This window comes from Eikenella sp. NML120348, assembly GCF_001648435.1.
In the GTDB taxonomy this organism is placed as follows: domain Bacteria; phylum Pseudomonadota; class Gammaproteobacteria; order Burkholderiales; family Neisseriaceae; genus Eikenella; species Eikenella exigua.
In genome coordinates, this window is sequence record NZ_LXSP01000003.1 from 1 (window position 1) to 107877 (window position 107877).

At 53.8% G+C, this 107877-nt stretch carries 130 protein-coding genes, 2 tRNA genes and 3 pseudogenes (1 of these 135 only partly in view); 87 read left to right on the forward strand and 48 right to left on the reverse strand.

Going from position 1 to position 107877, the window contains the following annotated elements; translation table 11 throughout:
- Nucleotides 1-284: 284 nt before the first annotated feature.
- The 3 genes from A7P99_RS05055 (at nt 285) to A7P99_RS05065 (ending at nt 3772) form a co-directional block, all read left to right on the forward strand.
- Nucleotides 285-1511 (forward strand): paraquat-inducible protein A, encoded by a 1227-nt coding sequence (locus A7P99_RS05055; RefSeq protein WP_153705625.1) that lies wholly within the window; start codon nt 285-287, stop codon nt 1509-1511.
- Between the two features lie 90 nt (nt 1512-1601).
- Nucleotides 1602-3239, forward strand: a complete 1638-nt coding sequence (gene pqiB / locus A7P99_RS05060) for an intermembrane transport protein PqiB (RefSeq protein WP_067686719.1) — start codon at nt 1602-1604, stop codon at nt 3237-3239.
- Nucleotides 3239-3772, forward strand: coding sequence for a membrane integrity-associated transporter subunit PqiC (locus A7P99_RS05065; protein WP_067686722.1), 534 nt, complete (start codon nt 3239-3241; stop codon nt 3770-3772). The genes pqiB and A7P99_RS05065 overlap by 1 nt, the downstream gene beginning before the upstream one ends.
- An 84-nt stretch (nt 3773-3856) precedes the next feature.
- On the opposite strand, the pseudogene A7P99_RS05070 reads toward A7P99_RS05065, so the two are convergent.
- The 7 genes and pseudogenes from A7P99_RS05070 to A7P99_RS05110 all read right to left on the reverse strand — a co-directional run bounded on the left by A7P99_RS05070 (nt 3857) and on the right by A7P99_RS05110 (nt 14289).
- Nucleotides 3857-4429 (reverse strand): annotated as a pseudogene (locus A7P99_RS05070) (beta-class carbonic anhydrase).
- 265 nt (nt 4430-4694) lie between these two features.
- Nucleotides 4695-5102 carry a bacteriohemerythrin gene (locus A7P99_RS05075; RefSeq protein WP_067438342.1) on the reverse strand — a complete coding sequence of 136 codons (408 nt, stop codon included), beginning with the start codon at nt 5100-5102 and terminating at the stop codon, nt 4695-4697.
- Between the two features lie 253 nt (nt 5103-5355).
- A complete protein-coding gene (locus A7P99_RS05080) occupies nt 5356-6195 on the reverse strand; it encodes an OmpA family protein (RefSeq protein WP_067528458.1) in 840 nt (279 codons plus the stop codon).
- An 89-nt stretch (nt 6196-6284) separates the two neighbouring features.
- On the reverse strand, nt 6285-11612 hold the full coding sequence (locus A7P99_RS09660) for a YadA-like family protein (protein WP_231866518.1): 5328 nt from the start codon (nt 11610-11612) through the stop codon (nt 6285-6287).
- Between the two features lie 30 nt (nt 11613-11642).
- Nucleotides 11643-11759, reverse strand: a pseudogene (locus A7P99_RS10680) (ESPR domain-containing protein); the annotation flags it as partial.
- 890 nt (nt 11760-12649) lie between these two features.
- Entirely contained in the window at nt 12650-13042 is a 393-nt protein-coding gene (locus A7P99_RS05105) for a hypothetical protein (RefSeq protein WP_067449182.1), read from the reverse strand.
- Nucleotides 13043-13086: 44 nt separating this feature from the next.
- Nucleotides 13087-14289, reverse strand: coding sequence for a beta-ketoacyl-ACP synthase III (locus tag A7P99_RS05110; RefSeq protein ID WP_067687070.1), 1203 nt, complete (start codon nt 14287-14289; stop codon nt 13087-13089).
- Nucleotides 14290-15252: 963 nt separating this feature from the next.
- On the opposite strand from A7P99_RS05110, the gene A7P99_RS05115 reads away from it, so the two are divergent.
- From A7P99_RS05115 to A7P99_RS05125, 3 genes are all read left to right on the forward strand, one after another.
- On the forward strand, nt 15253-15942 hold the full coding sequence (locus tag A7P99_RS05115; protein ID WP_067449180.1) for a hypothetical protein: 690 nt from the start codon (nt 15253-15255) through the stop codon (nt 15940-15942).
- 527 nt (nt 15943-16469) lie between these two features.
- Nucleotides 16470-17312: a hypothetical protein gene (locus A7P99_RS05120; protein ID WP_153705574.1), complete on the forward strand. Its 843-nt coding sequence runs from the start codon at nt 16470-16472 to the stop codon at nt 17310-17312.
- Nucleotides 17313-17324: 12 nt separating this feature from the next.
- A complete protein-coding gene (locus A7P99_RS05125) occupies nt 17325-17609 on the forward strand; it encodes a hypothetical protein (RefSeq protein WP_067449176.1) in 285 nt (94 codons plus the stop codon).
- Between the two features lie 345 nt (nt 17610-17954).
- Here the strand turns inward: A7P99_RS05125 and A7P99_RS05135 are convergent.
- Nucleotides 17955-18039 (reverse strand) — tRNA-Leu (locus tag A7P99_RS05135).
- A gap of 373 nt (nt 18040-18412) precedes the next feature.
- Here A7P99_RS05135 and A7P99_RS10225 point away from each other — a divergent pair.
- The 5 genes and pseudogenes from A7P99_RS10225 to A7P99_RS05160 all read left to right on the forward strand — a co-directional run.
- Nucleotides 18413-18610, forward strand: coding sequence for a hypothetical protein (locus A7P99_RS10225; protein ID WP_067449172.1), 198 nt, complete (start codon nt 18413-18415; stop codon nt 18608-18610).
- A 64-nt stretch (nt 18611-18674) separates the two neighbouring features.
- The gene (locus A7P99_RS05145) at nt 18675-19694 is read left to right on the forward strand and encodes an NYN domain-containing protein (protein ID WP_369799381.1); all 1020 of its coding nucleotides are present in this window, start codon (nt 18675-18677) and stop codon (nt 19692-19694) included.
- A 382-nt stretch (nt 19695-20076) separates the two neighbouring features.
- On the forward strand, nt 20077-20424 hold the full coding sequence (locus tag A7P99_RS05150; protein ID WP_345840828.1) for a hypothetical protein: 348 nt from the start codon (nt 20077-20079) through the stop codon (nt 20422-20424).
- Nucleotides 20425-20545: 121 nt separating this feature from the next.
- Entirely contained in the window at nt 20546-20992 is a 447-nt protein-coding gene (locus tag A7P99_RS05155; protein WP_067449168.1) for a GatB/YqeY domain-containing protein, read from the forward strand.
- 100 nt (nt 20993-21092) lie between these two features.
- Nucleotides 21093-21416: pseudogene (locus A7P99_RS05160) on the forward strand (hypothetical protein); the annotation flags it as partial.
- Between the two features lie 129 nt (nt 21417-21545).
- Here the strand turns inward: A7P99_RS05160 and A7P99_RS05165 are convergent.
- The 5 genes from A7P99_RS05165 to A7P99_RS05185 all read right to left on the reverse strand — a co-directional run bounded on the left by A7P99_RS05165 (nt 21546) and on the right by A7P99_RS05185 (nt 25698).
- Complete coding sequence (locus tag A7P99_RS05165) at nt 21546-22175, reverse strand: DUF421 domain-containing protein (protein ID WP_067686728.1); 630 nt, start codon at nt 22173-22175, stop codon at nt 21546-21548.
- A 102-nt stretch (nt 22176-22277) separates the two neighbouring features.
- On the reverse strand, nt 22278-23120 hold the full coding sequence (locus A7P99_RS05170) for a mechanosensitive ion channel family protein (RefSeq protein WP_067449162.1): 843 nt from the start codon (nt 23118-23120) through the stop codon (nt 22278-22280).
- Nucleotides 23121-23272: 152 nt separating this feature from the next.
- The gene (locus tag A7P99_RS05175; RefSeq protein ID WP_067528455.1) at nt 23273-24277 is read right to left on the reverse strand and encodes a BtrH N-terminal domain-containing protein; all 1005 of its coding nucleotides are present in this window, start codon (nt 24275-24277) and stop codon (nt 23273-23275) included.
- A gap of 527 nt (nt 24278-24804) precedes the next feature.
- Nucleotides 24805-25353 (reverse strand): methylated-DNA--[protein]-cysteine S-methyltransferase, encoded by a 549-nt coding sequence (locus A7P99_RS05180; RefSeq protein WP_231863735.1) that lies wholly within the window; start codon nt 25351-25353, stop codon nt 24805-24807.
- A gap of 87 nt (nt 25354-25440) precedes the next feature.
- The gene (locus A7P99_RS05185) at nt 25441-25698 is read right to left on the reverse strand and encodes a SemiSWEET family transporter (RefSeq protein WP_064090438.1); all 258 of its coding nucleotides are present in this window, start codon (nt 25696-25698) and stop codon (nt 25441-25443) included.
- Nucleotides 25699-25960: 262 nt separating this feature from the next.
- On the opposite strand from A7P99_RS05185, the gene parC reads away from it, so the two are divergent.
- The 5 genes from parC (at nt 25961) to A7P99_RS05210 (ending at nt 32935) form a co-directional block, all read left to right on the forward strand.
- Nucleotides 25961-28273 carry a DNA topoisomerase IV subunit A gene (gene parC / locus A7P99_RS05190; RefSeq protein ID WP_067449157.1) on the forward strand — a complete coding sequence of 771 codons (2313 nt, stop codon included), beginning with the start codon at nt 25961-25963 and terminating at the stop codon, nt 28271-28273.
- A complete protein-coding gene (locus tag A7P99_RS05195) occupies nt 28270-29877 on the forward strand; it encodes a PAS domain-containing sensor histidine kinase (protein ID WP_067686731.1) in 1608 nt (535 codons plus the stop codon). Before parC ends, A7P99_RS05195 begins: the two co-directional genes overlap by 4 nt.
- Entirely contained in the window at nt 29870-31480 is a 1611-nt protein-coding gene (locus A7P99_RS05200; protein WP_067528452.1) for a sigma-54 dependent transcriptional regulator, read from the forward strand. Before A7P99_RS05195 ends, A7P99_RS05200 begins: the two co-directional genes overlap by 8 nt.
- Before the next feature lie 234 nt (nt 31481-31714).
- Complete coding sequence (locus A7P99_RS05205) at nt 31715-32131, forward strand: hypothetical protein (RefSeq protein ID WP_067686733.1); 417 nt, start codon at nt 31715-31717, stop codon at nt 32129-32131.
- Nucleotides 32132-32191: 60 nt separating this feature from the next.
- Entirely contained in the window at nt 32192-32935 is a 744-nt protein-coding gene (locus A7P99_RS05210) for a class I SAM-dependent methyltransferase (RefSeq protein ID WP_067449151.1), read from the forward strand.
- A gap of 250 nt (nt 32936-33185) precedes the next feature.
- Here A7P99_RS05210 and A7P99_RS05215 read toward each other — a convergent pair whose 3' ends face one another.
- On the reverse strand, nt 33186-33575 hold the full coding sequence (locus A7P99_RS05215; RefSeq protein WP_064083976.1) for a hypothetical protein: 390 nt from the start codon (nt 33573-33575) through the stop codon (nt 33186-33188).
- A 67-nt stretch (nt 33576-33642) separates the two neighbouring features.
- Entirely contained in the window at nt 33643-34095 is a 453-nt protein-coding gene (locus tag A7P99_RS05220; RefSeq protein WP_231863734.1) for a hypothetical protein, read from the reverse strand.
- A gap of 562 nt (nt 34096-34657) precedes the next feature.
- On the opposite strand from A7P99_RS05220, the gene A7P99_RS05225 reads away from it, so the two are divergent.
- The 5 genes from A7P99_RS05225 to A7P99_RS05245 all read left to right on the forward strand — a co-directional run bounded on the left by A7P99_RS05225 (nt 34658) and on the right by A7P99_RS05245 (nt 40572).
- On the forward strand, nt 34658-35104 hold the full coding sequence (locus tag A7P99_RS05225; RefSeq protein ID WP_231863733.1) for a hypothetical protein: 447 nt from the start codon (nt 34658-34660) through the stop codon (nt 35102-35104).
- 129 nt (nt 35105-35233) lie between these two features.
- Complete coding sequence (locus tag A7P99_RS05230) at nt 35234-37219, forward strand: DUF3488 and transglutaminase-like domain-containing protein (RefSeq protein WP_067528451.1); 1986 nt, start codon at nt 35234-35236, stop codon at nt 37217-37219.
- Nucleotides 37220-37469: 250 nt separating this feature from the next.
- Nucleotides 37470-37742 (forward strand): DUF333 domain-containing protein, encoded by a 273-nt coding sequence (locus A7P99_RS05235; protein WP_064088079.1) that lies wholly within the window; start codon nt 37470-37472, stop codon nt 37740-37742.
- A 170-nt stretch (nt 37743-37912) separates the two neighbouring features.
- Entirely contained in the window at nt 37913-40177 is a 2265-nt protein-coding gene (gene dnaX / locus A7P99_RS05240) for a DNA polymerase III subunit gamma/tau (protein ID WP_067449147.1), read from the forward strand.
- 53 nt (nt 40178-40230) lie between these two features.
- On the forward strand, nt 40231-40572 hold the full coding sequence (locus A7P99_RS05245) for a YbaB/EbfC family nucleoid-associated protein (protein ID WP_067449144.1): 342 nt from the start codon (nt 40231-40233) through the stop codon (nt 40570-40572).
- A 315-nt stretch (nt 40573-40887) separates the two neighbouring features.
- Here A7P99_RS05245 and aceF read toward each other — a convergent pair whose 3' ends face one another.
- Together aceF and A7P99_RS10435 are read right to left on the reverse strand one after the other, a co-directional pair.
- Entirely contained in the window at nt 40888-42513 is a 1626-nt protein-coding gene (aceF, locus tag A7P99_RS05250) for a dihydrolipoyllysine-residue acetyltransferase (protein ID WP_067528448.1), read from the reverse strand.
- Nucleotides 42514-42627: 114 nt separating this feature from the next.
- The gene (locus A7P99_RS10435; protein WP_231863732.1) at nt 42628-42834 is read right to left on the reverse strand and encodes a hypothetical protein; all 207 of its coding nucleotides are present in this window, start codon (nt 42832-42834) and stop codon (nt 42628-42630) included.
- Nucleotides 42835-42877: 43 nt separating this feature from the next.
- Between A7P99_RS10435 and A7P99_RS10440 the strand changes: the two genes are divergently transcribed.
- Entirely contained in the window at nt 42878-43180 is a 303-nt protein-coding gene (locus A7P99_RS10440) for a hypothetical protein (protein ID WP_231863731.1), read from the forward strand.
- An 80-nt stretch (nt 43181-43260) separates the two neighbouring features.
- Here the strand turns inward: A7P99_RS10440 and aceE are convergent, their stop codons facing one another.
- The 3 genes from aceE to A7P99_RS05265 all read right to left on the reverse strand — a co-directional run bounded on the left by aceE (nt 43261) and on the right by A7P99_RS05265 (nt 47408).
- Entirely contained in the window at nt 43261-45945 is a 2685-nt protein-coding gene (gene aceE / locus A7P99_RS05260) for a pyruvate dehydrogenase (acetyl-transferring), homodimeric type (RefSeq protein WP_067449140.1), read from the reverse strand.
- Nucleotides 45946-46024: 79 nt separating this feature from the next.
- The gene (locus A7P99_RS09665) at nt 46025-46498 is read right to left on the reverse strand and encodes an SH3 domain-containing protein (protein ID WP_153705577.1); all 474 of its coding nucleotides are present in this window, start codon (nt 46496-46498) and stop codon (nt 46025-46027) included.
- Between the two features lie 310 nt (nt 46499-46808).
- Nucleotides 46809-47408: a Smr/MutS family protein gene (locus tag A7P99_RS05265; protein WP_067528446.1), complete on the reverse strand. Its 600-nt coding sequence runs from the start codon at nt 47406-47408 to the stop codon at nt 46809-46811.
- Between the two features lie 111 nt (nt 47409-47519).
- On the opposite strand from A7P99_RS05265, the gene A7P99_RS05270 reads away from it, so the two are divergent.
- Nucleotides 47520-47768, forward strand: a complete 249-nt coding sequence (locus tag A7P99_RS05270) for a hypothetical protein (RefSeq protein ID WP_067438239.1) — start codon at nt 47520-47522, stop codon at nt 47766-47768.
- 591 nt (nt 47769-48359) lie between these two features.
- Nucleotides 48360-48435 (forward strand) — tRNA-Thr (locus A7P99_RS05275).
- Nucleotides 48436-48455: 20 nt separating this feature from the next.
- On the opposite strand, the gene A7P99_RS05280 is transcribed toward A7P99_RS05275, so the two are convergent.
- The 15 genes from A7P99_RS05280 to A7P99_RS05345 all read right to left on the reverse strand — a co-directional run bounded on the left by A7P99_RS05280 (nt 48456) and on the right by A7P99_RS05345 (nt 54936).
- Complete coding sequence (locus A7P99_RS05280) at nt 48456-49496, reverse strand: site-specific integrase (RefSeq protein ID WP_240746216.1); 1041 nt, start codon at nt 49494-49496, stop codon at nt 48456-48458.
- Nucleotides 49397-49726 carry a helix-turn-helix domain-containing protein gene (locus tag A7P99_RS10685; protein ID WP_082881537.1) on the reverse strand — a complete coding sequence of 110 codons (330 nt, stop codon included), beginning with the start codon at nt 49724-49726 and terminating at the stop codon, nt 49397-49399. Before A7P99_RS10685 ends, A7P99_RS05280 begins: the two co-directional genes overlap by 100 nt.
- Before the next feature lie 69 nt (nt 49727-49795).
- The gene (locus tag A7P99_RS05285; protein ID WP_067686734.1) at nt 49796-50167 is read right to left on the reverse strand and encodes a DUF551 domain-containing protein; all 372 of its coding nucleotides are present in this window, start codon (nt 50165-50167) and stop codon (nt 49796-49798) included.
- Nucleotides 50164-50472: a MazG-like family protein gene (locus A7P99_RS05290; RefSeq protein WP_067686735.1), complete on the reverse strand. Its 309-nt coding sequence runs from the start codon at nt 50470-50472 to the stop codon at nt 50164-50166. Before A7P99_RS05290 ends, A7P99_RS05285 begins: the two co-directional genes overlap by 4 nt.
- 2 nt (nt 50473-50474) lie before the next feature.
- A complete protein-coding gene (locus A7P99_RS05295) occupies nt 50475-50795 on the reverse strand; it encodes a hypothetical protein (protein ID WP_067686737.1) in 321 nt (106 codons plus the stop codon).
- A 9-nt stretch (nt 50796-50804) separates the two neighbouring features.
- Nucleotides 50805-51044 carry a flagellar protein required for flagellar formation gene (locus A7P99_RS05300; RefSeq protein ID WP_067686739.1) on the reverse strand — a complete coding sequence of 80 codons (240 nt, stop codon included), beginning with the start codon at nt 51042-51044 and terminating at the stop codon, nt 50805-50807.
- Nucleotides 51016-51732 (reverse strand): hypothetical protein, encoded by a 717-nt coding sequence (locus A7P99_RS05305; RefSeq protein WP_067686743.1) that lies wholly within the window; start codon nt 51730-51732, stop codon nt 51016-51018. Before A7P99_RS05305 ends, A7P99_RS05300 begins: the two co-directional genes overlap by 29 nt.
- A complete protein-coding gene (locus A7P99_RS05310) occupies nt 51696-52127 on the reverse strand; it encodes a hypothetical protein (protein ID WP_067686745.1) in 432 nt (143 codons plus the stop codon). The genes A7P99_RS05305 and A7P99_RS05310 overlap by 37 nt, the downstream gene beginning before the upstream one ends.
- An 8-nt stretch (nt 52128-52135) precedes the next feature.
- Nucleotides 52136-52582: a single-stranded DNA-binding protein gene (locus A7P99_RS05315; protein WP_067686747.1), complete on the reverse strand. Its 447-nt coding sequence runs from the start codon at nt 52580-52582 to the stop codon at nt 52136-52138.
- Nucleotides 52579-53205, reverse strand: coding sequence for a lambda exonuclease family protein (locus A7P99_RS05320; protein ID WP_067686750.1), 627 nt, complete (start codon nt 53203-53205; stop codon nt 52579-52581). The genes A7P99_RS05315 and A7P99_RS05320 overlap by 4 nt, the downstream gene beginning before the upstream one ends.
- Nucleotides 53202-53717: a hypothetical protein gene (locus A7P99_RS05325; RefSeq protein ID WP_067525218.1), complete on the reverse strand. Its 516-nt coding sequence runs from the start codon at nt 53715-53717 to the stop codon at nt 53202-53204. Before A7P99_RS05325 ends, A7P99_RS05320 begins: the two co-directional genes overlap by 4 nt.
- A gap of 195 nt (nt 53718-53912) precedes the next feature.
- On the reverse strand, nt 53913-54248 hold the full coding sequence (locus tag A7P99_RS05330; RefSeq protein WP_067686753.1) for a hypothetical protein: 336 nt from the start codon (nt 54246-54248) through the stop codon (nt 53913-53915).
- Nucleotides 54245-54502, reverse strand: a complete 258-nt coding sequence (locus A7P99_RS05335) for a hypothetical protein (RefSeq protein WP_067686756.1) — start codon at nt 54500-54502, stop codon at nt 54245-54247. Before A7P99_RS05335 ends, A7P99_RS05330 begins: the two co-directional genes overlap by 4 nt.
- Before the next feature lie 9 nt (nt 54503-54511).
- A complete protein-coding gene (locus tag A7P99_RS05340; RefSeq protein WP_067686758.1) occupies nt 54512-54745 on the reverse strand; it encodes a hypothetical protein in 234 nt (77 codons plus the stop codon).
- Nucleotides 54742-54936 carry a hypothetical protein gene (locus A7P99_RS05345; RefSeq protein ID WP_067686761.1) on the reverse strand — a complete coding sequence of 65 codons (195 nt, stop codon included), beginning with the start codon at nt 54934-54936 and terminating at the stop codon, nt 54742-54744. Before A7P99_RS05345 ends, A7P99_RS05340 begins: the two co-directional genes overlap by 4 nt.
- Nucleotides 54937-55123: 187 nt before the next feature.
- On the opposite strand from A7P99_RS05345, the gene A7P99_RS09680 reads away from it, so the two are divergent.
- Nucleotides 55124-55591, forward strand: a complete 468-nt coding sequence (locus tag A7P99_RS09680; RefSeq protein WP_197481758.1) for a DUF4145 domain-containing protein — start codon at nt 55124-55126, stop codon at nt 55589-55591.
- A 121-nt stretch (nt 55592-55712) separates the two neighbouring features.
- Here the strand turns inward: A7P99_RS09680 and A7P99_RS05355 are convergent, their stop codons facing one another.
- The 5 genes from A7P99_RS05355 to A7P99_RS05375 all read right to left on the reverse strand — a co-directional run bounded on the left by A7P99_RS05355 (nt 55713) and on the right by A7P99_RS05375 (nt 58955).
- Nucleotides 55713-55955 (reverse strand): hypothetical protein, encoded by a 243-nt coding sequence (locus tag A7P99_RS05355; protein WP_067686768.1) that lies wholly within the window; start codon nt 55953-55955, stop codon nt 55713-55715.
- Nucleotides 55956-55973: 18 nt separating this feature from the next.
- Nucleotides 55974-56264: a hypothetical protein gene (locus A7P99_RS05360; RefSeq protein WP_067686774.1), complete on the reverse strand. Its 291-nt coding sequence runs from the start codon at nt 56262-56264 to the stop codon at nt 55974-55976.
- Nucleotides 56265-56663: 399 nt separating this feature from the next.
- Nucleotides 56664-57194: a hypothetical protein gene (locus tag A7P99_RS05365; protein ID WP_067449118.1), complete on the reverse strand. Its 531-nt coding sequence runs from the start codon at nt 57192-57194 to the stop codon at nt 56664-56666.
- Nucleotides 57194-58147: a hypothetical protein gene (locus A7P99_RS05370; protein ID WP_156499699.1), complete on the reverse strand. Its 954-nt coding sequence runs from the start codon at nt 58145-58147 to the stop codon at nt 57194-57196. Before A7P99_RS05370 ends, A7P99_RS05365 begins: the two co-directional genes overlap by 1 nt.
- A 100-nt stretch (nt 58148-58247) precedes the next feature.
- Entirely contained in the window at nt 58248-58955 is a 708-nt protein-coding gene (locus A7P99_RS05375) for a helix-turn-helix transcriptional regulator (protein ID WP_067686783.1), read from the reverse strand.
- A 114-nt stretch (nt 58956-59069) separates the two neighbouring features.
- Here A7P99_RS05375 and A7P99_RS05380 point away from each other — a divergent pair, with 114 nt between their 5' ends.
- The 15 genes from A7P99_RS05380 (at nt 59070) to A7P99_RS05445 (ending at nt 65811) form a co-directional block, all read left to right on the forward strand.
- Entirely contained in the window at nt 59070-59291 is a 222-nt protein-coding gene (locus tag A7P99_RS05380; RefSeq protein WP_067686786.1) for a YdaS family helix-turn-helix protein, read from the forward strand.
- Between the two features lie 229 nt (nt 59292-59520).
- Nucleotides 59521-59817, forward strand: a complete 297-nt coding sequence (locus A7P99_RS05390; protein ID WP_067686790.1) for a hypothetical protein — start codon at nt 59521-59523, stop codon at nt 59815-59817.
- Nucleotides 59814-60137, forward strand: a complete 324-nt coding sequence (locus A7P99_RS10035; protein WP_156499701.1) for a hypothetical protein — start codon at nt 59814-59816, stop codon at nt 60135-60137. Before A7P99_RS05390 ends, A7P99_RS10035 begins: the two co-directional genes overlap by 4 nt.
- Before the next feature lie 149 nt (nt 60138-60286).
- Nucleotides 60287-60493, forward strand: a complete 207-nt coding sequence (locus tag A7P99_RS05400) for a hypothetical protein (protein WP_067686794.1) — start codon at nt 60287-60289, stop codon at nt 60491-60493.
- A gap of 63 nt (nt 60494-60556) precedes the next feature.
- Nucleotides 60557-61270 (forward strand): phage regulatory protein/antirepressor Ant, encoded by a 714-nt coding sequence (locus A7P99_RS05405; protein ID WP_067686796.1) that lies wholly within the window; start codon nt 60557-60559, stop codon nt 61268-61270.
- An 87-nt stretch (nt 61271-61357) separates the two neighbouring features.
- Nucleotides 61358-62257 carry a helix-turn-helix domain-containing protein gene (locus A7P99_RS05410; protein ID WP_082881539.1) on the forward strand — a complete coding sequence of 300 codons (900 nt, stop codon included), beginning with the start codon at nt 61358-61360 and terminating at the stop codon, nt 62255-62257.
- Nucleotides 62254-62919, forward strand: a complete 666-nt coding sequence (locus A7P99_RS05415; RefSeq protein WP_067686801.1) for a hypothetical protein — start codon at nt 62254-62256, stop codon at nt 62917-62919. Before A7P99_RS05410 ends, A7P99_RS05415 begins: the two co-directional genes overlap by 4 nt.
- Before the next feature lies 1 nt (nt 62920).
- Nucleotides 62921-63121, forward strand: coding sequence for a hypothetical protein (locus A7P99_RS10040; RefSeq protein ID WP_156499703.1), 201 nt, complete (start codon nt 62921-62923; stop codon nt 63119-63121).
- Entirely contained in the window at nt 63108-63341 is a 234-nt protein-coding gene (locus A7P99_RS05420; RefSeq protein ID WP_067686804.1) for a hypothetical protein, read from the forward strand. Before A7P99_RS10040 ends, A7P99_RS05420 begins: the two co-directional genes overlap by 14 nt.
- Nucleotides 63328-63882 carry a recombination protein NinG gene (locus A7P99_RS05425; RefSeq protein ID WP_067686807.1) on the forward strand — a complete coding sequence of 185 codons (555 nt, stop codon included), beginning with the start codon at nt 63328-63330 and terminating at the stop codon, nt 63880-63882. The genes A7P99_RS05420 and A7P99_RS05425 overlap by 14 nt, the downstream gene beginning before the upstream one ends.
- Nucleotides 63879-64301: a recombination protein NinB gene (locus A7P99_RS05430; RefSeq protein ID WP_067686810.1), complete on the forward strand. Its 423-nt coding sequence runs from the start codon at nt 63879-63881 to the stop codon at nt 64299-64301. Before A7P99_RS05425 ends, A7P99_RS05430 begins: the two co-directional genes overlap by 4 nt.
- Complete coding sequence (locus A7P99_RS10045; RefSeq protein ID WP_156496273.1) at nt 64302-64457, forward strand: hypothetical protein; 156 nt, start codon at nt 64302-64304, stop codon at nt 64455-64457.
- A 1-nt stretch (nt 64458) separates the two neighbouring features.
- Complete coding sequence (locus A7P99_RS05435; protein ID WP_067449088.1) at nt 64459-64956, forward strand: hypothetical protein; 498 nt, start codon at nt 64459-64461, stop codon at nt 64954-64956.
- An 88-nt stretch (nt 64957-65044) separates the two neighbouring features.
- Nucleotides 65045-65359: a DUF4282 domain-containing protein gene (locus tag A7P99_RS05440; RefSeq protein WP_197481759.1), complete on the forward strand. Its 315-nt coding sequence runs from the start codon at nt 65045-65047 to the stop codon at nt 65357-65359.
- Nucleotides 65359-65811 (forward strand): hypothetical protein, encoded by a 453-nt coding sequence (locus A7P99_RS05445; RefSeq protein WP_197481760.1) that lies wholly within the window; start codon nt 65359-65361, stop codon nt 65809-65811. The genes A7P99_RS05440 and A7P99_RS05445 overlap by 1 nt, the downstream gene beginning before the upstream one ends.
- A gap of 52 nt (nt 65812-65863) precedes the next feature.
- Here the strand turns inward: A7P99_RS05445 and A7P99_RS05450 are convergent, their stop codons facing one another.
- Nucleotides 65864-66850 carry a P63C domain-containing protein gene (locus A7P99_RS05450; RefSeq protein ID WP_067686818.1) on the reverse strand — a complete coding sequence of 329 codons (987 nt, stop codon included), beginning with the start codon at nt 66848-66850 and terminating at the stop codon, nt 65864-65866.
- Between the two features lie 330 nt (nt 66851-67180).
- On the opposite strand from A7P99_RS05450, the gene A7P99_RS05455 reads away from it, so the two are divergent.
- The 36 genes from A7P99_RS05455 (at nt 67181) to A7P99_RS05630 (ending at nt 94235) form a co-directional block, all read left to right on the forward strand.
- The gene (locus A7P99_RS05455; protein WP_067686821.1) at nt 67181-68032 is read left to right on the forward strand and encodes a KilA-N domain-containing protein; all 852 of its coding nucleotides are present in this window, start codon (nt 67181-67183) and stop codon (nt 68030-68032) included.
- Nucleotides 68033-68256: 224 nt separating this feature from the next.
- Nucleotides 68257-69198, forward strand: a complete 942-nt coding sequence (locus A7P99_RS05460) for a hypothetical protein (protein WP_156499704.1) — start codon at nt 68257-68259, stop codon at nt 69196-69198.
- A 147-nt stretch (nt 69199-69345) separates the two neighbouring features.
- Nucleotides 69346-69747 (forward strand): hypothetical protein, encoded by a 402-nt coding sequence (locus tag A7P99_RS05465; protein WP_067449078.1) that lies wholly within the window; start codon nt 69346-69348, stop codon nt 69745-69747.
- The gene (locus A7P99_RS05470) at nt 69744-70106 is read left to right on the forward strand and encodes an XRE family transcriptional regulator (protein ID WP_067686828.1); all 363 of its coding nucleotides are present in this window, start codon (nt 69744-69746) and stop codon (nt 70104-70106) included. Before A7P99_RS05465 ends, A7P99_RS05470 begins: the two co-directional genes overlap by 4 nt.
- Before the next feature lies 1 nt (nt 70107).
- Nucleotides 70108-70524: a hypothetical protein gene (locus tag A7P99_RS05475; protein WP_067449074.1), complete on the forward strand. Its 417-nt coding sequence runs from the start codon at nt 70108-70110 to the stop codon at nt 70522-70524.
- A 178-nt stretch (nt 70525-70702) separates the two neighbouring features.
- Nucleotides 70703-71113, forward strand: a complete 411-nt coding sequence (locus A7P99_RS05480) for a hypothetical protein (RefSeq protein ID WP_067449193.1) — start codon at nt 70703-70705, stop codon at nt 71111-71113.
- A gap of 4 nt (nt 71114-71117) precedes the next feature.
- Entirely contained in the window at nt 71118-72467 is a 1350-nt protein-coding gene (locus A7P99_RS05485; RefSeq protein WP_067686831.1) for a PBSX family phage terminase large subunit, read from the forward strand.
- Nucleotides 72464-74419, forward strand: a complete 1956-nt coding sequence (locus tag A7P99_RS05490; RefSeq protein WP_067686834.1) for an anti-CBASS protein Acb1 family protein — start codon at nt 72464-72466, stop codon at nt 74417-74419. The genes A7P99_RS05485 and A7P99_RS05490 overlap by 4 nt, the downstream gene beginning before the upstream one ends.
- Before the next feature lie 186 nt (nt 74420-74605).
- The gene (locus tag A7P99_RS05495; RefSeq protein WP_067528137.1) at nt 74606-75394 is read left to right on the forward strand and encodes a phage minor head protein; all 789 of its coding nucleotides are present in this window, start codon (nt 74606-74608) and stop codon (nt 75392-75394) included.
- The gene (locus A7P99_RS05500) at nt 75391-76566 is read left to right on the forward strand and encodes a DUF2213 domain-containing protein (protein ID WP_067528135.1); all 1176 of its coding nucleotides are present in this window, start codon (nt 75391-75393) and stop codon (nt 76564-76566) included. The genes A7P99_RS05495 and A7P99_RS05500 overlap by 4 nt, the downstream gene beginning before the upstream one ends.
- 3 nt (nt 76567-76569) lie before the next feature.
- Nucleotides 76570-77049: a hypothetical protein gene (locus tag A7P99_RS05505; protein WP_067686837.1), complete on the forward strand. Its 480-nt coding sequence runs from the start codon at nt 76570-76572 to the stop codon at nt 77047-77049.
- A 4-nt stretch (nt 77050-77053) separates the two neighbouring features.
- The gene (locus tag A7P99_RS05510) at nt 77054-78052 is read left to right on the forward strand and encodes a major capsid family protein (RefSeq protein WP_067449062.1); all 999 of its coding nucleotides are present in this window, start codon (nt 77054-77056) and stop codon (nt 78050-78052) included.
- Between the two features lie 63 nt (nt 78053-78115).
- Nucleotides 78116-78448 carry a hypothetical protein gene (locus A7P99_RS05515; RefSeq protein WP_067528131.1) on the forward strand — a complete coding sequence of 111 codons (333 nt, stop codon included), beginning with the start codon at nt 78116-78118 and terminating at the stop codon, nt 78446-78448.
- Between the two features lie 2 nt (nt 78449-78450).
- Entirely contained in the window at nt 78451-78849 is a 399-nt protein-coding gene (locus tag A7P99_RS05520) for a DUF4054 domain-containing protein (RefSeq protein WP_067528129.1), read from the forward strand.
- Nucleotides 78833-79360: a hypothetical protein gene (locus A7P99_RS05525; protein ID WP_067528128.1), complete on the forward strand. Its 528-nt coding sequence runs from the start codon at nt 78833-78835 to the stop codon at nt 79358-79360. The genes A7P99_RS05520 and A7P99_RS05525 overlap by 17 nt, the downstream gene beginning before the upstream one ends.
- Nucleotides 79357-79737: a hypothetical protein gene (locus A7P99_RS05530; RefSeq protein WP_067686840.1), complete on the forward strand. Its 381-nt coding sequence runs from the start codon at nt 79357-79359 to the stop codon at nt 79735-79737. Before A7P99_RS05525 ends, A7P99_RS05530 begins: the two co-directional genes overlap by 4 nt.
- Nucleotides 79722-80201, forward strand: coding sequence for a hypothetical protein (locus A7P99_RS05535; RefSeq protein WP_067686843.1), 480 nt, complete (start codon nt 79722-79724; stop codon nt 80199-80201). Before A7P99_RS05530 ends, A7P99_RS05535 begins: the two co-directional genes overlap by 16 nt.
- Before the next feature lie 11 nt (nt 80202-80212).
- A complete protein-coding gene (locus A7P99_RS05540) occupies nt 80213-81688 on the forward strand; it encodes a DUF3383 domain-containing protein (RefSeq protein WP_067686845.1) in 1476 nt (491 codons plus the stop codon).
- Between the two features lie 115 nt (nt 81689-81803).
- Complete coding sequence (locus tag A7P99_RS05545) at nt 81804-82166, forward strand: hypothetical protein (protein WP_067449049.1); 363 nt, start codon at nt 81804-81806, stop codon at nt 82164-82166.
- Nucleotides 82167-82185: 19 nt separating this feature from the next.
- On the forward strand, nt 82186-82494 hold the full coding sequence (locus A7P99_RS05550; RefSeq protein WP_067449047.1) for a hypothetical protein: 309 nt from the start codon (nt 82186-82188) through the stop codon (nt 82492-82494).
- Between the two features lie 56 nt (nt 82495-82550).
- Nucleotides 82551-82991 (forward strand): hypothetical protein, encoded by a 441-nt coding sequence (locus tag A7P99_RS05555; protein ID WP_064103116.1) that lies wholly within the window; start codon nt 82551-82553, stop codon nt 82989-82991.
- A gap of 1 nt (nt 82992) precedes the next feature.
- Nucleotides 82993-83439: a hypothetical protein gene (locus tag A7P99_RS05560; RefSeq protein ID WP_067528122.1), complete on the forward strand. Its 447-nt coding sequence runs from the start codon at nt 82993-82995 to the stop codon at nt 83437-83439.
- Nucleotides 83440-83612: 173 nt separating this feature from the next.
- Nucleotides 83613-86291 carry a hypothetical protein gene (locus A7P99_RS05565; protein ID WP_067686848.1) on the forward strand — a complete coding sequence of 893 codons (2679 nt, stop codon included), beginning with the start codon at nt 83613-83615 and terminating at the stop codon, nt 86289-86291.
- Nucleotides 86292-86303: 12 nt separating this feature from the next.
- Entirely contained in the window at nt 86304-86963 is a 660-nt protein-coding gene (locus A7P99_RS05570; RefSeq protein WP_067449041.1) for a phage baseplate protein, read from the forward strand.
- A 38-nt stretch (nt 86964-87001) separates the two neighbouring features.
- Nucleotides 87002-87256 (forward strand): hypothetical protein, encoded by a 255-nt coding sequence (locus A7P99_RS05575; RefSeq protein WP_231866520.1) that lies wholly within the window; start codon nt 87002-87004, stop codon nt 87254-87256.
- Nucleotides 87246-88130: a hypothetical protein gene (locus A7P99_RS05580; protein WP_067686851.1), complete on the forward strand. Its 885-nt coding sequence runs from the start codon at nt 87246-87248 to the stop codon at nt 88128-88130. The genes A7P99_RS05575 and A7P99_RS05580 overlap by 11 nt, the downstream gene beginning before the upstream one ends.
- Complete coding sequence (locus A7P99_RS05585) at nt 88111-88815, forward strand: Gp138 family membrane-puncturing spike protein (protein WP_067686854.1); 705 nt, start codon at nt 88111-88113, stop codon at nt 88813-88815. The genes A7P99_RS05580 and A7P99_RS05585 overlap by 20 nt, the downstream gene beginning before the upstream one ends.
- Complete coding sequence (locus tag A7P99_RS05590) at nt 88812-89162, forward strand: hypothetical protein (RefSeq protein WP_067686857.1); 351 nt, start codon at nt 88812-88814, stop codon at nt 89160-89162. The genes A7P99_RS05585 and A7P99_RS05590 overlap by 4 nt, the downstream gene beginning before the upstream one ends.
- Entirely contained in the window at nt 89159-90337 is a 1179-nt protein-coding gene (locus A7P99_RS05595; protein WP_067686860.1) for a baseplate J/gp47 family protein, read from the forward strand. The genes A7P99_RS05590 and A7P99_RS05595 overlap by 4 nt, the downstream gene beginning before the upstream one ends.
- Complete coding sequence (locus A7P99_RS05600; RefSeq protein ID WP_067686863.1) at nt 90334-90966, forward strand: DUF2612 domain-containing protein; 633 nt, start codon at nt 90334-90336, stop codon at nt 90964-90966. The genes A7P99_RS05595 and A7P99_RS05600 overlap by 4 nt, the downstream gene beginning before the upstream one ends.
- A 3-nt stretch (nt 90967-90969) precedes the next feature.
- Nucleotides 90970-92061: a phage tail protein gene (locus A7P99_RS10230; protein ID WP_082881541.1), complete on the forward strand. Its 1092-nt coding sequence runs from the start codon at nt 90970-90972 to the stop codon at nt 92059-92061.
- A gap of 49 nt (nt 92062-92110) precedes the next feature.
- On the forward strand, nt 92111-92815 hold the full coding sequence (locus A7P99_RS05610; protein ID WP_067449253.1) for a hypothetical protein: 705 nt from the start codon (nt 92111-92113) through the stop codon (nt 92813-92815).
- Complete coding sequence (locus A7P99_RS05615) at nt 92812-93054, forward strand: hypothetical protein (protein WP_067686866.1); 243 nt, start codon at nt 92812-92814, stop codon at nt 93052-93054. Before A7P99_RS05610 ends, A7P99_RS05615 begins: the two co-directional genes overlap by 4 nt.
- Nucleotides 93051-93440, forward strand: coding sequence for a hypothetical protein (locus A7P99_RS05620; protein WP_067445020.1), 390 nt, complete (start codon nt 93051-93053; stop codon nt 93438-93440). The genes A7P99_RS05615 and A7P99_RS05620 overlap by 4 nt, the downstream gene beginning before the upstream one ends.
- Nucleotides 93428-93706 (forward strand): hypothetical protein, encoded by a 279-nt coding sequence (locus tag A7P99_RS05625; RefSeq protein ID WP_067686869.1) that lies wholly within the window; start codon nt 93428-93430, stop codon nt 93704-93706. The genes A7P99_RS05620 and A7P99_RS05625 overlap by 13 nt, the downstream gene beginning before the upstream one ends.
- A 28-nt stretch (nt 93707-93734) precedes the next feature.
- Nucleotides 93735-94235: a TIGR02594 family protein gene (locus A7P99_RS05630; RefSeq protein ID WP_067686872.1), complete on the forward strand. Its 501-nt coding sequence runs from the start codon at nt 93735-93737 to the stop codon at nt 94233-94235.
- Nucleotides 94236-94482: 247 nt separating this feature from the next.
- Here the strand turns inward: A7P99_RS05630 and A7P99_RS10445 are convergent, their stop codons facing one another.
- On the reverse strand, nt 94483-95256 hold the full coding sequence (locus tag A7P99_RS10445) for a KilA-N domain-containing protein (protein ID WP_067686875.1): 774 nt from the start codon (nt 95254-95256) through the stop codon (nt 94483-94485).
- Between the two features lie 252 nt (nt 95257-95508).
- Here A7P99_RS10445 and A7P99_RS05640 point away from each other — a divergent pair, with 252 nt between their 5' ends.
- Both A7P99_RS05640 and A7P99_RS10065 read left to right on the forward strand, forming a co-directional pair.
- Nucleotides 95509-95850: a hypothetical protein gene (locus tag A7P99_RS05640; protein ID WP_067686878.1), complete on the forward strand. Its 342-nt coding sequence runs from the start codon at nt 95509-95511 to the stop codon at nt 95848-95850.
- A 535-nt stretch (nt 95851-96385) separates the two neighbouring features.
- Nucleotides 96386-96538, forward strand: a complete 153-nt coding sequence (locus A7P99_RS10065; RefSeq protein ID WP_153705623.1) for a hypothetical protein — start codon at nt 96386-96388, stop codon at nt 96536-96538.
- Between the two features lie 58 nt (nt 96539-96596).
- Here the strand turns inward: A7P99_RS10065 and A7P99_RS05645 are convergent, their stop codons facing one another.
- Both A7P99_RS05645 and A7P99_RS05650 read right to left on the reverse strand, forming a co-directional pair.
- Nucleotides 96597-97277, reverse strand: a complete 681-nt coding sequence (locus A7P99_RS05645) for a hypothetical protein (RefSeq protein ID WP_082880681.1) — start codon at nt 97275-97277, stop codon at nt 96597-96599.
- 267 nt (nt 97278-97544) lie between these two features.
- On the reverse strand, nt 97545-97889 hold the full coding sequence (locus A7P99_RS05650) for a cupin domain-containing protein (protein ID WP_067441515.1): 345 nt from the start codon (nt 97887-97889) through the stop codon (nt 97545-97547).
- A gap of 255 nt (nt 97890-98144) precedes the next feature.
- Here A7P99_RS05650 and A7P99_RS05655 point away from each other — a divergent pair, with 255 nt between their 5' ends.
- The 5 genes from A7P99_RS05655 to A7P99_RS05675 all read left to right on the forward strand — a co-directional run bounded on the left by A7P99_RS05655 (nt 98145) and on the right by A7P99_RS05675 (nt 102094).
- On the forward strand, nt 98145-98474 hold the full coding sequence (locus A7P99_RS05655; RefSeq protein WP_067447835.1) for a lipopolysaccharide assembly LapA domain-containing protein: 330 nt from the start codon (nt 98145-98147) through the stop codon (nt 98472-98474).
- A gap of 4 nt (nt 98475-98478) precedes the next feature.
- A complete protein-coding gene (gene lapB / locus A7P99_RS05660; protein WP_067447833.1) occupies nt 98479-99657 on the forward strand; it encodes a lipopolysaccharide assembly protein LapB in 1179 nt (392 codons plus the stop codon).
- Nucleotides 99658-99675: 18 nt separating this feature from the next.
- On the forward strand, nt 99676-100182 hold the full coding sequence (locus tag A7P99_RS05665) for a DUF4375 domain-containing protein (protein WP_082880680.1): 507 nt from the start codon (nt 99676-99678) through the stop codon (nt 100180-100182).
- A gap of 82 nt (nt 100183-100264) precedes the next feature.
- Nucleotides 100265-101002 (forward strand): orotidine-5'-phosphate decarboxylase, encoded by a 738-nt coding sequence (gene pyrF / locus A7P99_RS05670; RefSeq protein ID WP_067447831.1) that lies wholly within the window; start codon nt 100265-100267, stop codon nt 101000-101002.
- 312 nt (nt 101003-101314) lie between these two features.
- A complete protein-coding gene (locus A7P99_RS05675; RefSeq protein ID WP_067447829.1) occupies nt 101315-102094 on the forward strand; it encodes an amino acid ABC transporter permease in 780 nt (259 codons plus the stop codon).
- 54 nt (nt 102095-102148) lie between these two features.
- Here the strand turns inward: A7P99_RS05675 and A7P99_RS05680 are convergent, their stop codons facing one another.
- From A7P99_RS05680 to A7P99_RS05695, 4 genes are all read right to left on the reverse strand, one after another.
- Nucleotides 102149-103738 (reverse strand): glycosyltransferase, encoded by a 1590-nt coding sequence (locus tag A7P99_RS05680; RefSeq protein ID WP_067528444.1) that lies wholly within the window; start codon nt 103736-103738, stop codon nt 102149-102151.
- Nucleotides 103739-103904: 166 nt separating this feature from the next.
- On the reverse strand, nt 103905-104648 hold the full coding sequence (locus A7P99_RS05685; RefSeq protein ID WP_067447825.1) for an SAM-dependent methyltransferase: 744 nt from the start codon (nt 104646-104648) through the stop codon (nt 103905-103907).
- 152 nt (nt 104649-104800) lie between these two features.
- On the reverse strand, nt 104801-105094 hold the full coding sequence (locus A7P99_RS05690) for a YciI family protein (protein WP_067447823.1): 294 nt from the start codon (nt 105092-105094) through the stop codon (nt 104801-104803).
- A 66-nt stretch (nt 105095-105160) separates the two neighbouring features.
- The gene (locus A7P99_RS05695) at nt 105161-105751 is read right to left on the reverse strand and encodes a nucleoside triphosphate pyrophosphatase (RefSeq protein WP_067686881.1); all 591 of its coding nucleotides are present in this window, start codon (nt 105749-105751) and stop codon (nt 105161-105163) included.
- Between the two features lie 54 nt (nt 105752-105805).
- Here A7P99_RS05695 and A7P99_RS05700 point away from each other — a divergent pair, with 54 nt between their 5' ends.
- From A7P99_RS05700 to plsX, 4 genes are all read left to right on the forward strand, one after another.
- A complete protein-coding gene (locus A7P99_RS05700; protein WP_067447819.1) occupies nt 105806-106309 on the forward strand; it encodes a DUF177 domain-containing protein in 504 nt (167 codons plus the stop codon).
- Nucleotides 106310-106345: 36 nt separating this feature from the next.
- Nucleotides 106346-106525 (forward strand): 50S ribosomal protein L32, encoded by a 180-nt coding sequence (rpmF, locus tag A7P99_RS05705; protein ID WP_067441481.1) that lies wholly within the window; start codon nt 106346-106348, stop codon nt 106523-106525.
- Nucleotides 106526-106750: 225 nt separating this feature from the next.
- Complete coding sequence (locus A7P99_RS05710; protein ID WP_067525395.1) at nt 106751-107284, forward strand: phosphoribosyltransferase; 534 nt, start codon at nt 106751-106753, stop codon at nt 107282-107284.
- 95 nt (nt 107285-107379) lie between these two features.
- Nucleotides 107380-107877: the 5' portion of a phosphate acyltransferase PlsX gene (gene plsX, locus A7P99_RS05715; protein WP_067528443.1), read on the forward strand. 558 nt of this gene lie beyond the right edge of the window; 498 of the gene's 1056 nt are visible here — the first part of the coding sequence; the start codon lies at nt 107380-107382; its stop codon lies beyond the right edge, outside the window.

Genomic DNA, 107877 nt, shown 5'->3' on the forward strand with positions numbered 1-107877 from the left:
CCGCCACCACCAATGCCAGCTTGTTCCACCATTCCCATTCGCTCATTTTGAACCAAGCCATTTCGCTTTCTCCATTCGGTGTTCAGGCTACCTGAAAATATGCCTACCCGATTTTTCAGGCAGCCTTCTCCCCTGCCAAGGCTACCTGAAACCTGCTAAGCTATTGCTGCCAATCCGCTTTGGGCTATAATCACTATTTTTCATTATCTTCCGGTTTCCTTTTGAAATTCGCCACCCGCTTGCGCCGTGCGCGCCGCTACCGGCTATATCAGCCGAAGGCGGTAATGCCGGCACACTATATTTCCTGCCATTCCTGCGGGCTTGAGCTGCGCCTGCCGCCGCTCAAGCCGGGGAAAGCGGCGTTTTGCCCGCGCTGCGGCCATCCGCTGGCGCGTGTGGAAACCAACCCGTTTCTGCTGCCACTGGCGCTGGCTTTGGCTTCGCTGATTATGCTGGCGGTGGTGTTTTCCGGGCTGTATATACATGTTACGGTGTTGGGCCTAGAGGTGCCGCTCACTATGCCGGAAATGATGAAGGTGCTGATTTTGCAGAAATCCGGCTTTTTGGCCGAGGTGATGTTTGTGCTCACCTTCGGCGCGCCGTTTTTCTTCTGCCTGCTGTGTTTGTATGTGTATGGCGGGCTGCTGTGGGGCAAGCCGCCGCCTGGTGTGCTGCGGGCCACGCGCTGGCTGGTGCGGCTGCGCGGCTGGATGATGGTGGATGTGTTTTTTATTTCCACGCTGGTGGCCTACATCAAGCTAGGCAAAGTGGCGGAAGTGCATTTCGGGCCGGCGTTTTATTTGATGTTTGTGCTGTCCGTGCTGCTTATCCGCATTGCGCTTTCCGTGCCGGAGCATTGGGTGTATTACCAAATCCGGCGGCTGCGTGGGGATAAGGATTTGGTGCGACCAGAAGGCGGCTCGGTGTTTTGCGGCAAGTGTTTGTTTGAGCGGCCGGCACACGAAACCGAATGCGAAATTTGCGGCTCGGGGCTGCACAAACGGCGGCCAAACAGTCTGAGCTTGAGCTTGGCGCTGTTGATTACTTCTGTGATTTTGCTGCTGCCGGCCAATCTGATGACGATTATGGTGTCGTCCAACCCCACGGTTATCGAACGCAGCACGATTTTCAGCGGTATCCAGTTTATGTGGCGCGACGGCGACCACTACATCGCCATGATTATTTTCAGCGCGAGCATTATGGTGCCGTGGCTGAAGATTATCGCCATGGGCGTGCTGCTGTATGCGGCGAAGTTCGGCACCAAGATGGCGCCGCAGAAGCTTTCCAAGCTGTATTTGCTTACGGAGTCCATCGGGCGCTGGTCGATGATTGATATTTTCGTCATCATCATGCTGATGTCCACTTTCCGCACGCACATGGCGCGGGTAGTACCCGGACCGGCGGCGCTGTATTTCTGCTTGGTGGTGCTGCTCACTATGCTGTCGGCACATTTTTTCGACCCGCGCCTGATGTGGGACAAAGCTGCCCAGCGCAACACAAAGGCTACCTGAAACCGTTAGGGCTGCCCGAACCATTTTCAGGTAGCCCCAACGCAGCATAGGCTACCTGAAAACCTCTTCCATAAAACGCAAAATCACACAATGAATAAACATTCTTCCACACGCGAACCACAGGCAAAAATCCGCCGCAACCGCAGTTTTTCCTTTATGGTTTGGCTGATTCCGCTCATCGCCCTCTTCACCGGCGGCTGGCTGCTGTTCGACCACATCCGCAACACCGGCCCGGAAATCACGCTGTATATGAGCAATGCCGAGGGCATTGAAGTGAATAACACCGTGATTAAGGTGTTGGATGTAGACGTGGGCCGCGTTACTGCCATCCACCTGCGCCCCGGCCAAGAAGGCGTGGCACTCACCGCCCAGCTCACTGGCGAAGCAAAAGACATGATCCGCAAAGACAGCCAGTTTTGGATGGTGAAACCGCGCGTGGACCAAAGCGGCATCACCGGCTTGAGCACGCTCGTGTCCGGCTCGTATATTGCCCTAATGCCCGGGAAAAGCCCGGAAGAAGCACGCGAATTCACCGTGGCCGATGTGCCGCCCGTGTCTGCCTTCGCCCAAGGCGGCCTGCGGCTGCGCTTAAAAGGCGGCAGCGGCAAAATTCTTAGCAGCGGCAGCCCGGTGATGTACCGCGACATCGTGGTGGGCATCGTAGAGGGCGCGAAATTCGATCCCGTATCCAAAACCACCGACTACCAAATCTTCATCGGCAGCCCCAACGACAAACTCATCGGCAACAATGTGCGCTTCTGGCTGCAAAGCGGCCTCAAAATCGAGCTCGGCGGCAGCGGCCTCAAAGTGGATACCCCTTCCCTGCCCGCCCTGACTTCCGGCGCCATCGCCTTCGACGACCCGCCCGACGGCAACAAAGGCAGCCAGGTGGGCAACAACACTCTCTTCCCCCTCTATGACAGCCGTGCCGACGTGGACAACCAAGCCGACGCACGCTCGCTGTATTACGTGGTCTTCTTCAAACAAAGCGTACGCGGCCTGGCCGCCGGCGCGCCCGTGGAATACAAAGGCATCCCCATCGGCACGGTAACCGACGTGCCCTATTTCAGCCGCAACGACAGTCTCAACCTGTTCGACAACGGCTGGGTTCCCGTGCGCATCCGCATCGACCCCTCACGCCTCGAAATCAACGCCGACAGCCAAAGCAAAGAAGCCTGGGCCGACCAAATCAGCCGCGCCCTCAGCAAAGGCCTCAGCGCCACCCTGTCCAGCAACAACCTGCTCACCGGCTCCCTGTTTGTCGAGCTTTCCGAAGCCCCCGGCCAAAGTGTGCTCAAACCCGCCGCCAGCTATCAGGGCAACACCGTGATTGCCAGCCGCAACGGCGGCAGCCTGGGCGATTTGCAGCAGCAAGTATCCGCCCTGCTCGACAAATTCAACCGCCTGCCGCTGGATAAAACCGTGCGCGAACTCAACGGCAGCCTAACTGAGCTGAAAGGTACGCTCGCCCAAGCCAACCGCCTGCTCGGCCAGCCGCAAACCCAGCAGCTGCCCGGCGAGCTCAACCGCACCCTGGCCGAACTGCGCACCACCTTGCAGGGCGTATCCCCGCAATCGCCCGTGTATGGCGACGTGCAGAAAACCCTGCGCAGCATCGACCGCACCCTGCAGCAGGCCGCGCCCGTGCTCAACACCCTCAAAGAGCAGCCCAACGCCCTGATTTTCAACTCTTCCGCCACCGACCCCACCCCGAAAGGAAGCCGCTGATGTCCTTGTTTGCCAAACTGCCCGTTGCCGCCACAGCCCTGCTGCTGGCCGCCTGTGCCTCTACCCCAGCCCCCCAGTATTTCAGCCTGCCCGACAGCGCCTTTGTGCCGCCCGCCGGCCAAAGCAGCAGCCAAACCGCCGTGCAAATCATCCTGGCCGAGCCACTCGGCCAAGGCGGCCTCGTTTACCAAACCGACGCCCACCGCCTCAACTTCGCCCGCCACCACCTGTGGGCCGCTCCGCTGGATCAAAGCCTTGCCGCCGCCTTCAGCAACCGGCTCAACCGCCACGGCAGCGCCCGCTTCGTGCCTTACGGCCGCGGCAACGGCCTGCCCGTGCTCAAGATTTACATCGAGCAATTCCAAGGCAGCTTCCAAGGCCTCACCCTCGTAAGCGGCTATGCCCAATGGCCAAACGGCCGAACCACCCTGTTCAACATCCAAACCCCGCAGCAAGGCGACGGCTACCCCGCCATGGTGGAATCCCTGTCCCAAGGTCTAACCCGTGCTGCCGACACCGTAGGCGGCCACTAAATACCACGCCACAGACATCAGTAAAAAGCTACCTGAAAACTAAAGCAGCGGGCATGAAGCGCAGGTTATTGGCCAAAGCGGTGTTTACTCGGCGGCTTTTTTATTGCCTTCCATCACCACGGTGAGCTTGCCGGTAGCAGGGTGGATAGCCAAGCCGCATACGGCGATGCACTCAGACATCAGCAGGTGTTGTTTGATGGACTTCACGGTTGGCGTACGCTGTCGTCAGCATTATCGAAGCCGGTGAGTCAGACGTCTAAGTCAATACCAGTATGACGTAGGATGTTGGTGTTCGCCTCCGGAATGCTGGCGGCGCGGGCTTTATTAAACGGGCGATTGGGAGAAAAGCCGTACATGCTGCAGTCATGATGCACCACCACCATGATTTCTTCCACATCTAAATCAAACACAACCACCAAGAGTCTGCGTATTCCTGAACCCCACGGGTGCGGCACTACAGCGCCGGTATTACGGATAACTTTGCCATCGCCGTTTTTCAAGTTTAAGGCGGCATACAGCAGCTCGAAAAATACGTATATCCATGCAGGATAGGATGGCCAGTTTCTTTTCAGGGTATTTATTGCTGAAAAATTCTACGCATTCGCCGCTTTCAACGAAGTGTTTGTTGTGTTTTATAGTTTCATCAAGTAGGTTCATGAAAGCTCCCTTCATAGCTGGGATGGAGCTGCAAAGTAATACGGATAAGTAATGTTCAATATATACCAGAGGAGTAAATCATTTCTGCATTCTATTTAAATGTGCTCCTTAATATAGTCTTCCCAAGTAGGATGAAGACGCCGAACTACAGACAAAAAACAGTAGCAAGACAAGGCAACACCGTATCATTCCTATTCTGGATGGCCATACAAACAGGCTACCTGAAACGATTTTCAGGTAGCCTATGGAGCGAAATCTACTCAGATTAAGAGCGGATGCCGGATGCTTTCACGCTGTCAACGTAGCCATGGTCGTTAATACGGATGTGGCGGAACAACCAGCCTTCACATAAAGTAATTACTTCATCCAAGGCTTCAAGGTCGCCGTTGTGATAACGGGCTTGCAGGGTACTCATACGGTTTACGAAGTTTTGATGCACTTTTCTGTGCTGCTCTACCAGACGGTACTGTGCCTCCTCCAACATCATTTCTTCGTAGCTGAAGTGTTCTACGGTGTAGTCAATCAGGTGTTGGAGTTCCAGCTCGATAGCTTCTTTATCGTTAGCTTCTCTGGCATCATACAACTTATTAGTATAATCAACCAATTGGCGGTGTTGTGCATCGATATCGTCGAGTCCGGTGTCCAAATCGGAAGTCCAATATACGAAAGGCATGGTGTATCCCTCATCAAGTAAACAAAAAATTGATCGCCGCGGCACTTAAACTTCCTTGCCAAGCAGCAACTTTTACATAAAACCGAAAATCCGCCAGCAAAATCCTGACAGGTGAAACAGATATGTAAGAGCTATCTAATTTCAAGCAAGTCTTATGCCAGTTTCCTCCCCTGCAATAAATAAACCTTTCTGCCGAAACAGAAAGGTTTATTTATTGCCAACTGAGTACCAACAAAACTGCCTATAGGCAAGCTTAGCGGCTGCCGTAACCGTCTACTTGGATCTCCACACGACGATTGGGCTGCAGGCAGGTGATCAGCTGGTTGCGTCCTCCGTGGTTATCGCACTGCCTAACTGGCTGGGATTCGCCCATGCCAACTGCGCGGATTTTGTCAGCCGGCAAGCCTTGAGCTACCAAATAACGGCGCACAGTTTCGGCGCGATGCTGCGATAGATTTTGATTATAGGCATCTGAGCCGAGGTAATCGGTGTGGCCGATTACGGTGATGCTATTGAGCTGCTCGAAGTTTCTCAATTTAGCGGCCAATTCGCTCAGCTCTTCGCGTCCACGTGGTTGTAAATCATATTCGCCGCTACGGTCGAACGCAAATAATACATCTGCACTCAGCGTGTAGCGGTGCTGCTGTTGTGCAGGGGCTGCAGACTCTTGCGATAGTGGTGGGCAAGTGGCGTTTTCAGGATCAACAGCACGCCAGTAAGTTTCGTTGCTGAACATGTTTTTGTCGAACAACACTTTGAATTGGCAAGTAGTTACGCCATTGGTACCTTGGCCGGGAGTATGGAAGTGGAACAGGTAGTTCCATTCACGCGGACGCCACATTTCACCGTAGTGCGGACGGCCGATCAGGTAGTACAAATCGTCTTTGGTCAGGCCAGCTCTCACTTGGTTCAGGCTGCCCAAATCAGGGAAGGTGCCACGGGTTTTATTGAGGGTTACCCGATCCCACTTTGGCCATACCGGCTGGTCAGTAGTACCGCTTGAGCTTACTCTTGTTAGTGAGGAACAGGCAGACAATACTATGGCGATAGTGGCCACAGCTGCTGTGCAACGGGCTACTTTAGCAAATTTCATAATTTTTTCCTTTGGGTTGTTTATTTTGGAGAATCCAGTAGGGCTACCTGAAATTTCTATGCTTAGATTTTCAGGTAGCCTCTTTCAGCTTACCACTGATAGCCTGCACCGATAGAAGCACCGAAGTTACCACGTGAATTACCACTGCCGGTAGCTTTAATAATCCAGTTACCGCTATCAGAAATAGTGGAGAAGCCAACGGCATAACCGGTTTCGCCTTTGTAGTAGCCGCCACCCACAGCCACCATGTTTTTGCCCGGCAAGTAAGCCTGCGGCAGGCCTGCAGTGGCAATGGCTTGGGCCACACCAGCATTGGCAGTATTGGCTACATCGTTAACTTTGGCATCCAGAGCAATGATGTTAGCATTGTTGGTACCGCTCAAAGCACCCAGGGCCGCATTCAGCTGATTCACGTTAACTGCATCCGTGCCATCCGTACCTCTAGCAACATTGGTAATTTTGTTGCCGCCGTTGTTCAGACCACCGGTGGTAAGACTAACGGGGTTGCCGCCACCTGCTGCCGGAGTGATGGTTACGCCACTACCGTTGGTAACAGTTTTATTACCAGCTGCATCGGTGGTGGTTACGCTGGTTACGTTCAGGTTCGGGTTCAACGCCAACTGTGTGCCGCCAGCTATAGTGGTGCTGGTAATGTTACTGTCACCTTTCACGTTGATAGTGTCACCCAGCTTGTAGTTGTTGCTGCCAGTAGTACCGCCGAAGTTGATACCTTTAGCCACGTTTTGGTTGGTGGCATACAGCTGACCGCCGTTTACAGCTTCCTTGCTGCCTGCGGCAACAGTACCGTCCGCTACGTTACCTAAGGTAACCGGGTTGCCTGCGGTACCGCCTACTAAGTTCACCCTGTTAGTTGGCGTATTAGTGGGGTTGCCTGAAGCATCGGCATAGGTCATCGGGGTATCAACCTTAACGGTAGTTACGCCGTTGGTACTCGTTACTTTGGCTACAGTACCTTGGCCGTTGGCGAAGTTGACGGTGTCGCCGTGGGTGACGAAGTCCTTATTAACTCCGTTGCCTTGTACGGTGAAGCCAGCGTTCAATACGTCGTTTACGGTAGCGGCATTGTTGCCTTTGCCTGCAAAATCAGCGCGGCTGTTGTTGGCCGGGTTGTTTACAGCATTGGTTGTATCAGCCAGGTTGCTCTTCACATTGGCCAATGTGGTCGGCTCAGTGGTGGAGCCAGCGGCATTCTGCATGCTGGCAATTACATCGCCAGCTGCTACTTGAGTACCTGCGCCGTTAGGCTGGGTGTAGAACTTGCCATCGGTGTGTTTGTACACTTTGCTGCCGTCAGCTTTGGTGTACGCCACTGGGGTTTGGGCGCTCTGCACCACAGATTGGGCATTCAGGGCGTAGGTGTAGCTCTGATTGCCATTGCCGTCCACCTCCTGTTTCACAGTCAACCCGTTGCCCGCTTTCAGGGTCAGAGTACTGCCGGGTTTGGCGAGCGTAGCAGAATGATTACCCGCTACATTGCCGCCAGCATCGATGTTGAAGCCGCTGTTGTTGATGGCCTTGGCTATATCGCCGGCAGTAGCCAGTTTGTTAGCATCAGCGGGAGCCGGAGCAATCACTTTACCAGCCGGGTTGCCACCGGTGCCGTCGCCCACGTTCAACGCAGTGGTGTCGGCAGCCACTTTGTAGGTGGTACTGCCATCAGCATTTGGCGTACTGCTAACACTAATACCGTTGCCTGCTTCTATCTTGCTGGTGGCTGCTGCTTTAGCCGCATTCAGCTGATTCACGTTAACTGCATCCGTGCCATCCGTACCTCTAGCAACATTGGTAATTTTGTTGCCGCCGTTGTTCAGACCACCGGTGGTAAGACTAACGGGGTTGCCGCCACCTGCTGCCGGAGTGATGGTTACGCCACTACCGTTGGTAACAGTTTTATTACCAGCTGCATCGGTGGTGGTTACGCTGGTTACGTTCAGGTTCGGGTTCAACGCCAACTGTGTGCCGCCAGCTATAGTGGTGCTGGTAATGTTACTGTCACCTTTCACGTTGATAGTGTCACCCAGCTTGTAGTTGTTGCTGCCAGTAGTACCGCCGAAGTTGATACCTTTAGCCACGTTTTGGTTGGTGGCATACAGCTGACCGCCGTTTACAGCTTCCTTGCTGCCTGCGGCAACAGTACCGTCCGCTACGTTACCTAAGGTAACCGGGTTGCCTGCGGTACCGCCTACTAAGTTCACCCTGTTAGTTGGCGTATTAGTGGGGTTGCCTGAAGCATCGGCATAGGTCATCGGGGTATCAACCTTAACGGTAGTTACGCCGTTGGTACTCGTTACTTTGGCTACGGTACCTTGGCCGTTGGCGAAGTTGACGGTGTCGCCGTGGGTGACGAAGTCCTTATTAACTCCGTTGCCTTGTACGGTGAAGCCAGCGTTCAATACGTCGTTTACGGTAGCGGCATTGTTGCCTTTGCCTGCAAAATCAGCGCGGCTGTTGTTGGCCGGGTTGTTTACAGCATTGGTTGTATCAGCCAGGTTGCTCTTCACATTGGCCAATGTGGTCGGCTCAGTGGTGGAGCCAGCGGCATTCTGCATGCTGGCAATTACATCGCCAGCTGCTACTTGAGTACCTGCGCCGTTAGGCTGGGTGTAGAACTTGCCATCGGCGTGTTTGTACACTTTGCTGCCGTCAGCTTTGGTGTAGACCACCGGCAGCTGGGCAGACTCGGCCAAGCCTTGGGCGTTGACACTCAGATCGTAGTTATCTGCGCCAGTTGTTCCATTGGTCGTTTTGGTGACCGTAAGGCTGCCGTTGTTAGAAGACACCGTGGTTCTACTGGCTTGAATGGCTTCGTGAATGTTGCCCTTACCTGTGCCACCAATATTGTTCATGCTGAGTTTACCATCGGCACCTACGGCTGCATTACCACCCAAAATATTCTTCATGCTACCAGCCACATTGCCAATCACCGTTTGTGTGGCATACAGCTGGCTGCCATTGATGGCATCGGTGCTGGTGGCACTGATGCGGCCCGCGGCCACATTGGTAATTGTACGTTTTTCACTGCCATTACCAACACTTACTGTCGCAACAGGATTGGTTCCCGCAAAACCACCGTAAGTGATATTGCCTACCGTTGCAGTATTTGTACCTACCGCATTTTCAGTAGTCGAAGAACTACCCAATGCAACAGACTTAGAATGGGTTGCCGATGCGCCAGAACCGATGGCAGTACCATATTGTCCAGCACTTTCTACTTTTGCACCCGCACCGATAGCAACACCGCTGGCGGCTGCCACCTTAGCCTCAGTACCTATAGAGGTGGAGCTACCCTGAGAAGCAATAGCCTTAGAACCGATAGCTGTTGCGCTATCCGCTTTGGCTTCAGCACCTTGTCCTAATGCGGAGGAATCAATACCGTCAGCTTTCGCATTACTGCCGAATGCCGAACTGCGTAATTTTGTTGCTGTTGCCGCACTCCCGATTGTGGTCGCATCATCGGCAGTCGCAATTGCATTCGGGCCGACCACGACCGTCCTTTCGCCGGTAGCCGAGGACTTATAGCCAATAGCGATATTATTATTTTTAGTAACCTTGGCTTCACGACCCATTGCAATAGCTTGTGCAGCATTAGCAGCAGCCGATTCCCCGATAGAAATCGCAGCATCACCCCCTGCATTAGCCTCTCTACCAACTGCAACAGAACTTCGTCCTCCAGCCTTCGCATCATTAGCTAATGCTACTGCAGCATCTCCCATAGCTTTGGAACCGGTACCGACCGCGGTGGAATAACCGCCCGTAGCTTTTGCATGTGCGCCATTACCGATAGCAACCCCATGCTTGGTTGATTCAGCCGTATTACCGATTGCGGTTGCGCCCATTCCGTTTGCACGAGTTGTCGTACCAATACCCAGCGCATCTCGTCCTGTCGCTTGAGCATCATTACCAAACGCAACAGTTCCTTTATCCATTGCCTTGGCTGCAGAACCTACGGCTACTGAATGCTCTGCAGAAGCAGACGCATTTACGCCAGCGGCTAGTGCATGCGTACCTGTTGCGCCGTCGTTGTTGTAGTTTCCGTCGGTAGCACCACTGCCTTTTACACTATAGTAATGCGTTTTCGCAGCACCAATCTGGTTTTGCAATCCTTGCGTTACATAAAACAGCTGGCTGCCGTTGATGGCATCGGTGCTGGCAGCATTAATAGCGCCTGGAGCAACGTGTTTGATTTGGCGCTCGAAACCTGCCGTACCAATAGAAACCTGGTCACCGGCAGTCACGCTGCCGCTGCCAGCAAACGGATTAGCCGCGCTGCCATAAGTGATTGAACCCACGGTTGCCGTTTTTTCTGACGTAGCCGCTGCAGCCGTGGTGCTGCCCGCGCCCAATGCAACCGCATTTTCTTTCGATGCATTGGAGCCCACGCCCAGTGCCAATGACGCCACGCCCGAAGCAGCAGAACGCGTACCGAATGCAGTGGAAAGACTACCGCTCGCTTTGGCCTGCACGCCGACAGCTACAGCCGCCGTACCCGACTCAGTGGGAATGAACGGTGCAGCGGTATTCTGCACCAACTCATCGCCTGTCAGCGCCTTGTACTTCTTCGCCACGTCGGATTGATTGAAATTACCACCAGCATCCTTCGACACAGCATTCAAATCATCGCCGCCGATAGCTACGGAAGAATCGCCTCTGGAAATGCTGTTGTTACCGATTGCAGTAGACTGGGCACCAATCGCCTGAGTCGACGGCCCCAAAGCTACGGCCTGCCCACCGGATGCCTTGGCACGCACGCCATAGACCACGTCTTCGTTGCCAGTTGCCTCTGCCGCCCAGCCGATGGCTACCGTTCTGAGCCCAGTGGATTTGGTGTCTACACCGATAGCAATAGATGCCTCTTTGTTATTGGCCTCATTTAAAGTAATGCCAGTACCCATGCGAATGCTGTTCGATGAACGATACAGGTTACCATTGGTATCTTTATATTCGCCGTTCTGAGTGAAGTTGGGATCAACCCCGTTCGTGCCACGGTTACCGATGCCAATAATGCCGCTGTTGACATCCAATCGGCCGCCCAAGGTCAGGTTTTTGGCGCCATTATCGGTAGTATTAGCAGGAGCATTTACAGTGCCATAGAACAAAGTGCGGTTGGTCTGTGTATCACGGTTTTCCGCGCCAGTCCCATTGATCGGCTTACACGGGTTATATGTCGGCGTTATGCCAAAAAAAGTAGGATTCGGTACTTGCACAGTGCCTATACCCCGCAATGGCGTATGAATGTTTGTACCCATGATGGCATATTGAACAGCATTTGTACTGTCAGCAAGACCTGTACAGTTAATATCCCGACCGTCGTTAAAATAGAATCCAGCTTCGGCATTAGCCTGACCGGCTACAGCAGCCACAGCCAATACTACTGCGGAAGAAACAAAGCGGGACATTCTAATGCCTACTCGACTCAAAATAGCCCCACTAATACCATTTGCACTTATAATAGAGGCCGACTTGCCATGCGCCTTAGCTGTTTCCTGCACAGCCACCCAAGTGTTGGTACATTCATTCCATACGGTACAGTAAACTTTGTTCATATAATTCAGCTTCCTAACTTTCCAAAATTAAAGAATCAAAAAATAAAACACATTAAACAACGGAAAAGCCCATCGGTTGATTTACATCAATCACCATCGATTTCTTCCTACGCTTGTCAGGTCATACAAAACTTAAATTATTTTTGCAGAGTGCCTTTATTTTATTCAAATAAATTCAATAGACTACGTATTCTAAACCCGTGGGCAAATTGAGGCTGGCATAATACAGGCAGTTAACGTATCATCCTAGCCGCTTATCGCTTGGTTGGATTTCTTTTACAAAAACTTGCAACAAATTTGTAACACTCTCTACTTATACAAGCCACATCAACTACACATTTCAGGCGGTTTTTAGGTAGCGAACATAATATTATAATTCCTGGATATACAAACACTTAAATACCACCTAAAAACCAAGCATAAATACGCTCGTTTCCTATTGCCCGAGCCGAAGCTTCACTTTATTGAGTAACCTCCCTAAGTAAATTACAAGCTATTCCTAGCTTGAATCAACTTGTAGCTTAGCAGCAATATCTATTACAAAATTCTCTATAATACGCAACAAAATAGTAATAAAATATTGTATTGCCATGTCCTCCTAAATTTCAGGTAACTTTCTCCTCCCTACCCTTATATGAGGTTTTAATCGTAATACAACACAAACCTAGATCGTAAATGGCACAGGGCACCGCAAAATCGGGCAAACACAACCCAATGTCAATCGCCCCTAGTCCTTACACAAAAACGCTTGCTTATCATTAGGATAAACAAGCGTTTCAAACTCTCAGCTGTAAAATAAATTTTCAGCAATTGTCTTTACAAAGGCCCTATTACACCCATCGCCTAATACAGAGGAAAAACAAGGTTGCTATCCTGCTCCATCCATCGCCTCAAAACGGTTGCCGCAGTTCGCTCAAGCTGATACCCAACGCTTGGGCGTATTTAGCCAAGGTTTTTTCAGGTAGCCCCTCAAACACGACTGGTTGTAAATGGCGGCGCAGCTGCCAACGCCATACGCCGGCGGCCATAGCCAGGCCGACTTCGTCGTATCGGCTGCGGAACATGTGGTAATACAAAGCGGAACGCTCGCCACGCTCCACGGCCTGCTTGGCGGCTTCGGCCTGTTCCTCCAACTCGGCCACGGCCTGCACAGTGGCGTAGGATTCGTCTTGCCAGCCGGTGCTGGTGGCGGCTTGGTAACGGCCATTGTGCGTGCCATAGATAATTTTTTGATGCCCACGATAGCTGGGGCTGTCGTCTTGCGGAATGTCGTTGATATCCATGCTGAATAGTTCCAAACAAGCAGAATCTGGGTTTTCAGGTAGCCTCAGGCATACACCGCTTCCAGCAACATAAAACAAGTGGAAAAGCGGCCGCTTTCGGGAATGTAGCATAGGATTTTCTGGCCATTTCGGATATCCGTGCGGCGCATAAACTCTTCCAAAATAATGTAAATCGCCGCCGAGCCGGTGTTGCCTTTATAGTGCAGGTTGGTAAACCATTTTTCTTCGGCAATCGGCAGCCCCGCTGCAGCAAGACCATCGGCTAACTTACTGCGGAAGAAATCGGAGGAGTAATGCGGCAGAAACCAATCAATCTCGCCGGCTTGCAGGCCGTGCTTGGCAATCAGACGGCGCAGCGGCTTTTCCACCGTGTAAGCCACGATATTTTCATTCAACAGCTTCACATCCTGCTTCACCACCATCAGGCTGCGCTTGGCGCACTCATCAGCATCGACATCTTTCCAGCTCAGCCACTCCCCACCCTGCCCCACTTCGCCGCCGGCATACATGCACACCGGCATCTCGTTGGCATACGACAGCAAATCAATCCAATGGATTTTAAAATTCAACTGCCTGGCCAGCGGCTCACTGCCCAGCTGCACCGCGCCGGCACCGTCCGACAGCATCCAGCGCAAAAAATCCTTGTTAAACGCAATTTCCGGCTTGGCATCCTGCAGGCGCAGGCTGTCGGTTTCACAACGGAAACGCTCGCCGCGCAATACCGCAGAAGCCGTTTCCGAAGCCGCTGCCACCGCTTCGCTACATTCCCCGGTGCGCACCGCGCGTTCGGCCTGCTTCATCGCCGCCATCCCTGCCGCACACACGCCAGCTGTGCTCACCACCTCGCAGGGTGGAATCTGCGGCAGCAGCCCGTGCACCATCACCGCATGGCCGGGCAAAATCTGGTCGGGGTAAGACGTGCCGCAGGCAAGGCTACCGATTTCGTCCGCACGCAAGCCCTGCCCCAACAAACCACACACCGCCTGCGCAGCCAGCTCCGTGTTGCTATGAGTGGTTTGACGGGTGTGCGGATCAATGGCGTAATGGCGGGAAGTAATGGCATTGGAGCGCAAAATCATCTTGCGCACCCGCGAAGGCATATCCCCCACCATACCGAGCACAGCTTCCATCTGCTCATTGCTCACCGGCGGATTCGGCAGAAACGCAGCAGCGCGCTTGATATAAACATCTGATGGCTTATGCAATTCCAGCTCCCCTTCGATATTATATGATGTGTGTGTGGACATTTTCAGGTAGCCTACAGCGGCATATAGCAAAGGCTACCTGAAACTTAGCAGCTAACGCAAAATAGCCTGAAATGCTAATCATTTCAGGCTGTCGTATTATTTGGCAGGCTTTTATCAAAGCCGCATTCTATGCTCATAATTATAAATGCGAACCGCCATATGCCACATCCTAAACACCAACAAAAGCACTCACACACCCAAACTATGCAGCTTCTTTGCAACAATCCCACCAAATCCGTGCCATTCAAGCAAAACTATTTATCCAAGCCGCGCCCCAGGCAAAGCCCCAAGCAATGGAACAGCCAAATAACGGCATAACCAAATGGAAAAGGCTACCTAAAAGCAACACCTGCAGCAAAGCAACCTCATGACTTGCTAAAAAGGGCAACGCCGATTAGGTAAAGCCCAAGATTGGCCAACAGCAGCAGCTGTCTTTTGTAGAGTGCAAATGCAGCAGCGGAGAGCAGCTAGTTTCAGGTAGCCTGCAGGCAAGATTGCAACTCATGCCAACAGTTTCTTTCTTTTTATCGCTTCTTATCGCTCCTATACAAAATAAATTCTTTTCACGCCAACCAATATGTAGTAAAATAAAAATTTTAGCTTCGACCGCCAGGCTTTAACCTAGGCGGTCGCGGTGCTTCCGCTTCGTCCGAGCCAATGTTTTAGCTTCACCGAAGCTTACGCCTTTAGGTAGCCTGCCGCATACGGAAGTTCAATATTATTTCAATAATCAACAGAAGATTGACAAGCGCAGGGCAAACATTTACGTCTGTGTGCTTTCAGGCTACCTGAAAACGGGCAATGCAGGTTTCTGCGGAGCTGCAAATTTAAGATGTACGGCAGATGAAGATTATCGATATATCGCTGGATGGCGTTGATGTCTGCGTGGTTTTTAGGTAGCCGCGTAGGTAGCAAGTGCCCGACCTATGCTTGCTGTAACAATCCTGTTAAAAGGAATTTGAGATGGATAAACAACAGCCTTCAATACATAAAAATGATCAAATATTTGGGGCCGAACCTCAGCCCCCATCTCATCAAATAAGTTACCTGAAACGTTTTTCTCCATGGCTATGGGGCATATCCATTTGGGCGGTGTTGCTGTATGTATTAATTAATATCCCCTTTACAAGAACAATTATCTTGGGAATATTCCAACCATCATCCTATAATAGTTTCCCCTTAGGTAAAAACGGACAGATCGAGATCAATAAAAATATTTATATCAAGCACTCATACTGTCTTGGAATGAACATAGATTTTATTAATGGCTCAACAAAACTAAAAGCAGGGGATAAAGATAAAATTAATACATATGACGATAAATATTTCACATCATTCCATAACTTACAAGGACTAGCCCCTACAGAATATAGACAAGAAATGTACTCTATAAAACTGGAGATATATAAAATTACTGGAATTGAACAGAATTTAATAAACCAAAGAGAATATACAAATTTAGATATAATTGATGGATGGGATGGAAGATCAAAGAATTTAAATGATATTTCATCTTATTTAAAGTTTGGATGCTTTTATTTGCGACCTGGAAGATATAAATTTAAAATCAGTGATAATAGCAAATATATAGATGATTTTAAAGGAATAAATACCTATATAGGTATTAATCCAGATTATTCTCTACCAAAATAACCTTATGACAAGTGAAAGGAAATGATTATGGCTAATGATACGTACACTCTTACTATTAGGAGTGCCCCATCAGGGACACCTAAACCTGGAGGAAAACATTCTCTACCAGGGCATATGTGGTACGAGTTACACCAATCAGGAAATTTTATAGCTAGCTTTGGTTAGTCTGCTGAATCAGATACGGGGGAAAAAGGTCATGTAAATAGGCATGATAACGAATTTTATATAGCAGATAAAGATCATCCCATTACCTCTATTACACTGGAAATTTGATTACTTAATGAATAACTTCTCTAAAGAAGCCAATAACAATCAATTATGGCTTGATGGCTTCCACTCTGGATACAGTCTCCCTACTAATAGCTGTAATAGATTATATAGGGACAGCTTTATATCGTATTGGTTTAGCTGATCGATTTTTTGGTGGAATGCCCGGTGCTTTACCAAGTAGCCCCGAAAACCTAAGAGCATTCCTTGATCAATTAGCAAAACATGCTCTACCAGGAACAAAAATTCATGTTGAGAATATGCCTACAGATACCATGGGAGATCGAAAGATAAATAGATTTGATAACCTTGGCACTATTCCATCGTTAGAAAGAAAATACGAATCCTATGACATTACCGTTCCGGACAACACTCCCTCTAAACACCTTAAAAAACAGCATTGGGTAGATGGTGGCAAACTCAAAAAATGGCATGAACACGCCAATAAAGGCAAAAAATACCACATCGTCGACCCCCTCGCCCTAGACCTTGATGGCAACGGTATCAGCACTGTGGCCGCCAACCAGTTTTCAGGTAGCCTCTTCGACCACGACGGCGACGGTATCCGCACCGCTTCAGGCTGGGTAGGCAAAGAAGGCGGGCTGTTGGTGTACGACCGCAACGGCGACGGCATCATCAACAACGGCAGCGAGCTGTTCGGCGATGCCACCCGCCTGAAAAACGGCGGCATGGCGGCACACGGTTTTGCCGCGCTGGCCGATTTGGACGACAACGGCGACGGCAAAATCGATGCGGCCGACAAGGCGTTCTCTTCATTGCGCGTTTGGCGCGATCTCAATCAAGACGGCATCAGCCAGGAAGGCGAGCTGCTCACGCTGGAGCAGGCTAAGGTGCGGTTGCTCAACACTCAATTTCGCAACACCAACCGCAGCCTGGGCGACGGCAACACGCTGGCGCAGGAAGGCAGCTACACCACCACTGACGGCCAGACCCGCCAGATGGGCGATTTGCTGTTGGCCAACGATCCGCTGTTCAGCCGTTTTAATAATAAAGTGGCGCTGACTGCTGAGCAACTGCAAAACACACTCTCCCAATTGCAGGCTTTGCGCAACGGCAAAGTAAACATTTCCCCCGAACTGTAGGCCGATTTTGACATGCTACAAGACAAAATCCGCTTGCTGGATGCCTTCACCGGCGAAGATTCCCGCACACTGAGCTACGGCACACTGGAACAAGTGAAAGAAATTATCCGCGTGGCCAACAACACTTACGCCCAGCTGGAGCACAGCCTCTACCAAGGCCTGCTATTCCAAACCTGCCTGAAACCCTATCTGAATGCCGTAGGCCTCCCACAATCGCCTCTGTGCTTTACCGTGATAGCGGTAATTGTAGACAAAATACCGTGTGCTGCCTCGGAAAATAGGAGCAACGACAAATGATAGCCCTCCACCGTCGGCCAAGGTCTGTTTTTTTCTTACCGGGTTTGAGGCTTTTAATCTTGTGGTCACTTAATAACATAACATTTCCCTTATTGGCAGAATAACCGTTTATTTTAGTCATACTCTCTCTCAATTTGCCATACTAGGATGTTGGTGCTTTTGCCAGTTATCTTAACCATGCACCTACAAAAGCACCAACTGATTGATGTGGCTTTTGGAAAACAAGGGAAGATTTGTAAAGATGGAAAGTTAAAATCAAAACAAATCAATCGATTGAATTTAAATTACTTTGCAGTTTTTAGTGGGTACGGGAAGATAAAAAAATAACCGCTGAAAAGCGGTTTGTGGTGCCCAGGGTCGGACTCGAACCGACACACCTTGCGGCGGGGGATTTTGAGTCCCCTGCGTCTACCAATTTCGCCACCTGGGCAGGTGATGAGGAAACGGCATTATAGGCATTTTTCCACGTTTGTAAAGTTTTTTACCTGCACATCCGCCGTTTTGCCGTTTAAAACCGAGTTTTCAATGACAATAAAACCACAGCCCTACTCCGCCGTGCTGCCTTTTGGCTGGCCAAAACCTCATTTTGTGCGATGGTGGAGTTCTAGTTTGTACTTATTAAGTATAGCAGATTGGCTTAAATCAGGACAAGTTAACAAGCCACAGGGTGCAGCTAGCATAGCGAGCCAACGCAGTACTGGTTTAAAGTGAATCCACTATATATAATCGCCGCATATGCATACCAATACTCCTTATCCGCAGCCCTCCTGCTATCGGACGGTTGCCCATCCAAACCACCTGCCGTGCCTGAAGTGTCGGCATCTTCGGCTTCTACCACCTCTGCTGTTGCCAGCCGGTTTCACGGCACAGACATCAGCCAAGACCCTAGCGGCAGCGAATCCACCTCCACCTACCGCAACGGCTGCTCCGTGGTGATGGGAGCCGTCAGTCAAACCGCCATCCATCTGGTGGAAGACCTCAAAACCCTGTTAAACCAATAGCCTTAACACCAAAGGCTACCTGAAAACCATTTTCCAGGTAGCCTCAACCCAGAAACCAAACACCATGCAGAAAAACGACCAACAAGCCCGCCTCGCCGTCCTCATCGACGCCGACAACGCCCCCGCCGACATCATCGACCGTCTGCTCGAAGAAATCGCCAAATACGGCATCGCCAGTGTGAAACGCATTTATGGCGATTGGAGCCACGGCCTCTCCAAATGGAAAGCCGCCCTCCTGCCGCACGCCATCATCCCCGTGCAGCAATTTGCCTACACCAAAGGCAAAAACGCCACCGACATGGCCTTGGTAATTGATGCGATGGACTTGCTCTACAGCGGCAATTTCGACGGCTTCTGCATCGTGTCTAGTGACTCCGACTTCACCCGCCTCGCCAGCCGCCTGCGCGAAAGCGGGCTCACTGTATACGGCTTCGGCGAAAAGAAAACCCCCACCGCCTTCCGCAAAGCCTGCGACAAATTTATCTACACCGAAATCTTCCTGCCCGAAAAACAGCGTGCCAACAAAGAGCGCGGCAACGGCAAAGCCCCCGCCGCCGAAGAAAGCAACAACACACCCGACGCCCTGCCCCTGCTCAAACGTGCCGTACGCGAAAACGCCGACGACCTCGGCTGGGCCAACCTCGGCCCCATCGGCAGCTACATCAATAAAATCAACCCCGATTTCGACTCCCGCCTCTACGGCTACGGCAAACTCTCCGACCTCATCAAATCCTTCGACATCTTCGAACACCGCACCGACAACAACCAGCTCCAAGTGCGCCGCAAAACCGAATCCCACCCCGAAAGGCTACCTGAAAATCAAAACGAGCAACGCGAAGCACGGCAAAGCCAGAATGAACGAAGCGAAGCCCGCCCCAACCCAAACGAGCCGCGCCAGCAAAGCGACCAGCCCACCGAAAGCAAACCCGCCAAACGCAAACCCCAGTCCGCCAAAGCCGAAGCCAGTTCGTCCAAAGCCGCCAAACCTTCCTTCACCAAGCTCATTCCCGCCGTGCAGCAGGCCATCCAAGCCACCGCCGACCCCGACGGCTGGGCGCGGCTGGGCGACGTAGTCAAGACGTAGTCAAACAGCTTCCCGCCGCCATCGACCCCATCCAATACGGCTGCGCCAACGGCCGCGACCTCATCCACTCCATCTACAGCGACTGGGTGGAAATCAAAAAAGCCGGTCGCGGCGAACGCATCCGCATCAACAAAGCCTTTATCGTGAAAAACGAACAAGCCTAGCCAAGCAAAAGGCTACCTGAAACAAACAAAACCGATTGCTGTCAAGCCAATTCAGGTAGACTCATAAATAAAACATATCATGCTGTTATTTACATATAATTGCGACTCTTTCATCTACAGCATCGTCCAATACTTCGCCGAGTTCGGCTAGGAAATCAGTGTGCGCCGCAACGACGACATAGCGCTGGACGAAATTGTCGAACTCCGGCCCCAATACCTTGTTATCGGCCCCGACCCCTGCTCGCCCAAAGAAGCCGGCATTTCCGTGCTCCCCTCTGCGCCGCTTTGCCGGGCAGATTCCCATTTTGGGCGTGTGCCTCGGCCACTCAAGCTCGGCGGCCGCATCGTGCGTGCAAAAGCTGATGCACGGCAAAGTATCGCCCGTGTACCACACCAATAGCGGCGTACTCGCCGGTCTGCCCAAATACCTCGACATCACCGTCTGGGCGGCAGACGGTAAAATCATGGACGTGCTCCATAAACAACACACCGTAGAAGGCGTACAATTCCACCCCGAAACCCTGCTCACCGAACATGGCCACGATATGCTGGCTAACTTCATCTAAAGAGCACGCGGCCGCAATAGCCAGTGAGCCTAACTTCCGCTCCCGCGTTGGCTCGCTTCGTAGCAAAACCAAAGGCTACCTGAACCCCCAAATTCAAACCTCAAACAAAAAGGAGAACACCATGAGCCTGAAAACCCGCCTCACCGAAGACATGAAAACCGCCATGCGTGCCAAAGACACGCTCACTCTCTCCACCATCCGCCTGGCCAATGCCGAAATCAAACGCTACGAAGTGGACGAGCGCGCCGAAGCCGACGATGTCAAAATCACCGCCATGCTCAGCAAAATGATTAAGCAGCGCAAAGAAAGCGCCACCATCTATCACGAAGCCGGCCGCCAAGACCTGGCCGACAAAGAGCTGGCCGAAGTGGCCATCCTCCAGCGCTACCTGCCCGAAATGCTGTCTGAAGCCGAAATCCAAAGCGCCGTGGCCGAAGCCATTGCCCAAACCGGCGCATCCGGCATGGCCGACATGGGCAAAGCCATGGGCGTGCTGAAAAAACGCCTCGCCGGCCAGGCCGATATGAGCGATGTAAGCCGCCTGCTCAAAACCGCCTTGCAGAAATAGCAAATGCCAAAGGCTACCCGAACAAAGATGCCGACAAATTTTAGGCTGCGCTCTCAGGTAGCCTTATCTTTTCCCGCAAAGAAACCCCCATTCCCCCACCAACTACCACAGCAGCATGAAATACGTTGTCCCCGTGCGTCGCACATTGGACGTACGCACCGCGTTCAACGTGTTGGGCCCGCTTACCAACCTCGCTGGAGCTGCTAGCCAGCTCATCGGCGTGTTTCACATTGATTTGGTAGGCATCCTCTCCCACGTGTTCCAGCAGCTCGGCAGTAAACACGCCCTCGTGGTGCACGGCAGCGACGAGCTCGACGAAGGCGTGGACATAGCTCGCAAAGCCATCGACAGCAAAAAAGCCCGCGCCAAACGCGAAGAAGTGGCCGCCTTCTCGCAAAAACTGGCCGCACAGCAGGCGAAATAATGCAGATAAGTTTCAGGTAGCCTTTAACAGGTTGCTTGAAATGCCAGCAAGGCTACCTGAAAAGGAAAGGCTACCTGAAGTTTCAGGTAGCCTTTCTGATTGAGTACAGGGCAAAACGTCAGCCTACACCTACTCATACCCCGTAACGGTAATCTTACCGCTATCGTATTCCGCAAGAAATACCGTGCTAATATCTTCTATCCCTTGCTCTTTCAATTCAGACCGCAACCACTCTTCATCTTTATCAATCATCTCCAGCGTAGTAGGCTGGATATTGCCATCAGTAATCAGCGGATATTTCTGGTTTTCTTCGCCAAAAGAGGTGACGATGAGTTGCCCGTCCTGTTCAAGAATGGCTTGCTTAACATCTTTTATCGTATAAATGCCCTGCATACGCAGCTTAAAGGACAAATCATTGGCCGAGATGCCTACTTTACGCACCGCGTCCACATCGATTTTGCCGCGGGAAATCAACATTACAGGCCGCCCGTCCACTAATCTCTTAACCAAATTGTTATGTTTTTTCAACCAGCGCAGCGATAAAACCGCTGCAAACCAAATGGCCAAAATCAACATAAATACGGGAATGGAAATATCGGTGTTGTAGATAACGCCACCCACAATCCCGCCAAGCACATAGTTTTGCACTTGGTCACTGGCCGAAGCTGGCGCAAGATTGCCCTTGCCGGTCAGGTTAATAACCAGCACCAGGGCCAACAGGCCCAGGATAAGTTTGATTGCAACGATGACATAAAACATATGGTGTACCTCATAAAACGGTATCGTACGATATGGCTGAAGCAGCCTGCCCGGCATTAGGGCAGGCCTCAGCTATCAACGATTAAATTTTTATACTTTTAATCAGGCCTGAGAAATAATATGGACATCCCGCTGCGGGAAAGGAATATTGATATTGGCAGCGCGCAGGTTTTCCACCACCTGTTCGTTCAAGCCGAAGCGGAATGCGCCCAAATCGGCTTCGTTCGTCCACGCCCACAATGTGATTTCGATGGCGCTGTCGCCCAGGTTGGTGATGTATGCCACGGCCTGCCTGTCTTTGGTCTGCACACACAGGGGATGCTCTGTGGCGGCTTTCAATACGGCGGCTTTAGCGGCTTTCAGATCGCAGGCGTAATCCACGCCCACCACCACTTGGGCGCGGCACAGCGGGTCGGAAGAGCGGTTCACAATGCTGTTGCCCATCACCACGCTGTTGGGCAGGATGACTTCTTCGTTGTCTGGCGTATGCAATGTGGTCTGCACCATTTTGATTTCGCTCACGGTGCCTTCAAAGCCGTTCACCCTAATGAAATCGCCCACTTTGAACGGTCGGAACAGGATAATCAGCGCGCCTGCAGCGAAGTTCGACAGTTGGTCTTTCAGCGACAGGGCGACCGCCAAGCCCGCGCCGCCGATTAAGGCGGTAACCGATGTGGTGGGGATGCCCAGCTTGCCCAGTGCAGCAATAATAATGAGGATTAACAAACCAATATTAGCCACATTACCGAGAAAGCTGACCAGCGTCTTATCCACTTTGGCACGTATCAAAGTGCCCTTCATCAAAATAACGAGGCGGGCAGCTATCCATTTACCAATAAGGAAAATCGCCAGCGCAGCAACCAAATTGGTGCCAAATGCCATGCCGACTTCGGCAAGGTGTTCCCAGCCGGAAACTGAGGAGAGTTGTTGAATATCTAAATCCATGATTTTTGTATGTGTGTGGTTGAAAAAGAGAATTCCAAACAAGTAAATCTGAAAATCAAAGCAGTAGTTTAGAGTGAGTAACTCAGCATTTAATAAAACTATCTGCAAAGGCTACCTGAAGTTTCAGGTAGCCTTTCATCTTGCGCTCTAGCTTATTTTGCAATATGCAGCAAGCCGCGCCACAGTTTTTCTTCCCTATCCGCAATTTCGCGCAGAAAGGCAGCGATTTGGGCGCAGCCTTGTTCGCTCGGGCGGCAGCATTGTTTCACGCACTGGCTGGCCAGCTGCCGCCATTGGTCGCCGATGGCGGTCATTTCCTGCGAGGCAGTTTGCAGGGCGGGGTTGGCACAGGCATCGGCGGCCTGCTCTAAAAAATAGGCGTAAATATAGCGGAAGCCGGCGCCGCCGGTGCCGATTTCTTCCTGCATGCGAACGAGATGACCGAGCCACAGCTTTTGGTATTTTTCCGGCTCTTGCGGCAAGCGTTCGATTTTCTTGGCCACGGTGCGGATGCCGCGCACGCCCACGAAAAACACGGGGGCGAGCATTTGTTTGGCGTTTTTGCGGATGGCGGCATACAGCAGGGCGGGCAGGCGCTCAGCCAGCTGCTGTTTTTGCGGCAGGCTGGCGGTGTCGAGCGTGTACATCAGGCCTTTGCCGGCCAAGGCACCTTTGGCAAAGCGGGCGCGCTGCAAATCGGCGGCGGCGCAGCGCTGGGGCGTTTCAAACACAGGGTCGCTGATTAAATAATCCTCGCCTTCTCGGCCATACACCAAAAGGTTGTGGGCGTTGAAATGAAAGCGCATTTCGGGCGGGAAATAAGGCAGCCAATACACAGAGGTTTGCAAACCGGCAATCTGCCCGCGCAAAAGCGCCTCATCCAGCGCGGCCGCACCACGCTCGGCTTGGGCGAATTTGCGCATATCCAGCTTCACACCGAGGGCGCGGCAAACGTTTTTGATGATGCCGCGCGGGGCGATGCGGTAGGAAATCAGGGGCATGCTGTTGAGCTTGACCACGGGCAAATACACAAAGGTGAGCGCGTGAGCCAGCCCGAACACCATGGCTTCGTTCATGGCGCAGCCGTGGTGGGTGAGAAGGGTGGACATCACGCCGCTTTCGCAGTGGGCGGTGTGTTGGTGGGTGAAGGTAGTCATGACGTTGGCGTTGGTTGCGGGGAGGCAGATGATACGTGAAAAATGAAGTGGATGGAATTTCAGGTAGCCTATATTACGGCAGACGGGATAAAACCTACTGCTTCAGGTAGCCTTGGACATCTAACAAGATAAATACAGTTAACTCTCCCCTAAACCTATCGGTCTTGCCATCTGTCTGCTGGCACAGCCGAGCGGAGCGCGGTTTTTCGGGGAACAAGGGCTTGCATGTTCGAAGCGGCGCAGCCGCAAGTTACGAGCCCGCCCGAAAAACCGCGTGGAGTGAGGGAAGTTTGGCGAAGCCAAACCTGTGCCCGCAGTCGCCTTTCTTTTGCTTCCTTTTCTTTGGCGAAGCAAAGAAAAGAAAGTGCCCGCGCCGGCATGAGGCGCAAAGGTGAACAGATTGCACATAGTAAATGGCTACCTGAAAAGCTAAAAAGTTCGAAACTGCAAATGTCAGCATAGACCCACCGGGTTCACTCTTTCAGGTAGCCTTTAGCGCACGGGCAGGCTACCTGAAACGCCTCTATTTAGCCCAGCAAATCGGGCTGAACCTGATGCCTGCCCTGTTCGTGGTCGAGCAGCCATTGTTTGCGCTGTAGGCCGCCGCCGTAGCCGGTGAGGCTGCCGTCTTTGCCGATGACGCGGTGGCAGGGAATGAGGATGGAGAGGCGGTTGGCGCCGTTGGCGGCAGCCACGGCGCGTACGGCGGCAGGTTTGCCAAGCTGTTCAGTCAGCGCCTGATAATGGGTGGTTTCGCCGTAGGGGATGGTTTGCAGCGCACTCCATACCCGCCGCTGAAACGGGCTGCCGGGGGCGTGCAGCGGCACGCTAAACTCGCGGCGCGTGCCTTGGAAATATTCGCCCAGCTGGGTTTGCACCAGTCGGGTGTGTTCGTTTTCGCCCTGTTTGGTTTGGCAGCCGAGCAGGCGCTGAAGGTCGCGCAATTCATCGTCGATGCGCTGGCTGCCGGCAAATTCGAGCAGGCACAGGCCGCGTTCGCTGGCGGCGGCAAGGATATTACCTAAGGGCGAGGGGAAGGCGTGCAGATAGAGCATGGGCTTGGGGTTGGATGGCATTGGGCAGAAACTCTGCAATGTTTTCAGGTAGCCTGCCGTGTTGGCAAAAGGCTGCCTGAAAACGTGGCTGCTGCGAAGTTTAAAGGTTTACAGAGCAGTGATAAAGGCAATCAAACCAAACACAATGCCAGGCGCATTAGCCAGCGCCACGGGAATGTCGCGTGGGGTTTTGAACAGGCCGTAGGTGGTCCACAGCGTGCAGTTGATGGCGGCCACCAGTGGCTGAATCGGGCTGCCTTTATGTCCGGCCAGGTTGTTGGCTATCTGCGGGATGTAGGCCACATACATGCCCACGGCCATAATGGTGGCCACCACGGCCAGAATGCGGATTTGCTTTTCGTTCATTTTTGCCTCTTTGAAAAGAGTGAATCAGACGTTTCATGCCGGTATGCGCCGGCTTCCCGGTTTCAGGTAGCCTGCATCCATGCAGGCTACCTGGAAGCGCACAATTATAAAACTCCCTCCCCCACTGCCCACAAGACGCACTACAAAACTTAACCTGTTCTCCCGCGATGGTTTCAGCTAGCCCCACCGCCCCGCAGGCTACCTGAAAACCCTTGCTTGCTTTACAATTACGGCGTTTAGCAACCGGAACACCAGCCACACCATGCCAGAAAACACCGCATCCGCCGAAAACAGCGACATCTTGCTGCTCGCCCCCTACGCCGAACGCGCCTACCTCGAATACGCCATGAGCGTGGTGAAAGGCCGCGCCCTGCCCGACGTGGGCGACGGCCAAAAGCCCGTGCAGCGGCGTATCCTGTTTGCCATGAAGGAAATGGGGCTGGCCGCCAATTCTAAGCCGGTGAAATCCGCGCGCGTGGTGGGCGAAATCCTGGGCAAATACCACCCGCACGGCGACGCTTCCGCCTACGACGCCATGGTGCGCATGGCGCAAGACTTCACCCTGCGCTATCCCTTAATCGACGGCATCGGCAACTTCGGCTCGCGCGACGGCGACGGCGCGGCCGCCATGCGCTACACCGAAGCCCGCCTCACCCCGATTGCTGAGCTGCTGCTTTCCGAGCTGCATCAAGGCACGGTGGATTTTGTGCCGAATTACGACGGCGCGTTTGAAGAGCCCGTAGCCCTGCCCGCCCGTCTGCCCATGGTGCTGCTCAACGGCGCCTCCGGCATCGCCGTGGGCATGGCCACTGAAATCCCGCCGCACAACCTAGGCGAAGTTACCGCCGCCGCCGTGGCCCTGCTCAAAAAGCCCACCCTCACCACCGCCGAGCTGATGGAGCACATTCCCGCCCCCGATTTCGCCGGCGGCGGCCACATCATCACCCCGGCCAAAGACCTGCTCCAGCTCTACGAAACCGGCAAAGGCAGCATCCGCGTGCGCGCCCGCTACGAAATCGAAAAACTGGCGCGCGGCCAATGGCGCCTCATCATCACCGAGCTGCCGCCCAACACCAGCGCACAGAAAATCCTGGCCGAAATCGAAGAGCAAACCAACCCCAAGCCCAAATCCGGCAAAAAACAGCTCAACCAAGACCAGCTCAACACCAAAAAGCTGATGCTCGAGCTCATCGACAAAGTGCGCGACGAGAGCGACGGCGAACACCCCGTTCGCCTCGTGTTCGAACCCAAATCCAGCCGCATCGAGCCGGATAACTTCATCAACACCCTAATGGCGCAAACCGGGCTGGAAGGCAATGTGCCGGCCAATTTGGTGATGATCGGGCTCGACAACCGCCCCGCGCAGAAAAATCTGAAAACTATTTTGCAGGAGTGGCTCGATTTCCGCGTATCCACCGTAACCCGCCGCCTGCAACACCGCTTGGAACAGGTGCTCAAACGCATCCACATCCTCGACGGGCGCATGACCGCCTTTTTGCACATCGACGAGGTTATCCGCGTTATCCGCGAAGCCGACGAACCCAAGCCAGAATTGATGGCCGCCTTCGATCTCTCCGAAATCCAAGCCGAAGATATTTTGGAAATCCGCCTGCGCCAGCTTGCCCGTTTGGAAGGTTTCAAACTGGAACAGGAATTGGCTGATTTGCGCGAAGAAGAAGGCTACCTGAAAAACTTATTGGCCAACGAAGGCGCGAAGAAAAAGCTCATCATCAAAGAGATGCAGGCCGATGCCAAGCAATTTGGCGACCCGCGCCGCACGCTGGTGGCCGAAGCCGAACGCGCCGCGCTCACCCATACCACGGCCGACGAGCCGGTAACGCTTATCCTGTCGCGCCAGGGCTGGATTCGCAGCCGGGCCGGGCATGGGCTGGATTTGTCGGCCACCGCGTTTAAAGAAGGCGACGAATTACAGCAAACGCTGGAAACGCGCACTGTCGACCCGGTAGTGGTGCTCGACACGCTCGGCCGCAGCTACACCATCGACCCGGCCGAAATCCCCGGTGGGCGCGGCGACGGTGTGCCGCTGGCCTCACTCTTAGAATTACAGCCGGACGCGTCGGTGCTCACCATGCTGGCCGGGCAGCCACAAGAGCACTACCTGCTCGCCGGCAGCGGCGGCTATGGCTTCATCGTCAAACTGGGCGATTTGGTCGGCCGCGTTAAGGCGGGCAAGGAAGTGGTAAAACTGGAGGCGGGCGAAACCCTGCTGATGCCGCAGCCGGTACGCCAGTCTGCACTGATCAACCCTGATTGCCGATTGGTGCTGGCCAGCGCGGGAAAACACCTGCTCGCCTTCCCGATTGGCGAATTGAAAGTGATGGCCAAAGGGCGTGGCCTGCAACTGATGTCTTTGCGTGGCAACGACTCGCTGCAACTGACCGCCTTGGTGTCCACCCCCGATTTCTGGGTATGCAGCCGCGGCAAACGCGGTGCGGCACACCGCGAACGCTTACGCGTGCAGGACATTGAAGGCAAACGCGGCCGCAAAGGCCGGGTGCTGAATGTTTCAGGTAGCCTCATCAGCCTGAGCAGCACGAAGGAGGGCGAAGCATGACCCAACTGCCGAAACCGTATGCCCCCAACGAATGGGACAGCCAACTCGACCGCCTGCCCTGGCTGATGAACATCGCCCGCGTGAGCCTCTTGCTCTCGCTGCTCACCTTCCACGTGTTGGTAAATGCCTACGGCTCAAATGTGGGCATGGCTAGGCTGGCCTCAATGCCCATTTTCAGCAGCCGCTTCTATATTTGGGCAGCAGTATACGGAGGGCTAATCGTGTTCAGCATGGCGTTTCCCAACTGGCAGCAACAAAGAAACAATCTGCCCAACATCAGTGCGGTGGTCGACATCACTATGATGGTGATACTGATGCACCTAGCTGGTGGCATTGCCTCCGGCTTCGGCATCCTCATCCTGCCCTTTATCGGCGTATCCTGCCTGCTCAGCCACGGCCGCTACCCGCTCCTATATGCCTCCTACGTTGCCCTCCTGTTGTTTATCGGCACTTGGCTGCATTATTGGCCGTTTGAAGCCAACAGCCAAGCCGGCAGCAGTGCGATTATCCATACCATCGTGCTCTCGGCGGTAGGCTATCTGGTGGCGTTGCTCACCTCGTTTTACGCCTCTTTCCTCAACCGCGCCTCCTCCACCCTGAGCAAACACCGCCGCGCCTTCGACCGCCTCAAAGGCCTGAACGAACTGGTGCTCAACCATGTGGCCGAGGCCGTGGTGGTGGTGGACACCGGCAGCCGCATCTGGCTGATGAACCGCCAGGCCGGCCACTATTTTCCCTATGTGCAACTCGACCGCTACGAAGAAATGTTTACCCTCCTAGTGAAACGCTGGCAGCGCACCCCCACGCGCAATTTCATCACCCATGCCGAGCTGGGTGGGCAAGGCGTACAGGTGCGCGCCCGCCCATTGGTGCGCGAAGACGAATCGCTGCTGATGCTGTTTATTCGCTCCGACCAAGAAGTGGCTGTGGAAGCCATGGCCACCAAGCTGGCTGCGCTCTGCCAACTTACCGCCAACCTAGCGCACGAAATCCGTAACCCGCTCTCCGCCATCCGCCAATCCAACAGCCTCCTGGCCGAAGAAAACGAAGACCCTATGATCTCCAAGCTGCACGGCATCATCGACAACAACATCCAGCGCATCGATAAAATGCTGGAAGAAGTGAGCAGCCTGAACAAGAGCGACCGGCTCGACGCCCAAGTGATCAGCCTGATGAAATTCTGGTTTGATTTCAAACAGGAATTCCTGCTCACCCGTCCCGAAGCCAAACACGCCGTACACCTTTATATGCAGGGCGGCACACTAAAAGTGTATTTCGATAAAATGCACTTGCAGCAGATTATGTGGAACCTCATCAACAATGCCTGGCAGCACGGCAGCAAGCAGGCTGATTCCATTACCGTATTGGTTAAGCCCACCGACGACAACGTATCCGTATCGCTCACTGTGATGGACGACGGCCCCGGCGTATCGCCCGAAAACCAGCCGCGCCTGTTCGAACCGTTTTTTACCACCCGCGCCGAAGGCACCGGGCTGGGGCTGTATGTGGCACGCGAATTGGCGCACGCTAACTCCGGCCAGCTTCATTATCATCCCGAAATCAAGGGATTCGAACTAATTATGCCGAAAGATATCAATGAGTAAACAAAGCCTGCAAAAACCAGTATTGGTTGTGGACGACGAACAAGACATCCGTGACCTGATGGAAATGACCCTGATGAAAATGGGCCTGTCGGTGGAAACCGCCGAGGGCGTCAATGCCGCTAAAAAGTGGCTCGACAGCAAAAAATTCTCCCTCGTGCTCACCGATATGCGCATGCCCGACGGCTCCGGGCTCGAAGTGGTGGAATATATTAACGAAAAAGAGCTCGACGTGCCCGTGGCCGTAATCACCGCCTTCGGCAATGCCGACCAGGCCGTGCAAGCCATTAAAACCGGCGCCTTCGACTACCTGCAAAAGCCCATCACCCTGGCGCAACTGCGCACCCTGGTAAAATCCGCCATCAAAATCCACGAAGAAGACAGCCACCCTGCCCCCGCACCGGCCAAAGAAGACAACAGTGCTCAAGCAGAAAGCGCAGACGAAGGGCTACCTGAAAGTGAAGATAGTGAGTTTCATCCAGAGCAAAAGCCTCCCGTAGCAGAATCACAAGACAGCAAGGCTGCCAGCCGCAAGCTCCAGCCTGCGGCCGACAAACAGCCTGCAGCCAATCCCGAAGACATCCCCCGCCTCATCGGCCGCTCCCCGCAAATCGAAGAAGCCCGGCAGATGATCCGCAAGCTAGCCCGCACCACCGTGCCCGTATATATCGCCGGCGAATCCGGTTCCGGTAAGGAACAGGCCGCACGCAGCATCCACGAACTCTCCGAGCGGCGCAGCCGACCCTTTGTAGCCGTAAACTGCGGCGCTATCCCCGAAAATCTGATGGAAAGCGAATTCTTCGGCTACAAAAAAGGCAGCTTCACCGGCGCCGACCAAGACCGCCTCGGCTTCTTCCAGCACGCCCACGGCGGCACCCTCTTCCTCGACGAAGTGGCCGACCTGCCCCTGCACATGCAGGTGAAACTCCTGCGCGCCATTCAGGAAAAAGCCGTGCGCCGCATCGGCGACGCGCAAGAAGTGAAAGTGGACGTGCGCATCATCTCCGCCACACATAAAGACCTCGCTGGCCTCGTGGCCAAAGGCGCATTCCGGCAAGACTTGTTCTACCGCCTCAACGTCGTCTCCCTCACCATGCCGCCCCTGCGCGAAATGCGCGAAGACCTGCCCCAGCTTATTACCCAGCTCTTGCGCAAACACCGCCAAGGCGGTGACTACACCCTCACCCAGCCCGCCAAACAGGCGCTGTTGCAATACAGCTATCCCGGCAACTTCCGCGAGCTGGAAAACATCCTCGAACGCGCCGTCGCCCTGGCCGCCGACAACACCATCGACGCCGCCGACCTCCAGCTCTCCAGCTCCCCGCTATTGGAAGAAGATGACAACTGGGGCAGCGCCATCGACGCCGTCGGCCAAAACAGCAGCAGCGCCGAAACAGCTGCTCCCGAAAGCAGCGGCCAGCTCGACAACCTACCCGGTTTTGTACTCGGCCGCACCCAAGTGCAAGACTATCTCGACGATGTGGAACGGCTGATTATCGAGCAAGCCCTGCAAAAAACCCGCTACAACCGCACCCAAGCCGCCAAACTGCTCGGCATCAGCTTCCGTTCCATGCGCTATCGGATGGAGCGTTTGGAAATTGAGTAGCCGCATAACTTGGCTGAAATGAAGCAATAAACTTTCAGGTAGCCTTTGAGGCTACCTGAAAGTTTATCCACATGAATATAAAATATTTTCACAACCAAACCCTTGAAGCACCAAGTACTCGTTCCCATTCAGGCTCCAATCCAAAGGAGTAAAATAACCGCTATCTTTTTAGGCAATCACTGGCCTGCAGATAAGGCTACCTGAAAGCCAAAATCCAGATACAAGGAAAAGCCAATGTGGAAAAAACCGAATCCTCGCACACTGGACGGCTTGCTCGCCGCGCTGTTCTATGTGCCGATGCTGGTACTGTTTATGGTTTATGCCGATTGGTATGGTTTGAGCCTGTACATCCTGCTGATGCTGCCCACGCTAGTTGTGCACGTGTTCGGCCTCAAATGGAAAGAATTCAAACCCTATCTGACCTCAGGCATTTCACTCAGTGCCAATATGGCACTATGGTGGGTATTCCTTCAACCCAACACAGACGCGCTGTTTATTTATCTTATCGGGATGTGTGCCTGGTCTCTCAGCTTTTTCTGGCTGTTGATTACCCAGCGTGATTGGGAAGGCAGCAATAAAGGCGCATTTTGGCGAGAATTTCTGATGACAGGGGTAGGTTTTGCGCTTGTTTGTTTTGCCTCATTATTCTAACAAACACACTCACCGCTACAACTGAAACTCTTACCTCCTCACACCAGACAATAAGCCACCATGCACCCCATCCCGCTCATCACCCCCTCCCCACACACCCTGCCCGACTACGCCCGCCATTCCGCACTGGCCGTTTCCGACACCCCACCTGCCTCCGGCCTCTACCTGGCCGCCGAAGAACACGGCATCGTGTTGCACCGCGCGGGCGACAAAGGCAGCGTGTGGGTAGATTTCACCGCCGGCGCGGCGCAGCATAGGCGGCTGCACGGCGGCGGCGAGTTGCTGGCCAAAGCCGTCGGCCGCGGCAAACAGCCCACCGTATGGGACGCCACCGGCGGACTCGGCCGCGATAGTTTTGTTTTGGCCGGTTTGGGGCTGAACGTGCATATTTTCGAGCGGCATCCCGCCGTATACTGCCTCTTGGCCGACGGCCTCGCACGCGCCCTGCTCCACCCCGATACTACCGAAACCGCTTCCCGCCTCACCCTGCACCACGCCGATGCCGCCGAATATATGCCGCGCCTGGCAGCCGAAATCGGCCGCCCGCAAGTGGTTTATCTCGACCCAATGTACCCCGAACGGCGCAAATCGGCAGCGGTAAAAAAAGAAATGGCTTTTTTCCACGAGCTGGTCGGCACCGCGCAAAACGACTCTGCCCTGCTCGATGCCGCCCTCGCCACAGCCACCGTCCGCGTGGTGATCAAACGCCCGCGTCTGGGCGATTTCCTGTGCGACCGCAAGCCAGATTACCAATACACGGGCAAATCAACCCGGTTTGATGTGTATAACGGGGGTGGTGCTTAACCCAAGCCGTAGGATTGGTATATGTTGCCTCACGTAAACTGCATCGGATTAAATGTGCTATCTAGCCCTTCTGTTTAAAAAGGCTACCTGAAAACCCAGTACAGCGTTTTCAGGTAGCCTCGGAATGGCTTTCAATATTTCAGGTAGCCTTTTCCCAAAGGCTACCTGAAAGCAAAATCTCAATTCCATTCAAACCAAAACCTCCCGCCGCCCCATTCGGGCAGCAGGAGGTTTCATTTTTCATCCAGCCTTAACGCTGCTGGTTTTGCAGCAAAGCAGCACGTTCTTTGAATGCTTCGTTTTCCTGCGGAGTCAGTATCCACATTTCCACGATATTGCCCGCCCCGTTGCGGCGCAGAGCCACGATGCGGCCGGTGTAGTTTTGCAGCTGGCCGTGGGTAATGAAGCGGTTGTTCTCGTCTTTAATACGCACACCCTGCACCATATCCACAGTTTTCGCGCCATCATCCAGCCAACCTAAAGTCAGGGTGCGCAGCCAGGAAAAGCCGTCGGTAGTGAGCGTAACCTGCGGGAAAGAAGCAGATTTCAGCACGGCCACTTCCATGCTGTCGATAGGAAAGCGGTGCGCCCAAGCGGTGCTGCTCAAGGCCAGCAGCAAAGCCAGCAAATATTTTTTCATGTTTCGTCTGCCTGTGTGATTAATCGGATTAAAACGCTGTCATTATAGTATTTTGGCAAACACTCGGCTACTTGCACGCTGCCGGTATGCTGCGCCAAACGCGCGAAAGCGTGGTGCCGTTGGCATACAGTTTAATCTCCGAACTTTTTACGCCGCGTTGCCGCACATCCATCACCACGCCGTCTTTATGTGTGAAGGGGTTGTGCAGTACCACAGTATAGGCCGAATTGGTATAGCTGCGGACTTGGATAAAGTTTTCCGGCAAACGCAAACGGGTTTGCAGCTGTTTTTGCAGGCATTGTGCTACCTCGCCCGGCGCTTTGTCGCTCCGCACCTCCACCTCCGGCCTGCCGCGTGTGGGCTGGCTGCGGAAGCCGTAGGCCATGCGCGAACTACCGATTTTCACATCGTCATCATAATTGATATTCGACTGCTGCCGGCGGATGCCCGCTGCTTCCGGCGAAATGCAACCGGCCAGCGCCAAAAGCGGCAGCAGCCACAATAAATTTGAATATTTCAACTTTTTTCTCCTACAGCCAGCCAAACCTGATCAAGCCCGGCTGATTTGGAACAGAATTCGGAATGCCCGCGCGGTATCCACAAAGTTACGCATGATAGCAGCGGAGCAAGCAATTTCGAAACTGTTTAACCCTGCTTTACTCCAACATACCGTCTGCAATATTATTTTTACAGTTGCAAAACCAGCTGCTCCTGTTTATAAAGGCTGTCTGAAAACGCCAATCCCGTCGCTGCCCGGCACTTGACAGCCTACTCCGCCCCATTGGCACCCCCCATGAATACGCAAAACTTCTCTTTCGCCTCCTTTTTATGGTACCGCCCAACTGAGCAGTATCTTTAATACTGCGCACCTGATTCGCGCTACATTAGCCGAAAGAAAAGCTACCGCCCGGAAACCCCGAGCGGTTTTTTATTTGCCCCGGCAAGGCCGCTCACCCACGGAATCCTTCCATGAACCTCCCAGCCGAACAGGAACACAAAATGTCTGCCCTAGCCCGCCAACTCCGCCAGCTCCAGCTTCCCCCACCCATCCCCGCACCGAGCTGCAACGCTGGTATTTGGCCGTGGACGGCAACCAGCACCGTGCCGATTTGCAGGCCGATACGCCGCAACAGCAAGATTTCATGCTGTGCGAAGCCCTGCTGCCGCAAATCCGCTCCCTAGCCTGCCTGATTGCTGCCGGGCGGCACAATTTTGAGCAACACAGCCCGGAAGTGTTCACCGAAGAAGCCGATTGGTTTGCCGCCCGTATTTTGGTGTTGGGCGTGCGCGTGTTTCATTTAGACATCATGCTGATTCCGATGCTGCAAACCGCCAACCGCCGTGCTGCCGAATACTCCCGCAAACACGGATTGCCCTTCACCCCCGCACAAATGCGCATGAGCCTGCACGCCTCGCGCCCCAACGGCGGGCTGATTTTGGAAAACGCCTGCTTTGCCGATGCGGATTTGGGTATAATCGGCAATTCGCTACAACTGAGCCACAGCCTGCCCAATCTGATTACCGGTTGAACGCAGGCTGGCGGCTACAGGCGCACAAAACACACCGTCTGATAAAAAGGCTACCTGAAACGAAGTTTGCCCAAGCAAACCAAGTTTCTGCAAAGTAAATAACCAAGCCGCCATCCAACCCCAACCACCATGCTCGTTTTCAACCCCGAATACATCGACCGCCCGCCCGAACGCCTGCCGCGTTTGGGCGTTCTATTGCTGCTGCTATGGATCACCCTGCCGCTGGCTTTTGCCCTGCCTGTGGGTGTCATTATCGTATTTGGCGTGCTGTGGCTGATTCAACTCGGGCTCACGCTGATCGGCAGCCGCGGCTTACCTGCTTGGGCCACCGCCATCGGCGGCCTGGCTGTGTTTGGCTTCGTGTTTTCGCAGTTGGGCACCTTTCTCGGCAGCGAAGGTGGCAGCGCGCTGCTTCTGCTGCTGGTACTGCTGAAGACCTATGAAAGCCGCGTGTTGCGCGATTGGCATATGCTGCTTACCGCCATGGTGTTCCTGATGGGTGCCACCGTGCTGCTCAACCAAGGCATGTTCATCGGCCTGTGGCTATTGGCCGGCCTGTTCGGCACCGCCACCTGCATCGCCCTCTTGAATATGCCGCTGCGCCTGGCCGCCCGCCACGCCGCTACCGCCCTGCTGCTCACCCTGCCGCTGGCCGCCGTATTATTTATCGCTGTGCCGCGCATGAGCGAACCGCTGTGGCGCATTCCGCAGTCGCCAAAGCCGGGCCAAGCCCAAACCGGCCTGTCCGATACCATGCAGCCGGGCAGCATCAGCAATTTGGTGCAGAGCAACGAACTGGCTTTCAATGCTACTTTCGACGGGGGCTACACCCCCAATCCCGCCGACCTCTATTGGCGCGCCATCACCATGAGTCAGTTTGACGGCGAACAATGGCTTGCCGATGATGACGAACTGCCTACCCGCGCTGACACTGCCTACACGCAAACCATTGTCTCCTACAGCATCATTATGCGCGACGAGCAAGGCCGCATTCCTGTGCTGGACTACCCCATCATCAACTTCAATACCGACAACGCCCGAAGCAAAATGCGTTTTGCCGAAGGCCACACCATCCGCGTGCGCAGTCATGACGGCCTGCGCCGTTTCGTGCTTCGTGCCGCCATCGGCAACAGGCTACCTGAAAAACTTTCCCCCTCGCGCCAGCGCCAGCTGAACCGCCTGCCCGGCTACAGCAACCAGCGCATCCGCTCGCTCGCCCGCCAGCTGCGCAGCCAATCCGCCAATACCGCCGATTTCGTCAACCGTACCTTGGCCTACTACCGTAACCAATCCTTCGCCTACACCCTCAATCCCCCGCTCGACCGCAGCCCCGACCGCATCGACAACTTCGTGTTCGACAACCGCCGCGGCTTCTGCGAACACTACGCCGAAAGTTTTGTGGTCATCATGCGCGCCGCCGGTGTGCCCGCCCGCGTGGTTACCGGCTATCAGGGCGGCGAATACAACCCCGACGGCGGCTTCTGGCAGGTGCGCGGCAAAGATGCCCACGCCTGGGCCGAAGTGTGGCTGCCCGAAGAAGAAGCCTGGCTGCGCGTCGATCCCACCGCCGCCGTGAGCAGCAACCGCATCGAGCAAGGCCTCTCCTCCGCGCTGGAGGGCGGCGAGCAAGAGTTGGTGGCCGGCAGCGACAATTGGCAGTGGTGGAGCAAACTCAGCGCCGAAGGCCAGTTTTACTGGCAGCAATGGGTGGTGAACTACGACAGCAGTTCGCAGCAAAACCTGTTCCACAGCTTGGGCTTGGGCGGCTTCAACCTATTGAGCCTGCTCGTATTCCTGCTGATTGGCGGCACCTTAGCCGTGATTCCGCTGTGGTTATGGTGGCGGCGCAGCAGCCGGCGTTATGCCAACCTCCTGGAAGAAGGCTTCGCCCACATCAAAGAACGCCTGCTCGATATGGAAGGCATCGACCCTGCCGCCCTTGGCCCCGCCGAAACTGCCAACATCTTGCGTGAACAAGAGCATCTCAGTCCCGAGCTAGAAAGCCTGCTAGCGCAATACGAGCGCTGGAACTACGCCGACGGCCTGCCTCCGAAAGCCGCACAAAAGCGCTGGTATCGCCAATGTTGCCGCGCCGTACGCAAGGTTAGGTTGTAAAACACCGCGCCTTTACCTGCACAAACTCGGATTAACGTTTAATTTTCCGTTTATCTATATATCTTTCAGGTAGTCTTAATCAAGGCAAACCCATAGTGGATTAAATTTAAATCAGGACAAGGCGGCAAGCTGCAGATAGCATGGGTAGCACAGCAAGGTAGGTCAACGCAGTCTTGGTTTAAAATCAATTCACTATAACCTTGACAAGGCTACCTGAAAATTCGTTCGCAACACCCGGAAAGGATAACCCATGAAACGTTTCTTCCCCCTGATGGCCGCCCTCGGCTTGGCCGCCTGCGCCGGCAGCCAAACCCCTGCTTCCGCCTCTGAGCCAGCCGACGCCTCTATGCCCGCCGTGGGCGCGGCTAATCCAGCCAGCGTGTACTGCGTACAGCAAGGCGGCAAGTCTGAAATCCGCAAAAACCAAGACGGCAGCGAATACGGCGTGTGCATCCTGCCAGACGGCAAAGAAGTGGAGGAATGGGCATACTACCGCGCCAACAACGGCGGCAACAACAAATAAGCCCCACCCGGCCAAACAGGCAGGCTACCTGAAATCCGATTTTCAGGTAGCCTGTTTGCCTTTTCCCAGCCCCAAGAATAGCGGCGATAATGCTAAAATACCGCCTTCAGCACCATCATGCGCGCACCCCGCACATCCGTGCGCCCGAATAACCCATCAAAGCATCTCACATGGCCTACCAAGTTCTCGCCCGCAAGTGGCGCCCCAAAACCTTTGCCGATTTAGTCGGGCAGGAACACGTTGTCAAAGCCCTGCAAAACGCCCTGGGCAAAGGCCGCCTGCACCACGCCTACCTGCTCACCGGCACTCGCGGCGTGGGCAAAACCACCATCGCCCGCATCCTGGCCAAAAGCCTGAACTGCGAAACCCCGCACGAAGGCGAACCCTGCGGCCAATGCCAATCCTGCCGCGACATCGACACAGGGCGGTTTGTAGACCTGCTGGAAATCGACGCCGCCTCCAACACCGGTATCGACAACATCCGCGAAGTGCTGGAAAACGCCCAATACGCGCCCACCGCCGGCAAATACAAAGTCTATATCATCGACGAAGTGCACATGCTCTCCAAATCCGCGTTCAACGCCATGCTCAAAACGTTGGAAGAGCCGCCCGAACACGTCAAATTCATCCTCGCCACCACCGACCCGCACAAAGTGCCCGTTACTGTACTCAGCCGCTGCCTGCAATTCGTGCTGCGCAACATGACCGCCCAGCAGGTATCGCAGCACCTTGCGCACGTTCTGACCAGCGAACAAATCCCCTACGAAGCCCCCGCCCTCGCCCTGCTCGGCCGTGCCGCCGCAGGCTCCATGCGCGACGCGCTCAGCCTGCTCGACCAAGCCATCGCCATGGGTTCGGGCAGCGTAACCGAAGCCGACGTGCGCCACATGATCGGCGCCGTCGACCAACGCTACCTTTATTCCCTGCTGCAAGCCGCCGCCAACCAAGACGGCGCCGCTCTGCTCGCCACCGCACAGGAAATGGCCGGCCGCGCCATCGGTTTCGACAGCGCCTTGAGTGAGCTCGCCCTCCTACTGCAAAAGCTCGCCCTCATCAAAACCATCCCCGCCGCCGTGCCCGCAGACGACCCCGAGCGCGATACCCTGCAACAGCTCGCCGGCCAACTGGGTGACGAACAAATCCAGCTGTATTACCAATGTGTTATCCACGGCAAGCAAGACCTGCCGCTCGCGCCCGACGAATACGCCGGCTTCGTGATGACCCTGCTGCGCCTGCTTGCCTTCGCCCCCTTGGCCGCCGCCGAGCTGCCCGAAGGCAGTCAAATCAGCGGCAGCGAACTGCACGATCCCACCCCAAAGCCCCGTCCGGCTGCCACACCGCAGCCGGATAAGCCCCTCAGACTGGCTGAAAACCATATAGCAGAAGCCCCTCCCGCCCAAGCCGAACCAAGGCTACCTGAAAGCGGGCATAACAGCCAAAATGAACACGGCAGCTTTTCAGGTAGCCCAAACAACAACGGCAGGCTTTCGCAAAACAACCCCCTGCCGCAAGCAACTGCCACCGCTGCCCGCCATACCGAAAGGCTACCTGAAAATATTTCAGGCAGTCCAAACAGCCGGCACGAGCTTTCGCCCAACCCAAACGCATCCGGCAACCCTGCGCCCGGTTCGGCCGAACCCGGCCGCCCCTACCCTAGCGAGCCGCAACCTACCCAGACAGAAGCCGTCCCTACCGCCTTCGAAAGCAACCCGCCGTGGGACGATGCCCCGCCGCCCGCCGGTTTTGAAAGCGGCCTGCCCGACAGCCCCCCAAGCTCAGGGCTAGCTGAAACCGAGCCCAGCCAAAACCCCGCAAACGAGTTTCCGCATAGCCGAAACCAAAATGACAGCCTGCCCCAGCACAAACATGATGCCGCATCCCGAAACGAATCCGGATTAGGCCGCGAAAGGCTACCTGAAACCGAACAAAGCGGATTTTTACAGAGCCCAAACGGGCAAACCGAAGCCCAATCGGCCGCTGCCGAAACCCCGGAACACACCGGCACGGCTGCCCTGCCCCTGCCCGATGCCGACACCTGGCCGCACATCGTCGCCGCCATCGCCCCCAAAATCGGTGCCGCCCAAATGAGCGCCCAGCACACCGCCTGCCTCGGCTACGACCCGCAGCAACACCTGCTCACCCTCGCCGTGGCCGAAGCCGGGCAAGTCAGCATCAACCGCGAACACATCCAGCGCATCGAGCAGCACCTGGCTGCCGCCTACGGCCATCCCGTCAGCATCCGCACCACCGATTGGCCGGCCGGCGGCACAGCCGCCGAAACCCCCGCCATGCGCCAACAACGCCTGCGCCAGGCCGCCCGCGATCAGGCACAAAGTCTGCTGGAGCAAGACCCAGCCGCACAAGATATCCTTAATTTATTCGGCGCCCGCTGGCTACCTGAAAGCCTTGTATTGCAGGAAAACGGCCAAACCTAAGGCCGCTCCCGCACTTTTTTATTCCCACCCACTCTTTAAATAGGAGCACATTCATGTTCAACAAAGCCGGCCTCGGCAACCTGATGCAACAGGCACAAAAAATGCAGGAAAAAATGAAACAGGCACAGGCCGAATTGGCCAACATCACCGTGGAAGGCGAAGCCGGCGGCGGCATGGTGAAAATCACCCTCAGCTGCCACCACGCCGTTAAACGCGTGCATATCGACGACAGCCTCGCCGCTGATGCCGCTTCCGACAAAGAAATGCTGGAAGACCTGATTGCCGCCGCCTTCAACGATGCCGCCCGCAAAGTAGAAGCCGCCGCCCAGCAGCATATATCGCAATTCACCCAAGGCCTCGGCCTGCCTCCCGGCATGGACAACTTCTTCAAATAATCCGCGCACAAAACACCGGCTGTCTAAGCTCACCAGGCAGCCGGTTTGTATTTGGCTTACATCAGTTTTCAGGTAGCCTCCATACCATCTTGAGGCTACCTGAAAATTAGAAAAGGCAGCCAAACAAAGCTTTACTACAACAATACCACCCTAACCTTGGTCTTCACCATATACGAATTAAAATTAAGAATGGCTAGCCTGGCCGTATGTATGGCCTGTGGTTCGCCGCCGTGTCTCATTCTTATTCTAATCCACGAGAACAACAAAAAGGCTACCTGAAAACTTTCAGGTAGCCTTTTCATCAGGCCCAAACGCTTACAGGGAAATACGGCGGAAGTCTTTGAGCAGGTTGGCCAAGAACACGGTGAAGCGCATGCCGGCTGCGCCGTCGATCACACGGTGGTCGAACGACAGGGAGAGCGGGCACATTAGGCGGGCTTCGAAATCGGAGCCGTTCCACACCGGTTTCATCTGTGATTTGCACACGCCCAAGATGGCTACTTCGGGGGCATTCACAATCGGGGTGAAGCCGGTGCCGCCGATGCCGCCCAAGCTGGAAATAGTGAAGCAGGCACCCTGCATTTCCTGCGGTTTGAGCTTGCCTTCGCGAGCTTTTTTGCTCAATTCGCCCAGCTCGATGCTGATTTCTTTAAGGCCTTTTTTGTCCACATCTTTAATCACGGGCACCACCAAGCCGTTGGGGGTGTCGGCGGCAAAGCCGATATGGAAGTATTTTTTCAACACCAGGTTGTCGCCGTCGAGTGAGGAGTTGAACTCGGGGAAGGCTTTGAGCGCGGCCACGCTGGCTTTGATGATGAAGGCCAGGGGCGAAAGTTTCACGCCTTCGCGCTCCCACTCTTTGTTGAGCTGTTTGCGGAAGCTTTCCAGCTCGGTCATGTCGGCTTCGTCGTGTACGGTAACGTGCGGAATCATTACCCAGTTGCGCGACAGGTTTTGGCCGGAAATCTTCTTGATGCGGCTGAGTTCTTTCACTTCGACTTCGCCAAATTTGGCGAAATCCACTTTCGGCCACGGCAGCAAATCCAAGCCGCCGCCCAAAGAAGCACCGGCAGCTGCGGGCTTGCCTGCACCGCCCTGCATGGCGGCTTTAACGAAGGCTTTGATGTCGTCTTTGGTGATACGGCCTTTGTTGCCGCTGCCTTTCACCAGGCTCAAATCCACACCCAGTTCGCGCGCCAGTTTGCGAGCGGAGGGGCCGGCGTGGGCTTTGGCGAAACCGGCTTCGTTCACGGGCGCGCTGCCATAGGCAGCGGTGGCCGGAGCGGCAGGCGCAGCGGGGGCTGGAGCCGGGGCGGCAGCAGGCGCGGGTGCGGCTTTTGGCGCTTCGGCAGCGGCGGGAGCAGCAGCGGCAGGTACGCCGGCGGCGGCCACGTCAATAATAATGCTGCCTTCAGACACTTTATCGCCCACTTTAATATGTACGGCAGTAATGGTGCCAGCAGCGGTACTGGGCACGTCCATGGTGGCTTTGTCGGTTTCCAGAGTGATCAGGGTATCGTCCACAGCCACGGTATCGCCCACTTTCACTTCCACGGCAATCACGTCCACATCGGTGTGGCCGCCGATATCGGGCACGGCTACCTGAACATTGGCGGCAACAGCCGGAGTAGCAGCGGGCGCAGCAGGGGCGGGAGCGGCTTCGGCTTTGGGTGCAGCAGCCGGAGCGGCAGCGGCGCCAGCACCGGCGGCTTCCACCAGCACAATCACATGGCCTTCAGACACTTTGTCGCCCACTTTTACCTTCACTTCTTTCACCACGCCAGCAACATTGGCCGGTACATCCATGGTGGCTTTGTCGGTTTCCAGGGTAATCAGGGTGTCATCCAGCGCGATGGTGTCACCGGTTTTCACGGCTACATCGATCACGTCTACATTTTCGTGTCCGCCGATATCAGGGACTTTGATTTCTGCAATACTCATGAGAGTTCCTTTAGTATTCGGTTGGATATGGTCTGAACAGGTTCAGACACTATTAAATTAACGCCTTCTTCGGCAGCTTACCGCGTCTTGCACTTCCATCGGCTTTAGTTCGCCTTACATACCAACTTCATACACAGCCACGGCGCAGCGCCGCCCGGGCAGGCCGATCACTTCGTAATCGTGCCCGGCTTGGGGCACGAATGAAGCCATGCGGGTGTTGCACGAGCCTTCGGTTTGAATGACGGTTTCGGTAGCGCCTTCCATCACATTCTGCAAGTCGAGATAGGCGGCCTGTACGTTCACAGCCGTGCCGGCCGGCACGGCAAATTCGCGGAAAAATCGCCCGCGATAAAATACCGTTGGATTGACCGATATTTTTGCTGTGTACGGTTTCGGCTATGCCCAAACTGCGGCTTTTGACCGTACCGGCAAACGAGCCAAACGCATCGCCCAAGCTGCCGACCACATTCACTTTGTGGCCGCGGCGGATCAATCTTCATCTTCGCAGTTGATGCCGCTCACCATGACGGTGGCTTCCTGTTTTGGACATATAGGGGCACGTGTAACTTGGGTACTGCTGTTCGTAACCGCGGTGTTTTCCTCCTGCACCACCGGCGTATTAGAAGCGCAAGCAGTCAGTAAGACTGACGGAGCATGCAACGAATAAGGGGTTCATATTCTTCCTTTTCTGTTTTTCAGGTAGCCTCTACCGCGGGGGCAAGGCTACCTGAAAACTTCAGGCCGGGATTAGCGTTTCCAGCTGGGGGCAACTTCGGTTTGAACGCCGTATTTCTCGATGGCTTTCTGCACCACGTCTTTGCCCACTTTGCCTTGTTTGGCCAAAGCGTCCAGCGCGGCCACGGCCACATGGTAGCGGTCTACTTCGAAGAAGCTGCGCAGGTTGGCGCGGCTGTCGGAGCGGCCAAAACCGTCGGTGCCGAGCACTACATAATCGCCGTTCTCTTTGGGGATATAGGCGCGGATGCGGTCGGCAAAGCTGCGGATGTAGTCGGTAGCGGCTACAACCGGGCCGGCATAGCCTTGCAGCTGCTGGCTCACGAAGGGCAGTTTCTGCTCGGCAGCCGGGTGCAGGCGGTTCCAACGGTCGGTTTCGATGGCTTCGCGGTGCAGCAGGTTGAATGAGGGACAAGACCAGATGTCGGCTTCCACACCGAAATCGTTTTTCAGCAAATCGGCAGCATGAATCACTTCCTGCAGGATGGTGCCGGATCCCATCAGCTGAACGCGTTTGTCGCCTTTGTCGCCTTCGCGGAACAGATACATACCTTTGAGGATTTCCTGCTCGATGCCTTTGCGTTGCGGCATGGCGGGGTGGGCGTAGTTTTCGTTCATCAGGGTGATGTAGAAGAATACGTCTTCGTTATCCACATACATGCGCTGCAAACCGCTGTGTATGATTACGGCCACTTCGTATTGGAAAGTCGGATCGTAGCTGATGCAATTTGGAATCAAATCAGCTTGCAGCTGGCTGTGGCCGTCTTCGTGCTGCAGGCCCTCGCCGTTCAGGGTTGTGCGGCCTGCGGTGCCGCCCAGGAGGAAGCCGCGGGCGTGCATGTCGCCGGCAGCCCAAGCCAAATCGCCGATGCGTTGGAAACCGAACATGGAGTAGTAGATATAGAACGGAATCATGGCGTAGCGGTTGTTGGCATAGCTGGTGGAAGCAGCAATCCAGTCGGCCATGGCGCCCGGCTCGTTAATACCTTCCTGCAGAATCTGGCCATCCACGCTCTCTTTATAGAACATCAGCTGGTCTTTATCCTGCGGGGTGTACTGCTGGCCTTTCGGGTTCCAAATGCCGTATTGGCGGAACATGCCTTCCATACCAAAGGTGCGGCTCTCATCGGGCACAATCGGCACGATGCGGCGGCCGATTTGCTTGTCTTTCAACAAGGCAGCCAAGATGCGCACAAAAGCCATGGTGGTGGAGAATTCGCGATCGCCGCTGGATTGTAGCTGGGTGCCGAAGGTTTCCAGATCCGGAATCGGTAGGGCTTCGTTGTTCGGATTACGTGCCGGCAGGTAGCCGCCCAAGGCGTTGCGGCGCTCTCGCAGGTATTGCATTTCCGGGCTGTCTTCAGCAAAACGGAAGTAGGGCAAGTCGCCACTGTCGATTTGCTCGTCGGTTACCTGGATGCCGAAGCGGTCGCGGAACTGTTTGAGCGACTTCACGTCCATTTTCTTGGCTTGGTGGGCAACGTTTTGGCCTTCACCGGATGCACCCATGCCGTAGCCTTTGATGGTTTTGGCCAAAATCACAGTGGGGCGGCCGCCAGCGTTGTTCACGGCTTCATGGTAAGCGGCATAAACTTTGTACGGGTCGTGGCCGCCACGGTTCAGGGCCCAGATTTCGTCGTCAGACATATCGGCCACGAGGGCTTTCAGTTCGGGCGTGTTGAAGAAGTGTTCGCGAACGTATGCACCGTCTTTGGACTTGAAGGTTTGGTAGTCGCCATCCAGGCATTCTTCCATGCGCTGTTTCAGGGCGTGGTTGGTGTCGCGTGCCAAGAGGCCGTCCCAGCGGCGACCCCAAATCACTTTTAACACATTCCAGCCTGCGCCGCGGAAGTTGCCTTCCAGTTCTTGGATGATTTTGCCGTTGCCGCGCACCGGGCCGTCCAAACGCTGCAGGTTGCAGTTAATAACGAAAATCAGGTTGTCCAAGCCTTCGCGGGCGGCCAAAGCGATAGCGCCTTGGCTTTCCGGCTCATCCATCTCGCCGTCGCCGCAGAAGCACCATACTTTGCGGCCTTTAGTTTTTGCCAGTCCACGAGACTCCAAGTATTTCAGGAAGCGTGCCTGGTAAATCGCCATCAACGGGCCCAAACCCATGGATACAGTGGGGAACTGCCAGAAATCAGGCATAAGGTGTGGGTGCGGATAAGACGGCAAGCCGTCGCCACCCACTTCTTGGCGGAAGTTGTTCAGCTGATCTTCGCTCAGGCGGCCTTCCACAAAGGCGCGGGAATAAATGCCGGGAGCAGAGTGGCCTTGAACATAAATCAAATCGCCTTCTTCACCGGCGGCTTCGTCTTTGGCACGCCAGAAGTGGTTGAAGCCCACGTCATACAAAGTAGCGGAAGACTGGAAGGAAGCGATGTGGCCGCCCAATTCCAAATCTTTTTTGCCGGCACGCAGCACCATGGCGGCGGCATTCCAGCGGATGGCGGCGCGGATGCGGTGTTCCAGCTCTTGATTGCCGGGCGATTTCTGCTCCTTGCCGACCGGAATGGTGTTCAGATACGCGGTGGTGGCGCTAAACGGCAGGTGCACACCGCGACGGCGGGTGTAGCGCACCAAGTTTTCCAACAGAAAATGCGCCCGCTCCGAGCCTTCGTTTTCTAGCACGGAACTGAGCGCATCCAACCACTCCTGGGTTTCAATCGGGTCGATATCATGTTTTTCGACAGACATAATTCCTATCTTCATTTCTTGAGTTAATAAATGAGCTTTGCTTTTTCGTTTGGCAACACAGTAAAAATCTACCATATTATTATTCTATTTTTCTTACTTGGCTTTTATGAATATACGCCACTGGTATTTCCGCAGATCCATCCCATGTAATATGTAGCCATCCATCTCCTTCTTCCCCATAGGAATGCACTGTTTCTCCATTATATACCTTTCCCATAATTCTTGATTCAGAAGAAGATCCTGCTCTTACATTTGCATAGCCATCTCTTGCTGAAACTACATAATAATCTATTACATTACCTTGACTTTCATGGACATATCCATAGACAGTTTTCCCTGATTCTGTTTTATATTCAATATAATACCAGCTTCCTTCTTTTCTTATTATTCCACCGCCGTCAAAGATATCTAATTTTGCCAATATCCTTGAATTAGTATTAGGTTTTTCCCTAAGATTAGCCCCATCTAAAACTCCACTATGTATTGCAAATTCTCTAGAAAATCCCAAACTTGAAATTGCTAAAAAAAATATCATTATTAATAATTTCTTCATCTCAATCAAAATCCTTTCCTACAAACATAGTATCTTAATCATCTACATAAAACTCTTACAAAGCACGCACTTAAACAGAAAAATTAGGAACCCGCTGTTTCCTAAAGATTTCTGCCACACCAACAATGCTGCAACACTCTGCATTTCCATGGAATATTAACAGTCTTGCGCCTGATTGGCAACGTTTTTTTCAGGCTTTTAAAGCCTTTATTCTTCAAGACACAAGCCCCTTTCCGGCACCTCACTGCCTAAAAAATCATCCGAAAACAGGCTAGGATGGCATATACATAAAACAACAAAACAGAACCGCCTACCCTGCACGCCGTTTACGCAACAAAATGCGCACAGCCCCATCGTTCGCACCATGTGGCTCGACATAAGCCAGCACTTCCGGATGCGCCATCAGCCAGCGGCGCACCAAGCTTTTCAACACCGGCACAAAGCCGTGCGAACCCAGCCCGCTGCCGTGCACGATTTCCGCGCACACCCCGCGTCGCAACACTTCCTCAAGAAACTCGCTCAACTCCCGCTGCGCTTCCTCGTGCGTGCAGCCGTGCAAATCCAAGCGCCCCACGCACGGCCAATGACCGGCCACCAGGCGGCGGATGTCGTCCTGCCCACGGCCGTTTTTGCAAAACGAACGCGGCGGCTCGTGTTCGCTGTCGGCGCTCACATAAAAATACTCATCATCATCCCACTCCGCCTCATCAAACCGCCGTTTCAAAGGTTTATTGTCTTTCGGTGCAGCCACCCGATTACTGTTTTTCAGCGGCGTAACCTTGCCCACTGCCGCCGCAAAATCCAGCTCTTCCTGCCGCTGCTGCCTCGTTTGCGCCGCCACTTCCTCCTGCCGCCGCTTCGCCTCCTTACCCAATTGCTGCAGCAGCTTTTGCGTATCCTGTTTATCCATTATTTCGGCTCCATATCTAGTTTCATCTTTTCAACTGACTATTTTATAACTGAAGCGGCATAATCGGATACAGCCACACGATTTTCCCACCACCCCAAGAGGGGCTTTACCATGCAGCACACTTGCGATATCGTCATTATCGGCATCGGCCCAGCCAGCCTCAGCTTCGCCACCGCAGCCGCATACGGCAGCCTGAACATCCTGCTTATCAAACAAAGCAGCCAGGAACCCTTGGCTAACCCGCCCCATGATAGCTGCAAAATCGCCCTCACCCACCCCTCGCACGGCATCATGGGGAAACTCAGCCTGTGGCAGCACATTCCCGCCGAAGGTATCTACCCGCTCAAAGCCCCAAAGTGATCAAGGACAGCTCCCCCGCACCATCAACCCCCCCCACACACCAACGGCAAAGGCCAGCTCAGCCTCCTCATATCCAACTCACGACATCCGCCGCACCTCCTACCAAACTGCCAGCCGGCAAAAAATGTCCACTTTCTCACCAGCCATAAAGTGCAGGAAGCCGTAGATGGCGAAGAAAACGTGAGCATCCTGCTCGACAACGGCGATACCATATCCGCCTGCCTGCTCATCGCTGCCGACACAAGCTCGGCAACATAACACCAGCCGGCAGCATCCACGCCCACCTCTTGATCAATGTACACACCCGCCGGCTTCTTTACCCGCCAAATTCCTGCGTAATACTGTACTGCGCCTGAGCAACCACCTGCCACCGGTGAAAAAACTGATTACCAAACAACTCACTGGTTAAGCTTAAACCACCACAAACATATTTCAGGTAGCCTGGTTCCCGCAACAGGCTACCTGAGAATATATGCTACACCATTCTATTCTTACCCATTCTCACCAAGTTACCGCAAAACCACGTTCCACTGTTTTTTGCAGCGCCTACTTGCCAAATATACACAACATCGGCATAATGCAGCGTTTCTTGCCGGTGTAGCTCAGTTGGTAGAGCACCTGACTTGTAATCAGGGGGTCGCGAGTTCGATTCCTGCCGCCGGCACCACACTTCTAATCGCAAATCAGCTAGTTAAGTTGGTTTGCGATTTTTCTTGCCTGAATGCTCTCTGGCACTTTGGACAAATTTTGGACTAACTCGACTCCGGGGCGTAGGTCTGAATCAATCAATCTGGCGTGTTGCGAAAGGTGTTCCGGTGCCAGGTGGGCATACCTTTGCACCATTTCGATACTTTCCCAACCGCCCATTTCTTTTAGCGCTGCCAGGGGCGTGCCCTGCTGGACTAGCCAGCTTGCCCAAGTGTGCCGCAAATCATGCCAGCGGAAATCTTCTATCCCCGCTTTCTCCAACGCTTCGCGCCATACCCTGGTGCTAACCTCTTGAACTCTGCCGCCGCGTGTGTTGGTAAACACATAATCGCTTACCCGTGGCCGCCCCATCAATACTTGCATGGCGGTGTGATTGAGCGGCACACCTATCGCTTTCCCTGCTTTGGCTTGATCGGGATATATCCAAGCCACCTGCCGGTTAAGGTCTAGCTGCTCCCATTTGAGATTAAGCACGTTGGCTTGTCTCAATCCGGTAGCGAGCGAGAAGATAACTAGATGCTGCATATAGGGCAGGTGTGCCAAGGCATTAACTAGGCGCTGTGCTTCTTCGGGATACAGCCACCTGATGCGTTTCTTTGGCTCTTTGTGAAGTTTGAGCTTGGGGGCTTTGTCTAGCCAATCCCATTCGTTTACGCATTTATTCAGGATGGCGCGTATCAGGGCAAAGTATCTGTTCTTGGTGCTGCCTGTTCCCGGTCGCTTATTCACTACGCTATGGATTAGGTCACGGGTTAGCATCTCAAGTGGCAGGCCGCGCAGTTCGGTTAGCAGCCTTATCTTTGTTTTGTCGTCTGACAGGCTTTTCTTGCCTTGGTTTTCTTGTATCCAGCGGATGCAGGCTTCATCCCATAGGCGCTGCGGTTTCTCCCCTAGTTTCTCTTGCCGCCAAAGCTCGTGCTTTAGTTTATCGTGCAACTCTTGCGCGAGTTGTCGGTCGGTTGTTCCAGCAGTACGTCTAAAGCGGACACCGCTTGGTGTACGAAAGGATATTTGCCATATCCCGTGTTTGTTGAGATGGATTGACATTGTGCTTTACTCCTTCTGCCAATCACCGCTTGCTGTTGGCTATTCTGCTTCGCGGCAATGTAGTTTTCAAGTGCGGTTTCTGTGATTACCCATGCCCTGCCCGCTTTGAAGGCTTCTATTTCGCCGGTACGGCACATGTGGCAAACGATATGATGGTGGCACTTCAGCACTTCGGCGGCTTCGTGGATGTTGTAGGTTTGCATGGTGTCTCCAAACTAAAGACCGCCCGAAGGCGGTCCGGTTAATCAATATCCAAAATTAAAGCCGCATTACTACACGGCGGGGTTTGTGGTGGGTGGGTCGGGTAGCGGTTGCCAGTAATTAGGAAAATAGATTACCTCTATATCTTCACCATCTTCTTCATCATATTCCCAATACGAAAAATTTTTTCCGTTAAATTGGCTGAATCTCACTACGCCATCAGCATTACAGGTTAAATAGAAACGTACTTCTTTCGGCAGTCTATCCTCCACGCTTATCCATTCGGATTGTGCGGCGCGGGCGAGCCACATTTCCCAGGCAAATTTGATGTGGTCGTAGGCGTAATCTCCGTTTCTCAATCTTCGTTTATAATTTGCGATTCCTGATTCGGGGATATTCTTTTCAAACTTCGCGCGCTCTTGTTCGACTCTTTCTGGTGTCATTTCGCATCTTCCTCTTTCACAAACACGCCATCTTTCATCACGCCCTTGCGCTCTTTGATTTCGTCATAGGCTTGGGCGATACAGTCTTCTATCTGCAAGCCGTTCTGTGCGGCGAGGATGGTTAGCACTACTACACAATCGCCGATGCTGTCAGCGATACAGCGGCGCGGGCGGCCACGGGAAATATCGGCGGCCAGTTCGCCGGTCTCCTCTACGAGTTTCGCAAGCTGTCGGAAACTGTCGCTGCCTGCGATAAGGTTGCGGGCTTCTGCCCATTCGCGGATTTGGGTAAATGTTTGGGTCATGATTATTCCTTTGCTTCTGCTGCCTGCTCCTGCATGGCGGCATCGATTGCATCGCGCAGGCTGTTATATTCGTCTGAGCACCAGCCGGGTAGTATGACGTTGCCGATTTTGTTTGCGGGGTCGGCCAGCCAGTCTAGGCGCTCGGTGTCGGGGTGGGGAATGAGCTCCAAATCGGCGGGATTTGCTAAGGGATTATAGTCACCACGGCTATTCATAATGTAAACAAAATGTTCCGATGTGTTAATGACTACACACACACCTAGGCCTGGAACTGCATCTCGCACAATATCGCCGAATTTAAATTGATGGGTCTGATGGGTCATGGTTGCTCCTTATCCTTCTAATCTGTGAACTACGCCGCCAGCCAGTTTTCGGGCGGCAACGCCGTTTAGGCTGTCGATTTTGTCTGAGCCAATGATGGAGGCGGCTTGGATTTCGATGGCTACGCTGGAGATGATGTTGCCGCTGATTTTGCTAACGGCCTGCGCAGTGGAGGCATCGATTTTTCCTGCTTTCAGCTGGCGCAGGGTGTCGAATAGTTCTTCACGCAGTTGTGCGGTTGCGGTTTCCATTTTTTCCCTTTCGGTTGAGTTCTGTTTTCAATTCTTCGTTGGCACGCCCTGCTTCAATGATTTCCTGTGGCAGCGGCGTGGTGTTGGCGGCCAGCAGGCGGATGGTCTCGGCCAGCTTTTCTACCGGCATAATAAACTCTGACCAAGCGGTCTTTCTCCCTTGGAAAGCAAGGGCGTTCAACTCCACCTGCCTGTTCCCGAACAGAAAAATACTGGGGATGACCAGGCAGTGGGTGTAGGCGGTGCTGTCGAACTGGTCGGCTTCGAGATTGGCTTTGACGAATAAGACGAATACGTCGCAGTCGAATTTGTTTTTGCAGCGGAAGCGGAACACGGTGCTTGATGAGCCGTTACCCGGGGAAAACCCAGATGAGGTTTTGACGTCGATACGCAGGCTGCCGAGTAGGAAGTCATAATCGGGGTTGTGCATGCTGAGGTCGCAGTTGACGTCCACGGCTTCTGGAAGAAGCTTGGCAAACAACTCTTCGCCGATTGTGCCGATGCTGGCTCCGTTGCTGTTTTGTACGATGCTATCGTGCAGTCGGAGAACTTTGTGTTGCTGGGCGATGATGTAGCCTTGGTATAAATCAAAGCCGGCGCTGTGTGCGGCGGCTTTGAGCGGGTAGTTTTGATAGGCTTTTAAAAAGGCGGCTACCCGCTCTTTGGGGAAGTTGGCGGTGCTGAACATGGATCACTCTCTGTAAAGTCGGTAAAAAACGGATCGGAGGCAAACGGAGGCAGTGGGACGACAAACAGGTATTGCTCTGCCAATATGCTGTCGGCTTCGGTAGCGCTGCCGCCTGCCCTGCCCCATTTGAGCTTGGCGCGGCGGGCGTAGGATAGGGCTTGGCTGAAACGAATCAGCCCTGCGGTATCGCGCCGCTGCCGTGCTGCCTGGCATGCGCTCTCGAACAGCCAGATGTCAAACTTGCGCTGATATCGAAAGGCGCTGGAGGTGGTGGGTTTGGCGGGGTATTTGGGCAGTGGTTCGGTGGTTTCGCCCCTGTTGGTCAGGATGCGGGTTTTTCCGTCAAGCTGGCCGTATGTCAGTTGGTAATAGGCAGCGGTGGGAAGTAGGCTCATCTCCCATCCTAGAAAGGCACGTCATCGTCTATATCATCTTGCGGCACAGCTTGCGGCGGCGCTTGCCGTTTTACTGGCTGCGGCACCGGCTGCGGTGCTGGTGTGTGCTGCCCCTCCCCGCCATCCGCTTTGCCACCAAGCATCTTCATTTCGCTGGCGATGATTTCAAACGCGGTGCGCTCGATGCCGTCTTTGCCGGTGTATTTGCGGGATTGGATACGGCCTTCGATATATACTTGGCTGCCTTTCTTCAGGTATTGCGCGGCGATTTCGGCTAGCTTGCGGTACATAGTGATGTTGTGCCATTCGGTGCGCTCTTTCTTCTGCCCGCTCTGGTCTTTCCAGCTTTCGCTGGTGGCAATGGAGAAGTTGCACACGGCATCGCCGTTTGGCATGTAGCGGGTTTCAGGGTCGCGGCCTAGGCGGCCAATCAAAATTACTTTATTCAGGCTCATGAAAATTCCTTCATTTGTTTTTGGACAAGTTCGATAAATCGTTGCTCACGCGCCAGCAGTTGCTGTATCTGTGTGCGGTATTGCTCGCGGTGTACACGGTAAATCAATAGCTGGTGTGGCTCGGGGGCAAAGCTGCAATAGCTGACAAAATCCCACCACTCGCGCCCGGTATGGGCAAGGTTGCCCAGTATCTGCCAGCGGTAGGCGGGGTCGAAGCTGCCGCGCCGTTTGGTGGCGGCATGGGTTTGCGGCAGTACGCTTTTGATTTCAATGCCGCCTTCTTCTCCGATTAAGCCATCAGGGGAGCAGCCGATATAGTCATCACAGAAAAAGCCGCCGTTTTGCACGGTGCAGAATGTTTCTGCCTCATACAAGGCGCGGGCTGCCGGCTCTTCTATGTGGCCGCGCTCCATATCGGCATTGCTGTAGCCGTCGCCGTAGTGGGCGCGCATGGAATGGCCGTTGATGCGCTCGAAGGCGATTTGCACGGCCAGGCGCTTGGCGGCATCGCTGAAGGCTTTGGGCTGATTAACCATGATGGTGGCGAAGTTGGAAGCAGTCAGCCGCCCGGCGCGCAGCTCTTCCCATTCCGGGCTGTTCTGTTCGATGTCGTACCATTTCATGATTGGGTCGCCTGCCGGATAAGCGCCTGACGGTTCTCTTCGCTGATGTGAACGTGGGCTTCCACCTGTTCCAGACTGCCGTCGCGTTTATAGGCATCGATGGCGCGCTGCCACATGACTTGGTTGCTTGGGGTGAGCTCGCGCTTCGGCGGGCGGACGGCGGCAGGGCGGATGCGCAGGCCTTCCACGGTTTCGCGCCCGAATCTCACGTTGTGGTCTACATAGATTTCTACCTGCACGCCGTTCCAGTCTTCCAGGAACGGGCTGCCGGTTATCTTGGCGACCATCTTGGAATTGGTGGCGTTGAGTATCATGGGTTTTAACGGCTCGCCGGCTCGGATTTCACGCTCGGCGAAGTAGGCGGTATTCATACTGTCTTTGGTTTTTTTGGTTTTGTCTGCCTCGACTTGAACGCATCTGATGGTAAGCACTACCGGCTCGACAATATCGGCGGCGGACAGGTAGGGGCTGTCGAATACTTTGCGATAGTGGGTTTTGTTTTGCTGGGTCATGATGGGCTCCTAGGATAAATGGCGTTCAGGTGGTTTGGCTGGGGTCGTAGTGATAACTGGCGGCTTCACAGTGGCATGACAGCGCTGGCAGGTTGGGGTTGGCGGGAAGATGCCGCTCCATACATCAGGGATAACTACTTTGCCACCACATTGGCTACACGTTCCGATTACGCGATACATGATTTACTCCGGTGGTTATTGGATAGTCGGCGGTACTGCATCGGATAAGCCAAGCTCGATTGCTTTTTTGTTGGCTTTGTCTAGTAGCAAGACGGCTGCTGTAACGACTTCTAGAAAGTCATCTGCTTCGGCATCGCTTGCTGCAGCCAGTTGCCTTGCCTCCTCTGCAATCGGCAGGATGATTTGCCGAAGGGGTGGGATGGCTTCGGCGGCAAACATCTTGCTAATCTTCCCGCTTAGCTCGGTGGTGTAGATGTGTATGGCGGCAGCGGCAAGGCCGGCGGTCATGCCTAAAATGTCGCCCGCGCTGACTGGGTGTTGTTTTGTAATCAACTCTTGGCTTTTGCTCATTGCGGTACTCCAAAATCTCTTCCAAATGTCATGCTTAACAACTCTCTCAAATAATATGGAAGCGGCATATTCAACGTTTCTACTTGGGCAAGGTCGCAAAGTCTGATGGTGTCGGCAGCCGTTAATTCTTGGCCTTTCTGCTCTTTCAGCCATTGTTCGACTTGGCCTATACCATCCTTGTTGAGCCTTTCGAGTACCTCTTCCAGCTCAATATCAACTTCTACGTTGGCATAAACTTCACGTTCGAAAATCATAAATACTTCCTATTTAGTCGGCTCGTACACCACGCCGCGCATTACCTCGTAGTCGGTCATCTCTTCGTAGTGTTTCTGCGCTTCGGCGGCTTCCTGCGCTGCTTGGCGGTCTAGTGCTGACACGCGCTCAGCGGCTGTCTCTGTGGTCTGCAAATACTGGTCTTGGCTGTCTAGGGTGGGCATGGCGACAAAGGCCGCGCCCATAAAAAAGGCCGCTGTCCAGGCGGCGAGGGGGGATTTCATTTTAGGTCTCCTGTAGTTTGGATCTGTGTCAGAATGCTGTATTTACCGACTAAGGCAATGAACAGTTTGGTGCGCTCTTGTTCACCCAAACCTTTATAATGCTGTATCAGTACAGCTTCCCGGTTTGGCAGATTCATGATGCTGTTTAAAAATCTGGTCTCCCGGGTCAAATCTTGATTGAGAGTATTCATGTTACAAATTCCTTTGGATTGTCCGTATTGTAAAAAGAAGGATGTGGCGTTTACATTGTGTTACGTCCGCCCTACTCAAAAAATTGCATATAACGGTTTGACGCGGATTGTGTCGTTGGTGGTTTGCAATCATTGCGGCGGCGGGGTTGTTGGTCATAGCGAGCTTGAGCCAAGCGTGGCAATAATATTGGCACAACATGCAGCAGCAAACGTTCGTCAGCTTGACGACTTAGGCTATGGGTTGGAATGGTTGCCCGAGCCGCCCAAACCAGATATTCCAGACCATACACCGCCGGAGGTGCTGCCTTTCCTGCTTGAGGCAGAAAAACTGTTTCTGCTGGGCGACGACTTCGCCCGTTCGGCAGGGAATGCCTACCGCTCAGTGGTGGAAGCGGCGTTGTCTTTAAAAGATACGGAGGGCAAGGATAAAAACCTAAACTGGCGGATTAACCGCCTAGTGAAAGATGGGGTGCTGACTGCGGAGATGGGCGATTTTGCCCACCATATCCGCCAGCTCGGTAATGATGCTTCCCATTCCCTGCTTGAGTTCACGCCGCAAGATTTGGTGCAACTGCGGCTGTTCACCAAGATGCTCATCATGTATTTGTTTACCCTTCCAGGGATGATTCCGGCCGAAGTGCCAAATGCTACCTGAGTATTAAAGATGCAGGCGTGCGGTAGTTAGAGGGGGGATTACCCTTGCAAGGAGTTCAGCCGCCGCCTGCTGCCGGTGTTTTGCCCCACCGCCGGCTGGGGGTCTCTGCGCCACTTTGCGGTTATTGGCTGGCTGCCAAGCCTGTGAACTGCTGTTCGCGTTCGCGCCGCTCTTCCTCTTGTTCTTCCTCTTCCTCGCGGATAAGGTTGTCGGCTTTATCCATCATGTGCCTGATGATTGCAGCCCGCACCTCCGGGCTTAGCCCGTCTATGATTTCATCCAGCGTTGTGCCTTGGATAAGGTTTATGCCGCGCTGCAGTACCTTAATGGCGCGGCTGCACTTCCAATCTGTATTGCTTTGCATGATGTTCTCTTCCTTATGTCAGAAGCTGTTCCAGTATGCTTCGTTGATGCACTCTTCGCGGTATTCGCGCTCGTCAGATTCTCTTTCACGCTCTGCTTCTTCGCGCTCTTTCTTGATGCGTTCCTCAGCCATCTCTAAAACGATGTTCCGAACTTCGCGCTCGGCCTGTGGGCTTAGGCGGTGCATGATGTCGTCCAGGATGCTGTCGGCTATGATTTCGTCCGCAGTATCAGAAACGTAACTGTCATCGTCCAGGCTGCTCAAGTAGGCATTTAATTGGCTGTCGTGGTGTCTATCGATGCGTAACATGATTGTTCTCTCCAATCAATTAATGAATGTTTAATCAAGCCATCTCCTTGAAATGGCTCTGTTAAAAATTCGTTTACCGTTGATAGGGGCGGCGGCTTCCTGGCCTGTTTGTCTTTTGCCCCAGTTCCCCTCCGGCCTGACTGCTGCTGCTTGAGGGTGGCGGTGAAGCGGTGTTGTGCTTCGTTGGGGTGTATTATAGCAATGCTAAACAATAAATCAATAGCAAAGCTAGCTTTAATGCTAAATATTTTGCTAAATTTCTATATAGCTTTGATTATCCGTTGAATTTATTTTTCACACGCAACAAAAAAGCCGCACTTGGCGGCAACAGTCGGCTACGGGTTTACGGTTGGATGGGATTTGACGGGCAAAAGAAAAGCCCGCGCGGGGCGGGCCAGGTCATCCTTTGGTTGTTGTGATTAAGAGATACGTTCGCTTAAGCACCATTAATATGGTTAAAAGCAAGTTCCCTGTTACAAAGACATTCAACGGTATCAGGACATACCTTGATAAAGAACAAGAAGGCTCCAATGCTTGATAAAGTAGTGCGCATACAACCAAGATAATTGATAAGAGGATGCAATATGAAATGTTGTGATACATTTGTTGGATGATTGTTTTTCTCCGTTCAATATCCTTTATAGAAGCCATATCCTCATTTGCTATTTGAGCATAACATAATTTCTGATATTGGTCATAAACCATAATAAGAACACTAATTAATAATGCAGAAAAAATTGCTCCAAAATTTACCAACGTACTCACTACGTCCGAGTTTAATGTATAGTTCTTATATACGAAAAAAATCGCAAGAAAAAATGGGAAACCAAAGAACACAAAATAATCACTGCACACCACTTTATCATTGGTATCAACTAAAGTTTTGAGATGGTTTGAAATAATTATTCTGATATCAATTTTGGCACTCATCAGTATATCCTATCAGCAATATCCTTGACCACTTTTTTTGTCAGTTTTAGCAGCTTAAGATGGTCTAGCTCTCCGTTGTCTTGATTAATTTCATCTTCTTCTAAGATTATATCAGAAGAAATGCTTTGTTTGTATCCCACCTTTAATACTCTTTTATGCCCATCCAATTCAAAAGAGCCTGAAACTTGGCAACCATGCTCTTTTTCAAGCATTTCAACCATTTTTGCTTCGATACTATCTTTCTCACGGAAGCCACTCAGGCTAATCCTAAAAGGCTTCTTTCGACTGGCTCTAATAACTAAATAAGCATCAAAATCAGTGGATATGGATTTTAATTGGTCTGCCACATCGGAACGCAATAGCTTAAATTTTCTAATTTTTATTTCTTTTAATGCGGCGTTGCTCCATTTTTCATAAATATTCCCATATTGCATCGGATTATATTGCAGCCTTAATCCTCTGCTAATGTTTATAAAAACATCTTTAAATGAATCTGAAAAAAGGGTTTTTACGCCATATTGCCCTATATGGTGGAAAATACAGATTGCTTCTTTTTTACATTTAGGAATATAAAAATAAAAGAAATATTTCAATAAAACTGCATCTGTGTTTTTTAGTTCTCGTGGCTGTTCATCTGGGTTGGCGGAATTAAAAATTTTACCAGGAGTTCCCCAGTTTCCTTTCTGTATATATCCGTGGATGATTCTATTTTTAGAATCAATCGTTAAATCGGAAACCTGGAACAGCATTTTTTCATCAGATACTTTTCTTGGTGCATCCGTCCTCTGCCCTTCTAAATACTTTGCAAGGACATCAAATAAATCATGGTTGTTTATTTTGTCCAAATATAGGTATTGATTTGTCCTTTTCCCATCCCAAAACAAATCCTCACTATCATCATCAAAGTTAGAGTTGTAACAGCGTAATACATATGGCGATAATTTATGTTCCATAATAATAAAAAAGTGGTTATAAAAAAGTAGAAGTAAAAATAACAAACAAGCCTAGTCCCCAGCCAACCCCTGCGGCAATATCCCGCTCTGCCGCAGTACCTCAATCCAACACACTCCACCAAAACACGCGGCCTATTATTTGAATATCGGATGCATCGACTTCTTCGTCCGGGTGCTCATCTTCGTTGTAGCTGTGGATGCGGATTCTGTTGCCGGGTAGGCGGTAAAGGATTTTGGTGCGCAGCCAGCCGTCATGATTGATGGCGTAAATCTTGCCATCTTTAATGTGCTTTTGGCTGGTGTCTACGCCTAACGTAGCGCCGTCAGGGAATACCGGCTCCATGCTGTTGCCATCGGCAGATACACATACTACGTCTTTAGGGTTGATGCCTTTGCGGCGCAGGGTGGATTTGTGAAAGCGCAGCTTATAGCCGTTGAAGTCGGACGCTTCAAATGCACCGGAGCCGGCAGATAAGCGCACTTCTTTCAGGAATGGCACTTCACACTCTGCATTATTGAGCGGTGTGCCTTCCTGCCATGTTTCGACCATAGCGAAAGCGGTTGCGTTGGATTCCACCGGTTTGCCGGTAGGGTCTGACTGATATTTTTCGCCCGTGCCATCTAAATATCCCTGTGGCAGTCCAAGAGATTTCTCAATATTTAGCGCGGCTGCATCCCCAATGTTCCGATAGCCGTTAAGCCATTGATTAACTTGGGCAGGAGCCTTGCCGATTGCGCGGGAAAAATCAGCTTGGCTGCCGTGGAATTTCTCTTCAATCAGGGTTTTTACCCTTTCTAGCCGTGTCATTTTCTCTTCCATATTAGCAAGTTGTTTGAATATACAGCAATGCTTAATTTAGCAAGGCTACTTTTTCTATTTAGCTATGCTATAATTTGTGCTAAATAGACAGGAGTAAGCTATATGCAACTAAAAGAATACTGCGCGAATGAGCGTGGCCGACAGCGGGCAATCGCTGAAAAAATCGGCATTGCTTACGCATACATGAACCAAATCGTTACCGGCCACCGCCCTATTCCCATTGAGTATTGCGCCAGTATTGAGCTGGCTACGGATGGGGAAGTAACACGCCAAGAGATGCGCCCGGATGATTGGCACAAGATTTGGCCGGAATTGGCGGGTTAAGCCATGAAGCGTGAGAAATGCACTGAAGAGGTCAAGCTCCATATTCCTCAGGCGATGAAAGACGACCTGAAAACGCTGGCTGCCCTTAACGGCTTCACTTCACTCAGCGCTTATATCCGCTATGTGCTGGATGGCCACGCGTATGGACATGTTAGCTCCATAAAAGACTTACTAACAGAGACAGTTAGGGACTAGTAGGGGCGCAAATATTTTTGAGAAAGGAAAGAAGATGACGCCGCAAGACATTGAAGATTTCGGCATTGAAACGTGGGTTGATACCGACAACCGCCTGTTCCTATCTGATCCGGAGCGAGAAGGAGATGCGCCGCTGGCCTTCCGCCTGCCAGTAAAGGCTGAAGGGAAAGTCTTCGCTGTTTTGGTATTCCAATACCGCCTAACCGTCAAAGGGAGAAGAATTTTCCAAGCAGAAGCATTGCTGCCGGTAGATTGTCAAATGCCGCATCCACCAGCTTTGTGGTCAGATGTTTTAGGGCTTCGTCAGGCAGAAGAAAGGAAGTGTAAATGAGTGATTTTGAACAGGCCGTTTTAGGCTTGCTAATGTTCCAGACGGCCTTGATTCTGACGATGTTTATCTATCGAATCGTTCACGGTATTCATCAAGCGATGAAAAGAGCCCGACGTTCAATACAAGAAATACGCGACCGTCATCAACAGATATTTTCATCTCTCGATCACACACAACAAGCAAGCCCTGTGGCTCAGGAATATCAGCGATGGTTAGAACATCCCCGCATTGTATTGTCTCAATTCCGTCTAACTCGTGGGTTTTATTTTGAAAAAGTATGGGGATTGCGTGTTTTGCTTTCCCGTAGCCATGAACTTTAAACCGCATGATTTTACCTTTCGTGGTCGGTTGTTGTGAGAGACAGCCATTTTACCACGGCAGACAAAGCGGAAAGACGCTTGGCAGCCCGGACAGACGGGCAAAAGAAAGCCCGCTGAGGCGGGCCGGAAAATCACACTAAGGAACTCCTATGGATTATGCGAAAAACGAATACACGTTCTCCTACCGTTTCAAAGGCAGGACGTGGTCATTGAGCATTTGGGCGGACAGCCCGGAAGAGGCTAGGGAGAAACTGGGGGCTGCGGCCAATGCGCGTTATGACGGGCAAATCATGCAACGGATTTATGTGCCGGTCAAGGCTGCCTGGTTTCGGCGGTTTCGGGAATGGTGGGAGTGAAAAAAAGCCCGCCGGAGCGTGGCGGGCAATGGTGTTAGGGAGAGCTACAAATCGGAGCAGATTATGAATCAGATTATCCAAATTGGCAAGCAGCAACAACCTTTGATGAGCAGCCGTGAAATCGCCCAGTTGTGCGAGAAACGACATGACAACGTTTTGCGCGACATTGAGCGGCTGAATTCGACCTATGCGGAAATGGGTCTCCTCAAAATTGAGGTCTCTAAATATATCAATCAGTTAAATGGTGTCGAGTATCCCGAATACCTGCTTACCCGCGAGCAGTGCATCGACCTGATAACGGGCTACCGCTCGGACATGCGTATCCGCATCAACCGCCGCTGGATGGAGTTGGAGCAACAGGCTGCGCCGTCTATCCCGCAAACCCTGCCAGAAGCTCTGCGCTTGGCTGCCGACTTGGCCGAACAAAACGAAAAACAGGCTGCCTTGCTGGCTGAAACACAACCCAAGGCGCAGGCATTGGAGCGTATCAGCTATGCCGATGGCGATATGTGCATTACCGATGCGGCAAAGCTGCTCAAACTCCGCCCGAAAGACCTGTTCGGACTGTTGAATATGCGCCGCTGGATTTACAAGCGCGACGGGCGCGGCTCGTGGATTGGCTATCAGGACAAGGTGCAGCAGGGCCTAATCCGCCACAGCGAGCACCGCTACACCGACAGCAGCGGCACGGAGCAGCTGCGCGCCCAAGTGTATCTGACCCCAAAGGGCATTACCAAGCTGGCGCAGATGGTGGAAGCGGAGGCCAGCCATGCGTGAGCGTTTTTGGAGTTGGGCATTCTCCCTGGCTTTGAGAGTGAGTGAATTTTGCGAGCGCCGCATGTTGGCGGCAGTGAGGAACAGGAAATGAGCGTGAAGTTGATGAGTATTGCATGGGATATGAGTTTGCCGATGGGGCAGAAAATGTTGTTGCTGGCACTGTGCGACCATGCCAACGACGAAGGGGTGTGCTATCCGAGCCAAGAAAGGCTTGCCGCCAAGTGCAGCATGGCGCTGCGGACGGTGGTCAGCCATTGCAAATGGCTGGAGCAGCGCGGCATTTTGAGAAAAGAGCGCCGCCAAAACACCCAACGCAGGAAAACCGATCTGTACTACATCACGCTGGATGAATATTCAGAACCTGCAAATTCTGCATGTGCAAATTCTGCATGTGCAAAATCCAGCCCCGAACGTGCAAATTTTGCACCTTCGGAACGTGCAAATTTTGCACCTTCGTATAAAGAAGAACCATCAGAAACCTTTAACCATCAGAGAGAACCGTCAGAGGTGGCGACGGGGATAAATCCCGCCGCTGCCGAACCTGAATTTCAGCTGGCAGAAATCCAAACTGCCAAGCCTGCCAAACCAAAACCCAAATCTGAACCGAACCCCGACAACGTGGCGACTTGGCAAGCCTATGCCGGAGCTTACCGCGAGCGCTACGGGGTATTGCCTGCCTCGAATGCCAAAACACGCGGGCAGACGGCGCAACTGGTGCGCTTCGTTGGCAGGGAGCTTGCCCCGCATCTGGCGGCCTACTTCGTTTCCCACAATAACCGCTGGTTTGTGCAGTGCCGCCACGAAATCGGCTGCCTGCTCAAGTCCTACCAGCAGGTGCTGACCGATATGCAGCGCGGCGAACAGATGACCCAAGCCAAAGCGCAGCAGGCCGAACGCACACAAGGCAATTTTGATGCCGTGATGCAGTCCGACGACATAGCGGCGTGGGAGCGCTACCAACGCAAACAACAGGGAGCAGCAGCATGAACCAACAAGAATTTTTGGCCAAACGCGCCGAACTGAAACAGGCGCTGGCCGTTACCGCCGAACTAACCGGCACCACTTTGAGTGCAGCCGCTGTGGATGTGATGGTGGATGACTTGCAAACCTACGAAACGGCAGCTGTGCTGTCTGCACTCAACCGCTGCCGCCGTGAGCTGACCGGGCGCTTGAGCTTGGCTGCTATCTTGGAGCGTATCGATACCGGCCTGCCGTCTGCCGATGAAGCTTTCGGGATGTTGGCCGAAGGATGGCGCAATGAGGAGTTGACTGTGATTGTGCCGGAAATCGCCATGACGGCGGCGGGCAACGGGGCATGGGAGCTGTTCGCCGCCGGGGATAAGACTGGGGCGCGTATGGCCTTCCGCGACAGCTACACCCGACTTTCCGCCGACTTGCTGGCCAACGGGGGCAAAGTGAAATGGTTCGTTAGCCGTGGCTACAACCGCGAGCATCAAACCACCGCCATCATGGATGCAGTACGCAAAGGCCGCCTGACCGCCGAACAGGCACTGACTTGCTTGCCTTCCGAGGCGGCGGAGGAAAGGCATTGGCTGGAAACCGGCGAGCCGCTGCCCGCATTGCCGAACGGCAACCCGTTCCGCCCGCAGATTGCTGCGCTGCTCGAGCGATTGACGATGGAGGTGTGATATGGACACCTGCCCCTGCTGCCCGCCTACCGGTTCTGTACTGAACTTCCGCTGCCCGGAATGCTGTGCCGAACAAATCCGCCGCTGCCGGCCTAACAGGAAGCTGCAGGAGAAGATGTTGCACCAGCTGACTGCCATGTCCGGTGCGCCGACCCGTGAAGAGATTTTGGAGAAAGTGAGGAAACAACATGGAATCGATTGACAAATTTTTGGAACGTTACGAGCAGCACAGATGGCTGTATATCCTGACTTCGCCCGTGGTGCTGTTGATTGGCTTTGTGCTGTTGCTGATATTCACGGCTTTGGCCGGGGCTTGGCTGTTCGTATCGGAATGCTGGCGCGAATACCGGGGCTACATCACATCATACCCGCAACGCTACCGGACGGTTTGGCGCGGGAGGAAGCGGGATGGCCAAGCGTAAATGCAAGGTGTGCGGCACGGTGTTTGAGAAGCAGAGGATGGGGCAGCTTGTCTGTTCCATAACCTGCGGCATTGAGTATCGGCGTGAGCAGAAGCGCAAGGCGGCTACCAAGGCAGAGCGCGAAGCCAAGCGCAAGGAGCGGGCGAGAACCAAGGCGCTGCGGCACAAGCTGGAGACGATACCGGAGCTGACCAAGAAGGCGCAGGCGGCGTTCAACCGCTACATCCGGCTGCGGGATAGGGGCAGGCCTTGCATCAGCTGCGGCACACCGTGGAAGGACAACTTCCAAGCCTGCCACTATGTGCCGGCGGGCAGGAGCGGCAAGCTGCGGTTTGACGAGGCCAATGTGCATGGCGGCTGTGTGCGCTGCAATCTGTACGAGAGCGGCAATATCCGCGGCTACCGGCAGGGCTTGATTGAACGCATCGGGCAGGCGCGGGTGGAAGAGCTGGATGCCGACCATGAAGTGCGGAAGTGGACGAAAGAAGAGCTGCGCGAACTGGCGGCGGAGTACCGCAGGAAAGCGAGGGAAATCGAATGAGCCAAAAGTTTGAGCGGGTGCTAGACAAGAAAAACAAGCGGGATGTGATGAAGCTGGCGTATGAGATGGCGGGAACGCTATTGCAGTCGCATGAAAAGGTCATTGTGGAAGTGCGGGAGCGGAAACGTTCGGATGCGCAAAATGCCAAGCTGCACGCCATGCTGGGGGACATTGCGAAACAGAAAACCTTTAATGGCCAAAAACTCTCAATCGACCAATGGAAGATGATTTTTGTCTCCGGGCACCGGATTGCCACCGGCGGCACGGCTGAAATGGCGATTGGCTTGGAGGGCGAAGTCATCAACCTACGGGAGAGTACGGCGCGGATGGGGGTGCGGCGTACGGCGAGTTTGATTGAGTATATCCAGGCGTGGGCGGCGGGCAACGGGGTGGAGTTTGGCGGAAGGGCGGAGGGGTAAATGCCGCAAACCTACAAAGACCCGACCTTTGATGAAGTAGCCCGCCGTGAAGCCCAACGGCAGCGCAAGGCAAAAATCCGGGCAAGCCGCTGGTATCGAGTAATGAAACGCCGCCGTATCAAGAAACTACTATCCAAACAGATGAACAGGAAATAGCATGTACCAGTCAGTCGAAGCAGCATTGAGCCACGCCTACCGCTTATCTTGTATGCGGATTGAGCCATTGAACAATACCGCACAAATTTGCCACTGGGTGGAGGATAAGGGCGTAAGTCGTGGCGGCGGACAAGGGATGACACAACATGACTGGCACGCCAACAGTGCGATGATACGGGCAAGGGTGGAACGACTGCTGAACCATTTGGAGCTTTGTGCTGTAGAAGCCCAATACGGCAGCAATTTAAGCCGTATCGTGGATTTGAGCAGCTACATCTTAGAACAGCAGCAAGGCATTTCCTTGTTGCTCTGTGATGCCCTGTTGTCTCATATTTTTTCAGGTAGCCCGAAGCAAACAGAGATTCAGGATAGATTTGATATTGGGCGAGTAACGTTGTGGCGGAAAAAGAAACAGGTTGGGGAAATCGTTGCCGGGCTGCTCAATAGCGCCATTTGCAAACTGGAGCCAGAGTTGAGGCAAGCGGGGATTTTAGATTAAGATAGATTAAATTGCTTTAAGGTTTGTATAATAGCAGATACCAATTAACCATTTTTAGAGGGGATTAGGAATGCGTAGCATATTTTTCTTGGATTCTGTTTTATCCACTAAAATCATCACTTTGATTTACTGGCTACTGCTATTGGTCAATAACCTGTTTGCCATCGGCTTGATGATGGGCGGGTTTGCCGGTGGACAGTCGCAGATTGAGGCGCAGCAGGTCAGCGGTGTGATGGGGATATTCGCAGGTTTGGGCTTGCTGATATTCGGCAACCTGATTATCCGCTTGTGGGCGGAATTTACTGTGGTTATGTTCAAAATCCAACAGAACACCTACAAGACTGCCGAGAGAATCGGCTATTTGATTGAACAAAATAGGAAATATCCGAAACAAGGAGAATAATGATGAAAAAAACATTATTTATCATATTGTTGTCAATCTCCCTGCCATCTATAGCGGAAGTGAAGTCTATATTGCCAGCAGGGGATGATGGGCCGGAGCAATGCCAAACATTAAGGGGATTTATTTCATTCACTCAAAACGCTTATAACTTTGCCTATACTGGACAATACTCTCTTCAAGCGGCAGATGAGAAAGTCAGTGCTTATGCTATGGAATCTATTGCTAGGGATGGCGCTTACTCTTTGTCATCTATGGCCTCGTATCAGGATTTAATAGCGATGGCACGCCAAATCCGAACCCAAATTTTTGATGGTACCTTGCCTACAAGTAAATGGAGAGACCAGCAAATTATCATACAAAATCGCTGTATCGAAATGGTTCGGTCAGACCCGATGATAGATAATTCATCATATAGCAGAGCTATTGATTATCGGCAGTTGAGAAACAGGTAAACGCCAGCCCCTTGCATTTGCAGGGGGCTTTTCATGGAGTAGATGGCTGCTTTTACTCGCCTAAATCAAGCGGTATGGTGTTATTTAGTTTGGGATGGACAATATCTAGCATACGGTTGAAATCATCCTTATCTTTAGCCAGCTTCAATAACGTAACGACGGAAACTAGGTGGTCCTTCAGTTTCGGATGCCCGACATCTTGCGTTAAGAGTTGATGTAGTTTGGCTTTTCTCTCCTGTTTGCTGGCCGCTTTTTTCAACTCAGGTAGTAGCTCTGGAGCAAGACGGGCATATACAGCATTGTTGGTAATATGCCCGAAGAACTGTGGGAATTGGTTGTTTTTAAGCGGAGGGAACGGAACGTTATACAACCGACAAAGCTCTTTATAATATTCCAAAGGGAATGTTTTAACCCAAGGTTGCAGTTCTTTCGCAACGAAAGCCTCAAGGATTTTGGCAAGGGCATTTTTGGCTCGTGCATCTTGATAGCCAGTTGCCTCGTCAACAAGAGCGATAATACCAACCTTAGCTAATGATCTAACGAGGATTTCTGCTTTTTGTGCGGTTGATAATTGGTTCGCTTTTGTGATTACCCCAGCTTCCCGGGCTTTCAGGTACAAATCACACACCAAAGGCAAAATTGTTGCGTCAAACCCTTCCTGTTTTTTATTGGAAAGATTAACGTATTCAATTTTATTGATCACTGCCCGCAAATCCTCATCAATAAAGGGTTGCAGGTTTTTTGCATCAATAAAAACGGGGGTATCGATCACCCTTGCGTTCCCACGTGCAGGACGGTCGAGCGCACGAAAGATGGCTGCTTGAGTAATAACACGTCGATTATCATCTAATACCGCTACATCTAGCTCGGTATTACCAATATTCAGTTTACCCTCATACATAGCTTTCGGCATTGCTGCCTTAGCCTGCCTAGCAGCTACCATTTTAGCCGCCTGCTCCTTGCGTTGCTCCGGTGTCATTTTCGCTGCCCTGGCTTTCCCGCCAATAGCACGGCCTGTTGCTGATTGAGTTTTTGACATCGCTGTTCTCCTGTTAAAAAGACGTACAAATTATATATTGCAAGTAATATATTTGCAAATAATAAATTGCTAGTTAAAAATATCTTGCGCGATGCTGTGATTTTGTTTATGATACCACCTAGGTGCTCGAAACACCTGCAAGCGGCATCCGCCCCGACAGAGTGGATTTTTTGTGTCTATTGGTTTCATTGTTCTCTCCTTGAACCTATCACAAAGTTTACTCCTATGGCGGGGTGCGCCAGTCCGTAAGGCTGGCGGCATGCCTTGTACATGTTTCGAACACCCCGCCACCCCTTCGAAAGGGTTTGAAACTTATACAAGGAGTAAATCATGTCTCATATCAAAACCGTATCTTTCGGTAATTTCCCCGTTTCTTTCCAAAATAATGGCTACCTGAACGCTACTGTTGTTGCCGCTCATTTCAATAGGCGTGTTGGTAATTATCTAAAATCTGAAAGAACTCAAGAATATATCTCTGCACTTGCTGAAAAATTAAGCGTTACTCCAAAAAGAGCAACGGAAGATAATCAAATAGTTATCATCAAACAAGGCGGCACAGAACAAGGAACTTGGCTGCACCCAAAACTAGCAGTTGATTTCGCCCGCTGGCTCGACCCTAAATTTGCCGTATGGTGTGACGAACAGATTGAGCAGATTCTTTCAGGTAGCCCCAAGCTCGAAACCCAAACCACGATAGACGAACGGCGCGGCTTGGTGGATGCGGTCAAGCTGTTGGTGTCCCGCTGCGGTATCGATTATTCGGCCGCCTACCGCATGGTGCATCAGCGCTTCGGTGTGGCGCATATCGACCAAATCGCCGCCCCGTTGTTGCCGTCTGCAGTGGCCTACGTTCACAGCTTGATGTTGCATAACGGTATTAGCGGCGAAGTGCTCGACAGGCTGCCTGAAAACCTGCAGCCCAAGCCCCTGCGCAACCTACAGGGCGCCGTAATCAACAGCCTGTACTGCGCCGAATTTATCTATCAACACCGGCTAGCCTTGCGAGGGCTGAACCGCCGCTTAGCAGCCACCCTGAACGACCATGCCGCCGACAGCATCATGTTCCTGCGCAACGTGGCCGAACAGGCCGGCATCAAAGTACCCGATAACGAGTATTTCCAATACTTCCCTTGGGATGGCGATAGTGCGGAGAAAGCCAGCTATCACCAGCTCAACGCCTGATTTTCAGGTAGCCCAAGCCCCTTAATCGAATCGTGGTTAAGAAATAAAAATACCATTGATTTTCTTGGGGTTTGGGAAACCATCAATAACCCAAATTTTAATTTGGTGGAATTCCACCAAATTAAAACTGAGGCAGGGCTGACCGCGTGTTTTGGTGGAGCGTGTTGGATTAATAGTAATTAGGACTGGCTGCGTTATAATGGCGTTTTAGTCCCGGGTAAGAGGTGTTAAAAAACATGGCGATAGATGAGGAAAATACGGATTTAGTCCCACCCCCGTTGCAAGTTCAAACAGAGTTATTTGTAGTGGAGCGCCAAATTGAAATAGATGGCGTTGAAATGGGCGTTCTGGAAAATGGGCTTCCATTCCTTACAGAAAGTGGCCTTGCCCGTATGTGCGGTATAGACAGGAAAGTGTTAAACCGCCTGGCTGCAAATTGGCCGGAAGAGAGGCATAAGCCTAGAGGTAGGGCGATTACACAATTACTCCTGCAGCATGGGTATGAAGAAGACACATTGTTTTTGAAGTCTCTCCATAATGGCGTAACGATAAATGCTTATACCGAGCCGGTATGTCTTGCCTTGCTCGAGTATTATGCTTTTGTTGCTGACGAGCGCCGAATGGAGGCTTTGAATGCATTCAGAAGCCTTGCTAGGACAACTTTTAGGCTGTTTATTTATGAGGCTGTTGGTTACTCGCCGGAGCAGCGGCTAATTGATAGCTGGCGGCATTTCCATGACCGCATAGATATGACTTTAGATTCAGTCCCGCTTGGATATTTCAGTGTATTCAGAGAGATTGCGTCAATGATTGTTCCAATGATACGTTCCGGCTTAATTATCAGCGATAAAGTTATCCCTGATATATCTGTTGGTAAAGCATGGAGTGCATACTGGCAAGAAAAAGAGATGTCAGCTTTATATGGCGACAGAAGAAAATACGATCACGATTACCCGCTCTATTATCCGCAAGCGAAAAGTAACCCGCAGCCATCTTGGTGCTACCCTGATGCCGCATTGGGGGAGTTTAGAAGCTGGTTGAGAACTAACTACATATTAAGCAAGTTCCCCAAGTATTTGCTTGGGCAAGTTAAAAAAGGGAAACTGCCGCAAGCCTCTGCCCAAGTTGCAATTGAGGCGCTCAAACACAAAGCCCTGCCGGAATAATATTTCATCCCCCAGCCCGCCCCGTGCGGGCTTTTTCAGCAGCCTTCGGGCTGCTTTTTTTATTGCGGCTGCGGTATGATGGAACTTAGTTTGCCTAGGTGTGTTGTTGGATAAATTTGATGCCCATAGTTTACTTATAAGTGTACAATGAAACCTAAACTGCTATACAATGGCATACGCCCTTTATATGTACTCTGCGAAGATGGGGAAGAGTTGTCCGGCTTAGAGCATGAGCTGGATAGCTACCGGCAATCCGCCCAAACCGTCCGCCATGAGGCTAGTATCCAAGCTATTATGCAGCGCTTCGCCAACGGCGAAAGACTGACACCGAAGATGTTTCATGAGGCCGGCAAGGCACACGGCTTCACCGTGTATGAGTTCATCAAACAGCCGATTCGTGTTTATTGTATAAATATCCCGAACTCAAAAGGCTGTCTCCTGCTTAGCCATAGCGTGTTGAAAAAATGGCAGAAAACTAAATCATCAGATTTGGAAAAAGCTTATCGGCAACTGCAAAATGTGTTGTCATTGGAGCATTTGGTATCATGAATAAAATAGAAAATTACGAACTGATAAAAGCTCAAGAAGAGGTGAAGGTTGATTTCGCCATCATGCTGAATAACCTCTTGGATGAGAAAAAACTCTCCTATACCGACCTGGCCAAACTCACGGGCAAAAGTAAATCACTTGTTTCTAGGATTATGGGCGGCAGCAATAATCTGACTATAGAAACCATGGTTTCTATGTTATTTGCGCTGGATGAAAAAATTGTGATTTCTACCGAAGATAAGCTGCAAGCAGAATATGGACGGGTTTTGAGTATTACATCCGACTCCCCTATAACCAACTTATCTAAGCGACAGCCTTACCACATCGGCAACTTCAGGCCGCTAGCGCTGGAGGTGTAAAGTGAAAATACAACTGCTCGACATCAAACAGGGCTCGTCAACCAAACGTCTTGGTGGGCAGGGTATTGATATATCGGGAATCAACAGAAGCCTCACCATCACCCAAGGTAAGCTGTTTCTGAATGAAGAAAATGACCAGATTTTAATCCGTCCCCAAGCACAATTTCGGATTGCGAATGGGGAGGATGAAGAGATTTTCGCCCTCGAATCCGAATATATGGTGTTTTTTCGCTTAGAAGGCGTAGACGGGCAAACCCCGGAACAAGCATTAGGCAGAAACCCCGCGCTAGTGGCGAAATTACATGAATATTCGCAAATTGCGGTAGGTATTCATCTTCAGATGGAATTAAACCTTACCACCTTGGATGCGGGAATGCCCCTGTGGGAAGGGGAATACATCACTCCAAACCCAAGCTAAAAATTGATTAGAACAGTATGCCTCAAGCAGCCTTCGGGCTGCTTTTGTGTTGCACTTGACAATATGAAACACTTTTGGTATAAAACTGCTATATTTCGAAGAAAGTTGCGAATTGGCGATTTTCTCTTTTATTTTTGGCTGTCTGCGGGCAGCCTTTATTATTTTCAGGCAGCTCGATATGGCAAAAGCAGAACGCCCAGTCGGGCGACCAACAACATACAGTCAGGAAACGGCAGATAAGATCTGCGAACTAATCGCCCGGGGCATGAGCTTGCGGGCGATTTGTGCATCTGCGGATATGCCAGCGGGAGGCACAGTGCACCGCTGGCTGACGGAACACCAAGATTTTCAGGAGCAATACGCGCGTGCGCGCGAAGAACAGGCAGACGGTTTTGCTGACGAGATTATCGATATTGCCGATTCTGTCGCACCCGAAACTGGCGAAGTGGCGAAAGCCAAACTACGAATCGACGCTCGCAAGTGGAAAGCCGCCAAGCTTGCGCCGAAGAAGTATGGCGAGAAGCTGGAACTGGATGCCGATATGCGCGTGAAGGTAGAGACCCGCCCACTGGAAGACATTTTCAGGTAGCCCTATGGCCAATCCGTATTTCAAGCCGCTTATCCGTAAGGCACGTTACAAGGTGCTGTACGGTGGGCGCGGTAGCGGGAAATCATATTTCCTGGCGGAATTGGCGGTGGAAGTGTCGCGCCGTATCAGTACAGTAATCCTGTGTGCCCGTGAGTTTCAAGGTTCGCTGGACGACTCGGTGTACCAACTCCTGATTGAGACCATTGACCGCTTGGGCTACACGGATGAGTTTGATATTCTGAAATCAGCCATCACCCACAAAGGCACGGGTGCAAAGTTCGTGTTTTACGGCATCAAGAACAACGTTACCAAAATCAAATCGATTCAGGGCATAGGCGTGTGCTGGGTGGAAGAGGCCGAAGCAGTAACGAAGAACTCTTGGGATGTGCTGATACCGTCCATCCGTGGCGACAAGAACGCGGAAATCTGGGTGAGCTTCAACCCGAAGAACATTCTGGACGACACCTATCAGCGGTTCATCATCCACCCGCCGAAAGACAGCATCGTCTTAAAGGCTAACTACGACATTAACCCGCATTTTGAAGATACGCCGCTATTGGCTGATATGCTCGAATGCAAAGAGCGGGACGAAGACCTATACCGCCATATTTGGCTGGGCGAGCCGGTGGCAGACAGCGAACTGGCGATTATCAAGCCAAGTTGGATTGAAGCCGCTATTGATGCACATGAAAAACTGGGCTTCTCCGCCGCAGGCCGGCGCATCCTCGGTTTTGACGTGGCTGATGAAGGCGATGATGCCAACGCCACCGTATTGCGGCACGGATCAGTCGTAACCGATATGCAGCAATGGCGCGGGCAGGATGTAATTTATTCCGCCGACAAGGTTTACCTGTACGCCCAAGAGCAACATATCGACCGCATTGTGTATGACAACATCGGCGTGGGTGCTGGTGTGAAGGCGCAGTTCCGGCGCAAGAACGGCAAGGTGCAAACGCTTGGCTTCAACGCGGGTGGGGCGGTGTACAAGCCCGATGCGAAATACACTGATGATAAGAGAAACCGTGACATGTTTGCCAACATCAAGGCACAGGCATGGTGGATAGTGCGTGACCGCTTCTACAAGACGTGGCGAGCTGTGCACCATGGCGACAGCTACCCAGAAGACCAGCTTATCAGCCTATCAAGCAGCCTGCATGATTTAGAATACCTCACCGCCGAACTGAGCCGCCCACGCGTGGATTACGACCAAAACGGGCGAGTGAAGGCTGAGAGCAAGAAAGACATGAAAAAGCGCGGCATCCCCAGCCCGAACCGGGCGGATGCGCTAGTAATGGCCTTTGCCCCTGTGCAGGGCGGGCTGAACATAAACCCCAAGATATTGAGCGGACTATGAGCAAGAAAAAGAATAAGCCAAACGCCAAGGCCATGCGCCGCGCGTTGCAAAGGCTACCTGAAAAACAGCCCGCATCATACAGCTTGGATTTCCCTACTCTGCCTGACGGCGTAAAGCCAAACGGCATGGCCATGGACAGCAGCCCCTTAGGAAACTTTGGGGCTGATTGCTTTTTCGGCACCGGCTTTATCGGCTATCCCAAGCTGGCCGAATTGGCGCAGATTTCTGAATACCGCAGCGTAAGTGAAACCACCGCCAACGAAATGACCCGCCAATGGATAGAAATCAAATCCGTAGGAGAGGAAGACAACAGCGAGGCCATCAAGCAGATTGAGGAATGCTACGAACGGCTGAACGTGCGCGATGTGTTCCGCAAGGCCATCGAAACAGACGGCCTGTTTGGGCGTGGGCAGATACTGGTGCAAATCAAAGACCACGACGGCAAATTAGCCAACCCGCTGCTCCTAACCGAGAAAACCATCGCCAAAAGCAGCCTAAAAGCCTTGGTGAACATCGAGCCGATGTGGACGACCCCTGCGCCCTACAACGCCATCGACCCTACCCTGCCCGATTTCTACAAACCGAAAGCATGGTATGTAATGGCGCAGGAAATCCACGCCAGCCGACTGTTCACCCTGATTTCCCGCCCCGTGCCGGATATGCTCAAGCCCGCCTACAACTTCGGCGGTGTGAGTATGACCCAACTCATGATGCCTTATGTGGAACGCTGGCTGCGCACCGTGGACTCTGTCAGTGACCTGCTACACAGCTTCTCTTTGTCTGGCATCAAAACCGACATGAGCGCGGTACTGAACGGCAGCGACGACGGCGACACCAACATCATGCTGCGTGCCGAACTGTACAACCGTTTGCGCGACAACCGCGGCCTGATGCTGTTGAGCAAGGAGGAAGAAGAGTTCTTCCAGTTCAACACCCCACTATCCGGCTTGGATACGCTGCTTGCCCAATCGCAGGAGCAAATGGCCGCCCCTAGCCATACTCCATTGGTGAAGTTGCTCGGTATCACCCCCAGCGGCCTGAATGCCAGCACAGAGGGCGAGATTGCTGTTTACTACGACCACATCCGCGCCATGCAGGAAAACCTTCTGCGCGACCCGTTGGACAAGCTGCTAAAACTGGTGCAACTGCACCTGTTCGGCAAAGTGAACGACAACATCACATTTGACTTCGTGCCTTTGCAGCAGATGAGCGAAACCGAGCTTTCCACCATCCGCAAATCCGATACCGACCGCGACGTGGCCTACATTCAGGCTGGGGTAGTGTCGGCAGAGGAAGTACGCGGGCGGCTGGCGAGTGAGCCGGACAGCGGCTACAACGGCATCGACGTAGAAGATGTGCCTGAAATGCCCGATGACGGCTTTTCAGACGGGCTGAATGACGGCGTGGAGGAAGATGTCGGAGAATCCACCGACCCAAAGCCTAAGCCTGCCCAAGATGCCCAATGGGACGAATCCAAGCATCCGAGGGCGGAGAACGGGCAGTTCGGGGAGGGAAGCGGGCTGCCTGAAAAACAGGATGGCCAAACCCAAGCCGGAATCCCTGAAATCAAGGGTAACGAGCTGGGCTTGTGGTCAAGTATGAAGGAGCTGCGCGAGAAAGCTCGGGCGTTTGCACGACGGTTTGTCGGGAAGACTTTTAAAAACCGAGAAACCGGACATGAAATCATGGTTTCCATGAGTGGGGTGAAGCACACCATCGCACACGGAAACGACGGACTGATTAAAACCATCCCGATTATTCCGGATATGTTGCAGGCTGCACATTTCCTTCACGCAGAGAAGCCAAGAATTGCAGACAGTAATGTTCTCGAAGTTGAGAAATATTCGGTAGATGTGGCGATTGAAGGGGAAGTAAAGCGGATGCTGATTACGGTGAAACACCAAACAGACGGCAGACGTTATTACGACCACGGATTTTGGGCAGACAAATGAAAAAGGCAACGTTTAATCTACGGTATATCGCCAGTTGCTAAGACTGGGTTATTGAACCGCCGTTGCCTTGGAGAGCAGCATCATAACCAACCAGCACCTTCGCGCGTTCATATGCGACCGACCTCTTAGTTGATTAGTGATACCGCTTGATTCCATTGTATGCCAACCAACCGCCGAAAGCAAGCCATGAAACTGTCCACCCCGTCCGATAAAGACATCATCCTGAAGCCGATACAGCCCAACCTGGGCGTAGAAGCCGCCTACCGCAAAAGCCTGAAAAAGCTGCTGCGTGAAATGCGCGCCGACGTGCAGGGTTTGCTTGAACGGCACTACCCAAAAGGCATTGCCCAAGACAGCCTGACCGACGGCTTGCAGGCTGCTTTGTCTGCCCTGTTGCGTTATTGGCTGGCACGGCTGGACAAGCTCGCCCCGCAAATAGCGGAAATATTCACCAATCAAAGTGCAGGCCACACTGAGAGAGCTTTTCAGACAGCATTGCGTGATACGGGGTTTGCCGTCCGTTTCCGTTCCACGGTGCAGCAACAAACTGCTTTACAGGCTGTATTGGGCGGTAACGTCTCACTTATCCGCTCCATCGGCCAGCAATACCTGAACCGCGTAGAAGAGAGCGTGTGGCGCAGCGTGAATGCAGGCTACGACATGGCGCAACTGACCCGCGAACTGCGAAAGGACTACGGCATCAGTGAACGCCGCGCCGCCTTTATCGCGCGAGACCAAACCAACAAAGCCAAGGCTGCCATCGAAAAGGCACGTCGGCAGGAGCTAGGTATAACAGAGGCGATATGGATGCACTCCCACGCAGGCAAAGAGCCGCGCCCGAGCCATGTTGCCGCCAACGGGAAACGCTTCGACGTGAGCAAAGGCATGTATCTGGACGGCAAATGGGTACAGCCGGGGACAGAGCCGAACTGCCGCTGCACCAGCCGCAGCGTGATTAAAGGATTCAACTCATGACAGACAAAATCATACTCGCCCAAGACCGATCCCTGCGCTCCTACGACCAAGATGGCAGGCTGCACGTTGCCAGTTCCAACATCAGCAAGGCCACGGTAAACCCCTACTACGGCAGCGAAATCCCAAACTATCAACAACTAGGTTTGGAGCCAAAAAAGGTTTACTACCTGCTGCGCGACCCGGAAGAGTTGGAAAAAGCTGCGCTATCCTTCAACAACCTGCCACTATTAAGCAAGCATATTCCCGTTTCTGCCGATGAGCCACAGAAAGAAGTGATTGCCGGCACAACCGGCAGCGATACCGTGTTTGAGGAAGGCTACCTGAAATGTTCGCTGGCCGTGTGGGATGCGGAGGCGATTGCGGGGATTGAGAGCGGCGAGCAGATGGAGCTTTCCAGCGCGTACCACTACACCGCCGATATGACTGCCGGAGAGTTTGAAGGCAGGCATTACGACGGCGTGATGCGCGATATTGTCGGAAACCATGTAGCCCTTGTCGATGTGGGTCGGGCGGGGCGTGATATTGTAGTAAGCGATGCAGACCCATTTCACGAAAGGAAAACTATGAAACTGAAAGCAGGCGCGAAAGCGCGTATTCAGGCAGCCGTACAGCCCCTGTTGGCGCAGGATGCCGAGTTGAGCCCGGATGAGCTGTTACAGGTTATCGGATCACTCACCAACGAAGTACAGACGGCTGAGGACGACGGCGAAGAGTTGCCGCCCGAAAATGTCGAGAATGTCGGCACGGACGAAGACGAACCGGAGGAAGGCGAAAACAACCCCGCCCCCGCCGAGCCGGAAGAATCTGCCGAAGACGAAGAACCGGAAGCTCCCGAAGGTGGTGCGCCCAAGCCCGCGCAAGACCGTGCCATTTCCAAAGTGGCAATGGATGCGGCCATCAAGCGTGCTGTGGAAGCCGAGCGCCAACGTTCGCAAGCCTTGGCTACGGCACAGCGCGAAGTGGCGCCCATTGTCGGCGATGTAGCGATGGATAACGCTGCGGACGTGTACAAGTTCGCGCTTGAGCAGAGCGGTGTTGATGTAACTGGCGTACATCCTTCTGCCTACCGCGCCATGGTCGGCATGTTGGGCAAGCCCAAACAGCCGATTGCACAGGATGCGGCCAAAACCGCCGAACAGTTCCCCGGTTTATCACGAATCAGAAAGGCTTAAACCATGTCATTCCAAAAAGCAGTTAAATCTTACCAAGCCCCCGCCGTTGCGGGGGATTTTGCTGCCCACAACCCGAACGCTTCCATGCTGGCGGGTGAAGGCACCCTCGTTAGCGGCACGGACGGCGTAACCGTTGGCGTGTTTGCTTGGGCGGATGCCGACGGCAAAGTGTCCAACAAGAAAACCGCCGGCGCGCGTATCGGCTTTGTCCACCGCGAACAGCAAGCCAGCATCACTGCCTATCTGGCGGAACACGGTAATCAAATCCTGCCCGGCCAAATCATCACGCTGGCTGTAGCAGGCGACTTCTGGGCGTATTTCCCTGCCGGTGCCGATATCGGGCAGAACGTGTTTGCCAAAGACACCGATGGCAGCCTGAAAGCATCAGCCGCCGACACCGAAACAGGCCACACCCTTACCCACTTCAAGGTAGCTTCCAAAGCCGCAGCGGGCGAACTGGCCAAAATCACCACATGGGAGTAATTGAATGAATACCTTACAGCAATTAGAACGCGATGCCGGCATCGTCTTTATGGGCGGCGGCAAGAAGCTGATGAACGAACAGGTTCAGGCAGCTTTGGCAATGGACGCACAGCCTGCGCTAACCACTACCGGCAACAGCGGCATCCCCGCATGGATGCTGACCTATGTAGACCCGAAGCTGATTGAAGTCGCCCTGCAGCCGATGAAGGCCGCCGAAATCTTCGGCGAAGTGAAAAAGGGCGACTGGACGACCGAAACCGCTATGTTCATGCTGGTAGAGCCCACCGGCGAAGTCTCCAGCTACGGCGACTACAACAACAACGGCGTAAGCGGTGCCAACGTCAATTTCCCGCAACGCCAAAGCTACCACTACCAAGTGTTCACCCGCTGGGGCGAACGCGAAGTAGCGCGCGCCGGCGAAGCCAAGATTGACTATGTGAACCGTGTCAATCAGGCCAGTGTAAACGCGCTCAACCGCTTCCAGAACAAATCCTATTTGTTTGGTATCAAAGGTTTGCAGAACTACGGCATCCTCAACGACCCGAGCCTGCCGGCCGCTACCGCTGCCGCGCAAGCATGGGCAACCGCCACCGGCGAGCAGGTATACGAATCCATCCGCAAGCTGTTCCAAAAACTGTTGCAGCAAACCGGCGGGCTGATTGATATGAACACACCGCTCTTACTGGTGTGCAGCCCCACCGCCAGCGTGGAGCTGACCAAAACCAACCAGTACAACGTAAACGTTACCGACCAACTGAAAAAGAACTTCCCCAATCTGCGCATCGAGACCGTGCCGGAATATTCCGCCGCATCAGGCGAGATGGTGCAGTTGATCGTGGAAGAGTTGGACGGCCAACGCACGTTGGAATGCGGTTTCACCGAAAAATTGCGTGCGCACAACATGGTTTTGGAAGCCTCCAGCATCAAGCAGAAGAAATCGCAGGGCACATGGGGCGCAATTATCTACCGCCCGTTCTGCATTGCTTCCATGACCGTGAGCTAAACTGCCTGCAAAACAAGGCTACCTGAAAATAGGTAGCCTTTTCTCACTTCAAAGGAAAATCAAATGGCAAAACAAAAAACCGTAACCGTTGGCTGCAAGCTGCCCAACGGGCTGATTATCGAAGTTGGCGGTCAGTCAGTAGAACTAAATGGCGCGAACGCTTCAAACATCATCGGCGGCCACGGCATCACTTACGATGTGGATGCCGATTTCTTCAATGCTTGGCTGGAAGCGCACCAAGACCGTGACATGGTGAAAAACGGCTTCGTATTCGCTCACGAAGAGGCAAAAAACACCAAAGCCGAAGCCAGGGAAAAGGCCGACAACGAAACCAAGCTGGAAGCCATCAACCCTGACGACAAGGCCAACGGCGTAAGCACTGCCAAGGATGAGTAACCATGCCCGCCGTCGTCTTTGACAAAGCGCGTTTTCAGGCGGCCTATCCCGAAGTGCAGGCAAGCGATGCCCAGTTCGCTATGTGGTTCACGCAGGCCGAAAGCCTGCTGGACAACACCGACCATAGCATTGTGAAAAAGCTGGAAGAGCGCGAAATGCTGCTGTTCCTGCTGGTTCGCCACTTCGCCGCCTTGGCTGAACGTGCCGCGCAGGGCGGCTTGGTGGGGCGCATTGCTTCGGCCACCGAAGGCAGCGTCTCCGTGAGCGCGGATATGGGCGCGGTGGGCAGCAATGCCGCCTGGTATCTGCAAACGCCCTATGGCGCGACCTACTGGCAGCTTACCGCCAAATACCGCCGCTTCCGCTATGTATTGGGAGGTTGCCATGCGCGGCGGCGATAAATTCCGGCGCGTACTGGCCGAAATGGTTGCGCAGACAAAAACGGCCAAGGTGCGCGTCGGAATCATCGAGCAGGCAACCTACGACGGCTCGGACGGCGAAAGCGTGGCGCAAGTGGCCTTCTGGAATGAATACGGCACGGCAAGAACCCCCGCGCGGCCTTTCTTCCGCAATACTATTGCAGAAAGAAAAACAGAGTGGGCAAGACTGGCTGGAAAGTTCATGCAGGCCAACGGCGGCGATGTGCGGCAGTCTCTTTCGGAGTTGGGTGAAATTGCGGTTGGGGATATAAAAGAAACCATTACTAACGGTAATTTTGCGCCCAACTCCGAAGTAACCAAACTGCTGAAATATCGTTTCCCAACCAGCCCTGCGCGCGTAACCGCCACAGCGTATTACAAAGCCGTTCGGGATGTGCAACAAGGCAAGACCGTTGTCAGCAACCACGATAAGCCGCTGCAATGGTCGACAACCATGCGCGATTCAATCAAATACGAGGTAACGGACGAATGAACCTGAGAGCCATCGCTAACGCCGCCACAGTGTCGGTCAATCCGAACCTGCCCGCCATATTGAAACTCAACGGCGGCTACACCACCGATGCCACAGGGAAACGCAAATCAGGCTACAGCGAGCATCCTGTAACCGTGCAGACCCAAACCCTCAGCACGCAGGATTTGGCCTTGTTTGAAGGCTTGGCGCAGCAAGGAACGTTGATTTATGCCTATGTAACCGGCCAGTTCCACGGACTGAGGCGGCAAAATGCCAAAGGGGCGGATAAATTGGTGTTCGCGGCCTATGGCGAAACAGAAACGACGGAATGGCTGGTGAAACAGGTGGTGGAAAGCTGGCCGGATTGGTGCAAGGTGCTGTTATGGCGGCAACATTAGACGATATTTACACCGAAGTCCGGGCAATGCTGCTCGGGCTTTTCTCATGCGAAGTAGTGCGCGGCTACAGCAACAACGTGCCGTTGCCCAAGCCGCCGTTCGTGGTGATGAACATCCTAAACGAAACCGCCGCCGCCACGAATGAACATGCCTACGCCGTGGCGGATGAAACCGCCGCCGTCTCGCGCCAGTCGGAAATACAGATGCAGCTTGATTTCTATGGCACACAAGCGGGGCAGATGGCGCAGAAAACCGTTTTGCTTTGGCGCGATTTCTATGCCTGCGAACGGCTGAAATCCTGCCAGCCGCTGTATGCCGACACCGCCCGCTTCATGCCGCTTACCAATGAAGAGAGCGAATACGAAGAGCGCTGGATGACTACCGTGCATCTGGCCTACGCGCCGCAGACCGAACATCAACGGAAGTTTGTAAATGCCTTTGATTTAACCCTGACTCAACCGTAAAGGATATATCCATGTTCCAATCTATTCCCGCGTCAAAAATCGTCAGTGTGAACCCCGCCGTACTTAGTTCGGGCGGATCTCCCCTGTCGATGAATGCCGTCTTTTTGAGCAAAAACGAAAACCTGCCCACCGGCAGACACACCGCCTTCCCCGATGCTTCGGCAGTCGGCGAGTTTTTCGGCTTGGCCAGTGAAGAGTTTAAAGCCGCGCAAGTGTACTTTAAAGGCTTCGACAACTCGCACATCAAGCCCGGCACGCTGTATTTCTACCCCTACAACGTAGGGAAAGAGGCTGCCTATCTGCGCGGTGCAAGTGTAAAAAGCATGAGCCTTGCCGCATTGAAGAAACTTTCAGGCAACCTGAAGGTAAACATCGACGGCAGCGACAAAACCGGTGACAACATCAGTTTGGCCGCTGCCACCAGTTTCAGTGATGCCGCTGCCAAAATCGGTACTGCTATCAGTGCCACCGTGCAGTTTGACGAGCAGTTACAGGCGTTTGAAATCGTGTCCGCCACCCAAGGCAAGGCTTCCGAAATCGGTTTTGCCACCGGCACACTGGCTGAAGCCCTGAATCTGACCAAAGCCAAAGGCGCGGTGATTTCCAAAGGCAACGATGGCGATAGTGCGGAAACCGTGATGGAGGGTGTAGTTCAATCCACTTTGAATTTTGCCACCTTCACCACCGTGTTTGAGCCTGAACTGGCCGACAAGCTGGCCTTGGCCAAATGGAGCAACGCGCAGAACAACCGCTTCCTCTACGCCGCCTGGGGTAAAGAAGCCGCCGCGTTGCAAACTGGCAATACAACCTGTCTCAGCGCGCAACTGAAAGCCGCTGCCTACGATGGAACAGCCCCGATTTACGGCGGGCTGGACAAGGCTGCCTTCCTGTGTGGCGCGATTGCCTCCATCGACTTCACCGAAACACAAGGCCGCATCACCCTAGCCTTTAAGAACCAGTCTGGCTTGAGCGTGGACGTAGACAACGCCACCGATGCCGACAACTTGAAAGAAAACGGCTACAACTATTACGGCGCATGGGCAACCGCCAACGACCGCTTCACTTTCCTTTATCCCGGCCAGATGCCCGGCAAGTGGAAATGGATTGATGCCTATGCGAACCAAATCCGCCTCAACAGCCAGTTGCAGCTTGCCCTGATGACCTTGCTTACCTCGGCCAAGGCCGTGCCGTACAACGCCGTCGGTATCGCCCTGCAACGTGCTGCCTGCCAAGACCCGATTAACGAGGCCTTAAACTTTGGCAGCATCCAGCCCGGCGTACCGTTGAGCGAACAGCAACGCGCCCTCATCAACAACGAAGCGCATGTAGATGCCGCAGCGAAGATTGAAAGTACCGGCTACTTCCTGCTGATTCAGAACGCTTCGGCGCAGACACGCGGCAACCGCCAGTCTATGCCGATGAAGCTGTGGTACACCGACGGCGGCAGTGTGCACAACATCAACCTCGGCTCTATTAACGTCCAGTAACGGGCAAACCACATTCAGGCTACCTGAAACTATTTTCAGGTAGCCTGATTTATTCCTGCAATCAGGCAGATTTTTGTGCCACAAGGCATTTAATTTTGATATAAGGAGGCTTATAATGTCTTTAACTATTGAGGAAAAACAGGTTTATGTAGAGTTTATTGAACAAGTGTATAGCCATTCACTTCATGTTCGAGAAAGTGATATTACCCCGGCTGTGGCAGAGGTTTGTGACCAGATGATGTTGCAAATCCGCGAATGCTCACGAAAATTCATGGCAGCACATGCGGTATTTTCCATTTTTTACGGTGGGCCTATTTTGACGGCTAAACAATTTATTACAGCTTTCGGAAAAGGCGCCGTACTTAATGTTAAAAAATGGCTGGATACTATTCGTGGCCATCGGATTTACCGCGTTTGTATCGTTAATACCGCCCGTAACAACCGCACCAATCTGGAGTTTGCATTACGGGGTCTTTAATGCAAATGGAGGAGTTTCAATGTGGGACGTCATCCTAACTATTCTATCGCCGTTTGCACAGTATATTGATTCACGCAAGGTTCGCCTGTATACCTACCATATTCCTGCCACTGCCGTTATCCTGTTCGGATGGTCTGCCGGCGACTGGCAGGGTATGCTTCAGGTATGGTGGATTGTGTCTATATTACTGCTGTTGTGGGGATGGATGGCCTACGATCTGTTCCATTTGAGACAGGAGCAACCAGAAAGCCAAGTGACGCGATTGTGTTTGTGGTTATTACCGGCCACTTGGTTATTGAAGACCATCATTAGCTTTTGGGCTGCCTAATAAAGCAGCCTTTCCCACGCCCGCATCTGCGGGCTTTTTTATTGGAGAACCCAAAGATGCAAACCGTATCAGACCGCACCCTAACCGCCGCCAACAGCATTTTGCTGATGCGCGTGAAGGGCTTTAACGACAACTTCGTACAGATTGAAGGCTACGCCGCCGACAACGCCTTCGACTTTGGCCAAGGCAAAATCGGCGAAACCATGATGGGCGTAGACGGCCAGCAATCCGGCGGCTTTACCCCGCACGAAGTGGACTTCAACATCCAGCTTGCCCCTACCAGCAAATCGCGCGACTACCTCGACCAGCTCACTAATGCCATCCTGCAACGGCAGGAAACGTTCATGGTGGAGTTTTCGGTAGAGATTTCATCAGTGAAGCGCCGCTACACCGCCACCGGCTTCTTGGTGGAAATCCCCGGTGGTACCACGGCTAAGAAAACGCTGGAAGCCGTAACCTACAGCTTCCGCATCGTGGTGAAACCAGAGGAGATTTAAGATGGCTCTGAAAACCCGGCAAATCACCATTGAGAACGGGCGGGATAAAGGCCGCGTGTTCCTGATTACCGAAATGAGCGCCGCCCACGCCGACAACTGGGCGATGCGCGCCCTTTTGGCTTTGGCCAACAGTGGCGTGGACTTGGGCAATATCAACCCCCAACAGGGCATGGTGGGGATGGTTGGGGCAACGCTGGGGGCATTGGGCAAAGTCAAGCCGGAAGACGCCATCCCGCTCTTGAACGAGCTTTTGGACTGCGTGCAAATCATCCCCGAAGGCGGCCAGCCGCGCCCGCTGAATATGGATTTCAACGACGTGGAAGACTTCACGACTCTGTGGCGTTTGCGGAAGGAGGTGTTCGCATTGCATACCGATTTTTTGCAACACGCCTTTGGCCTGACCTCGGTATCGGGCGGGGAAGAAGCGGAGGGCAGCAAGGCTACCTGAACCTGACCCAAACCATCGGCGCCCTTGTTTCTTCCCGCATCTGTACCCTGCACGAGTTGCAAACCGTGTATGGTCTGGAAGACGCCTTTAACCTGCTCGAAATCGTCAATACCGATGCCTTCAACAAGGCACAACAGGCTACCTGAAATCAGGTAGCTTTTTTAGGAATAGCTATGGCAACAGTAATTGATACCCTGTTCATGGAGTTGGGCATTGATTCGTCCAAATTCAGTCGGGAAGCCAAGCAGGCGGTCTCCAAACTGGATGACATGACCGAGGCGTTCGAGAAGGCGGAAGCAAAAACCGGCAAATCCGGCAAAGGGCTGGACAAACACGCCGAAAAGGTTAAACAGAACGTCAAGCAGGCCAAAAACCTGACAGAGGCACTAGGAAAGGTGGCAAAAGGCGCTGCCGCTCTCTTTGCCCTCGTTACTGGCTCAAACGCGCTGGATAAGCTGATTCGGGAAACCACCGAAGCCAACATACAGCTAGACAACCTCTCGCGCAATATCGGCATGAGCCGTAACCAGCTCCAAGCATGGGGCGGTATGGCCGAAATGGCGGGCGGTCAGGCTGATGCAATGAAAGGCAGCTTGGCCGGGCTGAGCATGAGCATCACCCGCCTCACTACCATGGGCGACACCTCCATGGTGCCGTTCTTCAATGCCTTTGGTGTCGCCTTGCTTAATGCCGACGGCAAAGCGCGCAACCTCGACAGCATCATGCTGGATTTGGCCGACCGCTTTTCCAAGATGGACAGGGTGCAGGCCTACAATCTGGCTAAAAGCATGGGTTTGGACGACGGCACCATCAACACCCTGCTGCTCGGACGTGCCGAAATGGAAAAGATGCTGGCCTTGCAAGACCGGCTCTACCGCTCCGGCGAGAAAGAAATTGCCGTCAGCCGCGAACTGACCCGCTCCCGCGCCTATCTCAACCAGCAATGGGATGCGCTGAAAAACATGATTGCCAATGCGCTTGCCCCGCATTTGCTGCGGCTGGTGAAGCTGGTCAGCAGCTTTGCCGACTACCTGATGCGCAACGAAAATACCATGAAGCACGTTTTTGAGGGCTTGGCTTTTGTATTGGGCATGGTACTGATTCCGGTATTGTGGTCGGCAGTAACGGCGCTGTATGCCTTTATTGCTCCGTTCGCACTGGCTGCTACCGCTGTGGCTGCTTTGGGTGCCGCGTTTGTGCTGCTCTATGACGACTACAAAACTTGGGCGGAGGGCGGAAAGAGCCTGTTCAACTGGGGCGCGTTTACCGGCTACATCAGAACCTCCAAGGTATCAGTGGACAGCCTTACTAAAGGTTTTACCTACCTACTCACCGGCTACACAAGCTGGGCAGAAGCTGGGAAAGGTTTGTTCGATTGGCTGAGGTTGAAAGGGTTTATTGACGAAAACGGGGTATCAGTAAAAAGCCTCGCTACCGGTTTTCATAATTTGTATTTGGAAATCAAAACTTATTTAATGCCCTATTTCGAGGCGCTGGGCGACCTCTTCGCTAGCATCATGAGAGGCGACTGGGAAAGCGCCAAGAATGCCGCCGGGCGGGTGCTGAGGGAGGCCGGCAAAGTCATAACTGACACCGTTAGCTTCGGTGTAGAGCGAGCGGCTGGTGCGCTTGACTATGTAACAGGCCGCGCCCCCGGCGCGCCCGGCTCGGCTCAGGCGGCAGCAAGAAGCCTTGGTTCAGGGGAGCGTGTCGCCAAACAGATGTTTTCCCCTGGCGGTACGATTTACTTCGGCGACAGTATCGCTCACGGCTACCGCAGCGCGGTAAACGGTACAGGGTCAACCAGAGTGGGTGCTAATCCGCAGCAGGTATTAGGCTTCATCAACGGCTATTCCGGCAACCTGCAAGGCCAAACCGTGATTCTGTCATCCGGTATGAGCAACAACCCGAACGACGCCGACAGCATCCGTGCTCAAATCCGCGCATTGCATGCCAGAGGGGCGAACGTGCGGCTGCTTGGGGTATCCAACACCTACAATCGAAACGGCCAAACCGGCGCGAAAATGAACGCCCTGCTGGGGCAAATCGCCCGCGAGGAACATGCCACTTTCCAAGGCGGCTTCCAAGCAGGCAGGGATAACATCCATCCTGCCAGCTACAGCTCGCAGCCGTGGTTGGGCGGCGGTTCACGGCAAAACTCCGCAATGGCAGAAACGCTCGCCATGATTAGGAAGCATGAAGGTTTCTCCAGCCGCACCTATTGGGACGTAAACGCTTACCGCTTAGGCTATGGCACGGATACCATCACCGACCGCAACGGCAATGTTCGCAGAGTGAGACAGGGCGATACTGTTACCCGCGAGGATGCGGAGCGCGATTTGGCACGCAGGGCGCAACTTTTCAGAAATGCAGCACGTCAGAAAATCGGTGCGGCGGAATTTGACCGCCTGCCGGCCAAAACACAGGCCGCCATTACTTCGGTTGCCTACAATTACGGCAGCTTGGATAAATTGCCGTCTTTGGTAAACGCCGCTCGCAGTGGCAACATCAATGCCATTTCCCAAGCAATTGCTTCCCGCCAAGGCGACAACCGGGGCGTGAACAGAAGAAGGCGGCTGGATGAGGCCGCCGCAGTATTGTCTGACCTGAACAGCCGACCCGTAGGCGGGCAAGCCGTTGCCGCCGGTGCCGCCCGTGGCACACAATCCCTGCAACAAGGGGCTGTCGCCCGCCAGCAGGCACAGCAGATTACCAACAACAGCAACATGCAGTTCGCCATCAACGGCGGCATCCATGTGCAGTCTTCAGCCAGTACCATAGACGGCACAATGGCGGATGCCTCTGCCGCCGCCCGTAACAGGCTGGTACAGATTATGCCGGCGATGGTGTGAGAAAGGTTTGTTATGGCTTGGAACTCAATCGGCATTCCAAATGTTCCCAAGTTGCCGAGAAACGCAGGCGGCGCGCTGATTAAGTTCGGCGGCGCCGCTTTAATTCAGGCCATCTTTGGCAACTATTGGGGCATTTTCGGACAAAACGGCATTCCGCTGCTGTTGTCAGACAACGTAATGTCAGTTAAGCATCAAAACACTTCCAAAGTGTCCAATGCGCCTATTGAACGCGGTTCGTTCGCCAGCTACAACAAAGTTGGCGTTCCGTTCACGGTAACGGTGCAGATGAGCAAGGGCAGCGGCGGAGTGTTCGAGCGCGGCGCATTTCTCGGTTTGTTGGATACGCTGGCCAACAGCACTGATTTGTTCTTAGTTATCACGCCGGAAGCGGTGTACCCGAACATGGCGATTACCGGCTACGACTACGCCCGCGAAGCTTCAGACGGGGCGCGGCTGTTGAAGGTTAATATCCATTTGGCCGAAGTACGGCAGGTGGAAGTGAAATACACCAAAACTAAGCCGGACGGCGCACAGGCACAGGCAGACGGAGGCAAGGTGCAGCCCAAGCCGATACAAAACAACGAATCCATAGCTTCAAAACTGTACGGAGCGGCCAGTGATGGGTTCGGGAAAATAACCGATACGTTCAGAAAGGGGTTCGGGTTGAAATGATTTACCAAATCCCCCTTAAACCTGTCCCGGTGCAGAAAGTGAGTGCCACATTGGGCTCTCAGGAAGTAACCATATCGCTGCTGCCGCGATTGGGCAGGCTGTATGCCACCGTGTCGGCAGCCGGGCGCGTGCTGATACGCGAACGGGTATGCCTGCACGGTATGCCGCTGGTTGGCGAGGCTTATCGCGGCTTTCGCGGCGAGCTTTATTTAGTCGATACCGCAGGCAGCCTAGACCCGCAATGGCAGGAACTGGGCAGCCGCTTTATTTTGGTGTACCGCAATGGGCATTAAAGAAAAAATCCTGCGCGTCAGCATCAAGCTGGGGCAGGAAAAAGACGTGTGGGACGCAAAAGGCAACGATACGCTGGTTGTCGAGGGTTTGCGCACTTCCTGCCAAATCAATTATGGCAACGGTGCAGTTATGCCCTCTGCCCGAATCAAGGTATACGGCCTGAAGCTGGACAGTATCATGAAGCTGTTGCGGGTGAAATGGAACACCGAACAGTCGATGATGAATTTGGTTCAGGTGGAGGCCGGCGAACAAGGCAACCTGAGCGTGGTCTATACAGGCAACATCACGTTTGCCTACCCCGAAATGGGTGGCGCGCCGGATATTTGCTTGGTTATCGAGAGCCATACCGCCGTTTTGTGGCAACTCAAGCCCGCCGAAGCGGTCAGCCACGAAGGCGAAACCGATGTGGCACAGGCGATCGAAGCTATCTGCAAACGCATGGGCAGGCGCTTTGAGAACAACGGCGTGCAGAAAAAAATCAGCAACCAGTATTTGGACAATACCGAACTGGACAAAATCCGACATATTGCCGCCAATGCCGATATAGATGTGTACATCGACAACGAAACAGTTGCTATCACCCCCAGGGGGCAGCCACGCATGATTGATGTGCCAATAGTCAGCCCGGCCACCGGCCTAATCGGCTACCCGATACCGGACTTGCAAGGCGTGAAGCTGCAATGCTTGTACGACAAAGCCCTGCGTTTCGGCGGACTGATTGAAATTTCAGGTAGCCTGATTGAGCAATGCAACGGCAGATGGCGTGTGTTCGGCCTGTCGCTGGACTTGGAAAGCCAAGTGCCGGGCGGCAAGTGGCTGGCCAACATCAAAGCCGCCAATGTGGAGGATACGAATGTCAAAGTCGCAACATAGCCGGGCGCAATACCGGCCAGAACAGTCACAAGGCGGCGCGGGCGAAATTGGCGCGATAGTGTCCGGTATCGTCTCACGCATCCAAACCGTAACACTGGTGCGCGTGGTTAAAACCAAAGCGGGCGGGCTTGCCCCTGTCGGGCTGGTGGACGTACAACCCTTGGTTGCCCAAATCAGCGGCGACGGCACGGTTACGCCGCACGGCATCATTTACAACGTGCCGTATTTCCGATTACAGGGCGGCGGCAACGCCGTGATTATCGACCCCGAGCCGGGCGACATTGGCATGTGCGGCTTTTGCAGCCGTGACATTTCGAGTGTTAAACAGAACAAAGCGCCGTCCGCCCCACAGAGCAGGCGGCGTTTCGATTATTCGGACGGCCTCTATTTCGGCGGCTTCCTGAACGGTACGCCAGAGCAGTACATCATGTTCTTCAAAGGCGGTATTAAGTTGTTCTCCCCCGGCGACATCGAAATGGAAGGCAAGAATATCGTACTGAAGGCGCAAAACGGCGTGAGCAGCACCTCGCAAACTTTTCAAGCCAACACCCAAACCACGGCGCAATTCACGGGCGGTGGCGGGATTTCTGCCGACGGCGATGTGAAGGCCAAAGACATCAGCCTACTGCATCACGTCCATGGAGATGTGCAGCCAGGCAGCGGCAACACGGGAGAACCGCAATGAACACCCTCTATCTTGACCCGCAAAGTTGGGATTTGGCCTTGGATGTGGCAGGCAATATTGCGCTGGCGAAAGATCCATACGCCAAGGCGCAGGATGTGGCCTCTGCCGCCCGCCTGTTCGTCGGGGAGCTGTATTACGACACAGAAAAGGGTGTCCCCTATTTTGAAGAAACACTGGGCAAAAAGCAGTCGTTCGCGCTGTACCGGCATCGGTTGGTACAGGCTGCCTTGTCCGTCCCCGGCGTGGTGGCGGCAGACGTGGCCGCCGAATTGCGCGACGGGCGTGTGCTTTCAGGTAGCCTAAAATTTACCGATGATGCCAAGAAACAATATGAGGTAATGCTATGAACAGTAATGTTCCACCAGTGCGCTTCACACCGCAGGGCTTGCAGATTCCGACTGAAACCGAAGTGCTGAACGGCGTGCTTGCCGATTTCAATGATGCCTTCGGTGGCGGCCTGAACCTGAATTTGGAAACGCCGCAGGGGCAGCTTGCCTCTTCTCTAGCCGCCGTGATTGCCGACAAAAACAACCTGATTGCCGAACTGGTCAATCAAATCCACCCAGAATATGCCGAAGGCGTGATGCAGGATGCCATCGCGCAAATCTACTTTTTGCAACGCAAGCCAGCCACCGATTCGGTGGTGGTGTGCGAGTTTATCGGCCTGCCCGGCACACAGATTCCGCAGGGATTCATCGTGCAGGATGAGGCAGGCAACCAATGGGCTTTGCAGCAGGAAATCGGCATTCCCATCAGCGGGAAAGTCAGCGGCACGCTCATTGCTGCCGGGCAGATTGAAGCACCCGCCCACAGCGTAAATATTATTTATCAAGCCTTGGTGGGGCTGGATAGGGTGGATAACCCGCACCCCGCCGTTCCCGGACGGGCGGAAGAGAGCCGCGCCGAATTTGCCGAACGCAGGCGGCGCAGCGTGGCCATCAATGCCCACGGAACGCCGCAGGCAGTGTATGCCAACGTGTTTGCGTTGGACGGTGTGCGTGATGTGTACGTCATTGACAACCCGAAAGGCCAAAGCGTACAGGCCGGCGCGACCAACTACACGCTCAAGCCGCACAGTATCTATGTGGCAGCGGTGGGTGGTGATGATACGGCGGTAGCTGAAGCTGTATTACGCTACGCGGGCAGCGGCTGCGATTTCAATGGCAACACCGAAATCACAGTGTACGACCACAACTACAACGACCCGAAGCCTGCCTATCAGGTAGCCTTTATGCGCCCGAACGAACTGCCGGTGCATTTCCGTATCAAAATTGAGCGCGGCGCATTTGTTGGTGCGGAAACGGCCATCAAACAAGCCGTCATTGCCACCTTCAAGGGGCGCATCGGTGCAAATCTATATGCCATTGGCTACGTTGCTCCAGTGGTAAAAGCTGTGCCGCAGGTGCATGTGTTGGATGTGGAAATCGGTTTGTCGGCAGGTAGTATGGGCAATTCCGTAACAGTAGGTATCGACCAAACGCCCGTTGTTCGCGCCGAAAATATCGAAGTGGTGAGCGTATGATAACCGTGGGCGAAACCTTAATCAGCCAATATGCCAACAGCCCAGTCATCTGCCGCCTGATACGGCGGTTTGACGACTGCCTAGACCCGCGCACAGACAAACAGCGGTTTTACGATACCGTGTGGAACGTGTCCACCGCACAAGGTTTTGGGTTGGATATTTGGGGGGCGATTGTTGGTATTGAGAGAGAAATCATGATTAGCGCGCAAGACGAATACATCGGCTTTGCGCAGGGCTTTACTCCGTTTGGCAGCGGTGTGTGGAGCACTGGTGAAGGCCTGGAGCGACGCTACCGTTTGGACGACGACACCTACCGCCGCGTGATTATGCTCAAAGCCATGAGTAACATCATTCACGCCACCGCCCCACACATCAACCGCCTGCTGCGTGAGATGTTCGGTACACGCGGGCGCGCGTATTTTGTGAAAAACGGCACGATGGCCGCGCGTTATGTGTTTGAGTTCTACCTTCTGCCCGTGGAACGCGCCATTATCCGCCAAAGTGACTTATTGCCGCGCCCCAGCGGCGTATTGCTGGATTTTTACGAGCCGGAGGCAGACAAAACCTTCGGCTATATTGAAGCCAACCTGGCACCCTTCGGCGAGGGTGCTTTTTTTATGGGAGTTTAAACCATGCCACAGCCAAAACTGCTCTCCAAACCTTGGGCGGCGGACGGTCTGAAAAACAGTATCCCCGTCACCCGCAACGGCTCTCTAGCGCAGGAGGCCGCCACCTATGCCGAGGGTTTCCCAAACATCACGATGACCCCGATTTCAGTCGGCGGCAAACCGCCCAGCGGCAAAGACATGAACGGCATATTGCACGAAATCAGCGCGCACACCGTTTGGCAAAACCAAGGCGGGCGCTACCGCTTTGACCAAGCCTTTTGCGATGCCATCGGTGGCTATCCCAAAGGCGCAGTGCTCATCAATGATGCATCAGACACCGAATACATCAGCCTAGTGGATGCCAACACCCACAACCCGAACAGTGGCAACAACACAGGGAAATGGGCGGTACATGCGGGCAAAGGACTGAAAGCCAGCACTACACAGGCCGGCATTGTACAGCTCTCATCTGCCACCAACAGCGACCGCGAAGATATGGCCGCCACGCCTAAAGCAGTTAAGGCGGCATACGACAAGGCGGTAGAAGCTGTCGCAAACGATTTGCCCAGCGGCGCCGTGATGTATTTCGCCGGCCAAACCGCACCGGCAGGCTGGCTCAAAGCCGACGGTGCCGCCGTATCCCGCACCACTTATGCCGCGCTGTTTGCCGCCATCGGTACTACCTACGGCGCCGGCGACGGGCGCAACACCTTCAACCTGCCAGACCTGCGCGCCGAATTTGTGCGCGGCTGGGACGATGGGCGCGGCGTGGACAGCGGGCGTGCCTTCGGTTCGGCACAGGGGCATGCCGTTGCCAATCACTACCACCCAACAGGGGTATTTTGGTCGGACAACGATGATTTAACCATGCCGCGCGAAACCGAATACGGTAACAAAACCTCAATGCAGGCCGGCGACCCGGCTGCCGTTGTATTGGGCGCAAGTCAAGGCGGTGCCAATCAGAAGAACTATCACTTGGATGCCAATTTGGCCAACAACAAAGGCAGTGGCAACAACTGGACGCTGACCACCCACACCGACCATATGACTGTTGCTCAAGGCGGCGGCGAGACTCGCCCGCGCAACATCGCACTGCTCGCCTGCATCAAGATTTAAGGCACGGTCTGGGCACTGCGGGCGGCACCGCCTGAAAACGGAGGATGAAATGTCCGAACAGGATAAATACCAAATCATTGCCGATTTTTTACGGCAGGTCGGTTTCCGGCGCGGCGTACTGCTATTTCTCGCCGGCATCCCGGCACTGGTGTTGTGGAAAACCGACCCCATCGCGCTGGTCGACCGTTTCAGCCGGGCCAATGCGGAAACGGCAATCGAAGGGGTGCACAAAGAAGGGTCGGCTGCGCCCTACCTGCAATCCCCGCACGGCTTTGTGGAAAACAAAGAAGCCGAAAGCGCGGCGGATGGCGTGGCGATGGCGGACCTGCAGGCCGTTTTGGGCTACAAATTCGTACCGAGCAGCAACCCCTACGAATATCAGGGGCGGCTGTTGGTATTTGCCAAAACCAAGCAGGACGAACAGCGCATGGTGTCGGAAATCGGGCTGTCGTGGCTGCCGATTTTAAGCGGCAAGTCCACGGTGGAGAAAATCCTAGCCGGGCAGAGTGGCGTGTCGGCGTGGCAGCCGGAGAAGCAGGGCTTTTACTTTGCCGACGGCACGGCGGACGAAACGCCGAGCCTGAATACCGACCTGCTGGCACACGGCTACGGCGTGCGGCGGGTATACCGCTACCCCGTTAAAAAAGGCGGGCGCGTGGCAGGCTATCTGGCCGTGTATGCGGAAAAGGAATTGGACGCGGCAACGCGCGCGCAGTTGGAAACCGCCGCCGCGAGATTGGGAGCGTATCTATGAGGGGCTTACTGACCGGATACGGCGGCGGTACCGCCAGCCTGTCCAAAGTCGTGATGCTCAGCGGGCATGTGGTGTGCAGCGCGGTGATCGGCTGGCAGGCATATAAAGGCAGCCTGCACTTCGATTTCTACCTGGCCTACATCTGCGCCTGCTACGGCGCGAACAGCACCAACAAGGCCATCAGCATCCTCGGCCGGCGGCCGGCGGCCTCTCGGGACGAACAAGGAGGGGCATCATGAAGCCGAGACTGCCCAAACACTGCACCGCCGCCATCGTGATTTGCGGGGCGCTGGCCGGCTTTACCGCCTATTCGTGGTACGGCTTTGCCGAAGCGCTGGCGGGCAAGAATGCCGAACTGGCGGCCTTGGCGGCCGAGCGGGACGAACTGCTGGAGATCATGGTGGCGCAGGACGGCCTGATACAGAGCCAAACCGCCGCACTGCAAAGCGCCAAGCTGGACAATGCCGGCAGCCGGGCGGAACTCCGTGCCCAGGCGCAAAAACTGGCACAGATGCGCGCCGAGCTGGCCGCCAAACATCCGGCCGCCGCCTTCAGGCCGCCTGAAAAAGTCGGACGCGAGACCGCTAACAACCTGAGAAGGATAAACAGACTATGGCAAAAATAATCCTGACCGCCGCACTGCTGGGCCTGGCGGCCTGCACCGGCCCCGCCCACTACCCGACCGTCTGCAGCAAACCGAAACCCAGCACCGCCGCCCCCCGGCTGCCGGCGGCGCAAATCAGGGCCGGTACCGGCCAAGACAAGGCCGTGGAACTGCTGACCCAATCCCTGCACACCGCCGCCGTGTACACCAAAAGGCTGGAAGAGTTTGCCGACAGCTGCCGCGCTAATCCCGCCTTCAAGGCACGCCGCCAGACGGCAGAATTTTAGGCTACCTGAAAACCAGAAAGGAAACGAAATGACAGAATTGCCGTGGATTGACGAAGCAAGAAAATACATTGGTATGCACGAACGGGATGCCCGCGGCTTAAAAACCATCCCTATGTGGGTGCGGGCTTTGAAAGGCTGGTGGAGCGATACCAAAACGCCGTGGTGCGGAACGTTTGTCGGCCACTGTCTGCAGGCAGCCGGCAGGGATATTGCAAAAGAATGGTATCGGGCGAAATCCTGGGCAAAAGGCGCAACCCGTTTGGCGAAGCCGGCCTACGGCTGCATCGTGGTATTCGAGCGGCAGGGCGGCGGGCATGTGGGCTTTGTGGTCGGTCAGGACAGGCAGGGCAACCTGATGGTATTGGGCGGCAACCAGGGCGACGCGGTCAATATCAAACCGTTTGCCAAGAGCCGCGTGATTGCCTACCTATGGCCGAACAAAGGCGGCAAACCCGCTTATCCCGCAGAAGGGCGCTATACGCTGCCGCTGCTCGCGAGCGACGGGAAGCTGAGCAGAAACGAGGCGTAACCATGGCCGGCAGGAACAAACTGCCCGAACAGGCGAAACCCCGCAAACAGGCGGGTTGGCGGGGTCTCTAATCATCAATCTCGGAGCGGCGGCATGGAGACTGACGACTACGCGAATCATAAACGATTTGCCCTCAGAAATCCAGGGGTAAGGCAAAGGGCACCGGTTGCCCGATGCCCTGTTGTCACTGTCTCAACCTAGCGGGAAACAGATTCCTACCGATATTGCTATCGGAAACAATAGTATCTTACACCTGATGCGCCAGACACGGAATCATGCCGTCTTCATACGGAGAGGTGATGTGGCTGACGAGATGGCGGTAGATTTTGCCGCCCTTCACCGTAACGGCGTAGTAGGCGTTGCGGTTCAGGTTGAACGGGATATTGGCCTGATTGGCAAACAGCTTCGGCACGGTTTCCAAATTCACGGTGTCGGCTTCGCTGTACTGTACGCCCTTCTCCACCGCCACGCGGCTCATCAGGCTCAACACTTCAAGGAACTGTTCGGGCGGCACGTCTTTGTAGCCGACTTTGAATTTGGATTTGATGCTGCTCCACAAGGTAATGGCCAGCTTGGCCTGATGCTCTCTCGGCACGGCGCCCACCAGCATACGGTGCAAGGCTTTGACTTGTTCCTGCTGCTCGTAGGTCAGGCCGGACGGTAGGGCTTTGCGGGGTGTCAGGCTACCTGAAAGAATCTGCTCAATCTGTTCGTCGCACCATACGGCAAATTTAGGGTCGAGCCAGCGGGCGAAGTGGACGGCCAGCTTTGGGTGTAGCCATGTGCCGCGATTGTTGCCACCGTGTTTGACAATAACCAGTTGATTTTTATCCAAGAGGATTTTTCTCCTCTTGCTCAAATTATCAGCAAGCTCAACTATATATTCTTGAGTTTGCTCGGTTTTTAGGTAGTCTTTCGGAAGCTTGCCAAAATGCGTAGCAACAGCCGTAGCATTCAGGTAGCCGTCTTGGCGGAAAGAAACGGGGATGTTGTTGAATTGAAAAGATTGAATTGCGTTCATTGCTGAACTCCTATGTAAATTGATTGGATTGCCACTTGATAGGTGGCGGGCTTCAATCACCGTACATAGTCGGCGGAGCGTATTCCCCTTTCGGGTATTGTATTCGGCTCTCTCGACCCGCCATTGAAGGCTACCTGAAAAATATCAGGCATAAAAAAGCCGCGCTGTCGGGGCGTTTGAACCGCTATGTAAAGTGATGCGGCCATAATACCCCAATCACCAGACTTTATGCAACATAAAGAAAGGAATCCTATGACATGGATATTGAAATACTGGAAACCACTTGCCCTTGCCGCGCTGTTGGCGGCGGTGGTAGGCGGGGAATATTGGTATGGCAGGCAACGCTACCAAGCGGGCTACGATGCGGCCACGGCAGCCATCAATGCCAAACTGGCCGAGCAAAAGCAGAAGCATCAAAAAACCGCCCATGCGGCAAGCGTGGAATATCAACAAGAGAAGTCCAAAGCGGACGAGAAAGTGAGGGTAAGGCGTGAAGTGGTACGGCAAATTATCGAGCGGCCTGTGTTTACTGGCGATTGCGTTGATGCTTCCGGGGTGCAAGTCCTCAACGCCGCCATTGCCGAGCGCCATTGAGCCGCCGGCCGATTTGGCTATGCCCTGCCCAAGGCTGCCCGAATTGTCGGGAACAACGGGCAAGGTAATACTGCCGTGGGCGCTGGAAGTGGTGCATCTGTATAACGACTGTGCGGCACGGCATGACGGGTTGATTAAGGCATGGCCTAATTAGACAACAGCCAGTACAAAGATGGCTAATAAAGAGTTTGGACAAAGTTTGCCAGCGTGTGGTTTAATACGGCCAAGGTATCCAAAGTTTTAGCAAGCGGTAAATTAGCTAAATCAATGGGTTATATAAAATTCTCGTGACTTGTAATCAGGGGGTCGCGAGTTCGATTCCTGCCGCCGGCACCAAATCCCAAACAGGCTACCTTTTCAGGTAGCCTGTTTTACTTACTGCCATACGTACACCCTTCAAACTCAATATCTCTCTCTGTGGGAGCTGCCGTCTGCCCACGCCGGCGATATTCCCAGCCCATGTATCGATACCGCCCTCCGGCAACATCCGTGTATTCACCTATTCAGACTATACCATGGCACCGAATGTGGATATGTGGGCGATCACGTTTCAAAAGGCAACGACTTCATCGTGGTAAACGACTTGGCCGACGGCTTGAGCATCCGCTTCTCTGATTTGGCTAAAACCGATTTAGCAGAAAAGCTGCTGAGCATCGTTGAAACACCAAGGCTACCTGAAACACCATAGCCAAACAAAGCAGGCACAATCGCAAAGTTGTGCCTGCTTGTTTATCCACCGCACCAAATTAACGGGCAGGAGAGCAATCCTTATACAGCATTTGGCCGTTGGGCGCGCTCACGATGATATCTTGGCTACGGTAGTTGGCCGAATCCATAGCATTGGTAGTCAGGCGGTAGCCGTTGGCGCTGAATACGGTGTCCACATTGTCGGAAGCCGACAGGTTATACGGCAAACGCAGATTGCGGTTGTTCACTCTCAGCTCGGCGCTAGTAGGCACGCCGGCGGAATTGAAGTGGTAATTCACATTCAAGCGGCGGCCCTGCTGGCAAACGTAGGCCACACTGCCGCTACGGGCTGCGGCGGGCGGCACTTGACGGGCAGGCTCGTTGTGGCGCGGATTACAGTCTTTATACAGGAATTCGCTGCGCGGCGAGAGGATGCTGATGCCTTCTTCACTGCGGTAGTTGCTGGCGGTAAGCACCGGGCCGGTCAGGTTGTAGCCGGCACGGTCTTTAAACGCTGTGCCCGTGCTGTCAGAGCGGCGCGCATCGAAAGCCATGTTGCGGTTGCTGCCGTTGAGGCGGGCGCGCGCAGACACGGGTTTACCACGGCTGTTGAACTGATAGCTCACATCCACCTGTTTGCCTTGTTGGCAGACATAAGACACAGTGCCGCCAGCAGCAAATGCCGGAGCAGCGATGCCCACGGCCAAAGCAGCTAATGCAGTAGATTGCCAAAACTTCATTTTCAAACTCCCTTCATGTTGGAATGTAATTGGCGTTCTCTAGGCGGATTGGCCTTTTACGCGGCCAAAACCCAATGCAGAACATTGGGTGCATTGTAACAAACCGTTTTCTTAATCTACTGTTAGCCCTAGGTTAAAATTTGTAGCGACTGTGTGGGTAAATCGTTTTTCAAGTAGCCCGGAATCAGGGGTAAAGGCTACCTGAAAAATAGCCATATCCAGCTGCTATTTCATTTTCAGGTAGCTTCAACACCCGAGGCACCAAGCTCAATCCACGTTCACCATCACCAGCTGCATCCGGCAAGCGCTCACTGCACTCAACGCATGGCGTTCGTTCGGGGCAAGATACACCACATCTCCCGCATGCAGGATTTCGTGGCGCGCGCCGATGGAGAAATCCATCTCGCCTTCCAGTAGGGTAACCACCACGGCCTTGGTAGAGGTGTGCTCGGTGAGCACTTGGCCGGCATCAAGCGTGAAAGCCACCACACGCAGCAAGTCGTTATTCAGCACAGTGCGTGAAGTGGTGGCCTGCTCGCTCACGGGCAGCGCCTGGTTCAGGCCGAGTTTGAATAGGGATTCAGATACAGAGGTAACAGCAGTTGCAGACATCAGATTGCTCCTTAATTTGTTTAACGAGTGGGAGAAAAATCCGGCCGGCAGGGTTTGATTGGATATTTTATTATTGTTGAAATGGTTAGCCGCTTAATGCAGGTTAGATGACAGCAAACTTACTTAAGATGAAACCATCATAACATATTTTCAGGTAGCCTTCCCACTGCCCGGCAGGCTACCTGAAACTCCTCAAATAGTTTACACTTCACCATTGATATCCATTCCCGCCCGCATGACGAAAGGCCTAGCTTCATGAAACTGTTTTCGCTCATCATCAAACTGCTGCTTTTAGCGGTTTTTATCGTTTTAGCCGCATTCAACACCCATCTCGTCAGCTTCAGCTACCTGCCCGGCAGCGAAATCAGCCTGCCGCTGATTCTGCTGCTCTTGGCGTTTTTCGTTATCGGCGCGGTGTTCGGCGTGTTTTCCATGTTTGGCCGCCTACTCTCCTTGCGCCATGAAAACAACCGCCTGCGCAACGAAGTGCGCAAAAACGCCCGGATCGCGCAGGAGCAGCTGCAAACGCCCGCGCCCGCCGATGCCACTCAGCCTGTGCCCAACGCCGCCCCGGTGAAGGAATAGGCGCATGGACGGCAATATTTGGTGGTGGCTCACCCCGATTATCCTGCTGCCCGTCTTCTTTGCCATGGGCTGGTTTGCCGCCCGGGTAGACATGAAAGCCGTGCTTAAGCAGGCCAAATCCGTGCCCACCGCGTTTTACGCCAGCCTGGATGCCCTGGTAGACCACAACCTCGGCAGCGCCGCCCGCCACCTGGCCGACATGACCGACCTGCTGCCCGCCGGCGACAACGCCTACGAGCTGCACCTCACCCTGGGCAAACTCTACCGCCAGCGCGGCGAAAACGACAAAGCCATCCGCATGCACCAAGCCCTGCTCGAAGCGCCCGAAACCGTGGGCGAAAAGCGCAACCAAGTGCTGTTTGAACTCGGGCAAGACTACCAAAGCGCCGGCTTGGTAGACCGCGCCGAGCAGATTTTCCTCGGCCTGCAGCAAGGCAATATGGCCGCCCAAGCCCGCCAAGTGCTGCTGAATATCTACCAGCAAGACCGCGACTGGGCCAAAGCCATCGACACTGCCCAGCTGCTCAGCCACGACGAACAAACCTACCGCTTCGAAATCGCCCAATTCTATTGTGAGCTGGCGCAAGCTGCCCTGTTCAAATCCGACTTCGAGCAAGCCCGTGCCAATATTGCCAAAGCACTGGACGCCAACCGCAAATGCGCCCGCGCCAACATGATTCTCGGCGACTTGGAGCAAAAGCTGGGCAACTACCCCGCCGCCGTAGCCGCCTACACCGCCATCGAAAAACAAAACCATGCCTACTTAAGCATGGTGGGCGAAAAACTGTATGACGCCTACGATGCCCAAGGCGAAGCCGCCGCCGGCCTCGCCGTGCTCACAGGCTACCTGAAAACCTTTCCCCAGCTCGATTTAATCAACGTAGTGTACGAAAAATCGCTGCTGCTCTACGGCGAAGAAAAAGCGGCCGAAACCGCCGTGGAACTCGTGCGCCAAAAGCCTGACCTCGGCGGCGTATACCGCCTGCTCGGTCTGCGCCTGAACAACCTCGATCCTGCCTGGAAGAGCGATGCTGACATGATGCGCGGCGTGATCGGGCGCACCCTGCAGAAAAACGTGATGTACCGCTGCCGCCACTGCCATTTCAAATCGCAAGTATTCTTCTGGCACTGTCCCGCCTGCAACAAATGGGAAACCTTCACCCCCAACAAAATCGAAGTTTAGCCCCGAACGGAAAACAAAATGCCCGATAACATGATGACCATCAACCAAATGTACCGCATGCTCAACGTGTGGACACACCGCATCCGCCACAGCGACCGTTTTATCGAACGCTACAGCGGTGCCCAACGCGCCCTGCTCGCCTACCTCAGCCTCGACCTTCTGATGGAAGACGACGGCTTCGTGGTGCTGATTGCCGATGGCCGGGGCGAACACGCCCTCGCCCCCGAAACCGCCGAATACCTGCGCCAATGGGGCGTTCGCGACACCCCCAACATCATCGATCGCGCCCACGCCCTTTACCAACAGCACGGCGCCACCATCCAAGCCGCCACCCCAAACAGCAGCATTGAAAAACTGCGCATACAATTCCCCCAGTTTGACGAGCTCGATGCCGACTACTGCCTCGTGTGTGAAGACGACTTCTGTACCGTCTGCTCCTACATCCGCCGTCACCCTGCAGAATTCGCCGAGCTCACTGCCGCTGCCGGCGAAAGCGGCAGTCCCATGCCCCCGCTTGACGCTTAATTAAAGGCTACCTGAAACCTATTCCTCAGCAACACGGCTTTCAGGTAGCCTTTTCCATTCCAACCCATCCGCCCCCATCCCCATGAACCCCCTTATCCTCGACCCCGCCCCGCCCGCCCGCCGCACCCCCGTTATCGTTGCCCTCGATTTTGCCAACGAAGCCGACACCCTCGCCTTCGTGCGCCGCTTAAGCCCCGATTTGTGCCGCCTCAAAATCGGTAAAGAGCTGTTTACCGCCACCGGCCGCCGTCTGGCCGAAGCCCTAATCAACCAAGGCTTCCAACTCTTCCTCGACCTCAAATACCACGACATCCCCAACACCGTGGCCGCCGCCTGCCGCGTGGCCGCCGACATGGGCGTGTGGATGGTGGATATGCACACATCAGGCGGCCGCCGCATGATGGAAGCCGCCACCGAAGCCGTGGCCAACCACCGCCAACGCCCCCTGCTCATCGGCGTCACCATCCTCACCAGCATGGAACAGGCAGACCTCAACGAACTCGGCCTCACTGCCCCCATTGCCGATTGGGCATCCCGCTGGGCCGCCCTGGCGCAGCAATCCGGCCTCGACGGCGTGGTCTGTTCCCCGCACGAAGCTGCCTCCCTGCGCCAGCAGCGCGGCAGCGAATTCGTGTTGGTTACTCCCGGCATCCGCCCCAACCCCGGTAGCAACCAAGACGACCAGCGCCGTATCATGCCCCCTGCCCAAGCCCTCGCCGACGGCAGCAGCTACCTTGTTATGGGCCGCCCCATCACCCAAGCGCCCGACCCCGCCGCCGTACTGGCCGAAATCAACCGCCTGGCCAACCCCGCCGACTAAGCAGCCAATAGCAATCAGGCTACCTGAAAACGAATCCCGTTTTAACTTCGTTGAAGTTCGCTTTCGGGTAGCCTCCATTCATTTCGCCGCCAACGCCCCCTTCCCAGCCACTTGCCGCCGACTGACAAACCCGCCGTTTTCTTGTACAATCCGCCTCTTATTTCGTCAAAATCCGTAAACCTTGATAGCGGATTAACACATTTTCGATACAAGGCGGCGAGCCGCAGATAGTACAGGTAGTACGGCAAGGCGGGCCAACGTCGTAGCAAAAGTTAAGTTAATTCGCCATACCGCAGCAGAGCAAAGATTTCCATGAACAGCGAAACCGGCCTTATTCAACTGTTTTCCCAACATTTTCCGATTATCTACGAATATCGCCAAATGTTCTTCTTCGGCATGCTGGCCACCATCGGCATCGCCGCCGCCTCCACCTTTTTCGGCATGATTCTGGGCTTGTGCAACGCCCTGATCCGCGTGATTCGAATCGAAAAAGGCAACATCGTTACCAAAGGCCTGCTGCGGCTGCTGCAACAATGCTCGCGCCTCTACGTTACCCTATTCCGCGGCACGCCGATGCTGGTACAGATTTTTATTTGGCACAACGTGTGGTCGCCCCTTTTGGTGCATCAGCAAAACGGCCTGTTAATCAGCGGCGATTTGGCTATCTACCTGCGCCAGAACTATGCCCCGCTGGTGGCTGGTATCTTGGCACTTTCCTTCAACTCCGGCGCCTACATCACCGAAGTATTCCGCTCCGGCATCAAATCTATCGACCGCGGACAAATGGAAGCTGCCCGCTCGCTCGGCTTGAGCTACGGCCAAGCCATGCGTTACATCATCCTGCCGCAAACCCTGCGCCATATGCTCGGTCCCTTGGGCAACGAATTTATCACCCTGCTCAAAGACAGCTCGCTCTTGGCCACCATCGCCGTAGCCGAGCTGACCTATGTCGCCAAGAGCGCGGCCGGCCGCTATTATGTGTATGAAGAACCGTATTACTTCATCGCCTTGGTTTACCTGATGCTCACCATGACACTGGCCTGGTTCTTCTCCCACCTGGAGAAAAAATACAATACCGACAATAACCGCTAACCGCTTGCTTCTCTCAACCAAAAGGCTACCTGAAAATTTCAGGTAGCCTTTTTATCATTTGCAGCGCTTACTCTGCGGGAAAAACCGATCCACTCCGTTTTCGCACCACACCAGCTTCTGTTCCTGAGCAGCGGCCAGTAGGCGGTCGTTTTCCGGCAGGGCGGCGCGTTCGGCTTCGGGGTGGTAGAGGTGGTAAGCCACAGCGGCGAATTTCAGGTTGGCGCGTTGGCCGCCATTGTTGAAAAAGCGGGCGACAAATTCACTGTCTTCACGCCCCCAGCCGACAAAATCGCTGTTGAAGCCGTTGATTTTCAGCGCGTCTTCGCGGAAGAAAGCCATATTGCAGCCGCGGATGCCGTGGAAATCATCGCGGGTTTCGCGGCGTAGGATGCGCTTGGAAAGCCACGGTAGGTGGCAGGCGGAGAAGCGTTTTTCAAAACGTTTTTCCAAGCCCTTTTCATACCATTTGAGCACGCGGTAGCTTGAAGGGTTGTCCAGCAGCTCGTTGGTTTTCTCGGGCGTGAGGATCACGCGGCTGCCCTGCACAAACAGGCCTTTTTTTGCGGCGTGTTTGTGGTCGGCGATAAATTCGGGATGCAGCACCATATCGCCGTCGATAATCACGATATAGTCACTGCCCGCCTGCGCTAGGGCGCGGTTGCGCGATTCGGCCAGGCGAAAACCGTCGTCGGGCTGCCAGGCGTGCAACAGCGGCACGGGGAACTGCGCCCGATAGCGTTCAACCACGGCACGGGTATCGTCGCGCGAGCCGTCGTCGGCCACAATCACTTCCTGCGGCAGCACGCGCTGCGCCAGCACCGAACGCAGCACGGCTTCCAGCGCGTCGGGGCGGTTGTAGGTGGTGATGATGAGCGACACGGTGAGCCGCTGGTTGGCTTCGTGCAGCTTGATGTATTTGTAGTAGGCGCCGCTGGCGTTGGCAAAGGCAATCGTCCAACCGTCGCCGCCGTCGAACATGCCGCGTTTCAAAATATAGTTTTTGAAAAACGCCACCGCGCCGTGCCCCACCGCACTGAGCACGGAAGCGCGCCGTTTGAATTGCTGCTGCGCGGCAAACAAATCGGTGTAGTGCTGCATTTTGCTGATGAGGGCGGCGGCGCCGTCGAACGAATAATGCAGAAGCGGATGTTTTTCAGGTAGCCTCACCACGCTGCTGCCGGCCGGTTCGATTAGGGATTCGTGTACCTGGTTGTCGTTGAAGCGCACGGTTTGGCGGTGGTAGAGGCGTTTCACCCAATCCGGATACCAGCCGCAGCTTTTGATGGGGCGGCCGCGATAATGGTTCAGGCGCGGCAGAGCGTAGATTTTGCCGCTATCGCCCCAATCCAGCGCGCGGATGGCCTCCACTTGCTCGGGCGGCAGGATTTCATCGCTGTCGATATTGAGCACCCAATCGTTGCGTGCCAAACCGGCAGCCAGGTTTTTCATCGGGCCGAAGCCGATAAAGTCGTGATGGTGCACGGCCACATTGGGGAAGCGGCGGGCAATGTCAAGCGTGCGGTCGGTGGAGCCGTTGTCGAGCACGATGATTTCGTCAAATGCGGCCAGTGCGGCCAAGCAGTCTGCCAAGTGCCGCTCGGCATTTTTCACCAGCATGGTGATGCTCACGGGAATGGGGGTCATAATGCCTCTTCTATTGAATACGATTGGATGGCACAGGCTACCTGAAAACGAAGCTTCAACGCCGTTAAAACAAACGAAGTGAGTTTCTACGAAGCTAAAACGAGTAAAGCAAGTTTCGCCAAAACAAGGTGTTCAAAAGTAGCCGAGCCAAGGTTTCAGGTAGCCTCTAACGCCGTTTGCGGGCAGGTGCAGGCGTTTGACCGGCGGCGTACACCACAAATACGGTCGGCTGCTTGTGCAGGTCGGGCAGTTGCGGCTGTTTACGCCATTCGCCCGCCGTCATGCTGATGATACGCTGCTCCGGCAGGGTGAGGTTGCTGGCGGCGCACAGCAGGGTATCGGCTTGCAGCGCGGCCACGGCATCGGCCAGCAGGGCGTTGTTGCGATAGGGGGTTTCGATAAAGATTTGGCTTTCGTTGCGGCACTGCGAATCCTGCTCGATGGTTTTCAGGTAGCCCACCCGCCCGGCAGAATCGGCGGGCAGATAACCGCGAAAGGCAAACTGCTGGCCGTTGGCACCGGAGGCCATCAGGGCCAGCATCAGGCTGGACGGCCCCACCAGCGGCCACACGGCAAATCCGGCGCGATGCGCCAGCGCCACCAGCACCGCGCCGGGGTCGGCCACCGCAGGGCAGCCGGCTTCGCTGAGCAAACCCATGCTGCGACCTTGGCGCAGCGGTTGCAGCAAATCGGGCAATTCGGCGGGCTCGGTGTGTTTGTTTAACGTGCGCAGGCTCAGCTCTTGCAGCGGAGCGTTCAAACCGAAATGGCGCAAGCAGGCGCGGGCGGTTTTCTCGCCTTCAACCACAAAATCGGTAAGGCCTGCCAGCAGCTTTTGCTCGTGCGGCAGAAGGCAGGGGGTATCTGGGCTGCCTAGCGGAGTGGGGATAAGGAATAAAGTGGGTTGCATAGTGTTGTTGCTGGCCTAGAAAAGGCTACCTGAAAATTTGGTGGGCTATCTCTCACTATTCGGAAACTTGCTGGTGCGTTTTAGTTTCGGAGAAACTCGCCTCACTCATTTTAACTGCGTTGAAGCTTCGCTTTCAGGTAACCTATGCCGTATCAAAGCGTTTCACGGTAGGCATCCAAATCGGCGGCGGTTTTGGTGGGGATAAATTGGGTGATTTGGTATTCAGCCAGTTTGGCTTGGTAAAACGGGTCTTCGGCAATCACAGCCTCGGCCTGTGCCCGATTGTCGGCACGCATGATAATCACGCCGCCGGTGCGCGGCTCTTTGCGGCCGGAAAGCAAAAACGTGCCGGCAGCATAGTGGCTGTCGAGATATTCGATGTGGGCGGGCAGACAAGCCTCAATTTCGGATAATGGTTTGATATAGCTTAGGGAAACGATAAACATAACTTGCCTTCTTGAGTCATTAAAACATTTTAAAGGAGCTACCTGAAATTTCAGGCAGCCTCAAGCTCACAAAACCGCCACCCCTTCGGCCTGCAAAAAATCAATCAACCGGAAAATCGGCAGGCCGATGAGGGCATTGGGATCGCTGCTGTCGATGCGTTCAATCAGCGCCCCGCCCAAACCTTCGCTTTTCGCGCCGCCTGCGCAATAAACCGCATCCAGTTCGCGCTCCAGATAACGGGCGATTTGCTGCGCGGTAAGCGGGCGCATCTTTACCGTGGTGGTATCCACATGGCAGTGCAGACTACCTGAAAATGTATTGAGCACACACAATGCGCTATAAAAATGCAGCTCTCGGCCAGCGGTTTCAGCCAGCATTTGTTGTGCTTTCGCCACGTCCATCGGCTTGCCCAGCTGCTGCCCGTTGCAGCAGGCCACTTGGTCGGCACCGATAATCAAATGCTGCGGGAAACGCGCAACCAGCGCGCGGGATTTGGCCTCGGCCAACCGTTCGGCAGTTTGGCAGGGCGTTTCGCCGGGTAGCGGCGTTTCATCGCAATCAGGCGCGGCAGTGGCAAATTGCAGGCCGAGCTTGGCCAACTGCCGCCGTCGGAACGGCGAAGAAGAAGCGAGAACAATCGGCAGGGCTGTGTTCATAAACCGTATTAAAATATTGACGTTTCAGGCGGCTGATTATATCATAATACGTTTATGTCAGACCCTATTTTGATTGATCTGAAAGCACTGGCCGAACAGGCACAGCATCTGGCCGGCCAAATCCGGCTGAGCGAGATGGATGAGCGCGTGAGCCGGCACGAGTTTTTGGCCGAACGGCAAACGCCTGTGTCTTTTACCTTACAGGGCGGCTGCGATAAACGGCAGCGCCTGTATTTGGATTTATCGGTTTCAGCGCAGTTGTCGCTGGTTTGCCAACGCTGCATGCAGCCGTTGCCCTTTGCTTTAAACGAACAGGCGCATATCGTTTTGTTTGATAGCGAAGAAGCGCTGGATGAAGCCATGGCGGCCGAAGAAGAGCTCGAAGGCATGCTGCCAGAAGCGCAGTTAGATGTCGGCATGCTAGTGGAAGAGCAGATTCTGATGGCGCTGCCGTATGCCCCCTGCCACGAAAGCTGCCATTCCGATCAGCTCGATGCCGTCAATCAAGATCGCCCCAATCCGTTTGCTGCTTTGGCGGCGTTGAAAAGTGGTCGTTAATTATTTTATTCAGGTTTATCCTCAGGAGTTTGCAACATGGCTGTTCAACAAAACAAGAAATCCCCCTCCCGCCGCGGCATGCACCGCTCCCACGACGCGCTGACCGCTCCCGCCCTGTCTGTAGACAGCGCTACCGGCGAAGTACACCGCCCGCACCACATTTCCGCCAACGGCATGTACCGTGGCCGCAAAGTCGTTAAGGCCAAAGACGAGTAAATCAGCCATAGGCCGATTCCAAGCCAGCAGATTGCCCTTAGCAATTACTGGCTTTTTTGCGTTGCATTGCAAATATAGGGCAGCAAAGAAAACCGGGGTTTCAGGCAGCCTGAAACAGCCTCTGTGCCTATTGGTTGCCCTCTGCTCAACAGCTGTTTACAATTTGCCGTCACGCAGATAACTCAATAACAACCCTCACTGCGCCGACTTAACAAAGGATTGAAAATGTCGGAAAAAATTTGGTACACCTACGACGAGATTCATCAAGCCATCCGCCATCTGGCGCAAAAAATCCAAGCGTCCGGCACTCGCTACGATGCGATGATCGCCATTGGCGGCGGCGGTTTCATCCCCGCGCGGATGCTGCGTAGCTTCATCAATATTCCAATCTACGCCATCACCACCGCCTATTACTGTAACGACCACAGCCACACCCCCCGCGATTCCGTGCAGAAAATCCAATGGCTCGACCCAATGCCGGAGAGCTTGAAAGGCAAACATGTTTTGGTGGTGGACGAAGTAGACGACAGCCGCGTTACCCTGCAATTCTGCCTCGAACAGCTGCAAAAAGAAAACTTTGCTTCACTAGGCGTAGCCGTATTGCACGAAAAAATCAAAGAAAAAAAAGGCACCCTACCGCCCAATATCGCCTACTTCAGCGGCCTTGTTACGCCCGACTGGTGGATTAACTACCCCTGGGATGCCGACGACATCAATGAACACAACGCACTAGCCGCCCAAAAACCGCAACTGCCCTAAGGGCTACCTGATACCATCCGTCCGCCGCTATTCCATTCTATCTTTCAGGTAGCCTCATGGCACGGCAACGGAACACAACGGAAACACAGAATTAAATGATTACTTTAGCCATAGACGCAATGGGCGGCGATGCCGGCCTCACGGTTACCATTCCGGCAGCTTTAGCCTTCCTACAAGAAAAAACTGATGTCAAACTCATTCTGGTAGGCAATGAAGAAGCCGTTCGCAGCACACTGAGCGAACACGCTTCACACGAGCGGCTACAAATCATACATGCCAGCGAAGTGGTGGGCATGGACGAAGCCCCACAGTCGGCCTTGAAAAACAAAAAAGACTCTTCTATGCGCGTGGCCATCAGCCAGGTAAAAGCAGGAGCAGCGCAGGCAGCCGTATCCGCCGGTAACACCGGCGCACTGATGGCCACTGCCCGCTTCGTGCTCAAAACCCTGCCCGGCATCGACCGGCCGGCAATTGCCAAATTCATGCCCTCCAAAGGCGGCGGCCTCGCCCTGATGCTGGATTTGGGCGCCAACGTGGATTGCTCCGCCGCCCAGCTGTTGCAATTTGCCGTGATGGGCGGCGAACTGTTCGGC

What these genes read in the sequence shown, in the direction of transcription:
- A7P99_RS05320 (WP_067686750.1), bottom strand. Translation starts at nt 53,205, where the DNA reads ATGAAATGGTACGACATCGAACAGAACAGCCCGGAATGGGAAGAGCTG.
- A7P99_RS09665 (WP_153705577.1), bottom strand. Translation starts at nt 46,498, where the DNA reads ATGAAGAAATTATTAATAATGATATTTTTTTTAGCAATTTCAAGTTTG.
- aceF (WP_067528448.1), bottom strand. Translation starts at nt 42,513, where the DNA reads ATGAGTATTGCAGAAATCAAAGTCCCTGATATCGGCGGACACGAAAAT.
- lapB (WP_067447833.1), top strand. Translation starts at nt 98,479, where the DNA reads ATGGACGGCAATATTTGGTGGTGGCTCACCCCGATTATCCTGCTGCCC.
- A7P99_RS05535 (WP_067686843.1), top strand. Translation starts at nt 79,722, where the DNA reads ATGGCGGCAACATTAGACGATATTTACACCGAAGTCCGGGCAATGCTG.
- A7P99_RS05665 (WP_082880680.1), top strand. Translation starts at nt 99,676, where the DNA reads ATGCCCGATAACATGATGACCATCAACCAAATGTACCGCATGCTCAAC.
- A7P99_RS05525 (WP_067528128.1), top strand. Translation starts at nt 78,833, where the DNA reads ATGCGCGGCGGCGATAAATTCCGGCGCGTACTGGCCGAAATGGTTGCG.
- A7P99_RS05510 (WP_067449062.1), top strand. Translation starts at nt 77,054, where the DNA reads ATGAATACCTTACAGCAATTAGAACGCGATGCCGGCATCGTCTTTATG.
- A7P99_RS05430 (WP_067686810.1), top strand. Translation starts at nt 63,879, where the DNA reads ATGAGCCAAAAGTTTGAGCGGGTGCTAGACAAGAAAAACAAGCGGGAT.
- pqiB (WP_067686719.1), top strand. Translation starts at nt 1,602, where the DNA reads ATGAATAAACATTCTTCCACACGCGAACCACAGGCAAAAATCCGCCGC.
- A7P99_RS05300 (WP_067686739.1), bottom strand. Translation starts at nt 51,044, where the DNA reads ATGGAAACCGCAACCGCACAACTGCGTGAAGAACTATTCGACACCCTG.
- A7P99_RS05530 (WP_067686840.1), top strand. Translation starts at nt 79,357, where the DNA reads ATGAACCTGAGAGCCATCGCTAACGCCGCCACAGTGTCGGTCAATCCG.
- A7P99_RS05520 (WP_067528129.1), top strand. Translation starts at nt 78,451, where the DNA reads ATGCCCGCCGTCGTCTTTGACAAAGCGCGTTTTCAGGCGGCCTATCCC.
- A7P99_RS05700 (WP_067447819.1), top strand. Translation starts at nt 105,806, where the DNA reads ATGTCAGACCCTATTTTGATTGATCTGAAAGCACTGGCCGAACAGGCA.
- A7P99_RS05075 (WP_067438342.1), bottom strand. Translation starts at nt 5,102, where the DNA reads ATGCCTTTCGTATATTGGACTTCCGATTTGGACACCGGACTCGACGAT.
- A7P99_RS05695 (WP_067686881.1), bottom strand. Translation starts at nt 105,751, where the DNA reads ATGAACACAGCCCTGCCGATTGTTCTCGCTTCTTCTTCGCCGTTCCGA.
- A7P99_RS05445 (WP_197481760.1), top strand. Translation starts at nt 65,359, where the DNA reads ATGATGAAAAAAACATTATTTATCATATTGTTGTCAATCTCCCTGCCA.
- A7P99_RS05515 (WP_067528131.1), top strand. Translation starts at nt 78,116, where the DNA reads ATGGCAAAACAAAAAACCGTAACCGTTGGCTGCAAGCTGCCCAACGGG.
- A7P99_RS05175 (WP_067528455.1), bottom strand. Translation starts at nt 24,277, where the DNA reads ATGACTACCTTCACCCACCAACACACCGCCCACTGCGAAAGCGGCGTG.
- A7P99_RS05120 (WP_153705574.1), top strand. Translation starts at nt 16,470, where the DNA reads ATGCCTACAGATACCATGGGAGATCGAAAGATAAATAGATTTGATAAC.
- A7P99_RS05340 (WP_067686758.1), bottom strand. Translation starts at nt 54,745, where the DNA reads ATGAAATCCCCCCTCGCCGCCTGGACAGCGGCCTTTTTTATGGGCGCG.
- pyrF (WP_067447831.1), top strand. Translation starts at nt 100,265, where the DNA reads ATGAACCCCCTTATCCTCGACCCCGCCCCGCCCGCCCGCCGCACCCCC.
- A7P99_RS05685 (WP_067447825.1), bottom strand. Translation starts at nt 104,648, where the DNA reads ATGCAACCCACTTTATTCCTTATCCCCACTCCGCTAGGCAGCCCAGAT.
- A7P99_RS10445 (WP_067686875.1), bottom strand. Translation starts at nt 95,256, where the DNA reads ATGAACGCAATTCAATCTTTTCAATTCAACAACATCCCCGTTTCTTTC.
- A7P99_RS05470 (WP_067686828.1), top strand. Translation starts at nt 69,744, where the DNA reads ATGAATAAAATAGAAAATTACGAACTGATAAAAGCTCAAGAAGAGGTG.
- A7P99_RS05455 (WP_067686821.1), top strand. Translation starts at nt 67,181, where the DNA reads ATGTCTCATATCAAAACCGTATCTTTCGGTAATTTCCCCGTTTCTTTC.
- A7P99_RS05185 (WP_064090438.1), bottom strand. Translation starts at nt 25,698, where the DNA reads ATGAACGAAAAGCAAATCCGCATTCTGGCCGTGGTGGCCACCATTATG.
- A7P99_RS05450 (WP_067686818.1), bottom strand. Translation starts at nt 66,850, where the DNA reads ATGTCAAAAACTCAATCAGCAACAGGCCGTGCTATTGGCGGGAAAGCC.
- A7P99_RS10035 (WP_156499701.1), top strand. Translation starts at nt 59,814, where the DNA reads ATGAGTGATTTTGAACAGGCCGTTTTAGGCTTGCTAATGTTCCAGACG.
- A7P99_RS05620 (WP_067445020.1), top strand. Translation starts at nt 93,051, where the DNA reads ATGAAGCCGAGACTGCCCAAACACTGCACCGCCGCCATCGTGATTTGC.
- A7P99_RS05310 (WP_067686745.1), bottom strand. Translation starts at nt 52,127, where the DNA reads ATGAGCCTACTTCCCACCGCTGCCTATTACCAACTGACATACGGCCAG.
- A7P99_RS05215 (WP_064083976.1), bottom strand. Translation starts at nt 33,575, where the DNA reads ATGAAAAAATATTTGCTGGCTTTGCTGCTGGCCTTGAGCAGCACCGCT.
- A7P99_RS05600 (WP_067686863.1), top strand. Translation starts at nt 90,334, where the DNA reads ATGATAACCGTGGGCGAAACCTTAATCAGCCAATATGCCAACAGCCCA.
- A7P99_RS05585 (WP_067686854.1), top strand. Translation starts at nt 88,111, where the DNA reads ATGTCAAAGTCGCAACATAGCCGGGCGCAATACCGGCCAGAACAGTCA.
- A7P99_RS10685 (WP_082881537.1), bottom strand. Translation starts at nt 49,726, where the DNA reads ATGCAAACCTACAACATCCACGAAGCCGCCGAAGTGCTGAAGTGCCAC.
- A7P99_RS10045 (WP_156496273.1), top strand. Translation starts at nt 64,302, where the DNA reads ATGCCGCAAACCTACAAAGACCCGACCTTTGATGAAGTAGCCCGCCGT.
- A7P99_RS05270 (WP_067438239.1), top strand. Translation starts at nt 47,520, where the DNA reads ATGCAGCACACTTGCGATATCGTCATTATCGGCATCGGCCCAGCCAGC.
- A7P99_RS05495 (WP_067528137.1), top strand. Translation starts at nt 74,606, where the DNA reads ATGAAACTGTCCACCCCGTCCGATAAAGACATCATCCTGAAGCCGATA.
- A7P99_RS09660 (WP_231866518.1), bottom strand. Translation starts at nt 11,612, where the DNA reads ATGTCCCGCTTTGTTTCTTCCGCAGTAGTATTGGCTGTGGCTGCTGTA.
- A7P99_RS05235 (WP_064088079.1), top strand. Translation starts at nt 37,470, where the DNA reads ATGAAACGTTTCTTCCCCCTGATGGCCGCCCTCGGCTTGGCCGCCTGC.
- dnaX (WP_067449147.1), top strand. Translation starts at nt 37,913, where the DNA reads ATGGCCTACCAAGTTCTCGCCCGCAAGTGGCGCCCCAAAACCTTTGCC.
- A7P99_RS05125 (WP_067449176.1), top strand. Translation starts at nt 17,325, where the DNA reads ATGCTACAAGACAAAATCCGCTTGCTGGATGCCTTCACCGGCGAAGAT.
- parC (WP_067449157.1), top strand. Translation starts at nt 25,961, where the DNA reads ATGCCAGAAAACACCGCATCCGCCGAAAACAGCGACATCTTGCTGCTC.
- A7P99_RS05680 (WP_067528444.1), bottom strand. Translation starts at nt 103,738, where the DNA reads ATGACCCCCATTCCCGTGAGCATCACCATGCTGGTGAAAAATGCCGAG.
- A7P99_RS05245 (WP_067449144.1), top strand. Translation starts at nt 40,231, where the DNA reads ATGTTCAACAAAGCCGGCCTCGGCAACCTGATGCAACAGGCACAAAAA.
- A7P99_RS05465 (WP_067449078.1), top strand. Translation starts at nt 69,346, where the DNA reads ATGAAACCTAAACTGCTATACAATGGCATACGCCCTTTATATGTACTC.
- A7P99_RS05290 (WP_067686735.1), bottom strand. Translation starts at nt 50,472, where the DNA reads ATGACCCAAACATTTACCCAAATCCGCGAATGGGCAGAAGCCCGCAAC.
- A7P99_RS05710 (WP_067525395.1), top strand. Translation starts at nt 106,751, where the DNA reads ATGTCGGAAAAAATTTGGTACACCTACGACGAGATTCATCAAGCCATC.
- A7P99_RS05370 (WP_156499699.1), bottom strand. Translation starts at nt 58,147, where the DNA reads ATGGAACATAAATTATCGCCATATGTATTACGCTGTTACAACTCTAAC.
- A7P99_RS05505 (WP_067686837.1), top strand. Translation starts at nt 76,570, where the DNA reads ATGTCATTCCAAAAAGCAGTTAAATCTTACCAAGCCCCCGCCGTTGCG.
- A7P99_RS05205 (WP_067686733.1), top strand. Translation starts at nt 31,715, where the DNA reads ATGTGGAAAAAACCGAATCCTCGCACACTGGACGGCTTGCTCGCCGCG.
- A7P99_RS05580 (WP_067686851.1), top strand. Translation starts at nt 87,246, where the DNA reads ATGGGCATTAAAGAAAAAATCCTGCGCGTCAGCATCAAGCTGGGGCAG.
- A7P99_RS05555 (WP_064103116.1), top strand. Translation starts at nt 82,551, where the DNA reads ATGCAAACCGTATCAGACCGCACCCTAACCGCCGCCAACAGCATTTTG.
- A7P99_RS05330 (WP_067686753.1), bottom strand. Translation starts at nt 54,248, where the DNA reads ATGAGCAAAAGCCAAGAGTTGATTACAAAACAACACCCAGTCAGCGCG.
- A7P99_RS05655 (WP_067447835.1), top strand. Translation starts at nt 98,145, where the DNA reads ATGAAACTGTTTTCGCTCATCATCAAACTGCTGCTTTTAGCGGTTTTT.
- A7P99_RS05375 (WP_067686783.1), bottom strand. Translation starts at nt 58,955, where the DNA reads ATGACACGGCTAGAAAGGGTAAAAACCCTGATTGAAGAGAAATTCCAC.
- A7P99_RS05545 (WP_067449049.1), top strand. Translation starts at nt 81,804, where the DNA reads ATGTCTTTAACTATTGAGGAAAAACAGGTTTATGTAGAGTTTATTGAA.
- A7P99_RS05180 (WP_231863735.1), bottom strand. Translation starts at nt 25,353, where the DNA reads ATGCCATCCAACCCCAAGCCCATGCTCTATCTGCACGCCTTCCCCTCG.
- A7P99_RS05265 (WP_067528446.1), bottom strand. Translation starts at nt 47,408, where the DNA reads ATGGATAAACAGGATACGCAAAAGCTGCTGCAGCAATTGGGTAAGGAG.
- A7P99_RS05390 (WP_067686790.1), top strand. Translation starts at nt 59,521, where the DNA reads ATGACGCCGCAAGACATTGAAGATTTCGGCATTGAAACGTGGGTTGAT.
- A7P99_RS05490 (WP_067686834.1), top strand. Translation starts at nt 72,464, where the DNA reads ATGAGCAAGAAAAAGAATAAGCCAAACGCCAAGGCCATGCGCCGCGCG.
- A7P99_RS05335 (WP_067686756.1), bottom strand. Translation starts at nt 54,502, where the DNA reads ATGATTTTCGAACGTGAAGTTTATGCCAACGTAGAAGTTGATATTGAG.
- A7P99_RS05295 (WP_067686737.1), bottom strand. Translation starts at nt 50,795, where the DNA reads ATGACCCATCAGACCCATCAATTTAAATTCGGCGATATTGTGCGAGAT.
- A7P99_RS05595 (WP_067686860.1), top strand. Translation starts at nt 89,159, where the DNA reads ATGAACAGTAATGTTCCACCAGTGCGCTTCACACCGCAGGGCTTGCAG.
- A7P99_RS05080 (WP_067528458.1), bottom strand. Translation starts at nt 6,195, where the DNA reads ATGAAATTTGCTAAAGTAGCCCGTTGCACAGCAGCTGTGGCCACTATC.
- A7P99_RS05115 (WP_067449180.1), top strand. Translation starts at nt 15,253, where the DNA reads ATGGATAAACAACAGCCTTCAATACATAAAAATGATCAAATATTTGGG.
- A7P99_RS05645 (WP_082880681.1), bottom strand. Translation starts at nt 97,277, where the DNA reads ATGAAGTTTTGGCAATCTACTGCATTAGCTGCTTTGGCCGTGGGCATC.
- A7P99_RS05690 (WP_067447823.1), bottom strand. Translation starts at nt 105,094, where the DNA reads ATGTTTATCGTTTCCCTAAGCTATATCAAACCATTATCCGAAATTGAG.
- A7P99_RS10230 (WP_082881541.1), top strand. Translation starts at nt 90,970, where the DNA reads ATGCCACAGCCAAAACTGCTCTCCAAACCTTGGGCGGCGGACGGTCTG.
- A7P99_RS05230 (WP_067528451.1), top strand. Translation starts at nt 35,234, where the DNA reads ATGCTCGTTTTCAACCCCGAATACATCGACCGCCCGCCCGAACGCCTG.
- A7P99_RS05420 (WP_067686804.1), top strand. Translation starts at nt 63,108, where the DNA reads ATGGAATCGATTGACAAATTTTTGGAACGTTACGAGCAGCACAGATGG.
- rpmF (WP_067441481.1), top strand. Translation starts at nt 106,346, where the DNA reads ATGGCTGTTCAACAAAACAAGAAATCCCCCTCCCGCCGCGGCATGCAC.
- A7P99_RS05145 (WP_369799381.1), top strand. Translation starts at nt 18,675, where the DNA reads ATGCAGAAAAACGACCAACAAGCCCGCCTCGCCGTCCTCATCGACGCC.
- A7P99_RS05565 (WP_067686848.1), top strand. Translation starts at nt 83,613, where the DNA reads ATGGCAACAGTAATTGATACCCTGTTCATGGAGTTGGGCATTGATTCG.
- A7P99_RS05435 (WP_067449088.1), top strand. Translation starts at nt 64,459, where the DNA reads ATGTACCAGTCAGTCGAAGCAGCATTGAGCCACGCCTACCGCTTATCT.
- A7P99_RS05410 (WP_082881539.1), top strand. Translation starts at nt 61,358, where the DNA reads ATGAGCGTGAAGTTGATGAGTATTGCATGGGATATGAGTTTGCCGATG.
- A7P99_RS05200 (WP_067528452.1), top strand. Translation starts at nt 29,870, where the DNA reads ATGAGTAAACAAAGCCTGCAAAAACCAGTATTGGTTGTGGACGACGAA.
- A7P99_RS05570 (WP_067449041.1), top strand. Translation starts at nt 86,304, where the DNA reads ATGGCTTGGAACTCAATCGGCATTCCAAATGTTCCCAAGTTGCCGAGA.
- A7P99_RS05105 (WP_067449182.1), bottom strand. Translation starts at nt 13,042, where the DNA reads ATGGATATCAACGACATTCCGCAAGACGACAGCCCCAGCTATCGTGGG.
- A7P99_RS05425 (WP_067686807.1), top strand. Translation starts at nt 63,328, where the DNA reads ATGGCCAAGCGTAAATGCAAGGTGTGCGGCACGGTGTTTGAGAAGCAG.
- A7P99_RS05365 (WP_067449118.1), bottom strand. Translation starts at nt 57,194, where the DNA reads ATGAGTGCCAAAATTGATATCAGAATAATTATTTCAAACCATCTCAAA.
- A7P99_RS05400 (WP_067686794.1), top strand. Translation starts at nt 60,287, where the DNA reads ATGGATTATGCGAAAAACGAATACACGTTCTCCTACCGTTTCAAAGGC.
- A7P99_RS05325 (WP_067525218.1), bottom strand. Translation starts at nt 53,717, where the DNA reads ATGACCCAGCAAAACAAAACCCACTATCGCAAAGTATTCGACAGCCCC.
- A7P99_RS05415 (WP_067686801.1), top strand. Translation starts at nt 62,254, where the DNA reads ATGAACCAACAAGAATTTTTGGCCAAACGCGCCGAACTGAAACAGGCG.
- A7P99_RS05640 (WP_067686878.1), top strand. Translation starts at nt 95,509, where the DNA reads ATGACATGGATATTGAAATACTGGAAACCACTTGCCCTTGCCGCGCTG.
- A7P99_RS05065 (WP_067686722.1), top strand. Translation starts at nt 3,239, where the DNA reads ATGTCCTTGTTTGCCAAACTGCCCGTTGCCGCCACAGCCCTGCTGCTG.
- A7P99_RS05625 (WP_067686869.1), top strand. Translation starts at nt 93,428, where the DNA reads ATGGCAAAAATAATCCTGACCGCCGCACTGCTGGGCCTGGCGGCCTGC.
- A7P99_RS05380 (WP_067686786.1), top strand. Translation starts at nt 59,070, where the DNA reads ATGCAACTAAAAGAATACTGCGCGAATGAGCGTGGCCGACAGCGGGCA.
- A7P99_RS05315 (WP_067686747.1), bottom strand. Translation starts at nt 52,582, where the DNA reads ATGAGCCTGAATAAAGTAATTTTGATTGGCCGCCTAGGCCGCGACCCT.
- A7P99_RS05285 (WP_067686734.1), bottom strand. Translation starts at nt 50,167, where the DNA reads ATGACACCAGAAAGAGTCGAACAAGAGCGCGCGAAGTTTGAAAAGAAT.
- A7P99_RS05540 (WP_067686845.1), top strand. Translation starts at nt 80,213, where the DNA reads ATGTTCCAATCTATTCCCGCGTCAAAAATCGTCAGTGTGAACCCCGCC.
- A7P99_RS05630 (WP_067686872.1), top strand. Translation starts at nt 93,735, where the DNA reads ATGACAGAATTGCCGTGGATTGACGAAGCAAGAAAATACATTGGTATG.
- A7P99_RS05650 (WP_067441515.1), bottom strand. Translation starts at nt 97,889, where the DNA reads ATGTCTGCAACTGCTGTTACCTCTGTATCTGAATCCCTATTCAAACTC.
- A7P99_RS05480 (WP_067449193.1), top strand. Translation starts at nt 70,703, where the DNA reads ATGGCAAAAGCAGAACGCCCAGTCGGGCGACCAACAACATACAGTCAG.
- A7P99_RS05590 (WP_067686857.1), top strand. Translation starts at nt 88,812, where the DNA reads ATGAACACCCTCTATCTTGACCCGCAAAGTTGGGATTTGGCCTTGGAT.
- A7P99_RS05675 (WP_067447829.1), top strand. Translation starts at nt 101,315, where the DNA reads ATGAACAGCGAAACCGGCCTTATTCAACTGTTTTCCCAACATTTTCCG.
- A7P99_RS05155 (WP_067449168.1), top strand. Translation starts at nt 20,546, where the DNA reads ATGAGCCTGAAAACCCGCCTCACCGAAGACATGAAAACCGCCATGCGT.
- A7P99_RS05560 (WP_067528122.1), top strand. Translation starts at nt 82,993, where the DNA reads ATGGCTCTGAAAACCCGGCAAATCACCATTGAGAACGGGCGGGATAAA.
- A7P99_RS05165 (WP_067686728.1), bottom strand. Translation starts at nt 22,175, where the DNA reads ATGTTTTATGTCATCGTTGCAATCAAACTTATCCTGGGCCTGTTGGCC.
- A7P99_RS05170 (WP_067449162.1), bottom strand. Translation starts at nt 23,120, where the DNA reads ATGGATTTAGATATTCAACAACTCTCCTCAGTTTCCGGCTGGGAACAC.
- A7P99_RS05305 (WP_067686743.1), bottom strand. Translation starts at nt 51,732, where the DNA reads ATGTTCAGCACCGCCAACTTCCCCAAAGAGCGGGTAGCCGCCTTTTTA.
- A7P99_RS10040 (WP_156499703.1), top strand. Translation starts at nt 62,921, where the DNA reads ATGGACACCTGCCCCTGCTGCCCGCCTACCGGTTCTGTACTGAACTTC.
- A7P99_RS05345 (WP_067686761.1), bottom strand. Translation starts at nt 54,936, where the DNA reads ATGAATACTCTCAATCAAGATTTGACCCGGGAGACCAGATTTTTAAAC.
- A7P99_RS05355 (WP_067686768.1), bottom strand. Translation starts at nt 55,955, where the DNA reads ATGCAAAGCAATACAGATTGGAAGTGCAGCCGCGCCATTAAGGTACTG.
- A7P99_RS05610 (WP_067449253.1), top strand. Translation starts at nt 92,111, where the DNA reads ATGTCCGAACAGGATAAATACCAAATCATTGCCGATTTTTTACGGCAG.
- A7P99_RS05485 (WP_067686831.1), top strand. Translation starts at nt 71,118, where the DNA reads ATGGCCAATCCGTATTTCAAGCCGCTTATCCGTAAGGCACGTTACAAG.
- A7P99_RS05210 (WP_067449151.1), top strand. Translation starts at nt 32,192, where the DNA reads ATGCACCCCATCCCGCTCATCACCCCCTCCCCACACACCCTGCCCGAC.
- A7P99_RS05055 (WP_153705625.1), top strand. Translation starts at nt 285, where the DNA reads ATGCCGGCACACTATATTTCCTGCCATTCCTGCGGGCTTGAGCTGCGC.
- A7P99_RS05195 (WP_067686731.1), top strand. Translation starts at nt 28,270, where the DNA reads ATGACCCAACTGCCGAAACCGTATGCCCCCAACGAATGGGACAGCCAA.
- A7P99_RS05500 (WP_067528135.1), top strand. Translation starts at nt 75,391, where the DNA reads ATGACAGACAAAATCATACTCGCCCAAGACCGATCCCTGCGCTCCTAC.
- A7P99_RS05550 (WP_067449047.1), top strand. Translation starts at nt 82,186, where the DNA reads ATGTGGGACGTCATCCTAACTATTCTATCGCCGTTTGCACAGTATATT.
- A7P99_RS05615 (WP_067686866.1), top strand. Translation starts at nt 92,812, where the DNA reads ATGAGGGGCTTACTGACCGGATACGGCGGCGGTACCGCCAGCCTGTCC.
- A7P99_RS05110 (WP_067687070.1), bottom strand. Translation starts at nt 14,289, where the DNA reads ATGTCCACACACACATCATATAATATCGAAGGGGAGCTGGAATTGCAT.
- A7P99_RS05360 (WP_067686774.1), bottom strand. Translation starts at nt 56,264, where the DNA reads ATGTTACGCATCGATAGACACCACGACAGCCAATTAAATGCCTACTTG.
- A7P99_RS05405 (WP_067686796.1), top strand. Translation starts at nt 60,557, where the DNA reads ATGAATCAGATTATCCAAATTGGCAAGCAGCAACAACCTTTGATGAGC.
- aceE (WP_067449140.1), bottom strand. Translation starts at nt 45,945, where the DNA reads ATGTCTGTCGAAAAACATGATATCGACCCGATTGAAACCCAGGAGTGG.